Origin of the sequence: Streptomyces capillispiralis (assembly GCF_007829875.1) — a bacterium.
Lineage (GTDB): Bacteria > Actinomycetota > Actinomycetes > Streptomycetales > Streptomycetaceae > Streptomyces > Streptomyces capillispiralis.
Map to the genome: position 1 here is coordinate 458,704 of NZ_VIWV01000001.1, position 114,229 is coordinate 572,932.

General features: G+C 73.4%; 97 protein-coding genes and 3 pseudogenes (2 of these 100 running past the window's edge). 53 read left to right on the plus strand and 47 right to left on the minus strand.

Annotation, left to right across the window (positions count from 1 at the left end):
• Positions 1–1,361, plus strand: a pseudogene (locus FHX78_RS01430) (phospholipid carrier-dependent glycosyltransferase) (it extends 183 nt beyond the left edge of the window).
• 9 nt (positions 1,362–1,370) lie between these two features.
• Here the strand turns inward: FHX78_RS01430 and FHX78_RS01435 are convergent.
• Positions 1,371–1,787: a DUF3662 domain-containing protein gene (locus FHX78_RS01435; RefSeq protein WP_145865632.1), complete on the minus strand. Its 417-nt coding sequence runs from the start codon at positions 1,785–1,787 to the stop codon at positions 1,371–1,373.
• 71 nt (positions 1,788–1,858) lie between these two features.
• Positions 1,859–2,020: a hypothetical protein gene (locus FHX78_RS36625; RefSeq protein WP_167531655.1), complete on the minus strand. Its 162-nt coding sequence runs from the start codon at positions 2,018–2,020 to the stop codon at positions 1,859–1,861.
• A 175-nt stretch (positions 2,021–2,195) separates the two neighbouring features.
• Here FHX78_RS36625 and FHX78_RS01440 point away from each other — a divergent pair, with 175 nt between their 5' ends.
• The 3 genes from FHX78_RS01440 to FHX78_RS01450 all read left to right on the plus strand — a co-directional run bounded on the left by FHX78_RS01440 (position 2,196) and on the right by FHX78_RS01450 (position 6,504).
• Complete coding sequence (locus tag FHX78_RS01440) at positions 2,196–3,113, plus strand: MurR/RpiR family transcriptional regulator (protein ID WP_167531656.1); 918 nt, start codon at positions 2,196–2,198, stop codon at positions 3,111–3,113.
• 417 nt (positions 3,114–3,530) lie between these two features.
• Positions 3,531–3,905: a hypothetical protein gene (locus FHX78_RS01445; protein WP_189908672.1), complete on the plus strand. Its 375-nt coding sequence runs from the start codon at positions 3,531–3,533 to the stop codon at positions 3,903–3,905.
• Positions 3,906–4,104: 199 nt separating this feature from the next.
• On the plus strand, positions 4,105–6,504 hold the full coding sequence (locus FHX78_RS01450) for a SpoIIE family protein phosphatase (RefSeq protein ID WP_145865634.1): 2,400 nt from the start codon (positions 4,105–4,107) through the stop codon (positions 6,502–6,504).
• A 33-nt stretch (positions 6,505–6,537) separates the two neighbouring features.
• Here the strand turns inward: FHX78_RS01450 and FHX78_RS01455 are convergent, their stop codons facing one another.
• On the minus strand, positions 6,538–7,161 hold the full coding sequence (locus tag FHX78_RS01455) for a peptidoglycan-binding domain-containing protein (RefSeq protein WP_145865635.1): 624 nt from the start codon (positions 7,159–7,161) through the stop codon (positions 6,538–6,540).
• A gap of 64 nt (positions 7,162–7,225) precedes the next feature.
• A complete protein-coding gene (locus tag FHX78_RS01460) occupies positions 7,226–8,071 on the minus strand; it encodes an ATP-grasp domain-containing protein (RefSeq protein ID WP_145865636.1) in 846 nt (281 codons plus the stop codon).
• Positions 8,072–8,201: 130 nt separating this feature from the next.
• Between FHX78_RS01460 and FHX78_RS01465 the strand changes: the two genes are divergently transcribed.
• On the plus strand, positions 8,202–8,951 hold the full coding sequence (locus FHX78_RS01465) for a TetR family transcriptional regulator (protein ID WP_145865637.1): 750 nt from the start codon (positions 8,202–8,204) through the stop codon (positions 8,949–8,951).
• A 136-nt stretch (positions 8,952–9,087) separates the two neighbouring features.
• Entirely contained in the window at positions 9,088–9,504 is a 417-nt protein-coding gene (locus tag FHX78_RS01470) for a Zn-ribbon domain-containing OB-fold protein (protein WP_145865638.1), read from the plus strand.
• Positions 9,505–9,529: 25 nt separating this feature from the next.
• Here the strand turns inward: FHX78_RS01470 and FHX78_RS01475 are convergent, their stop codons facing one another.
• The gene (locus tag FHX78_RS01475) at positions 9,530–10,285 is read right to left on the minus strand and encodes a class I SAM-dependent methyltransferase (protein WP_145865639.1); all 756 of its coding nucleotides are present in this window, start codon (positions 10,283–10,285) and stop codon (positions 9,530–9,532) included.
• 42 nt (positions 10,286–10,327) lie between these two features.
• The gene (locus tag FHX78_RS01480; RefSeq protein ID WP_145865640.1) at positions 10,328–11,521 is read right to left on the minus strand and encodes a MalY/PatB family protein; all 1,194 of its coding nucleotides are present in this window, start codon (positions 11,519–11,521) and stop codon (positions 10,328–10,330) included.
• A 241-nt stretch (positions 11,522–11,762) separates the two neighbouring features.
• Between FHX78_RS01480 and FHX78_RS01485 the strand changes: the two genes are divergently transcribed.
• The gene (locus FHX78_RS01485; RefSeq protein ID WP_145865641.1) at positions 11,763–13,136 is read left to right on the plus strand and encodes a S1 family peptidase; all 1,374 of its coding nucleotides are present in this window, start codon (positions 11,763–11,765) and stop codon (positions 13,134–13,136) included.
• 91 nt (positions 13,137–13,227) lie between these two features.
• On the opposite strand, the gene FHX78_RS01490 is transcribed toward FHX78_RS01485, so the two are convergent.
• The 6 genes from FHX78_RS01490 to FHX78_RS01515 form a co-directional block, all read right to left on the minus strand.
• Entirely contained in the window at positions 13,228–13,413 is a 186-nt protein-coding gene (locus tag FHX78_RS01490) for a hypothetical protein (protein ID WP_145865642.1), read from the minus strand.
• A gap of 236 nt (positions 13,414–13,649) precedes the next feature.
• Entirely contained in the window at positions 13,650–14,345 is a 696-nt protein-coding gene (locus tag FHX78_RS01495) for a L,D-transpeptidase family protein (protein WP_145865643.1), read from the minus strand.
• Positions 14,346–14,465: 120 nt separating this feature from the next.
• Positions 14,466–15,278 (minus strand): SDR family NAD(P)-dependent oxidoreductase, encoded by an 813-nt coding sequence (locus FHX78_RS01500; RefSeq protein ID WP_145865644.1) that lies wholly within the window; start codon positions 15,276–15,278, stop codon positions 14,466–14,468.
• A gap of 50 nt (positions 15,279–15,328) precedes the next feature.
• The gene (locus FHX78_RS01505; protein ID WP_145865645.1) at positions 15,329–16,243 is read right to left on the minus strand and encodes an SDR family oxidoreductase; all 915 of its coding nucleotides are present in this window, start codon (positions 16,241–16,243) and stop codon (positions 15,329–15,331) included.
• 133 nt (positions 16,244–16,376) lie between these two features.
• Positions 16,377–17,006: an MBL fold metallo-hydrolase gene (locus tag FHX78_RS01510; RefSeq protein WP_145865646.1), complete on the minus strand. Its 630-nt coding sequence runs from the start codon at positions 17,004–17,006 to the stop codon at positions 16,377–16,379.
• Positions 17,006–18,091, minus strand: a complete 1,086-nt coding sequence (locus FHX78_RS01515) for an S-(hydroxymethyl)mycothiol dehydrogenase (RefSeq protein ID WP_145865647.1) — start codon at positions 18,089–18,091, stop codon at positions 17,006–17,008. Before FHX78_RS01515 ends, FHX78_RS01510 begins: the two co-directional genes overlap by 1 nt.
• 145 nt (positions 18,092–18,236) lie before the next feature.
• On the opposite strand from FHX78_RS01515, the gene FHX78_RS01520 reads away from it, so the two are divergent.
• Positions 18,237–19,991, plus strand: a complete 1,755-nt coding sequence (locus tag FHX78_RS01520; RefSeq protein ID WP_145871563.1) for an ABC transporter ATP-binding protein — start codon at positions 18,237–18,239, stop codon at positions 19,989–19,991.
• Positions 19,992–20,111: 120 nt separating this feature from the next.
• Entirely contained in the window at positions 20,112–20,477 is a 366-nt protein-coding gene (locus tag FHX78_RS01525; protein ID WP_145865648.1) for a nuclear transport factor 2 family protein, read from the plus strand.
• Positions 20,478–20,794: 317 nt separating this feature from the next.
• Here the strand turns inward: FHX78_RS01525 and FHX78_RS01530 are convergent, their stop codons facing one another.
• Complete coding sequence (locus FHX78_RS01530) at positions 20,795–21,997, minus strand: IS110 family RNA-guided transposase (protein ID WP_145865649.1); 1,203 nt, start codon at positions 21,995–21,997, stop codon at positions 20,795–20,797.
• A 212-nt stretch (positions 21,998–22,209) separates the two neighbouring features.
• On the opposite strand from FHX78_RS01530, the gene FHX78_RS01535 reads away from it, so the two are divergent.
• Positions 22,210–23,472 carry a YncE family protein gene (locus FHX78_RS01535; RefSeq protein WP_145865650.1) on the plus strand — a complete coding sequence of 421 codons (1,263 nt, stop codon included), beginning with the start codon at positions 22,210–22,212 and terminating at the stop codon, positions 23,470–23,472.
• Between the two features lie 285 nt (positions 23,473–23,757).
• Here FHX78_RS01535 and FHX78_RS01540 read toward each other — a convergent pair whose 3' ends face one another.
• Complete coding sequence (locus FHX78_RS01540) at positions 23,758–24,258, minus strand: metallophosphoesterase family protein (RefSeq protein WP_145865651.1); 501 nt, start codon at positions 24,256–24,258, stop codon at positions 23,758–23,760.
• A gap of 191 nt (positions 24,259–24,449) precedes the next feature.
• Between FHX78_RS01540 and FHX78_RS01545 the strand changes: the two genes are divergently transcribed.
• Positions 24,450–26,390 (plus strand): glycosyltransferase family 2 protein, encoded by a 1,941-nt coding sequence (locus FHX78_RS01545; RefSeq protein ID WP_145865652.1) that lies wholly within the window; start codon positions 24,450–24,452, stop codon positions 26,388–26,390.
• Between the two features lie 192 nt (positions 26,391–26,582).
• Here FHX78_RS01545 and FHX78_RS01550 read toward each other — a convergent pair whose 3' ends face one another.
• The gene (locus FHX78_RS01550; protein WP_145865653.1) at positions 26,583–27,386 is read right to left on the minus strand and encodes a class I SAM-dependent methyltransferase; all 804 of its coding nucleotides are present in this window, start codon (positions 27,384–27,386) and stop codon (positions 26,583–26,585) included.
• A 139-nt stretch (positions 27,387–27,525) separates the two neighbouring features.
• Positions 27,526–28,593 (minus strand): glucose-1-phosphate thymidylyltransferase, encoded by a 1,068-nt coding sequence (locus FHX78_RS01555; protein WP_145865654.1) that lies wholly within the window; start codon positions 28,591–28,593, stop codon positions 27,526–27,528.
• 186 nt (positions 28,594–28,779) lie between these two features.
• Here FHX78_RS01555 and FHX78_RS01560 point away from each other — a divergent pair.
• Positions 28,780–29,654 (plus strand): IS5 family transposase gene (locus FHX78_RS01560; RefSeq protein ID WP_425282230.1). Its coding sequence is split into 2 segments (ribosomal slippage): positions 28,780–29,173 and positions 29,173–29,654, totalling 876 coding nucleotides; the frame shifts between segments, so codons are not numbered across the junction.
• A 21-nt stretch (positions 29,655–29,675) separates the two neighbouring features.
• Here the strand turns inward: FHX78_RS01560 and FHX78_RS37280 are convergent.
• The 3 genes from FHX78_RS37280 to FHX78_RS01575 all read right to left on the minus strand — a co-directional run bounded on the left by FHX78_RS37280 (position 29,676) and on the right by FHX78_RS01575 (position 32,942).
• On the minus strand, positions 29,676–29,855 hold the full coding sequence (locus FHX78_RS37280; RefSeq protein ID WP_145865656.1) for a hypothetical protein: 180 nt from the start codon (positions 29,853–29,855) through the stop codon (positions 29,676–29,678).
• 104 nt (positions 29,856–29,959) lie between these two features.
• Positions 29,960–30,379, minus strand: a complete 420-nt coding sequence (locus FHX78_RS01570) for a CBS domain-containing protein (protein ID WP_145865657.1) — start codon at positions 30,377–30,379, stop codon at positions 29,960–29,962.
• Positions 30,380–30,494: 115 nt separating this feature from the next.
• Complete coding sequence (locus tag FHX78_RS01575; RefSeq protein WP_145865658.1) at positions 30,495–32,942, minus strand: SpoIIE family protein phosphatase; 2,448 nt, start codon at positions 32,940–32,942, stop codon at positions 30,495–30,497.
• Positions 32,943–33,321: 379 nt separating this feature from the next.
• Here FHX78_RS01575 and FHX78_RS01580 point away from each other — a divergent pair, with 379 nt between their 5' ends.
• Positions 33,322–35,457 carry a SpoIIE family protein phosphatase gene (locus FHX78_RS01580; RefSeq protein WP_145865659.1) on the plus strand — a complete coding sequence of 712 codons (2,136 nt, stop codon included), beginning with the start codon at positions 33,322–33,324 and terminating at the stop codon, positions 35,455–35,457.
• 97 nt (positions 35,458–35,554) lie between these two features.
• Here FHX78_RS01580 and FHX78_RS01585 read toward each other — a convergent pair whose 3' ends face one another.
• Positions 35,555–36,856 carry a S1 family peptidase gene (locus FHX78_RS01585; RefSeq protein ID WP_145865660.1) on the minus strand — a complete coding sequence of 434 codons (1,302 nt, stop codon included), beginning with the start codon at positions 36,854–36,856 and terminating at the stop codon, positions 35,555–35,557.
• 567 nt (positions 36,857–37,423) lie between these two features.
• Here FHX78_RS01585 and FHX78_RS01590 point away from each other — a divergent pair.
• From FHX78_RS01590 to FHX78_RS01605, 4 genes are all read left to right on the plus strand, one after another.
• Positions 37,424–37,639 carry a type A2 lantipeptide gene (locus tag FHX78_RS01590; RefSeq protein ID WP_145865661.1) on the plus strand — a complete coding sequence of 72 codons (216 nt, stop codon included), beginning with the start codon at positions 37,424–37,426 and terminating at the stop codon, positions 37,637–37,639.
• 110 nt (positions 37,640–37,749) lie between these two features.
• Positions 37,750–38,556 carry a biotin/lipoyl-containing protein gene (locus FHX78_RS01595; protein ID WP_145865662.1) on the plus strand — a complete coding sequence of 269 codons (807 nt, stop codon included), beginning with the start codon at positions 37,750–37,752 and terminating at the stop codon, positions 38,554–38,556.
• Positions 38,553–40,775: an NHLP family bacteriocin export ABC transporter peptidase/permease/ATPase subunit gene (locus tag FHX78_RS01600; protein ID WP_145865663.1), complete on the plus strand. Its 2,223-nt coding sequence runs from the start codon at positions 38,553–38,555 to the stop codon at positions 40,773–40,775. The genes FHX78_RS01595 and FHX78_RS01600 overlap by 4 nt, the downstream gene beginning before the upstream one ends.
• A 1-nt stretch (position 40,776) precedes the next feature.
• Positions 40,777–43,602 carry an NHLP bacteriocin export ABC transporter permease/ATPase subunit gene (locus FHX78_RS01605; RefSeq protein ID WP_145865664.1) on the plus strand — a complete coding sequence of 942 codons (2,826 nt, stop codon included), beginning with the start codon at positions 40,777–40,779 and terminating at the stop codon, positions 43,600–43,602.
• 3 nt (positions 43,603–43,605) lie between these two features.
• On the opposite strand, the gene FHX78_RS01610 is transcribed toward FHX78_RS01605, so the two are convergent.
• Positions 43,606–44,136, minus strand: a complete 531-nt coding sequence (locus tag FHX78_RS01610) for an SRPBCC family protein (protein ID WP_145865665.1) — start codon at positions 44,134–44,136, stop codon at positions 43,606–43,608.
• A 5-nt stretch (positions 44,137–44,141) separates the two neighbouring features.
• A complete protein-coding gene (locus FHX78_RS01615; RefSeq protein WP_145865666.1) occupies positions 44,142–44,483 on the minus strand; it encodes an ArsR/SmtB family transcription factor in 342 nt (113 codons plus the stop codon).
• A gap of 147 nt (positions 44,484–44,630) precedes the next feature.
• Here FHX78_RS01615 and FHX78_RS01620 point away from each other — a divergent pair, with 147 nt between their 5' ends.
• Complete coding sequence (locus FHX78_RS01620; protein ID WP_145865667.1) at positions 44,631–45,641, plus strand: Ppx/GppA family phosphatase; 1,011 nt, start codon at positions 44,631–44,633, stop codon at positions 45,639–45,641.
• A 29-nt stretch (positions 45,642–45,670) separates the two neighbouring features.
• On the plus strand, positions 45,671–45,865 hold the full coding sequence (locus FHX78_RS01625) for a hypothetical protein (RefSeq protein WP_145865668.1): 195 nt from the start codon (positions 45,671–45,673) through the stop codon (positions 45,863–45,865).
• A 13-nt stretch (positions 45,866–45,878) separates the two neighbouring features.
• Here the strand turns inward: FHX78_RS01625 and FHX78_RS01630 are convergent, their stop codons facing one another.
• Positions 45,879–46,505 carry an SAM-dependent methyltransferase gene (locus FHX78_RS01630; RefSeq protein WP_145865669.1) on the minus strand — a complete coding sequence of 209 codons (627 nt, stop codon included), beginning with the start codon at positions 46,503–46,505 and terminating at the stop codon, positions 45,879–45,881.
• Positions 46,506–46,660: 155 nt separating this feature from the next.
• Positions 46,661–47,280 (minus strand): annotated as a pseudogene (locus FHX78_RS01635) (flavodoxin family protein); the annotation flags it as partial.
• A 79-nt stretch (positions 47,281–47,359) separates the two neighbouring features.
• Between FHX78_RS01635 and FHX78_RS01640 the strand changes: the two are divergent.
• The 3 genes from FHX78_RS01640 to FHX78_RS01650 are packed head-to-tail and all read left to right on the plus strand — an operon-like array spanning position 47,360 to position 49,227.
• Complete coding sequence (locus FHX78_RS01640; RefSeq protein ID WP_145865670.1) at positions 47,360–48,373, plus strand: iron-containing redox enzyme family protein; 1,014 nt, start codon at positions 47,360–47,362, stop codon at positions 48,371–48,373.
• A gap of 46 nt (positions 48,374–48,419) precedes the next feature.
• Positions 48,420–49,049, plus strand: a complete 630-nt coding sequence (locus tag FHX78_RS01645) for a HemK2/MTQ2 family protein methyltransferase (protein WP_167531938.1) — start codon at positions 48,420–48,422, stop codon at positions 49,047–49,049.
• The gene (locus FHX78_RS01650; RefSeq protein WP_145865672.1) at positions 49,030–49,227 is read left to right on the plus strand and encodes a CDGSH iron-sulfur domain-containing protein; all 198 of its coding nucleotides are present in this window, start codon (positions 49,030–49,032) and stop codon (positions 49,225–49,227) included. The genes FHX78_RS01645 and FHX78_RS01650 overlap by 20 nt, the downstream gene beginning before the upstream one ends.
• Positions 49,228–49,392: 165 nt before the next feature.
• Here FHX78_RS01650 and FHX78_RS01655 read toward each other — a convergent pair whose 3' ends face one another.
• A complete protein-coding gene (locus FHX78_RS01655; protein ID WP_145865673.1) occupies positions 49,393–49,830 on the minus strand; it encodes a subtilase-type protease inhibitor in 438 nt (145 codons plus the stop codon).
• A gap of 324 nt (positions 49,831–50,154) precedes the next feature.
• Here FHX78_RS01655 and FHX78_RS01660 point away from each other — a divergent pair, with 324 nt between their 5' ends.
• Positions 50,155–50,709 (plus strand): hypothetical protein, encoded by a 555-nt coding sequence (locus FHX78_RS01660; RefSeq protein WP_145865674.1) that lies wholly within the window; start codon positions 50,155–50,157, stop codon positions 50,707–50,709.
• 182 nt (positions 50,710–50,891) lie between these two features.
• Here FHX78_RS01660 and FHX78_RS01665 read toward each other — a convergent pair whose 3' ends face one another.
• Positions 50,892–52,265, minus strand: coding sequence for an APC family permease (locus FHX78_RS01665; RefSeq protein ID WP_229923938.1), 1,374 nt, complete (start codon positions 52,263–52,265; stop codon positions 50,892–50,894).
• 354 nt (positions 52,266–52,619) lie between these two features.
• Between FHX78_RS01665 and FHX78_RS01670 the strand changes: the two genes are divergently transcribed.
• The 13 genes from FHX78_RS01670 to FHX78_RS01730 all read left to right on the plus strand — a co-directional run bounded on the left by FHX78_RS01670 (position 52,620) and on the right by FHX78_RS01730 (position 68,581).
• A complete protein-coding gene (locus FHX78_RS01670; RefSeq protein WP_145865676.1) occupies positions 52,620–53,147 on the plus strand; it encodes a COG1361 family protein in 528 nt (175 codons plus the stop codon).
• Between the two features lie 397 nt (positions 53,148–53,544).
• On the plus strand, positions 53,545–55,707 hold the full coding sequence (locus tag FHX78_RS01675; protein ID WP_145865677.1) for a hypothetical protein: 2,163 nt from the start codon (positions 53,545–53,547) through the stop codon (positions 55,705–55,707).
• A 103-nt stretch (positions 55,708–55,810) separates the two neighbouring features.
• Positions 55,811–57,331, plus strand: a complete 1,521-nt coding sequence (pelF, locus tag FHX78_RS01680; protein WP_145865678.1) for a GT4 family glycosyltransferase PelF — start codon at positions 55,811–55,813, stop codon at positions 57,329–57,331.
• On the plus strand, positions 57,328–58,746 hold the full coding sequence (locus tag FHX78_RS01685) for a hypothetical protein (RefSeq protein WP_145865679.1): 1,419 nt from the start codon (positions 57,328–57,330) through the stop codon (positions 58,744–58,746). The genes pelF and FHX78_RS01685 overlap by 4 nt, the downstream gene beginning before the upstream one ends.
• Before the next feature lie 49 nt (positions 58,747–58,795).
• Entirely contained in the window at positions 58,796–59,797 is a 1,002-nt protein-coding gene (locus FHX78_RS01690; RefSeq protein WP_145865680.1) for a GDP-mannose 4,6-dehydratase, read from the plus strand.
• A gap of 64 nt (positions 59,798–59,861) precedes the next feature.
• Positions 59,862–60,575: a nucleotidyltransferase family protein gene (locus FHX78_RS01695; RefSeq protein WP_145865681.1), complete on the plus strand. Its 714-nt coding sequence runs from the start codon at positions 59,862–59,864 to the stop codon at positions 60,573–60,575.
• Positions 60,576–60,582: 7 nt separating this feature from the next.
• Positions 60,583–61,479, plus strand: coding sequence for an NAD-dependent epimerase/dehydratase family protein (locus tag FHX78_RS01700; protein WP_145865682.1), 897 nt, complete (start codon positions 60,583–60,585; stop codon positions 61,477–61,479).
• A complete protein-coding gene (locus FHX78_RS01705) occupies positions 61,476–62,138 on the plus strand; it encodes a spherulation-specific family 4 protein (RefSeq protein ID WP_145865683.1) in 663 nt (220 codons plus the stop codon). Before FHX78_RS01700 ends, FHX78_RS01705 begins: the two co-directional genes overlap by 4 nt.
• A complete protein-coding gene (locus FHX78_RS01710; RefSeq protein ID WP_167531657.1) occupies positions 62,135–62,971 on the plus strand; it encodes an endo alpha-1,4 polygalactosaminidase in 837 nt (278 codons plus the stop codon). The genes FHX78_RS01705 and FHX78_RS01710 overlap by 4 nt, the downstream gene beginning before the upstream one ends.
• A gap of 584 nt (positions 62,972–63,555) precedes the next feature.
• On the plus strand, positions 63,556–64,182 hold the full coding sequence (locus FHX78_RS01715; protein WP_145865684.1) for an SRPBCC family protein: 627 nt from the start codon (positions 63,556–63,558) through the stop codon (positions 64,180–64,182).
• Positions 64,183–64,218: 36 nt separating this feature from the next.
• Positions 64,219–66,531 (plus strand): FdhF/YdeP family oxidoreductase, encoded by a 2,313-nt coding sequence (locus FHX78_RS01720; RefSeq protein ID WP_145865685.1) that lies wholly within the window; start codon positions 64,219–64,221, stop codon positions 66,529–66,531.
• Positions 66,532–66,948: 417 nt separating this feature from the next.
• A complete protein-coding gene (locus FHX78_RS01725) occupies positions 66,949–67,212 on the plus strand; it encodes an HU family DNA-binding protein (RefSeq protein ID WP_145865686.1) in 264 nt (87 codons plus the stop codon).
• Between the two features lie 199 nt (positions 67,213–67,411).
• A complete protein-coding gene (locus FHX78_RS01730; RefSeq protein ID WP_145865687.1) occupies positions 67,412–68,581 on the plus strand; it encodes a lactate 2-monooxygenase in 1,170 nt (389 codons plus the stop codon).
• Positions 68,582–68,651: 70 nt separating this feature from the next.
• On the opposite strand, the gene FHX78_RS01735 is transcribed toward FHX78_RS01730, so the two are convergent.
• From FHX78_RS01735 to FHX78_RS01745, 3 genes are all read right to left on the minus strand, one after another.
• Positions 68,652–70,289, minus strand: a complete 1,638-nt coding sequence (locus FHX78_RS01735; protein ID WP_145865688.1) for an RICIN domain-containing protein — start codon at positions 70,287–70,289, stop codon at positions 68,652–68,654.
• Between the two features lie 333 nt (positions 70,290–70,622).
• On the minus strand, positions 70,623–71,000 hold the full coding sequence (locus FHX78_RS01740; RefSeq protein ID WP_145865689.1) for a toxin Doc: 378 nt from the start codon (positions 70,998–71,000) through the stop codon (positions 70,623–70,625).
• 3 nt (positions 71,001–71,003) lie between these two features.
• Positions 71,004–71,249: a hypothetical protein gene (locus tag FHX78_RS01745; RefSeq protein ID WP_145865690.1), complete on the minus strand. Its 246-nt coding sequence runs from the start codon at positions 71,247–71,249 to the stop codon at positions 71,004–71,006.
• A 232-nt stretch (positions 71,250–71,481) separates the two neighbouring features.
• On the opposite strand from FHX78_RS01745, the gene FHX78_RS01750 reads away from it, so the two are divergent.
• Positions 71,482–72,420 (plus strand): MerR family transcriptional regulator, encoded by a 939-nt coding sequence (locus FHX78_RS01750; protein WP_145865691.1) that lies wholly within the window; start codon positions 71,482–71,484, stop codon positions 72,418–72,420.
• A 217-nt stretch (positions 72,421–72,637) separates the two neighbouring features.
• On the opposite strand, the gene FHX78_RS01760 is transcribed toward FHX78_RS01750, so the two are convergent.
• Positions 72,638–73,558 (minus strand): SDR family NAD(P)-dependent oxidoreductase, encoded by a 921-nt coding sequence (locus FHX78_RS01760; protein ID WP_145865692.1) that lies wholly within the window; start codon positions 73,556–73,558, stop codon positions 72,638–72,640.
• A 51-nt stretch (positions 73,559–73,609) separates the two neighbouring features.
• Between FHX78_RS01760 and FHX78_RS01765 the strand changes: the two genes are divergently transcribed.
• Entirely contained in the window at positions 73,610–74,257 is a 648-nt protein-coding gene (locus FHX78_RS01765; RefSeq protein ID WP_208766176.1) for a TetR/AcrR family transcriptional regulator, read from the plus strand.
• A 244-nt stretch (positions 74,258–74,501) separates the two neighbouring features.
• Here FHX78_RS01765 and FHX78_RS01770 read toward each other — a convergent pair whose 3' ends face one another.
• Positions 74,502–76,745, minus strand: coding sequence for a glycoside hydrolase family 9 protein (locus FHX78_RS01770; protein ID WP_145865694.1), 2,244 nt, complete (start codon positions 76,743–76,745; stop codon positions 74,502–74,504).
• A gap of 279 nt (positions 76,746–77,024) precedes the next feature.
• On the opposite strand from FHX78_RS01770, the gene FHX78_RS01775 reads away from it, so the two are divergent.
• Together FHX78_RS01775 and FHX78_RS01780 are read left to right on the plus strand one after the other, a co-directional pair.
• Positions 77,025–79,403, plus strand: coding sequence for a SpoIIE family protein phosphatase (locus FHX78_RS01775; RefSeq protein WP_145865695.1), 2,379 nt, complete (start codon positions 77,025–77,027; stop codon positions 79,401–79,403).
• 14 nt (positions 79,404–79,417) lie between these two features.
• Positions 79,418–80,068 carry a DUF4232 domain-containing protein gene (locus FHX78_RS01780; protein ID WP_145865696.1) on the plus strand — a complete coding sequence of 217 codons (651 nt, stop codon included), beginning with the start codon at positions 79,418–79,420 and terminating at the stop codon, positions 80,066–80,068.
• Positions 80,069–80,212: 144 nt separating this feature from the next.
• On the opposite strand, the gene FHX78_RS01785 is transcribed toward FHX78_RS01780, so the two are convergent.
• A complete protein-coding gene (locus FHX78_RS01785; RefSeq protein ID WP_229923937.1) occupies positions 80,213–80,824 on the minus strand; it encodes a flavoprotein in 612 nt (203 codons plus the stop codon).
• A gap of 172 nt (positions 80,825–80,996) precedes the next feature.
• Between FHX78_RS01785 and FHX78_RS01790 the strand changes: the two genes are divergently transcribed.
• Complete coding sequence (locus FHX78_RS01790; protein WP_145865697.1) at positions 80,997–81,629, plus strand: LysE family transporter; 633 nt, start codon at positions 80,997–80,999, stop codon at positions 81,627–81,629.
• Positions 81,630–81,694: 65 nt separating this feature from the next.
• Here FHX78_RS01790 and FHX78_RS01795 read toward each other — a convergent pair whose 3' ends face one another.
• On the minus strand, positions 81,695–82,660 hold the full coding sequence (locus FHX78_RS01795; protein ID WP_229923936.1) for a cation diffusion facilitator family transporter: 966 nt from the start codon (positions 82,658–82,660) through the stop codon (positions 81,695–81,697).
• A 100-nt stretch (positions 82,661–82,760) separates the two neighbouring features.
• Between FHX78_RS01795 and FHX78_RS01800 the strand changes: the two genes are divergently transcribed.
• Together FHX78_RS01800 and FHX78_RS01805 are read left to right on the plus strand one after the other, a co-directional pair.
• Complete coding sequence (locus tag FHX78_RS01800; protein WP_145865699.1) at positions 82,761–83,786, plus strand: glutathione S-transferase family protein; 1,026 nt, start codon at positions 82,761–82,763, stop codon at positions 83,784–83,786.
• A 53-nt stretch (positions 83,787–83,839) separates the two neighbouring features.
• Positions 83,840–84,151: a DUF4235 domain-containing protein gene (locus FHX78_RS01805; RefSeq protein ID WP_145865700.1), complete on the plus strand. Its 312-nt coding sequence runs from the start codon at positions 83,840–83,842 to the stop codon at positions 84,149–84,151.
• A gap of 69 nt (positions 84,152–84,220) precedes the next feature.
• Here FHX78_RS01805 and FHX78_RS01810 read toward each other — a convergent pair.
• A pseudogene (locus FHX78_RS01810) lies at positions 84,221–84,612 on the minus strand (VOC family protein).
• Positions 84,613–84,931: 319 nt separating this feature from the next.
• On the opposite strand from FHX78_RS01810, the gene FHX78_RS01815 reads away from it, so the two are divergent.
• Positions 84,932–85,963 (plus strand): 7-epi-alpha-eudesmol synthase, encoded by a 1,032-nt coding sequence (locus FHX78_RS01815; protein ID WP_145865701.1) that lies wholly within the window; start codon positions 84,932–84,934, stop codon positions 85,961–85,963.
• Between the two features lie 39 nt (positions 85,964–86,002).
• Here the strand turns inward: FHX78_RS01815 and FHX78_RS01820 are convergent, their stop codons facing one another.
• The 5 genes from FHX78_RS01820 to FHX78_RS01840 are packed head-to-tail and all read right to left on the minus strand — an operon-like array spanning position 86,003 to position 90,317.
• Positions 86,003–87,238, minus strand: coding sequence for a cytochrome P450 (locus FHX78_RS01820; protein WP_145865702.1), 1,236 nt, complete (start codon positions 87,236–87,238; stop codon positions 86,003–86,005).
• The gene (locus tag FHX78_RS01825) at positions 87,235–87,840 is read right to left on the minus strand and encodes a GTP-binding protein (protein ID WP_145865703.1); all 606 of its coding nucleotides are present in this window, start codon (positions 87,838–87,840) and stop codon (positions 87,235–87,237) included. Before FHX78_RS01825 ends, FHX78_RS01820 begins: the two co-directional genes overlap by 4 nt.
• The gene (locus tag FHX78_RS01830; RefSeq protein ID WP_145865704.1) at positions 87,821–88,192 is read right to left on the minus strand and encodes a DUF742 domain-containing protein; all 372 of its coding nucleotides are present in this window, start codon (positions 88,190–88,192) and stop codon (positions 87,821–87,823) included. Before FHX78_RS01830 ends, FHX78_RS01825 begins: the two co-directional genes overlap by 20 nt.
• Entirely contained in the window at positions 88,189–88,599 is a 411-nt protein-coding gene (locus FHX78_RS01835) for a roadblock/LC7 domain-containing protein (RefSeq protein ID WP_145865705.1), read from the minus strand. The genes FHX78_RS01830 and FHX78_RS01835 overlap by 4 nt, the downstream gene beginning before the upstream one ends.
• Positions 88,596–90,317, minus strand: coding sequence for a sensor histidine kinase (locus FHX78_RS01840; RefSeq protein WP_145865706.1), 1,722 nt, complete (start codon positions 90,315–90,317; stop codon positions 88,596–88,598). The genes FHX78_RS01835 and FHX78_RS01840 overlap by 4 nt, the downstream gene beginning before the upstream one ends.
• Positions 90,318–90,679: 362 nt before the next feature.
• On the opposite strand from FHX78_RS01840, the gene FHX78_RS01845 reads away from it, so the two are divergent.
• The 3 genes from FHX78_RS01845 (at position 90,680) to FHX78_RS01855 (ending at position 92,419) form a co-directional block, all read left to right on the plus strand.
• Positions 90,680–91,060: an anti-sigma factor antagonist gene (locus tag FHX78_RS01845; RefSeq protein WP_229923935.1), complete on the plus strand. Its 381-nt coding sequence runs from the start codon at positions 90,680–90,682 to the stop codon at positions 91,058–91,060.
• Between the two features lie 136 nt (positions 91,061–91,196).
• Positions 91,197–91,859, plus strand: a complete 663-nt coding sequence (locus FHX78_RS01850; RefSeq protein ID WP_145865708.1) for a DUF4230 domain-containing protein — start codon at positions 91,197–91,199, stop codon at positions 91,857–91,859.
• Between the two features lie 83 nt (positions 91,860–91,942).
• Entirely contained in the window at positions 91,943–92,419 is a 477-nt protein-coding gene (locus FHX78_RS01855) for a VanZ family protein (protein WP_145865709.1), read from the plus strand.
• Between the two features lie 118 nt (positions 92,420–92,537).
• Here the strand turns inward: FHX78_RS01855 and FHX78_RS01860 are convergent, their stop codons facing one another.
• From FHX78_RS01860 to FHX78_RS01885, 6 genes are all read right to left on the minus strand, one after another.
• Positions 92,538–92,813, minus strand: a complete 276-nt coding sequence (locus FHX78_RS01860; RefSeq protein WP_145865710.1) for a hypothetical protein — start codon at positions 92,811–92,813, stop codon at positions 92,538–92,540.
• A 62-nt stretch (positions 92,814–92,875) separates the two neighbouring features.
• Positions 92,876–93,685, minus strand: coding sequence for an SDR family oxidoreductase (locus FHX78_RS01865; RefSeq protein ID WP_145865711.1), 810 nt, complete (start codon positions 93,683–93,685; stop codon positions 92,876–92,878).
• Positions 93,686–93,881: 196 nt separating this feature from the next.
• Entirely contained in the window at positions 93,882–97,133 is a 3,252-nt protein-coding gene (locus tag FHX78_RS01870) for a family 78 glycoside hydrolase catalytic domain (RefSeq protein WP_145865712.1), read from the minus strand.
• A 91-nt stretch (positions 97,134–97,224) separates the two neighbouring features.
• Positions 97,225–100,644 carry a glycosylhydrolase-like jelly roll fold domain-containing protein gene (locus FHX78_RS01875; RefSeq protein WP_145865713.1) on the minus strand — a complete coding sequence of 1,140 codons (3,420 nt, stop codon included), beginning with the start codon at positions 100,642–100,644 and terminating at the stop codon, positions 97,225–97,227.
• A gap of 45 nt (positions 100,645–100,689) precedes the next feature.
• The gene (locus FHX78_RS01880; protein WP_145865714.1) at positions 100,690–103,284 is read right to left on the minus strand and encodes a glycoside hydrolase family 127 protein; all 2,595 of its coding nucleotides are present in this window, start codon (positions 103,282–103,284) and stop codon (positions 100,690–100,692) included.
• 288 nt (positions 103,285–103,572) lie between these two features.
• On the minus strand, positions 103,573–106,578 hold the full coding sequence (locus FHX78_RS01885) for a glycosyl hydrolase (RefSeq protein WP_145865715.1): 3,006 nt from the start codon (positions 106,576–106,578) through the stop codon (positions 103,573–103,575).
• Between the two features lie 187 nt (positions 106,579–106,765).
• Between FHX78_RS01885 and FHX78_RS01890 the strand changes: the two genes are divergently transcribed.
• The 4 genes from FHX78_RS01890 to FHX78_RS01905 all read left to right on the plus strand — a co-directional run bounded on the left by FHX78_RS01890 (position 106,766) and on the right by FHX78_RS01905 (position 110,851).
• Positions 106,766–107,422, plus strand: a complete 657-nt coding sequence (locus tag FHX78_RS01890; protein ID WP_145865716.1) for an HAD family hydrolase — start codon at positions 106,766–106,768, stop codon at positions 107,420–107,422.
• Positions 107,423–107,836: 414 nt separating this feature from the next.
• The gene (locus tag FHX78_RS01895) at positions 107,837–109,051 is read left to right on the plus strand and encodes an FUSC family protein (protein WP_145865717.1); all 1,215 of its coding nucleotides are present in this window, start codon (positions 107,837–107,839) and stop codon (positions 109,049–109,051) included.
• A 394-nt stretch (positions 109,052–109,445) separates the two neighbouring features.
• Positions 109,446–110,477, plus strand: coding sequence for an SDR family oxidoreductase (locus tag FHX78_RS01900; RefSeq protein ID WP_145865718.1), 1,032 nt, complete (start codon positions 109,446–109,448; stop codon positions 110,475–110,477).
• A 68-nt stretch (positions 110,478–110,545) separates the two neighbouring features.
• Positions 110,546–110,851: a hypothetical protein gene (locus tag FHX78_RS01905; RefSeq protein WP_145865719.1), complete on the plus strand. Its 306-nt coding sequence runs from the start codon at positions 110,546–110,548 to the stop codon at positions 110,849–110,851.
• A gap of 37 nt (positions 110,852–110,888) precedes the next feature.
• Here the strand turns inward: FHX78_RS01905 and FHX78_RS01910 are convergent, their stop codons facing one another.
• Together FHX78_RS01910 and FHX78_RS01915 are read right to left on the minus strand one after the other, a co-directional pair.
• Positions 110,889–112,178, minus strand: coding sequence for an ROK family transcriptional regulator (locus FHX78_RS01910; protein ID WP_145865720.1), 1,290 nt, complete (start codon positions 112,176–112,178; stop codon positions 110,889–110,891).
• A gap of 114 nt (positions 112,179–112,292) precedes the next feature.
• The gene (locus FHX78_RS01915) at positions 112,293–113,273 is read right to left on the minus strand and encodes a phosphotransferase family protein (RefSeq protein WP_145865721.1); all 981 of its coding nucleotides are present in this window, start codon (positions 113,271–113,273) and stop codon (positions 112,293–112,295) included.
• Positions 113,274–113,435: 162 nt separating this feature from the next.
• Between FHX78_RS01915 and FHX78_RS01920 the strand changes: the two genes are divergently transcribed.
• Entirely contained in the window at positions 113,436–113,924 is a 489-nt protein-coding gene (locus FHX78_RS01920; protein ID WP_145865722.1) for an FBP domain-containing protein, read from the plus strand.
• Between the two features lie 145 nt (positions 113,925–114,069).
• Positions 114,070–114,229, plus strand: partial view of an FUSC family protein gene (locus FHX78_RS01925; RefSeq protein ID WP_145865723.1) — the start only. Its footprint extends 1,076 nt past the window's final position; only the first 160 of its 1,236 coding nucleotides appear in the window; its start codon is at positions 114,070–114,072; its stop codon lies beyond the right edge, outside the window.

Here is a 114,229-nt window from a genome sequence, read left to right on the forward strand (position 1 = left end):
GGATTCCGGGGCGACCAGGGCGCGTTGGGCCGGCGCCTGCTGTACGAGTCGGGCAACGATCCGTGGCGGCTCATGTTCTGGGCGCGGCTGCCGGTGATCGTCCTGACGCTGCTGTTCGGGCTGGTGGTGTTCGCGTTCGCCCGCGAACTGGCCGGTGCTGTCGGCGCGTCGGCCGCGCTCGCGCTGTACTGCCTCTCCCCCGACGTGATCGCGCACGGGTCACTGGCCACGCTCGACGTGCCGGCCGCCGGGTTCGTCCTGACCTCGGTCCGGCTCCTGTGGCGGGCGCGGCGGCGGCCACGGTGGCGACTGCCGCTCGCCGGGGCGGCGTTCGGGGCGGCGCTGGCCACGAAGATGAGCGTGCTGCCGGTGCTGCCGGTCCTCGTGGGGACGGCCGCCGTGTCGGCGTGGTGCGCGGCCGCGGCCGGCCGGCGGCACCGGCTGGTGCGGGCGGTCGCGGGCGCCGGGGCCTTCGCGCTGGTCGCGGTCGCCGTGGTGTGGGCCGCGTACCTGGTCGTCGATCCCCGGCTGCGCTGGGCTCCCCCGGAGCAGGTGCCGGTGGTGCACGGGCTGCGGGGCCTGCTCGTGGAGCTGCTGCCGTTCCCCGAGCCGTACCGGGACGGCATGCGCGTCCAGTTCGGCTTCGAGGACCACCCGTGGGAGGGGTTCCTGTTCGGCCGCCACTACACCGGCTCGCTCTGGTACTACCTGCCGGCCGCGCTGCTGGTGAAGACGCCGCTCGGCACGCTCGTGCTGTGGGCGGCCGGCGCCGTCGCGGTGGTGGGGGTGCGCAGGCTGCGGCCCGCCGCACCGTACCTGCTCGCGGCCCCGGCGGTGCTGCTGGCCGCGGCCATGTACGGCTCGCGGACTTCGGCACCCGGTACGCCGTCTTCCTGCCGATGTTCCTGGCGGTGGCGGCGGGGTGCGTGCTCGCGGTGCGGTGGCGGTGGACGCGGGCGGTGACGGCGGCGCTGGTGGGGTTCGTCGCGGTGAGTTCGCTGCGGACGTACCCGCACTACCTGCCGTACTCCAACGAGGCGTTCGGCGGTCCGTCGAAGACCCGGTTGCGGCTCCACGACTCGAACGTGGACTGGGGCCAGGACCTGGGCCTGCTCGCCGACCGGCTGCGCGAGCGGTACCGGGGAGAGCGGGTCTGGCTGGTCTACAAGGGCAGCGGGGTGCCCGCCGCCTACGGCATCGACGCCGCCGATCCGCGCCGGGTGCCGCTCGACGAGGTGCGCGGGCTGCTGGTGGTGTCGGACTCCGCCGCGGCCAAGGCGACCGGGCGGCTGGCCGCGCTGATCGAGGACAGCCGGCCGGTCGACGACGTCGGTCACTCGATCACGCTCTACCGGCGCTGACCGGTGCGGTCAGCCGGGCCCCGGCCGGGCCGCGCGCTGGAAACCGTCCGCGCTCACGTGCGGCATCACACTGCTGGCCACGCGGAAACGGCCGTTGGGCACCTCGGTGGTGGAGCGGCGGACGTGCACGGCGAGCGGGCCCGCCCACTCGTAGCCGTGGCGCGCGGCGTGCCGGGCCAGCCGGTCGGTGAGCGCCTGCCCCACGCGGCTGCCGCGGCGCGCCAGTTCCTCGTGCACCCCGGCGGGCAGCTCCACGTCGTAGGCGTTGGGGACGAGCACCCGGCCCGCCCGGCACACCACGGCGTTGCTGTCGCACTCACGGCGCAGGGCGTCGACGAGTTCGACCGGCTCCCGGCCGGACACCCGCGCCCACAGCGCCTCCCATCGGTTCTCCAGTGCCTCTTCCAGCGCGCTCAGGGCGCTCATGCCTTCACCTGCCGAAACGTAGTCGCGTCGAGGACGCGGAGGGACGGGGACGGGGGAGGTCGGGGGAGGACCTAGCGCTCGTCGAAGTCGTCGGGCCGGATCTCGGCCTCCTCCAGTGCCTCGCGCATCGTGCGGCCGGTGCCGCCCTGGTCGCGCGTCTCCTCCCGGTCCCGCCGCTCGACGGTGTCGTCGGTGTCCGTGGTCTTGGGCCGGTTCTCCTCGGGGACGGTCATGTCCGGTGGCTCCTCGTGTGCCTGGGGTGTGCGCGTGCTCCGATGCGTCGGCGGGTTCCCCCGCGGGGCGGGGCTATCCCTGGGGATGCGGGCCGGTGCGCTCCGCCGGGAAGCACTGGTCACCACGGTGTGTGGGCTATGTTGAACCCTCGTGGGAGACGAAGGAGGCGCACCGGTGCGATCGCCGCAGCAGGCACGCGCACGGGCATCCGCGATCACCTCGGGCAAGGCGGTCCAGGAGACGGACGTCTCCCCGACGGCCCAGCTCCGCACGCTGTTCGACCGGCCGCGCCTCTCCCCCGGCCAGCGGCGCATCGCCCAGTACCTGATCGAGCACATCGCCGAGGCGGCGTTCCTGTCGATCACGGATCTCGCCGACCGGGTGGGGGTGAGCCAGCCCTCGGTGACCCGGTTCGCCTCGGCGGTCGGCTTCAGCGGTTACCCCGCGCTGCGGGAGAAGCTCCAGTCGATCACTCTGGGGACCCGTTCCGGCGGTCCCGCCGAGGAGATCCGGGGCAACGAGCTCCAGGCGGCGGTGGACGCCGAGATCGAGAACCTGGAGAACCTGCGGCGGGACTTCGCCGACGCCGACCGGGTCATCGAGGTGGGCCGCCGGCTGTCCGCGTCCACGCCGCTCACCGTCCTCGGTCTGCGCATCTCCGTCTCCCTGGCCGAGTACTTCGCCTACGCCGCCCGTCGTATCCACCCGGACGTCCGGCTGGTGACGCTGGGCGGCAGCGTCGCCTACGACGCGCTGCTGCAGTCCCGGGAGGCGGGCGGCACCTGGGTGCTGGCGTTCTCCATGCCGCGGCACGCCCAGGAGACCCTGACGGCGGTGCGGGTGGCCCGCAGCGCCGGGCTGAAGGTCGCGCTGATCACGGACCTGGCGCTGGGCCCGATCGTGGACGAGGCCGACGTCACCTTCGCCACCGGCACCGGGTCCCGGCTGGTGTTCGACTCCTACGCCGCGCCCGGCGTGATGTGCGCGGCGCTGCTCCAGGCCATGACGGACGCGGATCCGGAGCGGACGCAGGCCCGGCTCGACGAGTACGAGCACGTCGCGGACGAGCACCAGTTCTTCCTCAGGGACTGAGCCCGCTTCTCCCCTCAGGGACCGGCCCCCCAAAGCCGTCACATGCGGCGCTTCCGTATCAAAGCGCGCATGAATGTTTTCATACGTCTTGAAAACCAGATGGCATATATAAATACTGCTCACGGATCGCGACCCGGCCGCTCCGGACCGCGTTCCACCACCCCTCGTCACCACCCGCTCCGCCCGGAAAGCCGACGGTCCGCCCATGCGCTGCCTGCACCCCTCGCCGCGGACGGCACCGGACCCCACCGGGCGCCCGAGCGAACACCCGAAGCCGCCGGCTCCTACCCGCTCCTGCGGCCACGGTGTTCGGCCGGGCATCCCCTGCCCGGCCGCTCGTGGCGGCCCCGGTCATCCCCTAGGCCGGGGCCGTCCCGCCCCGTCGTCCACCCCAGCGACGCCGTACACCCGGAAGCGATGATCATGCCCCTGACGTCCACGCGCCTCAGTGCCGACTGGCCCTGCCAGGTCAAGACCCCCGGCAGCTACGACTGGGAACGCTCGGCGGCCAAGTGGCTGCGCGAGCTGGTGCCCGCGCGCTACGCGAGCTACCCGGCGCTCATCCGGCACCCCGTCCTGCTGGCCCGGCACGCGCAGATCCAGGTCGAGCACGAGATCCGGGTGGCCAGGACCGCCCTGCAGACCGCCCGGGCCGACCTGCCCCGGCTGGGACTGCACGAAGGAGTCATCGAGCACACCATCAAGCTGTACGCGGCCGAGGTCATGCAGCTCCAGCACATCGCCCGCAGCGTACGGGCGGTCACCCAGGCCCTGGCCGACACCGGCCGCTGACCGTGCCCGCGTCGCGTCCGCGGGACACCGGTCCCCGGGGCGCCCGCCGGGGGCCGAGCCGGCCGCCGTTCCGCGCGGGCCGGGGCGGGCCCGCGGGCGGGGCGGACGCGAAGGGGTGCGCCGGCCCGGGCCACCGGGAAAATCGTGAGGGAACGAGCCGGTCAACGAACCGCGAGCGGTGTGCGATGCTCAACCCGTGATGAGCGAGCCCGTTGTCCCGGTGGAGTCCGCGGCCACGCCGGACCTGGTGGAACTGGCCAGGGTCGTCGCCCAGCAGCGCGCCGAGATGGACCGGCTGCGCGAGCGGGCGGCGACGTCCGCGGTCGTGGAACGCGCCAAGGGCGTCGTCATGGCGCTGACCGGCTGCTCCGCGGACGCCGCGGGCGAGACACTGCTCCAGCGGGCCAAGGCGGCCCGCCGCAGTCTGCTGGAGGAGTGCTGGATCACCCTGGGCCGGTCGGTGACCGCCCGGTCCGGCACCGGCACGTCCCCGGCGGAACCGCCGCACGACAAGGGGGACGCCGCGGCCGGACTCCCCGAGACCGGGACCGGTCCGTCGGAGGCGTCGCCTCCCGACGACGTCGCCGACGCCCTCGGACGCCTCGGCCGTGCCCTCGTGCACGCCGACACGCCCCGGGCGCTCGCCCGGTGCCTGCGGGACCACCTCGCCCAGGACATGGGCGCCGACTCGGTCGTGATCCACGCCCGCCGGCCCAGCGGAGGCGCGGAGCTGATCGGCCACTGCGGGATCGACGAACGGCTCGCCGCCCGGTGGCGTCAGGTGCCCGCCTCCGCCGGCACCGCCGTACTGGACGCCCTGCGGACCGGCGAACCGCTCTGGGAGGACTCCGACGAGGACGACGCGCGGGACCCGCTGACCGGTGGGCCCGAGCGGTGGCCGTCCCGGGCCTGGCTGCCGGTGCCCGCCGGCGGAGAACCCGAGGTCTGCGTCGGTGTGCTGCGCGGGCGCCCCGGCCCGTTCACCCCGCGCGACCGCGCCCATCTGCGGGGCGTCGTCGAGCTGTGCGCCGGGCGGCTGCGCACGTTCGGCCCCCGGCCGGAGCCGGCGGCGGGCCCGGCGCCGGACGCCGTACGGACGCTGTTCGCGGCGCTGCCCGTCGCGGCGATGCTGCTGACCCCGCTGCGCGGCCCCTCCGGTGAGGCCGAGGACTTCCGGATCGACGCCGCGACCGAGCAGGCGGCCGGCCTCCTGGGCGACACCGGCGGCGACCCGGTGGGACGGCGGCTGCGGGAGTTCTGGCCCGACCTGGACGACGGGCCGGTGGGGCGGGGCTGCCTGGAGGCACTGGCCGGCGGGGAGACCTACGAGAGCGCGCCGTTCGCCCACCAGGAGCGGACGGACGGCGTCGCCGAGCTGTCCACCTACTCCGTACGGGTGACCCGGCTGGTCGACGCGCTGGTCGTCACCTGGGTCCGGCACGCCTCCTCCGACCGTCAGGAGCAGCGGCTCGCCGACCTGCAGCGGCTGGGCAACCTCGGCTGGGCGAACTGGAACCTGGCCACGCACGAGGCGTCCTGGTCGTCGCAGGTCTTCACGATCCTCGGCCGGGACCCGGCCGACGGGCCCGTCCCGCTGGCCGGCCTTCCCGAGCTCGCCGTGTCCGACGACCGGTCCGCGCTGCGTGTGGCCGTCACCGGCCTGGTCCGCGAGGGCCGCCCCTTCGACCTGCCGTTCCGGGTCCGCGGCGGGCGCGGTGTCCGTCACCTGCGGCTGGTCGCCGAGGCGGTGGCCGACGTGCACGGCACGCCCGTCGAGGTGCACGGCTTCGTGCAGGACCTGACCGCGCGGCGGCGGGCGGAGCTGGCCCTGGTGGAGAGCGAGCGGGCGATCCTCACCCAGCACGACGTGCTCCAGTCCGAGCGGACCCTGGTCGCCCGTCTGCAGAACGCCCTGCTGCCCCTGCCCGAACGGGTGGTGGACCTGGCCGGCCTGCGCGTCGAGGTCGCCTACCTGCCCGCGCAGGCGGGCATCCACGTCGGCGGCGACTGGTTCAGCGCCATCGAACTGCCCGACGGCGACGCCCTGTTCGTCGTCGGCGACGTGGCCGGGCACGGGGTGGACGCCGTCGCCACCATGGCCCAGCTGCGGTTCACGGCCAAAGGCATGGTGATCACCGGTTCGTCGCTGACCGGCGCGCTCGCCCGGCTCAACACCCTGCTGCTGCACTCCCGGGACACCCACGGCACCGCGACCATGGTCCTGGCCCGCTACCGGCCCGGCGAACGGCGACTGGTCTGGGCCCAGGCGGGCCACACCCCGCCCCTGCTGCTGCGCGGCGGCGAGGTCACCTATCTGCGCCGGCCCAGCGGCATGCTCCTGGGCGCGGCCACCACGCCGCACTTCGAGGAGGCCGAGTGCCGTCTCGAGCCGGGCGACCGAGTGCTGCTCTACACGGACGGTCTGGTGGAGCGTCCCCCGGAGAACATCGACGTGGGCCTGGCCCGTCTCGCCGAGGCCGTGGCGGCCCACCCGGGCGACGAGCAGGGCTCCCTGGGGACGCTGCTGGAGGCGATGCTGGAGGAGGAGCGCCGGGACGACGTGTGCGTGCTCGACATCCGGATGCCGCGGGAGCGGTAACGGACGGGCGGTGGGGGCGGCGCCGGGCGGGTGTCAGGATCCCGGAGAGCCGGTGCGGGACTCCAGGGCGCGGCGGGTGTCGTCGCCGTAGACGCCGGTCTCGTCGCCCCTGACGCCGTACCAGAGCTGGAAGCGGGCGACGGCCTCGGAGAGGGCGGCGTCGTAGCGGCCGTCGGTGGCGCCGCCCCGGTAGACGTCCGGGACGCGCAGCAGCCGCCGCTGGAGTTCGGTCACCTCGCTGCCCGCGTCGCCCTCGCGGAGGAACCCCGGGCCGGCGGGAACGGCGGGAGCCGTCGTGGCGGGAGCGGGAGCGGGTGCCGTACGGTCCCCGGCGTTCCGCTCCGTGAGCAGGAGCGCGCCGCCGAGGCCGGCGACCGCCGCCCCGGCCAGGGCGAGCGCCCACGCGGTGCGGCGGGACCCGGCGGCGTGCGGGGCCGTCGGCGGACGGGCGGCGGGGACGGGCGGCAGTTCCCGCGTGCTGTCCTCCGACCCGGCCGGCGCCCGGGGCAGCGGCACCGACTCGTAGCCGCCCCGGTCGTCCTGCTCGAACTCCCGGAACAGCTCGGCGAGCGCGTCGGTACGGCGCGGGCGCAGGACGCGCACCGGTTCGAGGGGCGGCCCCTGGGGCGGCCGCCCGGGCCCGGACGGTGTCGTCACGGTGCTCTCCTTCCGTCCCGCGCGAGGCGGTCGGGAGGGGATACGCGCCGCGGGCCCCGCGGGTTCAGCCGTCCGTCACGCCCGCGTCACGGAGGAAGCGCCGCAGGGAGGCCGTCAGGGCGGACACGAACGCCTCCCGGCCGGCGTCGTCGAGGGCGTCCAGCGACAGGTACGGATTGAGGTCCTCCAGCTCGACCAGCAGCAGTGCGCCGTCCGGTGCGCGGCAGGCGTCGACGCGCTGGATGCCGTGGCCGAGGGTGTTCCAGTCGACGAAGCCGCGGGCGAAGTCGAGGTCGGCCGGGGTGGCTTCGTACGGCTCCAGCTCCCAGCGGCTCTCCGGGCGCGGGGCGTGCAGGGCGTACTGGAAGTCGTGGTCGACGAAGTAGAAGGAGACCTCGTAGGCGAAGTCGATGTGCGGCTGCACCAGGACGTCGCCGTCGACGAGACCGAGCACCTCGTCCGCGGGGACGACGCGCAGCCCGATGGAGTCGGCGCCGAGCCGCGGCTTGACCACGTACCGCTCCGTCGTGGGCAGCCGGTGCAGGTCCTCCGCCCGGTCGACGGTGGGGATCACCGGGTGCCCGGCGGCGCTCAGGTCGAGCAGGTACTGCTTGCCGGCCATGTCCCCCCTGCCGGTCAGCGGGTTGTAGACCGGTGTGCCGGTCCGCGCGGCGCGTTCGCGGAAGGCGTCGTAGGCGGCCTGGTACGCCAGCACCGGGCCGCTGTTGCGGACCACGACGGCGTCGAAGCCGTCCAGCAGGGCGGCGGCGTCCCGCGGGTGGCACAGGGCCAGGTCCAGGTGCTCGCGCAGCCGGGAGGTGAGGAAGACGTCCTCGTCGCCGTAGCGGCGCCCGCGGGCCGGGTAGGCCAGGTCGGTGACGTACAGGACGCGGGGGCGGGCGGGCGGCATGCGGGCTCCTCGGGGACGACGGTGGACCGATCATAGGAACGACCGGCGGGAAGGGGCCGCGGTGGTACTGAGTTCCGTCACCGATGTGCACCGAGTGCCAGGAGGGGCGTGCCGGTGCTACGTTCCGGTCATGAGCGCGAGCAGTGCGGCTCCCGGCCGCGGTGACAGGGCCGTGAAGCCGCCGATGCGGGACGCCCTGGTCGCGGCGGCGTTCCGGCTGTTCCTGGAGCGGGGCTACGAACAGACCACGGTCGACGACATCGTGGCGCTCGCCGGGGTGGGGCGGCGTTCCTTCTTCCGCTACTTCCCGTCCAAGGAGGACGTGGTCTTCCCCGACCACGAGCAGTGCCTGGACGAGATGACGGCCTTCCTGGCCGCGGGCGCGGCCGACGACGATCCGGTGCGCAGGGTCTGCGACGCGGCCCGCCTGGTCGTGCGGATGTACGCCGAGAACCCGGCGTTCTCCGTGCAGCGCTATCACCTCACCAAGAAGGTGCCGGGGCTGCGGGCGTACGAGCTGTCGGTGGTCTGGCGGTACGAGCGTGCCCTGGCCGGGTATCTGCGGACCCGGTTCGCCGGCCTCCGGGACGGCGGTCTGCGGGCCGACGTGATCGCCGCCGCGGTGGTCGCGGCGCACAACAACGCGCTGCGGTCCTGGCTGCGTTCGGACGGGAAGGGGGACGCGGAGGCCGCGGTGGACCATGCGCTGGGGCAGGTGCAGGCGGCGTTCGGAGCCACGCCGGTCCCCCCGGCGGCCGAGGGGCCCGAGGACGTGGTGGTGGTCGTGACGCGGCGCGGGGCACCGTTGTGGCGGGTGGTGCAGGAACTGGAGTCCGCGCTAGGGCGCGGCTGGGACGAGACGCCCCGGCCCCGATTTTGAGGGTACGGAGTGCCTTTACGCGTGACACTGAGTGCCATACCCTGTCGCTGTGCACGGTGGCACGGCCCACCGGGCACGGGCGTGCCCGGGCGACCGCGCACGTGGGATTCCGGCCGAGTGCAGGGAGTTGACCAGCGTGTACCACCACTCAGGAAGCGTCGCTCAGCAGGCAGCCGGCTCCGCGACCGGCGTCCTCGAAGCCAAGGGGACCGACCACGCGGAGGCCATGCTCTTCCAGCGCTGCACCTGGTGCGGCACCGCCATGTACCACCGGCTGCTGTGCCCGGTCTGCCAGGGCAGCGACCTGCGTACGGAGCGCAGCGAGGGCGTCGGCACGGTCCGCCATTCCACGGTGCTCCACCGCAACACCCCCGCGGCCCGCAACGTCTCCCTGATCGAGATGGCCGAGGGGTTCGTGGTGCGGGGCAGGGTCATGGGGCCGCCCATCGGCATCCACAGCGGCGACCGGGTGCGACTGTCGACGGCGAAGGACCCGGTGCGGGGCGAGCCGGTCTTCCAGCTCGTCGACGAGCCGTACCGGGCCTGGACCTGACGGACCGCCGGGCGCGGCCGCGGGGTCAGTCGGTACGCCGCGCCACGAAGACGAACTCCCGTCCCGGCCGGTCGGGGGCGTCCCGCACCTCCTCCACCACGTAGCCGTGCCCGGCGAGGTCGGCCTCCACCTCCTGCCGCTCACGGAAACGCAGCGTCGAGTCCGACGTCAGCACCTCGGGGCCCGCCGCGTCCGCCGCGTCTGCCGCATCCGCCGCGAAGACGTACGTCGACCGGAACGTCACCAGCGGCCCATCCACCCCCGTCACCTCGACCCAGTGCTCGACCGTGCCGACGCCCGGCACCCGCGTCCTGCCGTACGACTTCTCCCGGGTCCACTCCTCCCAGGCGCGCCGGGCCGGGTCCCGGGTCTCGAACACCAGGCGGCCACCGGGCCGCAGGGCCGCGTGGGCGCCCCGCAGGGTGCCGTGCCAGAGGTCCGGATCGGCGATGGCCTGGGCGACGTTCGCCGTCATGGTCGCCAGGTCGACCCGCAGCGGCGGCAGCGCCGTCGCGTCGCCGTGGATCCAGCGGACCCGGTCGCCGCCCGGCTTGCCCCGGGCCACTTCGAGGGACGCCCCGGCGGGATCGACACCGGTCACCTCGATCCCCCGGCCGGCCAGGAGCAGGGCGAACACCCCGGTCCCGCAGCCGATGTCCAGCACCCACCGGGCGCCGAACTCCTCGGCCATGCGCAGATACGCGTCGAGATCGCTGCGGTCGGGGTCGAGCGGGTCGTAGACGGCGGCCAGTCGTGGATGCGCGTAACACTCGTCAGCCATGCCCTGGAGGGTACGGGCCGGGGGCCCGCGCCACCGCACGATTCATCGCCCCGGCCGCCGCTCCACGGCCACCGCCATCCGCCGTACCGCCTCCTCGAGCACCTCGGGCGAGGTGGCGAGGTTCAGGCGGGCGTGACCGGTGCCGCCGGTGCCGAAGGGCAGTCCGGAGGTGAGGGCCACTCGGCCGTGCCGCAGGAACGCGTCTGCCGGGTCGTCGCCGAGGCCCAGGGCCCGGCAGTCGAGCCAGGCCAGGTAGGTGGCCTCGCCGGGGCGGTGGCGGATGTCGGGCAGGTGCTCGGCCAGGAGGGCGGCGAGCAGCCGGCGGTTGGCGTCCAGGCCCGCGAGCAGGGCGTCCAGCCAGGCGGTGCCGTCGCGCAGGGCGGCGGTGTGGGCGAGGACGCCGACGTGGCTGGGTCCGTGCCCCACCTCCTCGGGCATCCGTGCCAGGTCCCCGGCCGCCTCCGGGCCGGCGAGGGCGAGGGCCGCCTTGAGCCCGGCCAGGTTCCAGCCCTTGGACGCCGACATGAGCGACAGCCCGCGCTCGCCGCCGGGCACGCTCAGGTACGGCACGAACCGCGCCTCCCCCACGACCAGCGGCGCGTGGATCTCGTCGGCGACGACGCGTACGCCGTACCGCTCGGCGAGGGCGGCCACGGCGGACAACTCCTCGGCGGTGTGCACGGTGCCGGTGGGGTTGTGCGGGCTGCACAGCAGGTAGGCGGCCCGCTCCCGGCCGGCCGTCACCCGGCGGAAGGTGTCCTCCAGGACGTCGAGGTCGAGCCGTGCGTCCGGGCCGAGCGGGGCCTCGACGACCCGGCGGTCCATATGCCGGACGAAGTCGTGGAAGGGCGGGTACACCGGCGGGTTCACCACGACCGGATCGCCGTACCCGGTGACCAGTTTCAGCATCTCGACCACGCCGAGCATGACGTCGGGCACGATCGCGGTGCGCTCGACGGCCGGTCCGTCCCAGCCCCACCGCTCGTCCGCGAAGGCGGCGAGCGCCTCGGCGTACGCGGTGCCCGCGGGGTAGCCGGTGTCACCGAGCTCCATCGCCTCGGTCACGGCACGGACGACCGGTGCGGCGAGGGGGACGTCCATCTCGGCCACCCACACGGGCAGCACGTCCTCGGGGTGGGTACGCCATTTCATGCTGGTGCGGCGGCGCAGGCGGTCGAGGGTGAGGGCGTGCAGGGGGTTCGGTTCACCGGACGTCTCGTGCGGGATCCTGGTCATGACCACACGATAGGCGGGCGTGCCCCGCGGCGGCGGCCGCGCCGTTCCGCCGCCGGACGCCCCGGCGGGGCGGGGCCGTCCCCAACGGGGGTGCCCGTACGGCCGGTTGGGCGCGGCCGTGCGCACGGGATCGGATCCGCCCTGAACGCGCCGCGTGCCGGACCCGTATGGAGGGAGGGCGCTCGCGTCAGGGAGGCCCCCGCGGTGTGCGCACCGCGCTGTTCCGGTTCGGGAGTCACGCATGAGGCACGCACGACGGGTCGTCCGGCGAGTGACACGGCTGGCGGCCGTCGGAGGGCTTCTGCTGGGGGCGACGATGGTCACCCACGCCGTCGCCGGTGAGCCCCGGGTGCCCGACGCGGTGCCGTACGCGACCGCCGGGGAGGCCGGGGCCCGCCCGGGCGCCGGCCTCGTGGCGCGGCTCGGCACGTCCCGTACGGCGGGCAGCTGGACCGACGCCGAGGGGCGGACGGTGGTCGCGGTCACCGACGAGGCGGCGGCGGAGGACGTACGGGCGGCCGGGGCCGAACCCAGGAGGGTGGAACGCAGCATGGACGACCTGAGGTCGGCCACCGCGACGCTGCGGGCGGCGCCGCGCGTGCCGGGGACGGCGTGGGCCCTGGACTACCGGTCCAACGAGGTGGTGGTGCGCGGCGACAGCACGGTGTCCGCGGAGGACTGGTCGGAGCTGACCGAAGTGGCCGACGGCATCGGCGGTTTCGTCCGCATGGAGCGCACCGGGGGCACGTTCACCACCCGTCTCAACGGGGCGCGGCCCATCCTGTCGACGGCCGGCCGCTGTTCGGCGGGCTTCAACGTGACCGACGGCGAACGGGACTTCGTCCTGACGGCCGGGCACTGCGGGCCCGAGGGGTCGGTGTGGTTCGCCGACGACCGGGGCCGGCAGGAGGTCGGCACCACGGTCGGCGGCAGCTTCCCCGGCGACGACTACTCGCTGATCGCGTACGCGGGCGGCCGGGCGGGCGAGGGGGCCGGCGTGGTGGCGATCGGCGACGGCAGGGGCGTACGGATCACGGGGGTGGCGGATCCGGCGGTCGGCCAGCGGGTGTTCCGCAGCGGCAGTACCAGCGGGCTGCGCGACGGCGAGGTGACCGCGCTCGACGCGACGGTGAACTACCCCGAGGGCACGGTCAGCGGTCTCATCGAGTCCGATGTGTGCGCGGAGCCCGGGGACAGCGGCGGTCCGATGTTCTCCGAGGGCATCGCGCTCGGTGTGACGTCGGGCGGCAGCGGTGACTGCCGGTCGGGCGGTACGACGTACTTCCAGCCGGTGACGAAGGCGCTGGCGCGGCTCGGGGTGCGGCTGATCGTGGCACCCGGGGCCGACGGCGGGGCGGCGGCGCCGTCCCCGGCTCCGTCCCGGACACAGGGCGCGGTGGCTCCGGACGCGGCCTCGCCGGGGTCGTCGGCTCCGGTGCGGGGCATCCTGCCGGACCCGTCGACCCTGCTGTCGCGGCTGGCCGACCCGCGCAACGTCGGTCCCGGTCTGCTGGTGATCGGGGGCAGTCTGGTCGCCCTGGTGGCGACGCGCTGGATCCGGGCGGAACAGGACCGCAAGGCGTACCGGCGCCATTACTCGGCGACGTGGGGTTGAGGGTGCGGTGGGGCTGGTACGAGGAGGGCACCCGTAGGTCACGGGTGCCCGATCGGACGGGGCGATGGCGAGGTGGCCCGCGCGGCGGCGGTCAGGCCGCCCTGGCCGGCTGGGTGAGGGCCGACGCCCACTCCTGGACCAGGCGCTGGTACTCCTCGCGCTGTTCGACGCTGAGTGTCCCGCCCGACCGGAGCCACAGGGCTCGGATCTCCTCGTTGACCTCGGCAGCCGATCGCTCGGAGGAGGATTCAACACTGGTGGACATGCCGTGAAGCATACGGCGCGAGAGGTGAAGGCGCTGTGAGTAATCGCACGCTCATCGGACATTTCCGACAGTGTTGCTGATCACGTCCATCTGCCAAGCAACGTGGGCGAGTTCACACCCCGGCCACCGCCGGGAGGGCCGCACCTCGGGCTCGGCCGTGAAGGTCGGACACCCCGGCGGACCCGGCTTCCCGTGGGCACGGCAGGCACCCGCACGCCGGCGTGCGCGCGGGTGACCGCCCGGACGGATCAGGTGCCGGGCTTGCGGCCGTACACGTAGACGTCGTCGCCGTTCTTCAGCAGCGACCAGTACTTCTTGGCGTCGGTCTTCGTCATGTTGACGCAGCCGTGCGAGCCGGGCGGGTTCCACATGCTGACCCCCGCCGAGTGGAAGGCCTGGCCACCGTCGAAGAACTGGCTGTAGGGCATCGGCACGTCGTAGATGGTCGAGACGTGGTCGATGTTGCGCCAGTAGATCTTCTTCAGGCCGGTGCGGGTCTCGTAGCCGTCGCGGCCGGTGCGGACCGGCACCGGACCGAAGACCAGCTTCTTGCCGTCCTGGATCCAGCTGAGCTGGAGCGTGAGGTCCACGCAGGCGATCCGACCCTTGTTCACCGGGCATTTGCCCGATTTGTTCGGGTTCTTTCCGACGGCCTTCTGCTTGTTCATCAGGTTCATCACGCCCCAGGTGACGGGGCCGGCGTACCCGATGTTCGGCGTGATGCCGTGCTTGGTCTGGAAGGCGCGGATGGCCTTGCAGTCGGCGGAGGACTGCTTGCCGTCGACCGGGCGGCCGAGGAACTTCTCCACCTGCTTCTGGTACGGGCCCGCCGTGGTGGTGCAGCTCGCGGCCTGGGCCGGCGTGGCGCCGAGCGCGAGTGTGAGCGGGGCCACCAGCGAGGTGACCCCGAGGGCGACGACAGTGCGTCTACGTATGTCCCCCATGGTCCGTTTTGCCTTTCCCGCGGAAGTGAGCGCTGGCCTGCGCACTCTGCCAGGTAGACGGTCCAGGGGGAAGTTCGGTTGTACGCGCGGGCCGGCCGGGACCGAACGGTGACCAGCCGGCTACGGCGTCGGCCCGCCGTCTCCCGGCCCCGCGACCGCCTGCCGGAATCCGGCGTTCACGGCCGTGATGCCGCCGTCGACGACGAGGGTGGTGCCGGTGATCCAGGACGCGTCGCGGGAGGCGAGGAAGGCGATCGCGGCCGCGATGTCCTCGGGTTCGCCGACCCGGCCCAGCGGGTAGAGGCGCCGGGCCGCCTCCAGGTCGTCGGACCTGCCCTCCCAGGCACGGGTGCGGACGGTGCCCGGCGCCACGAGGTTCACGCGGACCCCGCGCGGCGCGGCGTGCCCGGCGAGGGTGCGGGTGAGGGAGACCAGGCCCGCCTTGGCCGCGCTGTAGGCGTGGTTGCCGAAGTCCTGGAGGCCGTTGACGGAGCCCACCGAGACGATGGCGCCCCGGCCGGAGGCGGCGAGGTGCGGGAGTGCGGCGCGGCAGCAGCGGTAGGCGCCGGTGAGGGTGACGTCGAGGTCGCGGGCCCACTCCTCGTCCGGCTCGTCCTCGAAGCGGGGCGCGTCCGGGGTGCAGTGGGCGGCGTTGTTGACCAGGACGTCGAGCGAGCCGAAGGCGGTCACGGCGTGGGCGACGGCGGCCTCGACCGACGCCCGGTCGGTGACGTCCGCGGCGAAGGCCTCGGCGCCCGGGCCCCGGTCCCGCAGCCCAGCCGCCGTCGCCTCCGCCGCGTCCGGGTCCGCGTCGACCACGAGGACCCGGGCTCCCTCCTGTGCGAACCGCCGGGCGGTGGCGGCGCCGATGCCGCGTGCCGCGCCGGTGATGAGAACCCCGTACCCCGCGAAGCGTCCCGTGTCCGTCGTCATGGGGTGACGGTAGCGGCCGGGGCGATCACGGCGGCAGGGGCCGGACGGGATCAGCGGTAGCCGGTCGTGTCCGCCGGCCTGCCCGCGTCCTGGACCTCGACGATGTAGCGCCAGGCGTCCGGGCGGCTGCCGTCGAGGTCGGTGAAGCCGTACTCCCGGGCGAGGCCGCCGCTGGACAGCGACGTGCCGTTGAAGCGGGCCACGTCCGGGTCGGCGGCGAGCGCGGCGACCGCCCGTCCGACGTAGCGCGGGGTCTCCGAGATGGCGAAGTGCGGGACGCTCTCCAAGGCGTCGCGCCAGTTCTCCTCCCGCACCCCGAAGTGGTCGAGCATCATCTCCGAGCGCAGCCAGCCCGGTGTCAGGGCGAGGGCGGTGGCGCCGCGCGGCCCCAGTTCGTGGCCGAGGGCGAAGGCCATGCGCAGGACGGAGGACTTGGCGAGGTCGTAGAAGAAGGAGTTGCGGTAGGTGCCGCGGTTGTAGTCGGCGGTGCCGTCGGTGACCTCCACGACCAGTCCGCCGGGGTGGCGCAGCAGCAGCGGGAGGGCGTGGTGGCTGGTGATCGCGTGGGTCTCCACGGCGAGCCGGAGCAGCCGCAGCCCGTTGTCCAGGTCGTGCTCCCAGACGGGTGCCTCCCACTCGAAGAGGTGCTCGCCGCCCCAGACGTCGTTGACGAGGACGTCCAGACGGCCCTGTTCGGCGGCGATCCGGTCGACCAGCGCCTTCACCTGCTCCGGTACCAGGTGGTCCGTGGGCACCGCGATGCCCCGGCCGCCCGCCCCGGTGACCAGGTCGGCGGTGTCCTCGACGGTCTCGGGGCGGCCGTACTCGGAGCGGCGCCCGCGGGTGGAACGGCCCGTGACGTACACGGTCGCGCCCGCCGCCCCCAGCTCCACGGCGATGCCCCGTCCGGCGCCCCGGGTCGCCCCGGCCACCAGCGCGACCCTGCCCTTCAACTGCCCCGACATGTACGGCCTCCCGTCACCGGTTCTGTGCTGTCCCTTCCAGGGTGACGGGTAAGCCGGACATCTTCTGTCGCCTTTCCGCGCCGGTCACCCGGGCGGTCGGTCACCCGGGCGGTCGGGCGGTCGGGCGGTCGGCTCAGTGGCCGCGGGCGATCCATTCGTCCAGGTGCGGGGCCTCCGCGCCGATGGTGGTCGGGTCGCCGTGACCGGTGAGGACCTTGGTGCCGGGCGGCAGGCTCAGCAGCCGCTCCCGGATCGAGTCGATGATCGTCGGGAAGTGGGAGAAGGAGCGGCCGGTGGCGCCGGGGCCGCCCTGGAACAGGGTGTCGCCGGTGAACACGGTGGCGAGGCCCGGGTCGTACAGGCAGACCGCGCCGGGCGCGTGCCCCGGGGTGTGCAGCACCCTCAGGTCGGCGCCGCCCGCCTCGATCACCTGGCCGTCGACCAGCCAGGAGTCGGGGTCGCGGTCGGGGTGGGTCTGCTTCCACAGCGGCAGGTCGTCGTGGTGCAGCCAGATGGTGGCGCCGGTGCGCTCCGCGAGGGCGGGCGCGGCGTCGATGTGGTCGTTGTGGGCGTGGGTGCACACGATCGCGGTGAGGCGCCGGTCGCCCACCGCCTCGGCGATGGCGTCGGCGTCGTGGGCGGCGTCGATGACGATCGCCTCGTGGTCGTCGCCGACGATCCACACGTTGTTGTCGACGTCCCAGGTGCCGCCGTCGAGGCTGAACTGCCCGGAGGTGACGAGTCGTTCGATGCGGGCGGCCATCACAGCACCACCACCGAACGCAGCACGTCGCCGTGGTGCATCCGCTCGAACGCCTGCTCCACCTCGTCCAGTCGGATCGTCTCGGTGACGAACGCCGCCAGGTCCAGGCGGCCCTGGAGGTGGAGGTCGATCAGCATCGGGAAGTCGCGGGAGGGCAGGCAGTCGCCGTACCAGGAGGACTTCAGGGAGCCGCCCCGGCCGAAGACGTCCAGCAGCGGCAGTTCGAGCTTCATCTCGGGGGTGGGCACGCCGACCAGGACGACGGTGCCGGCCAGGTCGCGGGCGTAGAAGGCCTGCTGGTAGGTCTCGGGGCGGCCGACGGCCTCGATGACGACGTCGGCGCCGAAGCCGCCGGTGAGCTCCCGGATCGCCTCGACCGGGTCGGTCTCGCGCGAGTTGACGGTGTGGGTGGCGCCCATGGAGCGGGCGGTCTCGAGCTTGCGGTCGTCGATGTCGACGGCAATGATCTTCGCCGCTCCGGCGAGCCGGGACCCGGCGACGGCCGCGTCCCCGACGCCGCCGCAGCCGATGACGGCGACCGAGTCGCCCCTGCCCACGTTCCCGGTGTTGATCGCGGCGCCGATGCCGGCCATCACACCGCAGCCGAGCAGCCCGGCGACCTCGGGGGCGACGGCCGGGTCGACCTTGGTGCACTGTCCGGCGGCGACCAGGGTCTTCTCGGCGAAGGCGCCGATGCCCAGGGCCGGGGAGAGCTCGGTGCCGTCGGTGAGGGTCATCTTCTGCCGCGCGTTGTGGGTGTCGAAGCAGTACCAGGGGCGTCCGCGCAGACAGGCCCGGCACGTGCCGCACACCGCACGCCAGTTGAGGATCACGAAGTCACCGGGCGCGACGTCGGTGACACCGTCGCCGACCGACTCGACCACGCCCGCGGCCTCGTGGCCGAGCAGGAAGGGGAAGTCGTCGCTGATGCCACCCTGCTTGTAGTGCAGATCGGTGTGGCACACACCGCACGCCTGGATCCGTACGACCGCCTCGCCCGGTCCCGGGTCGGGTACGACGATCGTCTCGATCCGTACCGCCTGGTCCTTGCCGGGTGCGATCACACCGCGTACTTCCTGCGCCATCGCGCTGATCCCTTCGTCGGCCGGAGTCCGTCCGTCCTCGACCCTACGCTCGAATGATCCATTCCGCCGACCACCGTGCCGCGCGCCCCCTCCGGCGACGTAGCCTGAACGCTCCGACCGGTGAGGGAGCGACGTGAGCAGCGACGTGAGCAGCGCAGCGCAGGAATCCGGCCCGCCCGCCTGGCGGCTGCTCCTCGGGTACGTACGGCCGCACCGCTGGGCCCTGCTGGGCGGTGCCCTGCTCTCCCTGATGACCGGCGCGACGGGGCTGATGCTGCCGCTGGTGGCCCGGGACCTGATCGGCGACCTCTCGGACGACCGGGCGATCACCGGCGCGCTGCTGCTGATGTCGGCCCTCGTGATCGCCAACGCGGTGCTGGGCGGGCTGGGTTCCTACGTGCTGCGGCGCACCGCCGAGTCGGTGGTGCTCGGGGCGCGGCGGTCGCTGTCGTCGTATCTGCTGCGGCTGCGGATCGGCGCGGTGGACCGCAGCGAGCCGGGTGACCTGATGGCGCGCATCACCTCCGACACCACGCTGCTGCGCGAGGTGACCACCGACTCGCTGGTCGGTCTCGGCACGGGCGGGCTCACCCTGGTCGCGACGGTCGCGCTGATGGGGTTCGTGGACCCGGTGCTGCTCGGCGTCACCCTGGGGGTGATCGCGCTCGCGGGCACGGTGCTCGGTGTGATCGTCCCGCGCATCAACCGGGCCTCCCGGCGGGCGCAGGACGCGGTCGGTGTGATGGGGGCCTCGCTGGAGCGGGTGCTGGGCGCGCTGCGGACCGTGAAGGCGTCGGGTGCCGAGCCGCGGGAGGAGCGCACGCTGCACGAGGCGGCGCAGGAGTCGTGGCGGCAGAGCGTGCGCGCCGCCAAGTGGTCGGCGGCGGCGGGCAACACGGCCGGGCTGGCGATGCAGATCGCGTTCATCACCGTGCTCGCGGTGGGCGGCGCGCGGGTGGCGACGGGCGCCATCGACATCGGGACGCTGGTGGCGTTCCTGTTGTTCGTCTTCTACCTCATGTCGCCGATCCAGGAGGTCGTCGGCGCGATCACGCAGTACCAGACGGGCAGCGCGGCCCTCGCCCGGATCCAGGAGGCGCTGCGGCTGCCCGCCGAACCGGCCACTGTCCCCGCGCCGTTGCCCCAGCCGGGCACGGCGCCGGCGGCGCTCGCCTTCGACGACGTCCGCTTCCGGTACGCCGACGACCTGCCGTACATCCACCACGGGGTGACGTTCACCGTGCCCGCGCAGGGCATGACCGCGTTCGTCGGCCCGTCCGGCGCCGGCAAGACCACCGTGTTCTCCCTCATCGAACGGTTCTACGACCCGGACTCCGGCGTGATCACGTTCGACGGCCGGGACCTCGCCGACTGGGACCTGTCGCAGCTGCGGGCCGCCATCGGCTACGTGGAGCAGGACGCGCCCGTGCTGTCGGGCTCCCTGCGGGACAACCTGCTGCTGGGCAATCCGGAGGCGGACGAGGCGACCCTGACGCGGGTGCTGAAGACGACGCGGCTCGACGGTCTGGTGGCCAGGCTGCCGGACGGTCTCGGCACCCTCGTCGGGCACCGCGGCACCAAGCTGTCGGGCGGCGAGCGGCAGCGCGTGGCCATCGCCCGCGCGCTGCTGCGCCGGCCCCGGCTGCTGCTGCTCGACGAGGCCACCTCCCAGCTCGACGCGGTGAACGAGGCGGCGCTGCGCGACACCGTCGCCGATGTGGCCCGTACGACGACGGTCCTGGTCGTCGCGCACCGGCTGTCCACGGTGACGACGGCCGACCGGATCGTGGTGATGGACGCGGGCCGGGTGCGTGCCGTCGGTACGCACCGGGAGCTGGTGACCGCCGACCCGCTGTACGCGGAGCTGGCGGCGACGCAGTTCCTGGCGACGGCCGAGTGAGCGCCGCGCGGGGCGGGCGGGCCTGGCTTGCCGTGCCCGGCGGGCCGGAGGACGCTCGTAGGTGAGGCCGTCTCGGCCCGCCGAGGGACCGGGCCGCCGCCTCGGAGGAGGTAGGTCATCATGGGAACCGCGGCACAGCCGGTCTTCGGCACCGACACCCTGCGCCGGGGCATAGAGGCGGACACGTCGGCGATGCTGGTGTCGCTCTACGCGGACGACGCGGAACTGCGCATCGTGGACCGCAACACCCAGCCCAGTCACCCCAAGGTCCTGCACGGCCGGGACGAGATCGCCGCCGTGCTCGACGACGTCTACGGCCGTGACATGACGCACAAGCTCGAGGAGTGCGTGGTCCAGGGCGACCGGGCCGCCTACAGCGAGAGCTGTCGGTACGCGGACGGTGTCCGGGTCCTCTCGGAGTCGATGCTCACCCTGCGGGACGGCAGGATCACCGAGCAGACGATGATCCAGGCCTGGGACGAGTAGGACCGGCAGCAGACCCGCGTCACGGGCGGGCGCGTCCCCGCGCGGCGGCATGACGCCGCGTCAGGATCACGGACGCGCCCGCCCGTGACGGCAGGCGACGACGCGGGCGGCGGGCGAGGAGCGTCTCCGGCCGGTGGCCGGTGGCCGGTGGCCGGTGACGGCGGGTTCGGGTGTGCGCACCCTTGTGGAGTGGGCGCGGCTTCCTTACTTTTCAGTAAGTTGATTCCGGAAGCACACGTGTACCGGATCGAGTTCCCTGCTTTGGCATGTCCTACTCACCCGCACGCCGTCCGCAGAGGAGAATCTCAATGATCGTGTCAAGCCGCCTGCGTGACTGGCGGGACGGAGGTGAACAGCCTCTTGTCACGCAGCATCGCCCACAGCACGTTGACCCGTCGGCGGGCGAGTGCGAGCAATGCCTGCGTGTGGATCAGGCCCTGGGCGCGTTTCTTGAGGTAGTAGTCCCTCGAAGGTCCCGGTCGCATCATCGCGGACTGCGCGGACATGTAGAACAGCCAGCGCAGGCGCCGGTTGTAGCGTTTGGGCCGGTGGTAGTTGCCGGTGCGGCGGCCGGAGTCGCGAGGCACCGGCGCCAGGCCGGCGTGCGAGGCCAGGCGTCCGGCGTCGCGGTAGCCGGAGAGGTCCCCGACGATTGCGACGAACTCGGCACCCAGGATCGGGCCCATGCCGGGCAGGGACTCGATGATCTCGGCGCGGTCGTCGGTGCGGAAGGTCTCGCGGATCTCCTGGTCGTTGTCCTTGATTCGTTCGTCCAGGGCCAGGAGCTGGTGGGCCAGGTCGCGCACCAGCTTGGCGGCCCGTGCCTCGCCGGGCAGGGCGGTGGTCTGGGACTGGGCGGCCTCGACGGCCTTGGCCGCGACGGTGTCGGCGCTGCGGACCTTGCGTCGTTCCAGCCAGGTGGTCAGCCGCTTGACGCCGATCCGCCGCAGGGCGGCCGGGGTCTGGTACTCGGTGAGCATGACGACCGGGCCCTTGGAGGCGGAGTAGTCGAATGCCCGCTCCAGGGCCGGGCAGATGCCGACCAGCAGGTCGCGCAGCCGGTTGATGAGCCGGACCCGGTCGGCGATCAGGTCCCGCCGGTAGCCGGTCAGCAGCTGCAGTGTGGAAACCAGCTCTGGCGGAGTCCCGATCGGGGCGAAGTCCCGGCGCATGCGGGCCTGGTCGGCGATGACCAGGGCGTCCTTGGCGTCGGTCTTGCCCTCACCGCGGTAGGCGCCGGTCATCCGGTTGACAGTGCGACCGGGCACGTAGACCACCTGCTGACCGTGCGCGATCAGCAGGGCCAGCAGCAGGGCGGAGGCACGGCCGGAGATGTCCACCGCCCACCGCACCTCGTCGGCCTTCTCCCGGGCCGTGTCGATCAGCGTCAGGATCTGGGCCTCATCGTTGAGCACCTTCGTCGAGAACAGTGTCTCACCGTCGGCGTTCACCGCCACCGCCCAGTGATGCCCCTTGCCTGCGTCGATGCCGACCCATATCCGCGCGTGAGCCCTGCTCAAGCCCGTCGCTCCGTTCCACCGTGACCAGCACTTCTGTGGCCCGGGGAACACTCCGCCGACAGGTCCTTAACCAGCGATGCCCGCAGTTCTCAATCAGCAGTCGGAGCGTCCCGGAGGACCGGGCGGCCATTCTCCGGGAGCCATCAACGGCAAACACCCCATCAGCCACACCCAGTCCTCCCGGACCGCCCAACATTCTTAAGGAACCCCCCATGCCGATCCGCAGAACCAGGCCCCTGTGCACCCTCGCCGCCGCCCTCGTCCTGACCGTCACCGCGCCCGCCGCCGTGGCCACCGCCGCCGGCCCCGCCCCGGACGCGTCCGCCGCGCTGCGCGAGGTGCTCTTCGTGGGCAACAACTGGGACGGCACCGCCGATGTCATCGAGTCCAGCGGTGACTTCGGGCGGATCGGCCGGATCGACGTCGTCCCCGACAAGGCCGAGCGGATGGCCGAGATCAACGCCGACCCGATCCACTGGATCTACTTCATGGCGATCCGCAACAGCGTCGGCGAGGGACACGACCAGTTCGTCGACGACATGTACTCCACGCCGGACGGCACCTCGGTGGTGGTCTCCCGGCCGAGCTTCGCCGACGTCGTCTCCCTCGACCTCGCCACCGGGCGGGTCAACTGGCGTTTCCCCGTGTCCGGTTACCGCTCCGACCACATGGCCGTCTCCCCCGACGGCAAGCGGGTCGCCGTCTCGGCGTCGACCTCCAACACCGTGCACGTCCTGGACATCGAGACCGGTGAGGAAGCCGGCTCGTTCAAGACGGGCGACAAGCCGCACGAGAACGTCTTCAGCCGTGACGGCAAGTACATCTGGAACATGGCCATCGGCGAGGTGAACACCGCCCTCGACGCGACCTGGCTGGACTGGACGAAGGGCGACCGCCGCATCACGGTCGTGGACGCCACCACCTTCGAGCAGGTCAAGGTGGTCGACATGCGCGACCGGCTGGACGCCGTCGGCCTGAAGGAGCACTCGGACGCGGTGCGCCCGGCCGCCTTCTCCCCGGACGAGTCGAAGCTGTACTTCCAGGTGTCCTTCTTCAACGGCTTCTTCGAGTACGACGTCGCCACCGACCGGATCACCCGCACCAAGACCCTGCCGAAGAACCCGGCCACCAGCGACGACCGCACCACCTGGGTCAACGACTCGCGCCACCACGGCATCACCATGAAGCCCGACGGCAGCAAACTGTGCGTCGCGGGCACCATGGACGACTACGCGACGGTCGTCGACCGCGCCACCCTGGAGCAGGGCCCGCTCGTCACCGCGTCCAAGCCGTACTGGGCGACCGTCAGCGGTGACGGGAAGTCCTGCGTGGTCTCCGAGTCCGGCGCCGACCAGGTCACCGCGATCGACTTCGCGACCGGCGAGAAGACCGTCTCCGTACCCGTCGGGGACCACCCCCAGCGGGTGCGCCTCGGTCACGTGGAGGCCGGCTGGAGCGGCCCGTCCGGCGGGTGAGCCCGGCGGGAGCCGTCCCGGGCGCGCTCACCGGTCGGCCGTGGTCCGGGCGCCCGTACGCCCGGGGAGGTGGCCGTGTCCGTGGCCGCCGGGAGCGCCCCGCCGCCCATGGCGCGGGGAGCGGTCCACCCGCGGCCTCGGGAACGCCCGGACGAACGGGTGTGTGCATGCGGCCGGGGTGGGTAGTCGCCCGGTATCACCTCCGATCGTGGGAAGGAGGTCCGTGAAAGCGCATCTACTCGCAGCGCCCGGGCCGCTTCCACCGACACGAAGCGGCCCGGACCGTCAGCGCGGCGGAAGCCGGTGGAGTTCCACCCCGGTGAGCCGCGCCCCGGTGACCGTCGCGGTCATGTAGGTGCAGTGGGGCTGGCGGCGGCGGTCCGTGGGCGAGCCCGGGTTGAGCAGGCGGAGTCCCGTGGGAGCGGTGGTGTCCCACGGGATGTGGCTGTGCCCGAACACCAGCACGTCGAGGTCGGGGAAGCGCGCGGCGCACCGGGTCTCCCGGCCCTTCGCCGGCCCCGTCTCGTGGATCACGCCGAAGCGCAGCCCGCCGAGGTCCGCGTGGGCGATCTCCGGCAGCCGGGCGCGCAGCTCGGGCCCGTCGTTGTTGCCGTACACGGCGACGAGCCGGCGGCTGCGGCTCTCCAGGAGATCGAGGGTGGCGGTGTCGACCCAGTCCCCGGCGTGGAACACGACGTCCGCACGAGGGATCTCGTCCAGCAGCGGTGCGGGCAGCCGTGCGGCACGCTTCGGCAGGTGGGTGTCGGACATCAGCAGCAGGCGCACGCACCGCAGCCTAGGGGTGCGTGCGGCCTCCCGGCGGCGCGGCGCGCCCCGGGCCGCGCCCCAAGTGGCGCCCGGGGCAGGCCGTTCGGCGGGGCGCGGAGGGGACCGCGCGTGCCGGAGGACTACGATCGGTCCGCGCATCCCAAGCCCTCCCATTCGACCGCAGGACACCCGAAGGGCCGTACAGCCAGATGCCGGTCAAGGTCAGCGTCATCGTCCCCGTGTACAACCCGGGTCCCTACATCGAGGACTGCATCGCCTCCCTGCAGCGCCAGTCGCTGCCCCCCGACGCGTACGAGGCGGTCTTCGTCGACGACGGTTCCACCGACGGCACCCCGGCCCGGCTCGACCGGCTGGCCGCCGAGGACCCCCGGATGCGGGTGATCCACCAGGAGAACTCCGGCTGGTCGGGCAAGCCGCGCAACGTGGGGATCGACGCCGCGCGGGGCGAGTACGTGATGTTCGTCGACAACGACGACTACCTGGGCGACGAGGCCCTGGAGCGGATGTACGCGTACGGCGTGGCCAACGGCGCCGACGTGGTCGTGGGCAAGATGGCCGGCAAGAACCGCGGGGTGCCCGTGGAGCTGTTCCGCCGCAACCACCCGCGGGCGACCGTCGGGAACGCCCCGCTGATCGACAGCCTCACCCCGCACAAGATGTTCCGCCGCGCGTTCCTCGACCGCATCGGGCTGCGCTTCCCGGAGGGCCGGCGGCGGCTGGAGGACCACGTCTTCGTCACCGAGGCGTATCTGCGGGCGGACAACGTGTCCGTGCTCAGCGACTACGTCTGCTACTACCACATCAGGCGCGACGACGCCTCCAACGCCGGCTTCCAGCGCTTCGACCCGGTGGGGTACTTCGCGAACCTGCGGGAGGCGCTCGACGTGGTCGAGCGGTACACCGAGCCGGGAGCGGTGCGGGACCGGCTGTTCCGCCGCTGGCTGCGGGTGGAGATGGTGGAGCGGCTGCGGGCCCGGCGGCTGCTGGCGCTGCCGGACGACTACCGCCGGGAGCTGTTCGCGGAGATCCACAAGGTCGTCGTCGAACGGTTCGGTCCGGGTGTCGCGGCCGGGTTGCAGCCCACGCAGCAGGTGGTCGCCGCGCTGGCGGAGGCCGGCCGGTACGACGACGTGGTGGCCTTCGCCGAGTGGGAGGCCGGTGTCGCGCCGGCCGCGGCGCCCACGGGCGTGGAGTGGCGGGACGGCTCGCTGCACATCGGCTTCACCGCGGAGTTCACCTCCGCCGGCGAGCCGATGACGTTCCCCGCGGACGCCGTCCGCACCCCCTTGGCCGACTCGCCGAAGGGGGTCGAGGAGGCGGTGGCGTGGGTCGGCGCGGAGACCGCGGCGCGCTCCGGCCAGGCCACCGCGGACCTGCTGCTGCGGGAACGGGCGGGCGGCGCCCAGTACTTCCAGCCGGTGGAGTTCACCCGGGAGACCGTCGCCGTCGGGGACGGCGAGCGGGTCCGGCTGGTGCTGCGGGCGGCCGCGACCGTGGACCCCGCCGGCCTGCCGGGCGGCGGGGTCTGGGACGCCGTGGTCCGGGTCAGGCTCGGCGGGTGGACCAAGGAGTGCCGGCTGGGCCCCGCCCCGCGCGCCACCCGCCCCGAGCCGTCCGCGGGCGTCGTCGGCCACCGGGCGGTCCTGCCGTACTGGACCGAGCCGCACGGGAACCTCGCGCTGGACACGGCCGTCAAGGGCAGGCGGCTCGGGCTCGACGGGGTGCGCCGCACCGAGGTCGCCGTCTCGGGGGCCCGGCTGCGCGCCCGGGTCCCGCTGCACGCCGCGGACGGCACCCCGGTGGGGCTCCGGTTCACCGCCGCCGGCCGGACCCTGCACGCGTCCGGCACCCTGACCGGCGTACCGGACGGGCGGCCGGGGTCCCTGCTGGAGGCCGCCCTGCCGTCCGGGCTCCCCCGGGGGATCTGGCGGGTCGCGCTGAGCCCGGACCCCGATGCCGCTCGGCCCCGGTGGACGGGTCTGCCGTTCGCGCTGCGCGCGGGCGGTGGCGGGGTGCTGGTGGTGCCCGTTCCGCGCCCGCGTGCGGTACGGAGGCTGGCGCGCCGGGTGCGGCGCGTGCTCGGCGCCGCCCGCGCGAAGGCGCGTGCCCTGGTCCGGGGCGGGCGGTGACGGCGAAGGGGGACGCCGGGGCCGGCCCGGGCCGTGTGCCGCGCGGGGTGCGCTCCACCTGCGCACCGCGCGGGCGGTCCTCGGGCTTCCCCTGCGGGCCGGGCGGCGGGCACGCGGGCGGGGGCCGTCCACTCCCCGGCACACTGGCCTCGTGCGGGGCCTGCCGCGCACGTCACGCGGCAGGCCGGGTGCTCAGCGGCTGACGCCGACCTGTTCCAGGGCGCGGCGCAGGGGCTCCCAGCCCACGCGCCGGGGCAGGCCGCGGTTGCGGGCCTGGGCGAGCGCGCGCCAGAACCCGGCCTGCAGCAGCGCCTCGGGCGGCACAGCCCCTGCCCGCTCCAGGATCGCCTCGGGGACCTTCTGCGGGTCGGGCACCTTGTACTCGGCCATGATCTCGTCGTACTTGTCGTGCAGCACCGTGTTCTCCGGGTCCGCGCCGAAGATGACGAGCTGGCCGGTGGGCTGGGTGTCCACCAGGATGGTGACGAGGTCGGGCCGGTGGCGCGCCAGCACCTCGGTGATCTTGTAGACGTCGCCGGTCCAGGCGGTGGTGTGCCGGTCCCGGGCGGCCTCGTCCACGCTGCGCGGCAGCATGTCGTCGAGGACGATCACGCTGGACCAGTCGGAGTGCTTCTCGACGTTCATGAAGTCGCGCAGGGCGTACTCGAACAGGTGCATGCCGTCGATGAACGACAGGTCGAGCGTGGTGCGCCGCCAGTGGCCGATCGGGCTGCGGCCCCGGCGCAGGTTGCGCAGCGGGTGCCGGCCGCCCTTGAGGTGGGCCAGCGGGTTGTCACGGGCGAAGAAGTCGTCGCTGGTGGCCTTCACCAGGTGGACGTCGCACTTCAGTTCCGAGACCACCTTGAAGGCGGGGTCGACCGCGATGCTGGGGACGCGTGACAGGCGCAGGCTGCGGCCGTCGTTGACACCGATCTCCAGGTAGTTGCGGTTGGCGCTGACCTTGTGCAGTTCCCGCAGGAACTCATGGCGTTTCACGGACGGGACTCTCCTTGCGGATACGGGGGCGGTGCTCGGTGCGGTACGCGCGCCTCTCACGCGGCGCGGGCGGGCCGGTCTCCTGCCGGCGGCGGCGCGCCGGGCGCGGCGCGGGCCTCGGGACCGGTGGCGAGGAGGTTCATGAATGGATCTGCACCTTGCTGTGGTCGCCGAGGACGAATCGGTGGGCGCTGGGGACGCCGGGCGCGGGGGTCACCTCGACATGACGGCCGATCAGCGAGGACTCGATGCGGCCGACGCCGTCGATCGAGGAGTCCCGCAGCACGATGGAGAACTCGAGTTCGCTGTCGGTGATGCGGCAGTTCTCCGCGACGGAGGTGAAGGGTCCGACGTAGGAGTCACGGACGACCGTTCCGGCGCCGATGACGGCGGGACCGACGATGCGTGAGTGGACGATCCGCGCGCCCTCCTCCACGACCACCCGGCCGATGGTCTCGGACCGGTCGTCGACGTCGCCGTCGATGCGGCGTTCGACGCCTTCGAGGACGGTGCGGTTGACCTCCAGCATGTCGACGACGTTGCCGGTGTCCTTCCAGTAGCCCTGGATGACGGTGCAGCGCACGTCGGCGTGGGTGTCGATCAGATGCTGGATGGCGTGGGTGATCTCGAGTTCGCCGCGCCAGGAGGGTGTGACGGCGCGCACCGCCTCGTGCACGGCGGGGGTGAACAGGTAGACGCCGACGAGCGCGAGGTCGCTCTTGGGGTCGTCCGGCTTCTCCTCCAGGCCGATCACCCGTCCGGACGGGTCGAGTTCGGCGACTCCGAAGGACCGGGGGTCGGCGACGCGGGTGAGCAGGATCTGCGCGTCGGGCCGGCGGCGGCGGAACTCCTCGACGAGGCCGCGGATGCCTCCGACGACGAAGTTGTCGCCGAGGTACATCACGAAGTCGTCGTCGCCGAGCCAGTCGCGGGCGACGCGCACCGCGTGCGCGAGGCCGAGGGGCTGTTCCTGGGGTATGTACGTGACCCGCAGGCCGAACTTCGATCCGTCGCCGACCGCGTCCTCGATCTCCGCGGCCGTGTCGCCCACGATCATCCCGACGTCGGTGATCCCCGCGTCCGCGAGGGACTCCAACCCGTAGAAGAGGACGGGCTTGTTGGCCACGGGCACCAACTGCTTGGCCGAGGTGTGGGTGATCGGCCTCAGCCGGGTTCCGGCACCGCCGGACAGCACGAGAGCCTTCATCCGACTCACCATAGTGCCGTTCCGGCGTGCGGAACATCACATGCTTCGCGTTATCGCGAAATCGTGGGAGACGACCGGTGGGTCACCGGGACGGCCGACGAGCCTGCCCGGCGCTTCCCGTCGTCCTGTGGGGAGGGTCTAGGGTCTGTTGCGGAAGTAGATCTTGTTCGTTGATGATCACGTCCTGTGGGACGTGGGGATCTGACGAACGGCCAGTGGGCCCGGCTGGAGCCTCTGCTGCCGACGGGCATCAAGCCGGGTCGGCCGCAGGTGTGGACGCGGCGGCAGCTGATAGACGGCATACGGTGGCGGACCCGGACCGGTGCTCCCTGGCGGGACGTGCCCGAACGCTACGGGCCCTGGGATCGGGTCTATGACCTGTTCCGACGCTGGCAGCGGGACGGCACCTGGGCGAGGATCCTCACCAAGCTCCAGGCCGAGGCGGACGCGAAGGGCCTGATCACCTGGGAGGTCAACGTCGACTCCACCGTCTGCCGGGCCCACCAGTACGCCGCCGGAGCGGCGAAAAGGGGGACCTCCAGAAGGAGCCGCCCGGCGGGATCTTCGTCGAGCCAGCCGATCACGGCCTCGGACGCTCCCGCGGCGGACTGACCAGCAAGATCCACATCGCGGTCGAGCAAGGGCAGAAGCCCTTGTCCGTCGTGATCACGGCCGGGCAGCGGGGCGACTCCCCGCAGTTCGAAGCGGTCCTGGAAGCCGTCCGGGTTCCGAGGCTGGGGCCCGGCAGGCCGCGCAAGCGCCCGGACCGAGTGCGGGCCGACAAGGCGTACGACTCCCGCGGCAATCGCTCCTACCTGCGCAGACGCGGCATCAAGGCCACCATTCCGGTTCCGGCGGACCGAGTCCGCAACCGCCTCAAGCGTGGATCGCAGGGCGGGCGCCCGCCAAAGTTCGACAAAGACGACTACAAGCAACGGCACGCGGTCGAGTGCGGGATCAACCGGCTCAAGCGCCACCGGGCCGTCGCCACTCGGTACGACAAACTCGCCGTCCGCTACGAAGCGACAGTGCTGGTCGCAGCCATCAACGAGTGGCTGTGACCAGCACTTTCACAACAGGCCCTAGTCCTCGCCCCGCACGATATTCCACTCCGCACCCGCGTTCGAGGGGGTGGAACCCGTACCGCGGTCCACGGCGGGCAGGCAGGTCCGCAGCGGCTCCCTGCCGCGCAGTCGCCGGGCTCGCGCCCAGCCGGTCTCCGTTCGGCGGGACCCGGGTTCTCCGGTCGTCTCGGGGATCACGACACGTGATCTTCCTTCTGCATCCGCTGCCGTCCGGGTCCCCGGGCCGCCGCGGGGCAAACGCCGGCGGCCAACACCCCCGCGCGGACGGGGGCGTTGGGGACTCAGGTGTGGGGCCGGGCCACGCTGATGTCGCCGAGGGCCGACTCCGGGTCGCGCTCCATCGCGACGTCGCCCAGCGAGACGACGCCGACCGGGCGTCCGTCCTCGACGACGGGGACGCGGCGCACGGCGTGCTCGCGCATCAGCCGCACCGCCCGGTCCAGGTCGTCGTCCGGTCCCACCGTGACCAGGTCCTCGCTGCACGCGCCGGCCACGGTGGTCTCCTCGGGGTCACCGCCCGTCGCGAGCGACCGCACCACCAGGTCGCGGTCGGTGACCATTCCGCGCAGCCGGTCGCCGTCGGTGACCAGGACGGCCCCGAGGTCGCGGTCGCGCATGACGCGGGCCACCTCCGCGACGGAGGTCTGCGGTCCCACGGTGACCGGCGCGCCGGTCATGATGTCGCGGACGTGCTGGGTCATGACGTCCTCCTCCTCCGCCGGTGTCCTCCGGCGCCCTGCCGGTGTACGGGCGTACGGGTACCCGGTGGAGCCGTACGGTCACCGGGTGCGGGCGGCGCCCCTCCGCGGTGCCCGGTCAGTGCCGGAGCGCGAACTCCGCCCACACCTGCTTGCCCCCGCTGACCGGGAGTGTGCCCCAGGCCGCCGACACGGCCTCGACAAGCAGGATGCCCCGGCCCCCGGTGGCCTCCCAGCCGATGCTGGTGGGCTTCACGGGGGTGCGGGGCGAGGCGTCGGCGACGGCGAGCCGCAGCCGGTCGTTGACCAGCGTGAGGTCGAGGCGGACCTTGCCGTCGGTGTGCACCAGGGCGTTGGTGACCAGCTCCGAGACGACCAGCAGGGCCGCGTCGATGTTCTCGGTCACGCCCCAGGAGCGCAGGGTGCGCCGGGTGAAGCGGCGGGCGTGCCCGACCGCCTGGGGCACCCGCCACACGGTCCAGCTCTCGCGCAGCGGACGTGCGGCCATGCCGTCGTAGCGCATCAGCAGCAGGGCGACGTCGTCGCTGCGCGGTGCCTTGCCGAGCAGGGCGTCCGCGACCTGCCCGAGGTGGGCGGGGTCGGCGGTGGACAGCTGCCGGGCGAAGCGGTCCATGCCCTCGTCGATGTCGGCCTCGTGGGACTCGACCAGGCCGTCCGTGGTGAGCGCGATCATGGTGCCGGGCTGCAGCCGGAGCGGGCTCATGGGGAAGTCGCTCTGCCGCACCACCCCGAGCGGCGGGCCGCCCTCGGCCTCCGCGATGTCGGTGCGGCCGTCCGGGTGACGCAGCACCGGCGGCAGGTGACCCGCGCGCACGCACCAGGCGAAGCCCTCCTCCATGTCGACGTCGACATAGCAGCAGGTGGCGAAGAGGTCGGTCTCCATGTCCATGAGGAGCCGGTTGGCGTGGGAGACCACGACGTCCGGCGGGTGTCCCTCGACGGCGTAGGCGCGCAGCGCGGTGCGCATCTGCCCCATCAGGGTGGCGGCGCCGGCGCTGTGGCCCTGGACGTCGCCGATGACGAGGGCGACGTGGTTGTCCGGCAGCGGGATCACGTCGTACCAGTCGCCGCCGAGTTCCAGGCCGGCGGTGCTGGGGAGGTAGCGGGCGACGGCGACCGCTCCCGGCAGGCGGGGCAGGCGGCGCGGCAGCAGCTGGCGCTGGAGCATGCCGACCAGCTCGTGTTCGGCGTCGAAGGCGCGGGCCCGCATCAGGGCCTGTCCGGCGAGGCCGGCGGCGGCGGTGAGCAGGGCGCGTTCGTCGGCGCCGAAGTCGTGCGGGGTGTCCCAGCCGATCAGGCAGGCGCCGGCCATGCGGTTCCCGGCGGGCAGCGGCAGCATGGCGAGGCCGCCGGGGCCGACCTCGGCGAGGGTGTCCTCCAGCGGGGAGCCCGCCGGCCAGATCCGGGACCGGCCCTCGCGCAGGGCCGCGGCGAGGGTGGGCATGGTGCGCACGGGCGCGTCGGGCCACTCGGTGCGCCACTCCGCGCGCCACAGCGCGGGCCATGCCTCCGGTTCGGGCGGGTCGAGGACGGTGACGACGAGCCGGTCGTTCTCCAGCTCGGCGAGCGCGATCCGGTCGGCCCGCAGCGGCCGGCGCAGCGCGGCGACCACCGCCTTGCCGACGTCGCGGACCGTGACGGCCGTGGCCAGTGCCGCGGCGAGCCGCTGGACGCGGGCCACGTCGGTGATGTCGGAGCGCAGGGTGGAGGCGTCGACGACGGTGCCCACGAGGCGCGCCGGGCGCCCCTCGCCGCCGGGCACCAGCCGGCCGCTCAGCCGGAGCCACTTGGGCGGGCCGGTGGGCTGGAGCACCCGGAACTCCAGTTCGCGGTCGCCGATCGTCATGTGGTCGGCCTCGACGGCGGACATCAGCGAGGGCAGGTCCTCCGGCACCGTCAGGCTCAGCAGGGTCTCCACCCGCCCGTCGAAGTCGTCCGGGTCGAGTCCGAACAGGTCCAGGATCTGCTGGTCCACCCGGACCCGGCCGGTGTCCATGGCGAGGCTGAAGCCGCCCGGCGGCAGGTCGGCGCCGTCGGCGGCCGAGGACGGCGCCGGGAAGGCGATGGCGTCGGCGACGAGGCCGAGGCAGACGCGGTCGTCGGCGTCGAACCCGTGGGCGCGCTCACTCACGGCGAGCAGGCAGCCGCCGCCGTCGTGGCGCAGGGGAAGGGCGGCCAGGAAGAAGTCGCGGCTGGGCACGCGCCGCGACTGGGCCTGCGCGGCGAGGTCCTTGGGGCCCAGCCACACCGGCCGGCCGCGGTGGGCCTCGGCGACGGGGGCGCGCCCGGCGGCGGGGTAGCTGTCGCGCACCCCGCACAGCGTTCTGGGCACGCCGGCGGACTCCGCCAGGTACAGCAGCTCTCCGTCCGCGCTGGGCGTGTACACGGCGGCGAATGCGGCGCCGGCGAAGACGAGGGCCTGCTCCAGGATCCTGCGCACCCGTTCGGGCGACTCCCGGTCGGCCGTGATCGTCCTCAGGGCAGCTTCCGCACGCAGCGTTCTCGTGCTGCGTCCCGCAGCGCCCTCACTGACCACGTTGGCCATTACAGCGCTTATGGAACACCTGCGCAGCCCCTGTGAGCGTTCGGCGGTGAGACCCGGGCCGGGCGGGGACGGGGGTGGGCGGAGGTGCGGCGGCAGGGGCGCAGACGGTCGCGGCGCGGTGAACCGGGCGCGTGGGGGCGCGGGCCGTCGCGGAGGGCCGCCCCCGCGTCCTGCGCCGGGCGCGGGCGGTCGTCGCGTAGTGCGCCGGGCGCGGGGTAAACGGGAGGGGGGCGTCGTGGGGCCGGGTGGCGGCCCGTCCGGGCATCCGGGCATCCGGGCATCCGGCCCACTCCCCCGCCGCTCGTCGTGCGCGACGGCCCGGGAGGGGGGAGATTGGGTCCCGGGGTCGGTGGCGCGGCCGTGCGAGGAGGTGGTCGGCGTGTCCGAGGGGCAGTCGTCCGCGCGGGCGCCGTCGGGTGCGCGGGCACCGGTCGGCCGTCCGATGCTGTCGCTGACACTGGCCTCGATGATGGACGAGGTGCATGCCCACTCCGGGGCGGTGTACCTGCTCTCGCAGGACCGGGCGGTGCTGGAGATGGCGGTGATGGCAGGGCTGCCCCGCGCCTTCGCCGCTCCGTGGGAGCGGGTGGGGGTGAGCGCGCCGATCCCGGTCTCCGACGCGGTGCGCGAGAAGCGGCTCGTGTGGGTGGGCGGCGAGGAGGAGATGGCCCGCCACTACCCCCGCATCGCCATGGTGCTGCCGTACCCGTTCTCCCTGGCCGCGCTGCCGGTGGCGACCTCGACCCGGGCGTACGGCGCGGTCTTCGTGACCTGGCCCGGCGCCCATCCGCCGGAGCTGTCCGACTGGGAACGCGATCACCTCACCGCGGCCTGCGACCGGCTGGCGGTGCGGCTGGAGCGGGCGGCCGAGCAGAGCCTGCCCCTGCCGCCCGAGCCGGATCTGCTGGCCGCCCCGCTGGTGGGGGGCATGGCCGGCACGCTCGGCACGGTGGAGGCGGCGCGGATGGTGGGCCGGCTGCCGTACGGCCTGTGCTCGCTCGACCTGCACGGCCGGGTCGGCTTCGCCAACGCCGCGGCGGCGGAACTGCTGGACGTCCCGGTCAACCGGCTGCTCGGCGCCCACCTGTGGGCGTCGGTGCCCTGGCTGAACGACCCCGTGTACGAGGACCGCTACCGGGCCGCGCTGTTCAGCCAGCACGTCACCTCGTTCGTCGCGCTGCGGCCGCCCGGCGAGTGGCTCTCGTTCCGGCTGTATCCGAGCACCAGCGGGCTCAGCGTCCGGATCAGCCGGGCGCGCGCGGTGGCGGAGATGGACCGCGCGGCGCCGCGTCCCGGGCACACCCCGAGGCGGCTGGTCACCATCTCGCAGGTGCTGAGCCTGGCCGGCGCGCTGACCGAGGCGGTCGGGGTGCAGGACGTGGTGCACCTGGTCGCGGACGAGATCGCGCCGGCGGTGGGCAGCCAGGGGCTGGTGCTCCTCGGTTCCCGGGCGGGGCGGCTGCGCGTGCTGGGGCACCACAGGTACGCCGATCCGCGGGTCGTGGAGCGGTTCGACGGGGTGCCGCTGTCGGAGCCGATTCCCGGCAGCCAGGTGCTGCGTACGGGGGTGCCCGCCTTCTTCGAGAGCCGGGCGGAGATCGAACGCCTGTATCCGGCGCTGCTGGTGGACCCCTCCGAGTTCTCGGCGTGGGCGTACCTGCCGCTGATCGCCTCGGGGCGCCCGGTGGGGACGCTGGTGCTGTCCTATGCGGCGCCGCACCACTTCGCGACGGACGAACGGGCGGTGATGACCAGTCTGGCGGGGCTGATCGCGCAGGCGCTGGAGCGGGCGCTGCTCTACGACGCCAAGCACCGGCTCGCGCACGGGCTGCAGGAGGCGCTGCTGCCGCACACGCTGCCGGTGCTCACCGGGATCGAGGCCGCGGCCCGCTATCTGCCGGCCACCCAGGGCATGGAGATCGGGGGCGACTTCTACGATCTGGTGCCGACCCAGGGGATGGCGGCGGCGGTGATCGGGGACGTGCAGGGGCACAACGTCACGGCGGCGGGCCTGATGGGCCAGGTCCGCACCGCCGTACGCGCGTACACGGCCGTCGGGCAGGCGCCGGAGGAGGTCATGCGCAGCACCAACCGGCTGCTGCTGGACCTGGGTTCGGAGCTGTTCGCGAGCTGTCTGTACCTGCGGCTGGATCCGGCGCACGGGCGGGCCGTGATGTCCCGCGCGGGTCATCCGCCGCCGTTGCTGCGCAGGCCGGACGGGCGGGTGCGGGTGCTGGACCTGGCGGGCGGGCCGCTGCTGGGCATCGACGGCTCGGCGGCCTATCCGTCGACGGAGGTGGCGCTGCCGTCGGGTTCGCTGCTCGTGCTGTACACCGACGGCCTGGTCGAGTCCCCCGGCACCGACTTCGAGGACGCGCTGGCCGACCTGTGCCGGCGGCTGACCGACCTCGGCGACCGGCCGCTGGACGACCTCGCCGACGCCCTGGTGCGGCCCGGCGCGGACGCGGAGGGCCGTCTGGACGACATCGCGCTGCTGCTGCTCAGGGCTCTGTGAGCGGGCCGGCCGGCCCCGGCAGGCGGTGGTCCGGCCCCGCCCCGTCGTCCGGGTGGCGGGGCCGGACCGGTGCCGTGGTCCAGGTGCTGAGGGGGCGTCAGTGGGTCCGGGCCGGACCGGATCCGTCGTCGGCGCCCTGCCCGGTGCCGGCGCCGGCCTCCTCCCCTCCGGCGCCCTGGCCGTCGGCTTCCTGACCGCCGGGCTCCTCGCCGCCGATCCCCTGGCCGCCGCCCGGCTCCGTGCCGCCCGCCTGGTCACCGGCGCCCGCGCCTTCGCCCGCGCCGTCGCCGAGGGTCGCGCCCACCGCTTCCAGGGCCGTGGTGACCGGCTGGAAGAACGTCTCGCCGCCGGAGGCGCAGTCCCCGCTGCCGCCCGAGGTCAGGCCGATGGCGAGACCGTCCTGGGTGAACATCGAGCCGCCGCTGTCACCGGGTTCGGCGCAGACGTCCGTCTGGATGAGGCCGGTGACCGTGCCCTCCGGGTAGTTCACCGTGGCGTTGAGACCGAGGACCTGGCCGTCGGCGAGCCCGGTGGTGCTGCCCATCCGGAACACCTGCTGCCCGACGGTGGCCTCCGCGGCCCCATTGATCGCGACGGTCTGCTCACCGACGTCGACCTCGCTCGGTGCCCGGGTGGCGGGGTCGTCGTACCGGACGAGGGCGAAGTCGCCCGCGCCGGGGAAGACCGCCTGGTCGACCGTGGCGACCGGCTGTCCGCCCTGCGCGTCGGACCACTGCTCGGCCGCGACACCGCAGTGACCGGCCGTCAGGAAGGCCGGGGCGCCGTCGCCCGCGGTGACGTTGAAGCCCAGCGAGCAGCGCGAACCGCCGCCGAAGATGGCGTCGCCGCCGGAGGCGAACGTCCTGAAGGTGCCCGCGGACTTCTCGAGGGTCGCCATGCCGGAGCCGAGGCCGCGGACGGTGGACTCCAGCCTGTTCCACGCGTCCCCGGTCACGGTGCTGTCCGCGGTGACGAGGATCTTGTTGGTGCGCGGGTCGACGGCCCACGAGGTGCCCGGGATGGTCGCCCGCGCCGTCAGGGTCCGTGCCCCGTCCTCCAGTTCGGTCATGCTGTTGTCGACCTGGCGGACGGTCGCGCCCGCCCGCTCGGCCCGCGCGATCACGCTGTCGTCGTCGCCCGGTACGACGTTGACGACGAGCCGTCGCGCCCCGCTGTCGTAGTAGGAGCCGGCGAACGCGTCGCCGAGGAGCCCGGCGAGCCGCGAGGCGAGGTCCGGGGCGTCCGTCGCCCGGAGGGTCCTCGGCGCCGCCGCGGCGTCGTCCGTCGTGCCGTCCTGCGACGCGTTGGCGTTCGGGAGCAGGATCGCGGCGGCGCCGAGCGCCACCACGCCGCCCGCGGCAACCGCGGCCCTGCGCTTCGGAATTCGCTGGTGACTCAAACTTCTCGACCTCCTGGAAGGACCGGAGTCGTGCCGCCGTGCGGCGGCTGTCGGGGGCGCCCGGATGGCTGTTGGTACGCGTGTGCCGCGGGGTGCGTTCAATCCCGGTTCGCCATCACGTTGAGCGACCGGTCCGGTACGGTCGGTCGCGGTCACGGAGCGGAATGCGGGCTTCAGTGAATCTGCACATCGAATGCCCAACCCGGTCACCGGATCCGGGGTTCGTCCACCGGCCGACCGGCCGGGTCACGCCTTTGGTGCGGTGTGCCGGAATCCGCTCCGGGGACCGCAAGTGAGGGGATGAGCCGATGCGGTGGGGCATGTGAAGAAGTCGCCGCCGAGCCGTGCCCGCGTCTGCACGCTTGGACGCCCGCCGGCCGCAAACGGCCTGGTGAGACGTTTGATTGATTGGAAGACCGCGCCCGCGGCGTGCTTTGATCCATCGCACCGCAAGGCCGTTCCGGGCTCCCGGCGACGGGCGTTCGGCGCCCGCGGTCGCGGCCTTCACTGTCCCCAGAGGGGGCCGCTCCCCCCTTGTGAAATATCCATACGAAGGGAAGTTCCATCATGAACTCCACCCCCCAGGTTGAGACCGTCGAGATCTCCGACGCCGACCTCGACACCGTCTCCGGCGGTCTGTCCGTGAACGCCGTGAACTCCCTCACCGGCGCGGTGGACAGCATCGCCCCCGTCTCCGGCCTGGTGAACACGGCTGTCGGCACCGTCGAGGGTGTCACCGGCCTGAACACCGCCCCGGTCACGAACCTGGTCGCCGGTCTCTGATCGCGCCCTCTCGTCGCCGAGTCCCGGAGCCGCACCCCGGCTCCGGGACTCTGTGATGCGTCCCCGTCCCAGAGTGACGTCGCACAGCTCACGCAGGTGAGGGAAGATCCGTGCAGTTCCGCCAACAGGCCCTCGCCAGGCTCCAGTCACCGGAGGAGCTCGACCTCCCGGTGCGTTTCGCCCGCCCCCAGGGCTGGCTGGTGCTGTCCGTGACGGTGATCGTGATGGCCGCCGCCTCGGTGTGGGCGGTGACCGGATCGGTTGCGTCCACGGTCGGCGCGCCCGCCATCCTCACGTACGGGCAGGGCAGTTACGTCCTGCAGAGCCCGGTCGCGGGCCAGGTCACCGCCGTACTGGCGAAGCAGGGCGAGCGGCTGCCCGCCGGCTCCTCCGTCCTGAAGGTCCGCACCGACCGGGGCGACACCGTCGTGCGCTCCCTCGACGCCGGCCGGATCACCGCGCTCGCCGCCAGCGTCGGACAGATCATCAGCACCGGAGCGAACGTCGCCGCCGTGGAGAAGGTCGCCGACCCGAAGGCCCCGCTGTACGCGACGGTGTACGTCCCCGCCCAGGACGCGGCAGGCATCCCCGCCCGTGCCCCCGTCGACCTGACCGTGCAGTCGGTGCCCAGCCAGGAGTACGGGGTGCTGCACGGCAAGGTGAAGTCCGTCGACCGCTCGGCCCAGTCCGCCCAGCAGATCGCCGCGTTCCTCGGCGACAGCCAGCTCGGCGAGCAGTTCACCGAGCAGGGCCGGCCGGTGGCCGTCACGGTGGAACTGGTGAGGTCCCCCACCACCGAGAGCGGTTACGAGTGGTCCAGCGCGGACGGACCGCCCTTCGCGCTCACCTCCATGACCCTGGCCACGGGCTCGATCCGGCTGGCCGACCGGCGTCCCGTCGATTGGCTGCTGCCGTGACCACCGCACAGGAGACCCGCGGCAGACGCCGCGCCGCACCGCCCCGGCGCAAGGTGCCCACGTCCCGCGCGAAGACGGTCCGTACGCCCACCGTGCTCCAGATGGAGGCCGTGGAGTGCGGTGCCGCCTCACTGGCCATGGTGCTCGCCCACTACGGCCGCCACGTCCCGCTGGAGGAACTGCGCATCGCCTGCGGCGTCTCCCGGGACGGCTCACGCGCCAGCAACCTGCTGAAGGCGGCCCGCGGTTACGGGCTGACCGCCAAGGGCATGCAGATGGACCTGGCCGCCCTCGCCGAGGTGACCGCTCCGGCCATCCTGTTCTGGGAGTTCAACCACTACGTCGTCTACGACGGCATGGGCCGCAGGTTCGGCCGCCGCGGGGTGTACATCAACGACCCCGGCAAGGGGCGGCGGTTCGTGCCCCTGGAGGAGTTCGACGGCAGCTTCACCGGTGTCGTCCTGGTCATGGAGCCCGGCCCGGACTTCAGCCGGGGCGGGCGCAGGCCGGGCGTGCTCGGCGCGATGCCGGCCCGGCTGCGCGGCACCGCGGGCACCATGCCCGCCGTGGTGCTTTCCAGCCTGCTGCTGGTCGCGGTCGGCGCGGCGGTGCCCGGGCTCAGCCGCACCTACATCGACGACTTCCTGATCGGCGGCCACACCTCGACGCTGGGCGTGCTGTTCACCGCCATGGGCGCCTGCGTGCTGCTCACGCTGGTGCTGACCTGGCTCCAGCAGGCCAACCTGCTGCGCGGCCGGCTGATCTCCTCCACCCTGTCCAGCGCCCGCTTCCTGCGCCATCTGCTGCGGCTGCCGGTGACGTTCTTCTCCCAGCGCAGCCCGGCCGACCTGGTGCAGCGGCTGCAGTCCAACGACGCGGTGGCCGAGACCCTGGCCCGCGACCTGTCGGCGGCGGGCGTGGACGCGGTGGTGGTCGTGCTGTACGCGGTGCTGCTGTACACCTACGACCCGCAGCTGACGTTCATCGGCATCGGTGTGGCGCTGCTGAACATCGTGGCGATGCGGATCGTCATCCGGCTGCGCGCCACCCGTACGGCGAAGCTGCGCGCGGACAACGCCCGGCTCACCAACACGGCGTACACCGGGCTGCAGTTGATCGAGACGCTGAAGGCGACCGGCGGGGAGGACGGCTACTTCCGCAAGTGGGCCGGGCAGCACGCCACCACCCTGGAGGAGCAGCAGCGGCTCGGCGTGCCCAGCGCCTGGCTCGGCGTCGTCGCGCCGACGCTCGCCACGCTCAACAGCGCGCTGATCCTGTGGATCGGCGGCATGCGGGCGGTGGAGGGCCACATCTCGGTCGGTCTGCTGGTCGCCTTCCAGGCGCTGGTCACCCGCTTCACCGCCCCGCTGACCCGGCTCAACGGCGTCGCGGGCCGGATCCAGGACTTCGCCGCCGACGTGGCCCGGCTGAAGGACGTGGAGAACTTCAAGGCGGATCCGCTCTACGGCCGTCCCGGCGCCGGTGAGTCGACCCGCCGGCTGCACGGGCACGTCGAGCTGCAGAACCTCTCCTTCGGCTACAACCCGCTGGACAAGCCGCTGCTGACCGGGTTCGACCTGACCGTCGGACCGGGACAGCAGGTGGCGCTGGTCGGCGGCTCCGGCAGCGGAAAGTCCACGGTGTCCCGGCTGATCTCGGGCCTGTACGCGCCCTGGGAGGGGGTGATCCGGATCGACGGGCAGCGCATCGAGGACATCCCGCGCGGGGCGCTGGCCGCCTCCGTCTCCTTCGTCGACCAGGATGTGTTCCTGTTCGAGGGCACCGTCCGCGACAACGTGGCGCTGTGGGACCCGTCGGTCCCGGACGAGGCCGTGGTGGAGGCGCTCAAGGACGCGGCGCTGTACGACGTGATCGTGCGCCGGCCGGGCGGCATCCACAGCCCGGTGGAGCAGGACGGCCGGAACTTCTCCGGCGGTCAGCGCCAGCGCCTGGAGATCGCGCGGGCGCTGGTGCGCCGGCCGAGCATCCTGGTGCTCGACGAGGTGACCAGCGCGCTGGACGCCGAGACGGAACTGGTCGTGATGGACAACCTGCGCCGACGGGGCTGCGCCTGTGTGGTGATCGCGCACCGGCTGAGCACGGTGCGCGACAGCGACGAGATCGTGGTCCTGGACCACGGCACGGTCGTGGAGCGCGGACGGCACGAGGAGCTGGTGGCGCGCGGCGGCGCGTACGCGGCGCTGGTCAGGGAGCGATGAGATGACAGCCGTGCACGACGGACCGGGCGGCGACCTCGTCCTGGGCGCGCTGGGGTCGCTGGGCACGCCGGTCGACTGCGCCGGGTTCAACCGCCTGGACCTAGAGGGGCCGCAGGTGCTGTGGCTGATCGCGTCCGGCGCCGTGGACCTGTTCGCGGTCGACGCCGAGCAGCAGGGCCACTGGCACCACCTGGGCCGGCTGGAGGCGGGCTCGCTGGTGCTGGGCCCGGTGACGGGCCCCGCCCACACGCTGGTGGCGCGTCCGCTGCGGGACTGCGTGGTGCACCGCATCGGCCTGCGCGAGCTGTACCAGCCGGCGAGCACCCAGACCTGGTCGTACGACGAGTACGGCAACCCGCAGTACGTGCCGCCGACGACGAGTCCGCTGGAGTACGCGCTCGCGCTCGGTGTGGGCCGCGGCCTGTCGGTGCTGTTCCAGGCGCCGATGGCCACCGACCGGGCCGCCACGCCCACCGACGACGACGTGTTCTGGATGCAGGTGCCGCCGGGCAGCGTGCAGTACGGCTCGCTGTACGGCGCGGAGGCCGCGGCCGATCTGTTGATGGACCCGGCGCTGTGGCAGAGCATGGTCGACCAGCAGTACCGGCTGATGACGACGCTGGACCGGTGGATCGAGCAGCTGGAGCACACCCACGAGACGCGCACCGCCGAGGGCATCAAGGCCGGCGAGGCGGTGCGGGCGCAGGCCGACCGGACGCTGCTCGCCGCCATCGGCAAGCGGTCGGGGCAGCGCACGACGGCCGCCGACGCGGACGCCACGTACGCGGCGTGCAAGCTGGTCGCCCGGGCGGCCGGGATCCCGCTCGCCGCGCCCGCGCAGTCCGGCACCGGCGGGGACCGGCTCGATCCGGTCGAGCAGGTCGCCCTGGCGTCCCGGGTCCGCACCCGCGTCGTACGGCTGTCCGGCCGCTGGTGGCGGGAGAACGCCGGCCCGCTGGTCGGTCACCGGGCCCTGTCGGGCGCCCCGGTGGCGCTGCTGTGGCGGCGCGGCGGGTACGTGGCGGTGCATCCCTCGACCGGGCGGGAGACTCCGGTCGAGAAGGCGAACGCGGAGGAGTTCGAGCCCCGCGCGGTGATGTTCTACCGTCCGCTGCCCGAGCGCCGGCTGAGTCCCCTGCGGCTGCTGCGGTTCTGCATGACGGGGACGCGGGGTGATCTGACCGGTCTGCTGCTGAGCGGTCTGGTGACCGTGGCGATCGGGGCCCTGGTGCCGCTGGCGACCGGGAAGGTGCTCGGCGAGTACGTGCCGAAGGCGCAGACCGGGCTGATCGTGCAGGTGTGTCTCGCGGTGATCCTCAGCAGTGTGGTGGCCGCCGCCTTCATGCTGCTGCAGAACCTCACCCTGCTGCGGCTGGAGGGCCGGGTGGAGGCGACCCTCCAGCCGGCCGTGTGGGACCGGCTGCTGCGGCTGCCGACCGGCTTCTTCACCGAGCGGTCCACGGGTGAGCTGGCGAGCGCCGCGATGGGCATCAGCGCGATCCGCCGGCTGCTGGCCGGGGTCGGTCCCACGGTGGCGCAGTCGGTCACCGTGGGCGCCATGAACCTGGGGCTGCTGCTGTGGTTCAGCGTGCCGATGGCGCTGGCCGCGATCGGGATGCTGGTCGTCATCGCGGCCGTCTTCCTCGGGCTCGGGCTGTGGCAGGTGCGCTGGCAGCGACGGCTGGTGGTGCTCACCAACAAGCTCAACAACCAGGCCTTCCAGACCCTGCGGGGGCTGCCGAAGCTGCGGGTGGCGGCGGCGGAGAACTACGCCTACGCCGCCTGGGCGTCGGAGTTCGCCCGCAGCCGTGAGCTGCAGCAGAAGGCCGGCCGGATCAAGAACCTCACGGCGGTGCTGGGCGCGGTCTACCTGCCGCTGTGCACGCTGGCGATGTTCATGCTGCTGGCCGGGCCGGCCCGCGGCTCGATGACGGCGGCGGAGTTCCTCGCCTTCAACACGTCGGTGACGATGGTGCTGACCTCGGTCACCCAGCTGACCGGTGCGTTCGTGTCGGCGGTCGCGGCGCTGCCGCTGTTCGAGCAGATCAAGCCGGTGCTGGACGCCACGCCCGAGGTGCGTGCGGCGAGCACCCGGCCGGGCCCGCTGTCCGGGGCGATCGAGGCGCGGCGGCTGTCCTTCCGCTACTCCGACGACGGGCCGCTGGTCCTGGACGACGTGTCCTTCGAGGTGCGGCCGGGAGAGTTCGTGGCGATCGTCGGCCCGAGCGGCTGCGGCAAGTCCACGCTGCTGCGGCTGCTCATCGGCTTCGACAGGCCGGTGTCCGGCAGTGTGCTCTACGACGGGCAGGACCTGGCCGCCCTGGACCAGTCGGCGGTGCGCCGCCAGTGCGGTGTGGTGCTCCAGCACGCCCAGCCGTTCACCGGCTCCATCCTGGACGTCATCTGCGGGTCCGAGCCGTACACGCCGGAGGAGGCGATGGCGGCGGCGGAGATGGCGGGGCTGGCCGAGGACATCAAGCGGATGCCGATGGGGCTGCACACCCTCGTCTCGGGCAGCGGCGCGGTCTCCGGCGGCCAGCGGCAGCGGCTGATGATCGCCCAGGCGCTGATCCGCCGGCCGCGGATCCTCTTCTTCGACGAGGCGACCAGCGCCCTGGACAACGAGACGCAGCGCACGGTGATCGAGAGCACCAAGGCGCTGGAGGCGACCCGGATCGTCATCGCGCACCGGCTGTCGACGGTGCTGGACGCGGACCGGGTGGTGGTGATGGAGGGCGGCAGGGTGGTGCAGCAGGGTCCCCCGGACCGGTTGCTCGCCGACACCGGCGGGCGGCTGCACGAGCTGGTGCGGCGGCAGCTGGCCTGAGGGTCAGGCGTCCGTGCCGGGCACCGGTGCCCCGGAGGGCAGGCCGGCCGCGACGTAGGCCGCGTACAGCTCCTGCCACGGTGCCCGGGCGCCCGCGTGCGGCCCCTCGAACCGCGCGCCGCGCGCCCGCGCGTCCAGCGCGGCGAGGCACATCTCCCAGCCGGCGCTGTTGCGGGCGGCGGTGTTCTCGGCGCCGAGGACGTTGGTGAGGGTGAAGCGGGTGCGCTCGTCCGCCAGCGCCTCCAGGTCGAAGTGGAGTTCGTCGCCGTCCCACTCGAAGGACAGGTGCCGGGGCGCGTCGACGGCGATGACCCGGCCGGTGGAGTCCTCCAGGGCGGGGTCGCCGCTGAAGGCGACGGTGCCTCCGGGGCGCAGGTCGATCTCGGCGCGGGAGGGGAACCAGTGGGCCAGCTCGTCCGGGTCGGTGACGAACCGCCAGACCCGGTCGACGGGGTGGTCGTACTCGCGGCGGAAACGGACGGCCGGGCGGCCGTCGTCCAGGGTGACGAAGGTGCCGGTGGTCTCGGCGGCCATGGGGATCAGTCCTTCGGTGCGGGAGGTGCGGTGGTGTCCGGCGCCCCGTCCAGCCGGCGGCCCAGCGCGTCCAGGCTCTCGTTCCACAGCGTGCGGTACGGGGCGAGCCAGGCGTCGAGCGCGGCGATGGGGGCGGGGTCGAGGGCGTAGACCCGACGCTGCGCGTCCTGTCGTACGCGGACCAGGCCGGCGTCGCGGAGCACCTTGAGGTGCTTGGAGGTGCCCGGCTGGCTCAGGCCGCACTCCCGGGTGATCTCGCCCACGGACCGGGGCCGCTCCAGGAGCAGGGCGACGATGGCCCGCCGGTGCGGATCGGCGAGGGCGGCCCAGAGGGCTGCGTCGGACATGGACCCAATATGCCTCGACGGTTATATGCCCGTCAAGGAATGCGAGAGGTCGACGGAAGGTCGCTGTTCGGTCACACCTCCGGCCGGTCTTCGCCGTCCACCGGGCCCCGACCGTTGGCGGGCCCGGTAAGTGGGTACCCACGGTCCATGCGGACCAGCGTGGTGGATGTCGGATCGAAGACCGTCAGACTCGTCGTGTCGGACACCGAGGGCGGTGCTCCGCTTCCGGTGCACACGGCCAAGTGGCCCCTCCGGCTGTCCGAGCAGGTCACGCCGGGGGCGCCGGTGCCGGATCAGGCCATCGAGGACCTGGTGGAGGCCGTCGCCGCGGCGAACGGCACCGCCGCGCGATGGGGTGCCTCCGGGCCGCTGGCCTTCGCGACCGCCGTGGTGCGCGGCGCCCCCAACCGGCAGGACGTCCTGCGCACGGTCCGGGCGCGGACGGGCGTCGACCTGTGCACCCTGCCGGGTGACGTCGAGGCCGAGCTCACCTTCCTCGCGGCGCGCCGCTGGATGGGCTGGCGCTCGGGACCGCTGGCCCTGCTGGACATCGGCGGGGGATCGCTGGAGGCCGCCTTCGGGCGCGGCCGGCTGCCCGACTTCGCGGCGTCGCTGCCGCTGGGCGCGGCCCGGCTCACCCACGAGTACTTCGAGGGCCAGGACCCTCCCTCCCCGGAGCAGGTGCGGGCGCTGCGCCGCCGGGTGCGGCACCAGCTGCGGGACGTGGCGGCGCGGATCCGCTGGGAGGGGCCCCGTACGGCGGTGGCCACCTCGCGCACCTTCCAGCAGCTGGGGCGGCTGTGCGGGGCCGCCCCCGGCCGTCAGGGACCGTTCGTGGAGCGGCAGTTGTCCTGCGCCGACCTGCGGGGGGCGATCGACCGGCTGGCCGTCCTGCCCGCCACCGAACGCGCCCGGCTGCCCGGGATCTCCGCCCCGCGTTCCGTGCAGAGCCTGGCGGGCGCGGTGGTGGCGCACACGGCCATGAAGCTGACCGGACTGCGGACGGTCACCATCTGCCCCTGGGCCCTGCGCGAGGGGGTGCTGTTGCGCCACATCGAGGACGGTCCGTCCTGGTGGGCGGAGGTCACCCGCCTCAACCTGAAGGAGACGGCCGACCCCGGCCCCGTGCCCCTGCACATCGCCACCCCGCGCGGCTGACGCGGACGTACCGACGAAGGGAGACCCCCGTGTCCGAGCACGACGAGCACAGCGAGCACGACGAGCGCGAGGAGCCCTCGACGGCCGTCGAAGAGGTGGTGCGCGAGGTCCAGGAGGCCGAACGGCGGGAGGAGGAGTCCGCCGAACGCCGCCGCCACCGGGGTGAGGCCGGCGAGGCCATCACCCCGAACACCGAGGCACAGGAGCAGTCCCGGGGGGACTAGACCTCCGGGTGGTTCAGGCCGTGCGGCGGACGATCAGGACGTGGTCGGTGACCTCGGCGGTGGTCCCGTCCGGTCCTGTCGCCGTCCGGCGGGGCGAGTCGGTCCGCTCGACCGTCCAGGCCGCCGGGTCCAGGGCGAGGTCGTCGGCGACCTCCCGCGGGCTCGGGTACCGGACGTCGGGGTCCTGGTTCCACGACCAGGGGGCGGTCGAGCCGTGGTCGACGACCAGCAGCCGCCCGCCCGGCCGCAGGGACCGCGCGGCCGTACGCAGCGCGGCCGCCCTGTCCAGGTCCAGGGGGGTGTGCAGGTAGTGGGCGCTGACCAGGTCGAACGCGCCGTCCGGGAAGGAGTCGCCGAGGTCGTGCCGCCGGGCGGTGATCCGGTCGGCCAGGCCGTGGGCGGCGGCGAGGGCGGTGAGGCGCTCGACGGCGACGGACGAGACGTCGACGGCGGTGACCCGCCACCCCTGGCGGGCGAGCCACAGCGCGTCGCCGCCGGCGCCGCAGCCGAGGTCCAGCACCTCGCCGGGCGGCAGGTCCGCGACGGTCTCGGTGAGGCGGGCGTTCGGCCGCGGATCGGTGGCCGCGGGCCGGGCCGCGTACACGCCGTCCCAGAATTCGAGCGCGTCGGTGGTACCCATCAAGGGCTCCTTCTTCCTCGGAGGGGAAACGCGTCCGAGTCTCGCCCGGTCCCCTGTGATCCGGCACGCCGTGTTGCCGTTACGGCAACAAAGCCGTGGACCGCGCGCCCACGAGGAGCGCCTGCCGCCGGCGCGGGGGAGGTGCCGGCTCCTCGCGGCGGAGGGCCGAGGGGGCGGGCCGCCAGGGCCCGGGCGACGCCCAGCAGGTTGGCGGCCATGGCCCGGCCGGTCCTGCGGGACCAGTCGTGGCCGCTGCCGCCCTCGAGGAAGCTGGGTCCCGGGCCGGTCCCCTGGTTCCAGTAGGTCCACGCCTGACCCGGGATGGTGTAGCCGATGTCCTGCAGAGCGCCGGTGATCTCGCTGATCACATGGTGCGCGCCGTCCTCGTTGCCGGTGACGACGACCCCCGCCACCCGGTTGTAGGCCACCGGCCGCCCCTCGTCGTCCGTCTCGGACAGCATCGCGTCCATCCGCTCCAGGACCCTCCCCCGGAGGGGGCACCCCCAGCGACCGACGACGGCTGGCCGAGCCAGGTCGGCGAGGCCACGACGAGGATCTCCGAGGCGAGGAGCTTCGCGTGGACGTCCGGCCAGGCGTCGCCCGCGTGCACGGCCTCGCTGACCACGCCCGGCGCGATGTCCAGGTCCACCGCGCGCACGACGTCGACCTCCACGCCGTCCCCCTCCAGCCGTTCGGTGACGGTCCGCAGGAGTGCCTCGGTGTTCGATGTCTCCGGTGACTTCTTGAGGGTGCAGTTGATCGCCAGTGCCTTCATGCCGACATGGGGTACCCCGCGGACGGGCGGATGCCACGCGGACGGGGGTGTCCGTGGGCCGTCCGGGTACACGGGGCGCATGAAGCACCCCAGTGAGGAACCCAGCCTGCCCGCACCGCGCGGTCCCCTCAGCGGCGCCGTCACGGACCGGCTGCGGGGCACCGGCCCCCTGCCGTCCGACGACGAGATCGCCGCCGCCCCCGTCTACGGCGACGACCTCCAGCTCGCCCTGTACCTCTGCTACGAGCTGCACTACCGCGGGTTCGCGGGCGTGGCCCCGGAGCTGGAATGGGACCCGGAGCTGCTGCGCGTCCGCGGCGCCCTGGAGCGGCGCTTCCTCGCCGCGCTCCGCGCGGACGCGCACCGGCACGACCGGCTCGACGACGCGCTGGCCGACATCCTGGTGGAGCCGGTGGACGGCACCGGTGTCAGCCACTTCCTGCGCGACAAGGGCGAGCTGTGGCACCTGCGCGAGTACGCCGCCCAGCGCTCCCTGTACCACCTCAAGGAGGCCGACCCGCACGCCTGGGTGCTGCCCCGCCTGTGGGGGCGGGCGAAGGCTGCGATGGCGGCGGTGGAGTTCGACGAGTACGGCGGCGGACGGGCCGACCGCGTCCACGCCGAGCTGTTCGCCGGCCTGATGAGGGACCTGGGGCTGGACACGACGTACGGCCGCTACCTGGACGCGGCCTGCGCCGAGCTGCTGGTCACGGTGAACCTCATGTCCCTGTTCGGGCTGCACCGCTCCCTCCGGGGCGCTCTGGTGGGCCACTTCGCCACGGTCGAGATCACCTCCTCCCCCGGTTCCCGGCGGCTCGCGGAGGCGATGCGGCGGACGGGCGCGGGGCCCGCGGCCGTGCACTTCTACGACGAGCACGTCGAGGCGGACGCCGTGCACGAGCAGGTGGTGCGCCACGACGTCATCGGCGGCCTGCTGGAGGCGGAGCCGCACCTGGAGGCGGACATCGCCTTCGGCGTGGACGCCACGGTGTTCGTCGAGGACCGGCTCGGCGACCGGCTGCTCGCCGACTGGAACGCGGGCCGGTCGTCCCTGCGTACACCCGAGGCCCGGGAGTTCACTCATACCTCCTGAACTCGGGGGTACCCGGTGGTCTGTGAAATCGCTGGTACCACCGGGCGTGTACGCCCCCCAGGAAGACACCGAGCTGCTGGCCGGTGCCCTGTTCGAGGAGCCGGTCCCGCCGGGCGCCGAGGTTCTCGACGTCGGAACCGGGTCGGGTGCCCTGGCCGTGGCGGCCGCCCGGCAGGGCGCCCGCGTCACCGCGGTCGACGTCTCGCGCCGGGCGGTGTGCGCGGCACGGCTGAACGCGCTGCGGGCCGGAGTGACCGTCCAGGTGCGGCGCGGGAACCTGTTCGCCCCGGTGCGGGGCCGGTCGTTCGACCTGATCCTCGCCAATCCCCCGTACGTCCCCGCCCCCGGTGCGCACGGGCTGCCGCGGGGCCCGGCCCGGGCCTGGGACGCGGGCGGTGACGGGCGGCTGGTGCTGGACCGGATCTGCCGGGAGGCTCCCGCGCTGCTGCGGCCCGGTGGTGTGCTGCTGCTGGTGCAGTCGGCCCTCAGCGATCCCGAGCTGACGCTCGCCCGGCTGCGGGAGGCGGGGATGAAGGCCGCGGTGACGCGGCGCCGCCGCATCGCGTTCGGTCCGGTGCTGCGGAGCCGGGAACGCTGGCTGCGGGAGCGCGGGCTGCTGACCGCGACGGAGAACAGGGAAGAGCTGGTGGTGGTCCGTGCCGAACTCCCCGTCTGACACCCCTCGACGCGTCACCCTCCGGCGCAAGGGGCCCCTGCTGGTGGAGGGGCCGGTGGAGGTGGAGCTGGAGGACGGCTCGGTGGTGTCCTGCGACCGCTTCCGGGTGGCCCTGTGCACCTGTCGCCGCAGCCGGCGCTACCCCTGGTGCGACACGAGTCACCGCGACCGGGCGTGAGACCGGCCTCCCGCCGGAGCGGGAGGCCGGGAAGCCCGGAGGCCGGCGGGCGGCCCCACTCCGCCCGCCGGCCTCCCTGTGCGGGACCGCACGTTCCGCGAGAGGGCTCGCACTCCCCAAGTCTGCGAGCCGCCGCGCGGTCACGGGAACCGTGCGATCCCGGTCTCAGAACGTGAAGACGCTCGAACCGTGAGCGTTCATCACGCACGTGTTGGAGAAGATCCGCTCGTAGGACACGCGCTGCCCCTGCCACACGCCGTCGACCGTGACGACGACCGGGTCGTACTGCTTGGTGCAGAAGACGCCCTCTCTCATGGTCAGGGCCTCCAGGTCGCCGTCGACGCCGTTCAGGTCCGCGCAGGCCGACGCGGCGGCCGGGTGGGTGCCCGAGGGCCCCGGGGCGCAGGCCAGGGTGACCGCCCGTTCGGGCGCGGCGGTGGCCGCGCTGTCGCCGTGGGCCAGGGTGAGCACCAGGGCCGAGGGGGCGTAGAGCGCTGACGGGGCGGTGCCCGGGGTGGCCGACGCCGTGGCCCCGTACAGGGGTGCGCAGACGGCTGCGGCCGTGAGGCCGAGGGTGGTGGCCCAGCGCGCGGTGTTCCGCATTGTGTGCATCCTTCCGCTCGTGAAGACGAGTCGCCGGCCCGTGCTCGGTCGGTGCCGAACCGGCGAGCGGGAGTCTGCCGAGTCCGCGCCGGAAACACACGTCGACCCTGCGGATTTCAGTAACCTTGCGTGTTGAATCAGTGGCGCGAAGTGACGGAACGAGGGGCCCACGGCCCGGCAACTGGGCGGCGGCCGCATATGCGAAGTGGCCAGATGGCCGAAAACCCCCTGCTCGGCAATCGGCCTGAAACATTCCGATTCTGCTGTGGGCAGACCGTTCGACGATCCCTTGCGTTCATGGAATGCACGGGTAATGGTCATTACATGATTACGAGCGAACAGAGGGAGCAGCTGCGGGGCTGGTTCGCGGGCCGGCTCCCCGACGGTCTCTTCGAGGAACTGGCCGAACTCACCGTCGACCGCGAGGAGATCACGGTGATCGGCCGGATCCCCGGTCCCCGGCCGGCCGAGGGCGCCTCGGCGGCCGAACGGGAAGCGGCGGTCGAGGGCCGCATCCAGGAGTTCCGGGAGCGCACCCGGGACGACCGGATCGCGGTCGCCCGGGACGCCGAGCACCGCTTCGGGCGGAAGGTCTCCTGGGGCGTGGAGTGCGAGGGCCGACGCGCCCTGTTCACGCACGTGGCCGCGCCCGTCATGACCCGGCTGCGGCAGCCGGAGCGCCAGGTCCTCGACACCCTCATCGCCGGCGGGGTGGCCCGCAGCCGCAGCGACGCGCTGGCCTGGTGCGTGCGGCTGGTCCAGCGGCACACCGACGACTGGCTCACCGAACTGCGCGAGTCCCTGGAGCACGTCCAGCGGGTGCGGGCCCAGGGGCCGGACGGCGAGCCGCGGGAGGACGGATCCGCCGACGGCGGGTGAGCCGCGCTGTCAGTGGACCGTTGAGGTCGAGGTGACCGAGACCGTGCCTGCCGAGCCCGTCTCCGACCGCGATGACCGGCGCCGCGCCGGCCGCCACTGCCTGCGCTCGCTTCCTGGGCGAAGCCGGTGCACACGCCCGAATGCCCCTTGGCGACGCGCCGCCCGGAGCAGCCGCGCCCCGCTCAGCCGGGGTCCCGCACGCCCGCGTCCGTCCGCCCGCTTCGCCGCGCGGCGCCGACCGCGCCGAGCACCATGCCGACGGCCACGATCATCAGTCCGCGCAACCACACCTCCGCCTCGATCTGCGTGGCCAGCAGGACGCAGGAGGCGATGCCCAGTACCGGCAGTACGGTCGGCGTCCGGAAGTGGTCGGCTTCGCCGGCGTCGCGGCGCAGTACCAGCACCGCCGTGTTGACCATGAGGAAGACGATCAGCAGCAACAGCACCAGGGTGGACGCGAGGGTGGCGACGCTGCCGGTGAGTGCGAGGAGCATCGCCGGCAGCGTGGTGACCGCGATCGCGGCCCACGGCGTACGGCGGCCCGGCAGGACCTCGGTCAGTGCGGCGGGCAGCAGCCCGTCCCTCGCCATGCCGTAGGCCAGGCGGGAGGACATGATGCCGGTGAGCAGCGCGCCGTTGGCCACGGCTACGAGTGCTATGGCGCTGAACAGGCGGGTCGGCACGCCGCCCGCCTCCTCCACGACCTCCAGCAGGGGGCCGCTCGACTCGGCCAGCCGGGCGGTCGGTACCGCGGCGGACGCGGCGATGCCCACCAGGACGTACACGGCCCCGGCGGTGGCGAGGGCGCCGAACAGGGCGCGCGGGTAGGAGCGCCGCGGGTCGCGGGTCTCCTCGGCGACGTTGACGGAGGTCTCGAACCCGACGAAGGAGTAGTAGGCCAGTACCGAGCCGCTCAGCACGGCCGCGGACGCGCCCTTCTCCGGCGTGCCCAGCTGCGTGAGCCGCCCGACGTCGCCGTCGCCGCGCAGCAGCAGCCACGCGCCGAGGGCGACGACGACGATCAGTCCGCCCACCTCGACGACGGTGGCGACGACGTTGGCGCGGGTCGACTCCTTGATGCCCCGCGCGTTGACCAGGGCGAGCAGGGCCAGGAACAGGACGGCGACGAACCCCACGGGCAGGGTCACGAAGGCGGACAGGTAGTCGCCGCCGAAGCCGCGGGCGAGTGCGGCCACGGACACGATGCCGGCGGCCAGCATGCAGAAGCCCGCGACGAATCCGGCGAACGGCCCGAACGCGCGGGTGGTGTAGTGGGAGGCTCCGCCGGCGCGCGGGTACTTCGTCGCCAGCTCGGCGTAGGAGGCGGCGGTCAGCAGCGCCAGCAGCAGCGCGACGACCAGCGGGAGCCACACCGCTCCCCCGGCGTCGGCCGCGACCTGCCCGACCAGGACGTAGACACCGGCGCCGAGCACGTCGCCCAGGATGAAGAAGTACAGCAGCGGGGTCGTCAGCGCGCGCTTGAGCGCCGTGCCCTCCGGCGCCGCTCCCCGGCCCGACGATTCCGTCAACGCCCTGTTCCCGCCGTCTCTCGCCATACCGCCTCGTGTCCCCCGAACCACGGGATGCACGCTCGGCACCTGTTCACCGCTCTGCTGGGGCATTGCCGGACGGATGGGCCGAGACTTCCGTGATCTGCGCGGGGAGCGGTGAGGCGCACCGGGTCGCATACGCGCCAATGTCGGCTTCGGGCGCCGTGGAGGCGGTCGGCGTCCTCCGGCCCACAGCAGTGCCTTCACCCGCGCCGATCACCTGGGCGATTGCACATCCCGCCAGACCTTCACACTTCCACCACGCTTCCATCACGTCGCGCATACTTCCAGCCGAGCACCCCTCACCCCCGGCCCCGTGGGGCAGACGCTGCGCCCGGGCCCTGCCTAGCCTCCCTGGCCATGCGATCACCCCTGATGAGACGTTTCGGTCTCGGTGCCGTCCTCGCCCTCTTCCTCGCCGTGTTCGGCCTGGCCCCCAGCGCGAGCGCGGCCGACCCGGCGCCGGCCGAACTGACCTTCGCCACCGACAGCGCCACCACCACGCCCGGCGGCACGGTCAACCTGTCGATGACCCTCACGAACAACAACACCTACGACATCTGGTTCGTGTACCAGACGATCGAGCCGACCTGGCTGACCACGCAGCGCCCCGACCTGAAGTACGGCTTCTCCGGCTGCACCCTGGCCACCGCGAACGGCGCCACGCCCTGTTCGGGGACCGGCCCGGCCGACCTCGGCGGCAACTACGGCACCACCGTCCCGCCCGGCCAGAGCCGTACGGTCACCCTGAAGCTGGACATCTCCGCCGACTCCGGCTGCAACGGCAACATCGGTTTCTACTCGTACTTCTACGCCGAGTTCAGCGACTCCACGAACATCAGCGGCGGCCCGGTCCACACGCCCGTGACACGCGTGCTCTGCGCCTGACGCGCCCCCGAGGAGCCGGGCACACGTGACCTGAAAGTCGCCCTGCCCCGCTTCTCCCACCGCCTGGACCACTGTCACGACAACCGGCGGGCCCCAGCGGCCCGCCGGTGCGCGGCGCAGCGGCCCGGGCCAGCGACGAAGCCCTCGCACCCGCCACGCCCGGACCGCCCGGCGCCCGGCAGCGATTCCATCCACCCTCCGGAATCACCCCGTTCGGCACCTGCGCTTTTTCGTCACGTTTCACAACACGACCTCGAAACCCTCACACAGACCCCACCATGTGACGCGACGGATGTGTGACGAACCGGCTTCTGAGGGGGACGCCGGCGGCACGCAAGGGGGTGCGTCCGCTCCACGGGAGCCGTGCTCATCCCTGCCCGGGAGGGGACTTCACCGCATGAAGCGGACCATACGCACCACCGTGGTCACGGTGGGCGCGCTCATCGCCGCACTGGGTCTGCCGGCCGGCGCGGCCCACGCCGATCCCACGCCCCGCATCGATCTGCGGGTGCTGGTGGTGAGCGACGGCGGCCCGTCCACCGACGCGATCGCCGCCGAACTGGCCGCGGCGGGCACGCCGTACACCGAGGTCGACCTCACGCGGTCCGGCCGGGCCGTGATCGACGCCCGCTTCCTCGCGGACACCGTGGACGGCCGGCCGCGCGCCAGATTCCAGGCCGTGGTGCTGCCCAACGACAATCCGTTCCCGGCCGGTTCCGCCGAGATGGCCGCACTCGCGGCGTACGAGCGGACGTACGACATCCCCCAGGTCGACGCCTACACCTACGCGCGCCCCGAGGCCGGTCTGCAGGACCCGGTCCTCGGGGGGTACGCCGGCAGCCTCGACGGCAAGGAGGCCCAGGTGACGGCCGCGGGCAAGTCGGGCCCCTTCGGTTATCTCGACGGGGCGGTGCCCTTCGAGGACAACGACACGGCCGTCGGCGAGAGTTACGCCTACCTGTCGAAGCCCGTGGCGGGGGCCGACTTCACTCCGTACGTCGAGGCCGCGATCCCGGGGCGGTCCGGCAAGGGCACCCTGGTGGGCGAGTACCGGCACGACGGCCGGCGCGAGCTGGTGGTCACGTTCGTCTACAACCGGTACCAGCAGCAGTTCCGGCTCCTGGCCCGCGGCATCGTGGAGTGGATGACCGACGGTGTGCACCTGGGCGCCTCACGCAACTACTTCTCCGTGCACGTCGACGACGTCTTCGCCGCCGACGACCGGTGGAACAGCGCGCTCAACTGCACGCCGGGCGACGTCGACTGCGCGGACCCCGACGTGACGCCCGACCCGATCCGGATGACGGCCGCCGACGTGGACCACGCCGTCGCGTGGCAGAACGGCAAGAACCTCACTCTCGACTTCGCCTACAACGGCGCCGGCAGCGTCGACCACCGCACGGACAACAACGGCGTCGACGCGCTCGCCGACCGGCTGATCGCGCGGCGGGGCGAGTTCCGCTGGATCAACCACACCTACTCGCATCCCTTCCTCGGCTGTGTGCAGGACGTCTCGGTGGTGCCGTGGAAGTGCGCCACCAACGCCGACGGCAGCACCCGGTGGATGAGCCGCGACGACATCTCCGACGAGATCGCCCTCAACCGGGTCTGGGGTCTGGTCGCCGGACTGCCGCTGAAGAACGACGAGTTGGTCACGGGTGAGCACTCGGGCATGAAGGTCCTCCCGCAGCAGCCCGAGGACAACCCCAACCTGGCTCCCGCCCTGGACGACAACGACATCGCCTGGCTCGGCTCCGACAACTCCCGGGAGCCCGCCCAGCGCCCGGTCGGCGGCGCCACGACCGTGCCGCGCTACCCGATGAACGTCTTCTACAACGCCGGCCGGGCGGCCGAGCAGGTCGACGAGTACAACTGGATCTACACCAGCCGCGCCCAGGGAGGCAGCGGCATCTGCGAGGACAACCCGGACACCACCACCTGCCTCACGGCACCCCTGGACACCGCCACCGGGTACGCCGACCACATCGTGCCGCTGGAGACCCGGATCGCCCTCGGGCACGTCCTGTCCAACGACCCCAAGCCGCACTTCATCCACCAGTCCAACCTCGCCGAGGACCGCATCGCCTACCCCGTCCTCGACGGCGTACTGGACGGCTACGCGGCGCTGTTCGCCGAGGACACCCCCGTGGTGAACCCGCGGATGCGTGACATCGGCGCCGAGCTGGAGCGCCGTGCCGACTGGCAGGCCGCGCTCCGCGCCGGGGACGTCACCGCGCACCGCATCGGCGGCACCGTGCGTGTCGACGCCCCGGCCGGACTGGCGGTCACCGCGACGCTGCCGACCGGCACCACCCTGGGCGGAACCGCGTTCGGCGAGGCGTACGCGGGGGCCGTGTCCGGCTGGGTCCCTGCCGCGGGTACCCCGCTCGCCTTCACCCTGCCGGCGTCTGCCACGGCTCCGGCCGCCGACGACGCCACCGAAGCAGCTCCGGCCACCCGCCCCGCGCCGCGCACCCGTGTCCCGGCGGGTGTCACCGATCCGCGGACCCGTGCCGCCGCGGGCATCACCGAACCGGTGGGCCACACCTCGGACGGCTGAACGGCGCGCACGCGCCCCGCACCGACCGAAGGTCCCGGCCGCCCCCCAGGCGGCGGCCGGGACCGGCTCGAAGCACCCCACACCTCAGTCGTGGAGCACACCGATGCCCTTTCCCCAGGGCGCGCGACACACCGGAGCGACGCGCGTCACCCTGCTCACCGAAGGTACCTACCCGCACAGCCACGGCGGTGTCAGCGTCTGGTGCGACCAACTCGTCCAGGGCATGCCCGACCTCACCTTCGACGTCATCGCCGTCACCGGCACCGGACGTGAGCCGGTCGTGTGGGACCTGCCCGCGCACGTGACGAGCGTGCTGTCCGTCCCCATGTGGGGCGCCCCGCCCGAGGGCCGTCCTCCCCGGGGCCGGACGCGCAACCAACTCGCCGCCGCCTACGAGCGGTTCCTGACCGCGCTGCTCGACCCGCGCGCCGAGGACGGGTTCGCGCCCGCCCTGTACGCGCTGGCACGGGCGGCGTCGGACGGGACGCTCAGCGCCTTCCTGCGCGGGGACCGGGCCGTCACGCTGCTCACCGCGCTCTGGAACCGCCCCGGTCTCGCCGTCCGCGAGGCCCGGCCGACCCTGCACGACGCGCTCACCGCGACCGCGCTGCTCGAGCACGCCCTGCGCCCGCTGGCCGCCCCGGCGCCCGAGAGCGGGGTCGCGCACGCGGTGAGCGGCGGGGTCGCCGTGCTGCCGGGGCTCGCCGCCCTGGAAGACCACGGCGTCCCCCTGCTGCTGACCGAGCACGGGGTCTACCTGCGCGAGCGCTACCTCGGTTACCGCACCGCGCCCTACCGGTGGCCGGTGAAGGCGGTCGTCCTCGGGTTCTTCCGGCTGCTCGCGCGGGAGAGCTACCTCCGGGCCGCCCTGATCACACCGGGCAACCGCTACAACCGGCTGTGGGAGGAGGAGGGCGGCGCCGACCCGCGGTCGATCCGTACGGTCTACAACGGCGTCGACCCCGCCGCGTTCCCGGCGGCCGGGCCGGAACCCGAGGTGCCCACGCTCAGCTGGGCGGGCCGTGTCGACCCCATCAAGGACCTGGAGACCCTGATTCGCGCCTTCGCCCTCGTCCGGGCCCGCCTCCCGCGGACGCGGCTGCGGTTGTTCGGCGGGACACCGCGCGGTGGAGAGGCCTACCGGGAACGCTGCGAGGCCCTGGCCGCCGAACTCGGGCACGCCGACGCCGTCACCTTCGAAGGGCGCGTCGAGGACATCAGGGACGCGTACGCCGCGGGGAACGTGGTGATGCTCTCCAGCATCAGCGAGGGCTTCCCGTTCACGCTGATCGAGGCCATGTCCTGCGGCCGCGCGACCGTCTCCACCGATGTGGGCGGAGTGCGCGAGGCCGTCGGGGACACCGGGCTCGTGGTGCCGCCGCGCGATCCGCAGGCGATGGCCGGCGCCGCGCTGGAGCTGCTGGGCGACGCCGCCCGGCGCAGGGCCATGGGCGAGGCGGCGCGGTCGCGGGTCATCGAGCAGTTCACCCTCCGCCGGACCATCGACACGTTTCGCTCCGTCTACCTGGAACTGGCCCACCCCGAACAGGAGCCGACGGTCGTGCCCACCGGGGTCAGGGCCTCCGCACCGGCCGTCGACAGCACCGGAAGCCTCGCCCTGTGAGCGGGCCGATATCCCTCGAACCCGGGGGCTCCGAGGAGGACACGCTGGCCATCCGGCTGGCCGGCACCCGCCCGCTCCGACGCCGTCCCCGCTGGGCCCTCGACGAGGCCACACTCACCGTCCGGCTCCCCCGCAGCGGCCCCGACGAGCGGGCGGTCAGTGAACTCGCCGCCGAACTCGCCGACCGCATAGGCCCTGCCGTTCACCCCTACGAGGTGGCCGCGCTCCTGGAGGCGGAAGGGCTGTCCGCCTCCGTGATCAACGAACGGTACGGACACCCGAACCTGTTCTCGCTCGCCTCCGCGCTGTACGAACGCGTTCCGCGCACCTTCCCCGAACCTGCTCCGGCGGCCGATCCCTGGCGTCCCGACACCGTGCGCTGTCTGCTGCGCGGCGTGCTGTTCGCCCTGCCGGGGCTCGCCTATCTGCTGGCCGCTCCCCTGTGGGACGCGGGCGGGCACGCTCCCGCCCTCGTCGTGGCCGGGGTCGTCTCCTGGGCATGGGGGCAGGCCCTCGGCCACCGCGCCCACCTGCGGATGGCGACCGGACGCCGGGAGGCGGGCCGTACCCTGCTGGCCGGTGCCCCCGCGGGAGCGGTGGTGGCGACGGCGATCGCCGCGCTGCCCGCGGAGGGCGGACCGGTGACGTGGGTGGCCGCGGCGCAGTCCGCCTATCTGGCCGCCGCCGGTGTGCTGCTGGTGCTGGGCCGGGAGCGGCTGCTGCTGGCCGCGCTCGGTCCGCTGCTCGCGGGTGCCGCCGTGCTGCCCTGGTGGGAGCCCGGGCCCGTGCTCCGCAGCGGTCTGCCCGCGCTGGCGCTGCTCGCCACGCTCGCCGTCACCGGACGGGTCCTGCGCGGCACCCTCTCCGTCCCGGCCGTCACCGGTGCGGGCAGGCCGCGTCTGCTGTGGTCGCTTCCGTACGGCCTCTTCGGGCTGGCCGCCGCGGTGCTGGTGCTGCTCCAGGGGCGGCAGGAGCCGTACGCGGTGATCGTGCTGACGCTCAGCATGGGGCCCGCGGAATGGCTGCTGTACCGCTACCGCGGACTGTCGGTCGCCGCGCTGCGCGCCACCGCGACCCCCGCCGGATTCCTGCTGCGCTCGGCCGGCATCCTCGGCCTCTGTCTGCTCGCGTATCTCGCGCCGCTGCTGCCCGCGGCCCTGCTCATCGGTGCCGACCCCGTCGGCCTGTTGCTCCTCGCGGCCGTCCTGTGGACCGCACTGCTGCTGCAGGCCTTCGGAGCGGCCTGGCCGTCGGCCGGTATCTGCCTGGCCGCAGCCGCCGCTGCCGCGGCCGTCGTGTTCTTCCGGCTGCCACCGGGCACCGCCCTGGCCCTGCCGCTCAGCTGCGCCGCCGCCGCCCTGTGCCTCTCGGCGTGCGCACTGCGGCTGCTCGGCCGGCCCTCCCCGCACGTCTGATCTCCGGCCCCTTGCCGCTCACCTCCGAACAACCGAAGGGACAACCCAGTTGACCTCCGCACCGCTCGCCGCCGTCACCGGAGCCGAGGGCTTCATCGGCTCCCACCTCACCGAGGCCCTGGTTGCCTCCGGACACCGCGTGAGGGCCATGGCCCAGTACAACTCCTTCTCCTTCTACGGCTGGCTGGAGACCCTGCACCCCGACGTCCTGGACCAGGTGGAGATCGTCCTCGGCGACGTCCGGGACCCCGGCTCCGTCCGCGGTCTCCTCGAAGGCGCCGACACCGCCTACCACCTGGCCGCCCTCATCGCGATCCCCTACTCGTACCGGGCCCCGCACAGTTACGTGGACACCAACGTCACCGGGACCCTCAACGTGCTGGAGGCCGTACGGGCCCTGGGCACACCCCGGCTGGTGCACACCTCCACCAGCGAGACGTACGGCACCGCGCGGACCGTGCCCATCACCGAGGACCACCCCATCCACACCCAGTCCCCGTACGCCGCCTCGAAGGCCGGAGGCGACCGGCTCGCCGACAGCTACCACGCCAGCTTCGACACCCCGGTCGTCACGCTGCGCCCCTTCAACACCTTCGGACCGCGCCAGTCGATGCGGGCGGTCATCCCCACCGTCATCGGCCAGGTGGCCGCCGGCGAACGCACCATCACGCTCGGAGACCTGCGCCCCACCCGGGACTTCACCTTCGTCAAGGACACCGCCCGGGCGTTCCTCGCCGTCGGCACGGCGCCTTCCGAGAAGGTCGTGGGCCGCACCTTCAACGCCGGTACCGGCGGCGAGATATCGGTCGGCGACCTCGTCGCGCTGATCGGCAAGGTGATGGACACCCCGCTCGACGTGCGCGCGGACGAGTCCCGCATCCGCCCGGCCAACTCCGAGGTGATGCGCCTGGTCGCCGACGCGAGCCGGCTCGCGTCGGCGACCGGCTGGCGGCCCGCCCACACCCTGGAGGAGGGCCTCGCCCACACCGTGGAGTTCTTCCGCGACCCGGCCAACCTCGCCCGTTACAAGACCGGCATCTACAACATCTGACCCCTCGGACCTCGTCCGTCCCGTCCGCGCACGTCACGAAGCGTTCCCGAAGGAGGAGCCCACGATGCACGCAGTGATCCTGGCCGGAGGCAAGGGCGTCCGGCTGCGGCCGTACACCACGGCGCTGCCCAAACCGCTCGTCCCCATCGGCGACCAGCACGCGATCCTGGAGATCGTGCTGCGCCAGCTCTCCGCCGCCGGCTTCACCAGCTGCACCATCGCGATCGGCCACCTCGGCGAGATCATCCGCGCCTACGTCGGCGACGGTTCGCAATGGGGCCTGGCCGTCGACTACGCCAGCGAGGAGAGCCCGCTGGGCACGATGGGCCCCCTGCTCACCCTGCGCGACCGCCTTCCCGAGACGTTCCTGGTGATGAACGGTGACGTCCTCACCGACCTCGACTACGCCGACGTCCTGGCCCGGCACCGCGCCTCCGGCGCGCCGCTGACCATCGCCACCTACGCCCGCAAGGTGCACATCGACTTCGGGGTGCTGACCACCGACGCCAGCAAGGTCGTGGCGTTCACCGAGAAGCCGAGCATGGACTACCGCGTCTCCATGGGGGTCTACGGCCTGTCCCGCTCCACGCTGGACGGCTACATGCCCGGGCTGCCCCTGGGTTTCGACGAGCTGGTCCTCGACCTGCTGGAGTCGGACAACCAGCCGCACGCCTACGAGTTCGCCGGTTACTGGCTGGACATCGGCCGCCCCGACGACTACGACCGGGCCAACGCCGAGTTCACCACCCGCAAGTCGCTACTGCTCAAGGGAGCCTGAGCACCTCATGCGCATTCTCGTCCTGGGTTTCACCGGCTACCTGGGCGCTCACGTCGCCGAGGGGCTGCGCGGCCTGCCGGGCGCGCTGGTCCTCGGCGGCGGCCGGTCACCGGCCGCCGACGTCGACGTCGACCTGGCCCGCGTCCGCCCGGAGCACCTGGCGAAGGCCCTCGCTTCCGCCGCGCCCGACGCCGTGGTCAACTGCGCGGGCGCGACCGGCGGTGACCCCGTCACGATGGCCGAGGTCAACGCCCGCGCCCCCGCGGTGCTGTGCGCCGCCCTGCGCGAGGCGGCCCCCACGGCCCGGCTGGTGCACCTCGGCTCGGCCGCCGAGTACGGCCCGGGAGCGCCCGGCACGCGGGTCACGGAGTCGGCGGCGACCCGCCCCGTCGGCTCCTACGGCGCGACCAAGCTCGCGGGCACGGTCGCCGTGACCACCTCCGGCCTGGACGCGGTGGTGCTGCGGGTGGGCAATCCGGTGGGCACGGGAGCGCCGCCCACCTCGCTCCCCGGCCGGATCGCCGCCCTGCTGCGCGAGGCCGGGCCCGGCCCGGAGGCGGTGCTGCGCATGGGGGACCTGTCCGCCCACCGCGACTTCGTCGACGTACGCGACGTGGCACGGGCCGCGGTCCTCGCGGCCACGGCCCCGCACCCACTGCCGCCGGTCCTCAACATCAGCGGGGGCCGGGCCGTCCCGGTGCGCGACCTGGTGCGGAACCTGACGGCCCTGGCCGGCTTCCGCGGCCGGACCGAGGAGACCGCGGCGGGGAACCCGGCCCGCTCCGCGCAGGTGTCGTGGCAGTGTTCCGACATCACCGCCGCCGAGGAGGCCCTGGGCTGGCGCCCGTCCCACACCCTCGACGACGCACTGACCGCACTGTGGGAAGGCGGCCGCACGCCATGAACCTGCTGATCCCGCTGTACGTCCACCCGGCCGAGGATCCGGGAGCCTGGCACCGGCTCATCACTGCCGCGCCCCGCACCTACGGAGTCGTCCTCAACCCCGCGAGCGGCCCGGGCGAAGCCCCCGACCCGGCCTTCACCGCCGCGGCCGGCGCCCTGCGGGACGCGGGCGCACGCCTGCTGGGCTACGTCGACACCGACTACGGCATGCGCGCCCCCGAGGACGTCGTCGAGGACCTGCGCCGCCACCGGGAGTGGTACGCGGCGGACGGCTGCTTCCTGGACCGCGTGACCGCGAACGCGGACGGGCTCGCGACCTGCCGGCGACTCGTGCGGACGCTGCGCAGGCTGGGTGCGGGGACCGTCGTCCTCAACCCCGGCGTCCACCCGGAGCCGGGCTACGTCCGGCTCGCCGACCTGACCGTCACGTTCGAGGGCCACTGGTCGACGTACGTCTCCGCGTTCAGCCGTCCGGCCTGGGCCGCTCGCCGGCCGCCCGAGCGGCTCTGCCACCTGGTCTACGGCGTACCCGATGCCCTCGTCCCCCTCGCCGTGCGCACCGCTCACGAACGCGGGGCGGCGGTCTGCGGCCCGGTGACGGGCGAACCGCCCAACCCCTGGGCCCAGTTGACGCCGGCTCTCAGCGGGGCGGAGCGGTGACACGGGCGTGGTCCCGCGCCGCACTGCTGACCGCACTGGTGGCCACGGCACTGACGAGCTGCTCCGACGGTGGGGAGCGCCCTTCCGACCGGCACGGCACGACACCGGCAGCGCCGCACGCGACGGCGACCGGGCCACACTGGAAGCCGCGTCCGGGCCTCACCTGGCAGTGGCAACTCGACGGCAGGGTGGACCCGTCGGCCGACGTGCCCGTCTACGACATCGACGGCTTCGAGAACTCCGCCGCGGACGTGGCCCGGCTGCACCGTGCGGGCCGGAAGGTCATCTGTTACGTCAACGTCGGCGCGTGGGAGGAGTTCCGGCCGGACCAGGAGGCCTTCCCGCGCTCCGTGCTCGGCCGGCCCAACGGCTGGAAGGGCGAACGGTGGCTGGACATCCGGCAGGTGGACATCCTGCGACCGATCATGGAACGCCGCTTCGACATGTGCCGTGACAAGGGCTTCGACGCGGTGGAACCCGATCTCGTCGAGGGCTACGGCAACGACACCGGTTTCCCGCTGACCGCGCGTGACCAGCTCAGGTACAACCGCGTGATCGCGGCCATCGCCCACGAGCGGGGGTTGTCGGTGGGACTGAAGAACGACCTTCCTCAGATCCCCCAGCTCGTGGACCACTTCGACTTCGCGGTCAACGAGGAGTGCGCCCAGTACGACGAGTGCGGCGAACTCGCCCCGTTCATCGAGGCCGGCAAGGCGGTGTTCCATGTGGAGTACACGGAGCCACGGAGCAGCTTCTGCGCCGAGTCCCGGCGGCTGAGGCTGTCGTCCATGGTGAAGGAGCCGGCCCTCGGGGTGTGGCGCAGCCCCTGCTGAACCGAGCCGGCGATCCGCTGAACGCGGACCCCGGGATCGGCGGTACCGCCGCCGTGCGGCGGCGGACCGCCGACCTCGTTCCGGCCGGCCGGCGCATCGCGGGCGTTCCCCCCTCGATGCCGCCGTCTCCGCCCCCGCTGGAATCCGCGTCGGGCGCGTCCTCGCCCGGCACGCGGCCCGCGCACCGTCACGACCGTCGGCTCCGCGCCGGGCGTCGTCGCCCGCTGATCGCGCACGTCGCAGCAGAGTGAGTGGCGGGTGGACGCGCGCGGGATGAGACTGGAGGTGACGGGCGCCCGAGACGCTTCTGGCCGCCCGCGGCCACCGGCCGGTATGCGGCGCCCGCCCGCTGCGCCGCACCATCCGGGACGAATGCGCGCGAGCGGCTCCCCGGACCGCACCGTCCGCAGGGCCACCGTTGACCGGCTGCGCCGGCCGCCGCACATCCCCGTGGCCGGGACCGCACGAGACGCGACACGAGGGCACCCGGGGTGACTCGAAGTGCTCGGAGCGGGAACCGGAAGACAAGCTGACGCACGAAGGGAGACCGGACGCCCGGCTCCCTCACCCGAGGAGAGACGACGATGGCGCACGAAGACGACGCCCGGCGGGCCGTGCCGAACACGCCGGGGACGCGCACGGACGGTGTCACGCGCCGCCGTCCGCTGCGGGAGCAGCATGTCGAGGAGACGGTCCGGGTCGCGGTACCGGTGCGGACGGCGTACAACCAGTGGACCCAGTTCAAGACCTTCCCGCGCTTCTCGTCCGTGGTGCACGGCGTCGAGCAGCTCAGGCCCACCGTGATCGCCTGGACCATCGGCTACGGCCTGCTGCGCCACCGCTTCGCGGTCGAGATCGTCGAGCAGGACCCCGACGCCTACCTGGCCTGGCGCGGTCTGGAGCAGAACCCCTCCCACCAGGGCGAGGTCGAGTTCAGGCCGACGGAGTCCGGCGGCACCGCGATCACCGTCCGCATGCTGCTGGAACCGCGGGGAGCCGCGCGGATCCTCACCCTCTCGTCCGGGACCGCCCGCCTGACCGCCCGGCTGACCGCCCGGCTGGTGCGCGGCGAACTCATGAGTTTCAAGCGGTTCATCGAGGGACTGGGACAGGAGAGCGGGGCCTGGCGCGGCACCGTCCGCAACGGCCGCGTGCAGCACGAGCACCCGGAACCGCCCAGGAGCCGCGTGGCTCGGTGGCCCGTCGGCTGACCGGCGTGCCGGACACGGCAAGAGAAAGGCGAACCCATGCAGAACCCGCCCGACGAGGAGCCGGAGACCGCTCTCTCCGTGACACCGCCGAAGAAGTGGGCGGCCGGCCTCCCGGCGGTCGTGCACGCGCTGGAGTACTCCCTGGAGCAGACCTCCCCGCGCAGGACCGGGGTGGACCTGCTGGCCATGAACCAGGTCGGCGGAATCGACTGCCCCGGCTGCGCGTGGGCGGACCCGGCCCCGGGCCGGCGTCACCGCAACGAGTACTGCGAGAACGGCGCGAAGCACATCAACGACGAAGCCACCACGCGCCGGATCACCGCCGACTTCTTCCGTGAGCACAGCGTCGCCGACCTCGCCGCCCGCTCGGACATGTGGCTCAACCAGCAGGGCCGGCTCACCGAACCGATGATCAAGCGGCCCGGCTCCGAACACTACGAGCCCATCGGCTGGAACGACGCCCTGGGCGTGCTCGCGCAGGAACTCACAGCGCTGGCCACACCCGACGAGGCCGTCTTCTACACCTCCGGCCGCGCCGGAAACGAGGCCGCCTTCGTTCTGCAGCTCTTCGCCCGCGCCTTCGGCACCAACAACCTGCCCGACTGCAGCAACATGTGTCACGAGTCGAGCGGCTTCGCCCTGAGCGAGACCCTGGGCACCGGCAAGGGCACCGTCAGCCTCGACGACCTCCACCACGCCGACCTGATCTTCCTGGTCGGACAGAACCCCGGCAGCAACCATCCGCGCCAGCTGACCGCCTTGGAGGAGGCCAAACGCAACGGCGGCCGGATCGTAGCGGTCAACCCACTGCCGGAGGCCGGGCTGCGGCGCTTCAAGAACCCGCAGAAACCACGCGGGATCGCCGGGCGCGGCACTCAGATCGCCGACCGCTTCCTGCACATCAAACCAGGCGGTGACCTCGCCCTCTTCCAGGGCCTCAACCGCCTGCTCCTGGAAGCCGAGGACGCCCGGCCCGGCACCGTCCTGGACCACGACTTCATCAACGCCCACACCTCCGGCTTCGAGGAATTCGCCCGGCATGCCAGGACCGTCGAGTGGGACGACGTGCGCGCGGCGACCGGGCTCACCCTCGAAGAGATCGAGAAGGTCCGCGACGAGGTCCTCCGGAGCGAACGCGTCATCGTCTGCTGGGCCATGGGCATCACTCAGCACAAACACGGCGTGCCCACCGTCCGGGAGATCGTCAACTTCCTGATGCTGCGCGGCAATCTGGGACGCGCCGGCACCGGCGCCTGCCCGGTGCGCGGCCACAGCAACGTCCAGGGCGACCGCACCATGGGCATCTGGGAGCAGATGCCGGACACCTTTCTCGACGCCTTGCGGAAGGAGTTCGGCTTCGATCCGCCGCGCCGGCACGGCCTGGACTCGGTGAACTCGATCAAGGCGATGCGTGAGGGCCGCGTCAAGGTCTTCCTCGCCCTGGCCGGCAACTTCGTCCGCGCCGCTCCCGACAGCGAGGTCACCGAGCAGGCGATGCGCTCCTGCCGGCTCACCGCCCACATCTCGACCAAACTCAACCGCTCGCACACCGTCTGCGGTGAGACCGCGCTGATCCTGCCCACCCTCGGCCGCACGGAGCGCGACGTCCAGGCCGCCGGCGAACAGTTCGTCACCGTCGAGAACTCCATGAGCGAGGTGCACACCTCCCAGGGCCGCCTCGACCCCGCCTCCCCGCTGCTGCTCAGTGAAGTCGCCATCCTGTGCCGGCTCGCCCGCCGCACCCTGGACGGCAAGGCGGACATCGCCTGGGACGCGTTCGAAGGCGACTACGGCACCATCCGCGACCGCATCTCCCGCATCGTGCCCGGCTTCCACGACTTCAACGCGCGTGTGACCCGCCCCGGAGGCATCCACCTCCCCAATCCCGTCAACGAGGGCGTTTTCCGGACGAAGACCGGCAAAGCCCAGTTCACCTGCAACGAGCGCGTCGTCCCCCGGGCACCCGAGGGTCACCTGCTGCTGCAGACACTGCGCTCGCACGACCAGTGGAACACCGTCCCCTACACCGACAACGACCGCTACCGCGGCATCCACGGCAGCCGCCACGTCGTGCTCGTCAACCCGGCCGACCTCACCGAGCTCGGTCTGGCGCAGGGCGACCGCGTCGACCTCGTGAGCGTCTGGGCGGACGGCACCGAACGCCGGGCCGCGAACTTCGAGGTCGTGCCCTACCCGGCTGCCAAAGGCTCGGCCGCCGCCTACTACCCCGAGACGAACGTCCTCGTACCACTGGACAGCGTCGCCGACATCAGCAACCAACCCACCTCCAAGGGCATCGTCGTCCGCCTCGAACCCACCCCCGACCGGGCACGACCCACACCCTCCTGACCAGTGGCACGATCCCGGCGGGGCCCGCGACGACGCGAGCCCCGCCGGGCGCCGCCGGCCGGCGGGATCCCGCACCCAGCGGGCCGGGAACCACCCACGGATCAGGGCGCACGCGGACGTCCGGAATCACCTCAGCCGCCCCGCACCACGAGAACAGCACCGGGAACGGGACGCGGAGTGCCGCCGCCACGGCGGCGAGCACCACCCGAACGGCAGACCGCGGCGGCGCATCCCTCCCGTCGGGCTGTCGGCCTTCCTGACAGGTGATTCCGGTGCTTCCGCACTGCGGCGGTCCGACGGCGGCAGCCCGGCCTCGCGCGGAGGCGAGCGGCAGGAGATGCGGCCGGAGCAGCCTGCCACGATGGTGGAAGCCTCGACGCATCACTGTGTCGTTGAAGAGGCGAGGGAAGCGTTCACGTGGACAAGTCGCAGCTCATCGAGATGACCGCTCGCCGTGCCGCCGACGGACCGGAGGGCCGGCAGCTCACCGCGGACGACATCGGCCGGATCCTCGACGTGCTCTTCGGCACCGTCGAGCAGGCGGGCACCATCGCCGAGGCGCTCAAGGCCCGGGAGTCCGTCGCCCTCGGCAGCTTCGGAAGTTTCCAGGCCGCTGACGGCGTGGCCACGTTCCGGCCGGGCGTGGCCCTCACCGAGTACCTGCGCGAGCAGACACGATGACCACCTGCGTGGATGCGGTCACCGTCGCGCAGTGCCTGCGGCCGCCCTGGCCGATGTTCTCCCGCCCGCGCGCACTGGTCCGGATCCCGCACGAGGCGGACGCCGGCTGATCCCCCCGCCGCCCGGCGCTGGACGGGCCCGCGCGCACTCGCCAGTATGCGAGGCGTCGGGACGGCGTGACGAGGAGAGGCGGGGACGGATGGCCGGGCACTGGGCCGACTTCCAGTACGAGATCTACCTGAACGGGATGACGGGTGCCGTGCCCCGGCTGCCGACCGATCTGACCCGGCTGGAGGAGCTGACCGAGCGGCGCCTCGGTCCCGGCCCGGCCGGGTACGTCGCGGGCAGCGCGGGCGACGGCAGCACCGCCCGCGCCAACCGGGCCGCGCTGGAACGCCGCAGGATCGTGCCCCGGATGCTGCGGGACGTGCACGCGCGTGACCTGTCGGTGGAGGTGCTGGGCCGCGCGCTGCCGGCGCCGTTGGCGCTGGCGCCGGTCGGGGTGCTGTCGATCATGCATCCGGACGCCGAGCCGGCCGCCGCCCGGGCGGCGGCCGCGCAGGGCGTGCCGTTCGTCCTGTCCTCCGCGTCGAGCACCCCGATGGAGCAGGTCGCCGAGGCGATGGGCGACGGGGAGCGCTGGTTCCAGCTGTACTGGCCGAAGGACGTGGAGGTGGCCCGCAGCTTCCTGAACCGGGCGAGGGCGGCCGGGTTCACGGCGCTCGTCGTCACGCTGGACACTCCCCTGCTGTCCTGGCGCCCCCGCGACCTCGACCAGGCGTATCTGCCGTTCCTGCGCGGGGTGGGCACGGCCAACTACTTCTCCGACCCGGCGTTCCGGGCGGGTCTGGCCAAGCCGGTGCACGAGGATCCCGACGCGGCGGTGATGCATTTCGTCGGCATGTTCGCCGACCCCGCGAAGACCTGGCCGGATCTGGCGTTCCTGCGGGAGAACTGGGACGGCCCGATCGTCCTCAAGGGCGTGCTCCACCCCGACGACGCCCGGCTCGCCGCGGACGCCGGGATGGACGGGGTGGTGGTGTCCAACCACGGCGGCCGCCAGGTGGCCGGGGCGATCGCGGCGGCGGACGCGCTGCCCGGCGTGGCGGCGGCCGTCGGCGACCGGCTCACCGTGCTGTTCGACAGCGGTGTCCGCACCGGCGACGACGTCTTCAAGGCGCTCGCCCTCGGGGCGCGGGCGGTCCTCCTGGGGCGCCCCTACGTCTACGGGCTCGGTCTCGACGGGCAGCAGGGTGTGGAGCACGTCATCCGCTGTCTCCTCGCCGAACTGGACCTCACCCTCGCCCTGTCGGGCCACGCCACCCCGGCCACCGTCGGTCCCGGCGATCTCGCGGAGCCGGGCGCCTGACGCGTGCGGCGCCCCGCACGGGCCGGGACGGGACCGCCTTCCGGCGGGTCCCCCGCCCCGGCCGCGCGCGTCAGGTCACCGGCTCGGACAGGCGCGCGTGGCGGGCCGCCGGGGTGCCGGTCCCGCTGATGGACAGGGTGCCGGTGGCGCTCCTGACCGGTTCGGCCCCCCAGCGCTGGTTCACGGTCCGGTCCCGCACCTTGACGACGATGTCGGCGTTCGCGTCAGGGGTGGCCGGGGTGAGGGCCAGCTGTTCGTCCCAGCGGGGCAGCAGTTCCCCCTGGACGGTGAGGTCGTAGCGCACGTCGTCGACCCGCTGGTCACCGGCGTCGGCGCAGGTGCCGAGGACGACGACACCCGCGTCCTTGTGCGAGTCCAGGCACAGTCCCGGGTCGGCCACGCTGCGCAGCAGCCCGTCGTCCTCGTAGGTCCACTGCTGGGTCCACGCCGAGGAGCACTCGGCCAGCCGTGTCCCGGAGCCGTCCCGGGGCTCGCCCCGGGTGTCGAGGCAGAGGCCGGAGGCGACGTTGCGCAGTCGCGTCCGGCCCGGTGCGGTGGGCAGGCCGGCGGCGCCGGGCGGGGTCGCGGACGGCACGGCGGCGCGTCCCGCTCCGGTGGAGCCCGTCGGGTCGGCCGCGCCGCCGTCCGGGGCGGAGGACGAGGCGATGAGCATGCTCACGAGCACCCCCGCCGAGACGGCGCCGATGCCGGTGAGCAGGGTCCTGGTGGAGCGCACCGGGTCGGGGAGCGCGAGGCCCGTGAGCCGGTCGGGAACGGGGATCCGGGACAGCAGGCGGTGCCGGCCGCTGCCGGACGGCCCGTTCCCGCCCCGGCCGCGGCGGCGGGCGGCGCGGCCCGTGCGGGAACCGGCCGTCGCGCGTCCCGGGCGGGAGTCGAGATAGCGTCTGGCTCCCCACCCGAGCACCGCCTCCGCGATCAGCGTCCCCAACGCGCCTTCGAAATGGCTGAGTTGTTCCGCCGCGTACCGGCAGTGGCGGCACTCCGACAGATGCTGCCGGACGTCCGGCAGCAGGGTCCCGCCCCGGCGGATGGGGACGTCGAGCAGGCGGTTGTAGAAGCGGCAGTCCTTCGTGGGTGCCAGTTCCTGATGCGCGTGGACACAAGCCTGTCGGAATGTGTCACGTGCCTGTTCGAGTGCGCCCGACGCGATGTCGGGATCCATGCCGAGCAGACCGGCCGGCACGGAAATCGGCTCGGCCTCGACCTCGACGTGCCAGAGCAAACAGCGCGCGAGTGCGGGCAGGGACCGGAATGCCCGTTGAGCGAGTGCGCGGTTTTCCGGAGTCATGGTGGTCGCCGCGCGCATGCCGCGTCCCCCGGCCGGTTTCTGCAACTCCCGGAGAACTCCGGTTATTCGGTCGTCGGCGGCCCACTCCCGGACCGTGTCCCGTACGCCCACCAGCAGCGCGGGCCTCAGCGCGACGGCCGATTCCCCGGCGGCGACCCGGTCCAGGACCCGGTGCAGGGCGGCCGCGGTGACCATGGCGGCGGCCTGTCCCGACGAAGCGAGGCAGACGGCCGCGTAGTCGTGCAGGGAAGGCCAGTGCCGCGCGGTGAGCAGTGCGACGGAGTGAGCGGCCTCGCCCTCCGGACGGCCCCGCAGCCGGGCGGCGAGGAACTCGTCGGATTCCCCCGGGTCCCCGCCGGGCGGGGGATACGGAGGTCGAGGGGGGTGGGGGGTGTGCACTGAGATGGTTCCTTCCCACAGCGCATGTGCCATTCGAGCGTTTTCCGACGCCGAAAAAGGAGCCCCGTTGGTGCGTACCTCTTTGGCGTGGCGCGGGGGGTGTGAATTCGTCGTCGGCGATTCCGACCCGGTTCCTCAACTCGCGTGTGCGGTCCCGGCCTTTACCCCCCGCACGGGTGGCTCACTCTCGCACAACCGGCACGGGGCCAACAAGGCGCCCGGGCAGGATCCGGGCGTTGACAGAAAGTCAGAAAGGGAAGGCGGACCGCCGCCCTCGTTCCGGCTTTCGACCAGGGTTTTCCCGTGGTTCACATCGGGGGCGCGGTCACCTGGTCAGATCTGCCAGGAACGCAGGCGGTCGGCCGCACCGTAGACGTCGGTCCCGCCGGCGATCAGGTCGCGCGCGAGGTCGACCAGCGCCCCGTAGGGCGGGTCGATGCCGACGCCGCTGACGAACATGTAGGCGACCGCCGTGGCACAGGCGAACCGGGCGTTGGCCGCGGGCAGCGGCCGCAGCACGGCCAGGGTGTGCAGCAGCGCGGCCGCCCGCCAGGCCGGGTCGGAGTCGACGCCCAGCCGGGGCGGGTCGACGCGGTGCCGGGCCACGGCAGCGACCAGGGCGGAGAAGTCGTTGATGGTGGGCTGGTCCGGAAGGACCTCCTCGTGCCGCTGGAGCAGCCAGGGCACGTCGATGTGGAGCACGGATGCCATCGGTCAGGCGGCCTGCCCCGCGCCCTTGACGGACGGTTCGTCGTCCGGGAAGGCGGCGGCGAACTCGTCGGCGTGGGTGGCGAAGAAGCGGCGGAAGGCCTCCGCGCCCTCCTGGAGGGCACGGTGGCGGGCGATGTCGGCCGCGGCCGCCTCGCGCACGAGCGCCTTCATGGACGTGCCGCGTTCCTTGGCGATCTGCCGCAGGTCCTCGAGTTCACGGTCACTGAACTCCACGTTGAGAGCTGGCATGACCTCACGGTACCGCTCGGGTACTGCATCGTAAATACCCACAGGTCAAGTGGGCTCTCCAGGGGTACCGACCGCATCAGGGACCGCCGGATCCCCGAGACGTGGGTCACATCCGCGCATGGCGCGGCCACTCTCCTGACGTGGCCCGAACTCTCCTGGACGATCGTTCGTGAGAACCGTCGCGAGTGCACGAGCTTGAGTCTCCAGCGGGGGGAGACCAGAGGGTGGGGACATGAACGGCCGCACGCTCTACTCGATCGGCGAACTGGCCCGTCGGACCGGTAGCACGGTCAAGACCATCCGGTTCTACTCCGACTCCGGACTCCTACCGCCCGCCGACCGCAGCCCAGCCGGCTACCGCCTCTACGACCACGACGCCGTCACACGCCTGGATCTCGTGCGAACCCTGCGCGACCTGGGACTGGACCTCGTAGCCATCCGGAAGGTCATGGACCGGGAACTCGCGCTGCCGGAGGTCGCCGCGGTCCATGCCGACGCGTTGGACGTGCAGATCCGCATTCTGCGGCTGCGGCGCGCAGTGCTGACCGCGGTGGCGAGCCGCGGGGCCACCCCTGAGGAGACACACCTGATGCACAAACTGGCCAAGCTGTCCGAAGTCGAACGCCGACAGCTGGTCGGCGACTTCCTCGACGCCGCGTTCGGTGGCGTGGGTACCAGCTCCATGGTCGCGGGAATCATGCGCTCGATGACTCCGGAACTGCCGGAGAACCCCGATACGAAGCAGGTCCAGGCGTGGGTGGAACTGGCCGAGCTGTCGCAGGACCCGGACTTCCGCGCCCTTGTACGAGACCTGGCCCAGGAGCGGACGGCCAGGTACGTCCCGGGCCGTCCGCCCGCGCTGCACAACGACGTGGCCGCGATCGTCCGTGACCAGGTCACGCCGGCCGTGGCAGCGGGTGTCGAACCGGCTTCGCCGCAGGCCGATCCGGTCGTCGCGGTGCTCATGACCCGCTGCGCACATCTCCTCGACTGCGGTGACGATGCCACGTCGCGGGGGCAGCTCCTGGTCCGGCTGGAGCGTATGAACGACCCTCGGAGGGAGCGGTACTCCTCGCTGCTCGCGGTGATCAACGGCTGGCCGGGTCCGGAGAGCCTGCGGCCGGTGCTCGACTGGGCCGTCCATGCTCTGCGGGCTCGGACACGGGGATGACGGGTCGCCGGCCCGCGGCGTTGGACGAGCTCTCGCACAGAGAGCGAAGAGGACGGGCATCAGGTCGACACCCTGGGATCCTGCCGCGTCGCCGAGAAGAGCGGCTACCGGTTCGACAGGATCCTGCCATCGGCTCCTCCTTCCTGTCCTCTCGACGGTCATGTGCACATACGGCGCGCGGCTGCCTGACCTCGTCCCCCCGACACCTGCCGTGAACTCACCGCTGGCCGCACCACTGGGGACGGAGCCGTTCGTGGAGTCCTCGTCGGCCAACGGCTCGCTTCGGCTGGTGGCGGCGCAGGTTGGCGGCGAGGACGCGGTCGAGCGTGCGGTCGGACAGCATCGGGCCCAGGCGCACGATCAGGGCGGCATCCCGGCCGGCGGTGTAGCGGGTGCGCGGTCTACGCGCCGTCACGGCCCTCGCGATGACCCGGGCGGCGGCGTCGGCGGTCAGGCCTGAAGCAGTGCCCGAGGTCATCAACTCGTTGTTCGCCCGGACCAGGCTGCCGTAGCGCTCGTCCTGCTCCGGCGTCATCCGGGCAGCCAGGCGGTTCGCCGTCTCGACCCCGCGGGCGGCCATCTCCGTGCGGACGCCGCCGGGCTCCACCACGACCACCTGGACGCCCAGCGGAGCGACCTCGCGGCGGAGCGAGTCGCTGACCGCCTCCAGGGCGAACTTCGCGCCGGCGTAAGCGCCGTATGTGGCCATGGCGAACTTGCCGCCGACCGAGCTGATGTTGATCACACGGCCCTTGCTGCGCAGCAGCGCGGGGAGGAGCGCTTGGGTGACGGCGATGTGGCCGAAGAGGTTGACGTCGAACACCCGCCGCCACTCCGTCATCGGCAGGGCTTCGACCGGGGCGTTCACCTGGACGCCGGCGTTGTTGACGAGCGCGTGCAGCGCGCGCGGGTCGTCGGCGACCCGCGCGGCGAGTGCCTCCACCTGCTCGGACCGGGTGATGTCGAGGATGACCGGCTCGATGCCGGTCGACCGGATGGCGTCGGCGTCACGGTCGCGTCGCACGCCGGCCAGGACGTGGAATCCCCGGCGAGCCAGTTCGCGGGCGGCTGACGCCCCCATGCCCGTGGAGGCTCCGGTTACGACGATCAACTTCTGGGTTTCAGATGACGTTGTCACCTTGGTTACGGTACCGGTTCAGATGACGCTGTCAACTGTATGATGGGTGTCATGACCACCCGTGCCGAGTCCGCCGCCGCCACCCGCCGCGCTCTGCTCGACGCGGCCGCCGAGCTCCTCGACCTCGGTGGCCCCGAAGCGGTCACCCTGCGCGAGGTGGGCGCGCGGGCGGGCGTGACCCGGGGAGCGCCGTACCGGCACTTCACGGGCAAGGACAGCCTGCTGACCGCCGTCGCGGCCGAGAGCTGGGAGCGGATCGGCGACCAGGTGCACGCCCTTCGGACCGACCCGGCCCTGTCCGCCTCCGAGAAGCTGCGCGGCGCTCTCCGCGTCCTCATCGACGTCGGCCGGAACCAGCCGCACCTGTACCAGGTGCTGTTCAGGCGGCGCGCGAACCTTCCTGGGCAACTCGGTGACGGGATGGACCGCATCCGGCGTCAGCTCTGCGGGCCGGAAGGCGACCCGGCCGTGGCCGACCGCGCGGCCGAACGCTTTCAGGACGAGTTCCTGGACATCGTGGCCGCCCTCACGGGAGAGCGGAGCGCACGGCACTACGGCGCCCTGCTGCTGACCAGCGCCCACGGCATCGCGGGCATGGAGCTGAGCGGCCACCTCGACACGGACAAGTGGCACACCACCGCCGACGAACTCGTCGACACCCTCGTCCGCCTGGTCACGGACGCCCGCGAACTGACATGACAACGCCCACGCCGGGCGGTCGAGGCCCGGGCGTCGCCGGGGCGGACGTGTCCGACCGGTTCGGCGCCCACGCGTACGGGCCGGCGGCCGAGCGGCCGCCGGCCCGGCGGGACGACGCTGGGGCCTGTCGTTCGGAGCGTGACGGCGTCGCGGGGCGTGGCACGCACATCCGCCGCACCACACCCCGCTCGGGCGGGCTCAGAGGCGCAGTCCCTCCCAGCCGGCCTGAGCCGAACAACAGACCCTAACCCTGGTCCGCCACGAAGGAGGCCATACGGGTCAGTGCGGCGTTCCAGTTGATGGTGTGCTCGTTGGTGGACCAGGACTGGATGTCGTCGATGAAGCAGAACTGGCCGACGCAGCCCTGGAGCTTCGACTGGGCGAAGGGGTCCTGGATGCTGGAGTTGGGTCCGCCGGAGAGCGTGCCGGCCGGCGGGTTCGGCAGGTTCGGGTCGAGCTGGCGGGCGTACCAGCGGCTGTGCTGGTTGTGCGCGTTGACCTCGCCGTAGCCGGTGACGTACGACATGTTCAGGGCGTTGCGGCCCAGGACGTAGTCCATGCTCTGCAACGCGCCGTCGCGGTACTTGGCGGCGCCGGTGAGGTCGTGGGCGGTGGCGAGGACGACCGCGTTGTTCAGCACCTGGTGGCTCGAGCCCCAGTCGTAGACGTTGCCGTCGGGCGCGTAGGGCATGCCGTACGGGTGGGCCCTGAGGGTGGCCAGGTAGCGGTCGGCGCCCTTGACGACGGAGGCGCGCACCTTGTCCCGGCCCGGCAGCCCGTTCGGCACCGTCGCGAGGTCGAGGCGGCCGGCCGCCGCGGTGCGGGCCCAGTCGAAGCCGGTGGGGCCGAAGATGTCGGCGGTGTGCACCGGCGAGTTCAGGACGTGGTCCCTGAACTGCCGCTCCCCCGTGGTGAGGTACAGCTCGGCGGCCGCCCAGTAGAACTCGTCGGCCACGGTGTCGTCGGGGTAGGCGCCGCCGCCGATGCCGTCGTCCGGGTCGGCGAGGACGTCCGGGTGGGCGAGGGCGGCCGTCCAGGCCGTGCGCGCCGCCGCCAGGGTCCGGGCCGCGAACTCCTTGTCGTAGGAGCGGTACAGGCGGGCCGCCTGGGCGGCCGTGGCCGCGAGGTTCAGGGTGGCGGCGGTGGTCGGCGGGTGCAGCTCCCGCTTCTGCGGGTCGGCGCTCGGCAGCAGGGGCAGCCCGGTCCACTGCTCGTCGTGGATCTTGTGGTGGGCCATGCCGGCCAGCGGTTCACCCTGGGGGACCTGCATCTTCAGCAGGAACTCCAGTTCCCAGCGGGCCTCGTCCAGGATGTCGGGGACGCCGTTGCCGCTCTCCGGGATGTCCAGCGTGCCGTCGCCGAGCTTGTCGGCCTCGCCGGTGCGGGCGTGCCGGGCGCGCTCGTAGGTGCTGAGCACCTCCCAGGTGCTGATGCCGCCGTTGACGACGTACTTGCCGTGGTCGCCGGCGTCGTACCAGCCGCCGGTCACGTCGAGGGTGTAGTCGCAGACGCCGGGCTGACAGGGCACCTCGCCGTCGCCCTGGTTGGGGGCCACGCCCACGTGTCCGGCCGGGCGGCCGTAGCCCGGGCGCAGGTCGTCGCGGATCTCGGTGCCGCTGCGCTGGGTGTAGTAGTACTTCGCCGAGTCCAGCCGCAGCCGCTCGTAGGCGGCCGCGTCGATGTCGAAGGGCCGGCTGGTCTCGCCGTCCGCGACCAGGGTGTAGCCCGTGCCGCGGGTGCGGTGGGCGCCGAAGTCGACGGAGTGGACGTTCTGCCCGGAGGAGCCGTCGACGCCGCGCGGCACGGTCCAGCCCTGCCGGACCACCCGCCCGTCGGCGTCCTTCAGCTGCCAGGGCAGGCGTGCGGTGGCGTCGGTGACCAGGGTGGCGTTCTTCGGCCCGGCGGGCAGGTAGCCGACCTGGTTGACGCGGACCCGGGGGCCGGTGTCGGGCTCGTACGGCTCGGAGGCGACCCCGCCCAGCAGGGACACGTCGTCCGCGCAGAACCGCCAGGGGTCCGCGCTGCCGCCGAGCTGGAAACCGACCTGCCCCCGGGCGGTGTCCACGGGCGAGGTGAAGGTGTACGAGTAGGTGTCGCCGGAGACGCTGAGCTGCGGGGACACCTCGTAGTAGGTGTCGTACGGCTCCACCTGGAGGCCGACGATCGCCCGCACGACGTGGCCCGCGGGCGAGCCGGTCGCGCTGAAGGAGAAGCGGTACGACTCCCCCTTCACCAGGGTGATGTCGTTCTGGCCGACGGACGCGTCCCAGCGGTTGGCGGTGCCGCCGGGGACGTCGGCGCACAGCCGGCCGTCGGACGCGCCCGCCGTGACGTTGGCGGAGGCCCACCAGGAGTCGGTGCCGGTGTCGAAGGTTCCGTTGCGGACCTGCTCGACCTCGTCCGCCCCGGCCGGCGCGGCGGGCAGCGCGGTGAGCGCGGTCGCCAGGAGGCCGGTCAGGGACAGCAGAGCGGTTCTGCGTCTGTTCACGTCTGGGCTCCTCTTGGGGAGGTGCGGGGTGATGTGGGCGGTTTATGGGAGCGCTCCCATTTCCGTACGCGGACCATGGTTGTGGCAGATGTGACGGCCCGTCAACGGTTGGGACAGGACTGGTGACGGCGAGCCGCCGTTCCGTCCCGCGTCCGACGGGACGGCCTCCGGGCGCCCGGACGGGAGGGCGGTCACCGGTCGCGGCGGGCTCGGAGCCACTAGGCTGGAACTCAGGCGATGCACCGGTTCACGGTGAGTGTGCGCGATGGAGTGGCGACGATGAGGCCGGACGACCCGTTCGACGATGCCGTGACGGCGCGGGCCGTCATCGCCCCCGACGGTGTGCTCGCGCGGTGGAGCGAGGGGGCTCGCCTGCTGCTGGGACACCGGGCCGAGGAGGTCGTCGGCCGCCCCGCCGCCGACCTGCTGGCCGACGGTGCGGGGCCGCCCCGGCTCCCGGCGGCCCGCTGGAGCGGCACCCTCGCGCTGCGGCACCGTGACGGCACCACCGTCACCGTGTGGGTGCTCGCCCACCACAGACAGCCGGCCGACGGCGGCCCCGGCGAATGGCTCGCCGTCACCCCGCTGGAGGCCACGGACCACGAACTGCCCGACGACCCACTGGTCCGGACCGCCGTGTTCCAGTCACCGTGCGCGGCGATGGTCTTCGACGAAGGGCTGCGGCTGCGCGGCGTCAACGACGCCATGGCCCACCTCCTCGGACTGCCCGCCAACCACCTGCGGGGGCTCAGGCCCACCGACATCGGCGGCCGGCCCCAGCACACCGAACTGGAGCGGCAGCTGCGCCAGGTGCTGCGCACCGGCCGGCCGACCGAGATGCAGACGTACATGAAGGCCACCGGGGAGAGCCGCGCGCACGCCTGGCTGGCCCGGCTGGCGCCGCTCACCGACCAGTCCGGCCGGGTGCGGGGCGTGTGCGCGACGGCCCACGACTTCACCGAGCAGTACCGGGCGCGGGAGCGGCTGCAACTGGTCAACGAGGCCAGCATCCACATCGGCACCACCCTGGACGTCACCCGTACGGCGCAGGAGCTGGCCGAGGTGTGCGTGCCCGCGCTCGCCGACTTCGTCAGCGTGGACCTGCTGGAGCCGGAGGAGCCCGGGGGCGAGCCCGCCGGCCCGCTGACCACGCCGGTCGCGCTGCGCCGGGTCGCCCACCAGTCCCTGATGCCGGGCAGTCCCGAGTCGGTCGCCGAGGTGGGCGAACTGGTCGTCTACCCGGCGGCCGCGCCCCAGGCCGACTCGCTGATGGCGGGGCACAGCATCGTCGCCTCGGTGCCCTCCGGTGATCTCGACCCGTGGCTGGCGGTGGACGAGGCGCGCGCCCGGCAGGTCCGGGAGTACGGCGTGCACTCCATGCTGTCCGTGCCGCTCCAGGCGCGCGGCGTCACCCTCGGCGTCGCCGCCTTCACCCGCTTCAGCCGCCCGGAGGCGTTCACCCACGACGACGTGCTGCTGGCCGAGGACGTCACCGCGCGCGCCGCCGTCTGCATCGACAACGCCCGCCGTTACTCGCGCGAACGCGAGACCACCCTCACGCTCCAGCGCAGCCTGCTCCCCCGCACACTGCCCCGTACGGCCGCCGTGGAGGCGGCCACCCGCTATCTGCCGGCCGCCCGCTCCGGGGTGGGCGGCGACTGGTTCGACGTGATCCCGCTGTCCGGGATGCGGGTGGCCATGGTGGTCGGGGACGTCGTCGGCCACGGCATCCAGGCCTCGGCGACCATGGGACGGCTGCGCACCGCGGTCCGCACCCTCGCCGACATCGACCTGGCCCCCGACGAACTGCTGACCCACCTCGACGACCTGGTCCTGCACCTGTCGCAGGAGTCGGCCGGCGACACCGGCCCGGGCGAGGTCGGCGCGACCTGTCTGTACGCGGTGTACGACCCGGTGTCGCGGCGCTGCACCCTGTCCCGGGCGGGGCATCCGCCGCCGGTGCTGATCGCGCCGGGCGGCCCTGCCCGGCATCTGGACCTGCCCTCCGGGCCACCGCTGGGCCTGGGCGGACTGCCGTTCGAGTCGGTGGAGCTGGAGCTGCCGGACGACGCGGTGCTGGCGTTCTACACCGACGGGCTCGTGGAGTCCCGGGGCCGGGACACCGAGGCCGGTCACGTCCTGCTGCTGGAGGCGCTGTCGCACGCCGAGGGGCCGCTCGACGAGACCTGCGACCGGGTGCTGCACACCGTGCTCACCCCGGGCGGCGCGACGGACGACGTGGCCCTGCTGCTGGCCCGGACCCACGGGCTGCCGTCCGCGCAGGTCGCCACCTGGGACATCCCCCCCGACCCGGCGCTGGTCGCGCCCATCCGCAAGCAGGTCGTCGACCAGCTGGCCACGTGGGCGCTGACCGAGGCGTCGTTCACGGCGGAGCTGGTGGTGAGCGAGCTGGTCACCAACGCCATCCGGTACGGCGCCCCGCCCATCCGGCTGCGGCTGATCCACGACGCCTCGACGCTGATCTGCGAGGTGTCCGACACCAGCCACACGGCGCCGCACCTGCGGCGGGCCAAGACCTGGGACGAGGGCGGCCGGGGTCTGCTGCTGGTCGCCCAGCTCACCCAGCGCTGGGGCAGCAGGCACACGGCCGACGGCAAGACCATCTGGGCGGAACTGGCGCTGGGCGACGAGCTGTGAGACGGAGGGCGGGCATGAGGAGCAGCAGGTCACGGCGGACGGCCGCGTCGGTGGTGAGCACGCTCGCCGTACTCGGCGCGCTGGCGTCGTGCGGCACGGAGGGCGGCGGCGCGGGCGCGTCCCCGCGCTCCCCGGCCTCGGCCGACCGGACGGTCGCGGACTCCCCGCGCGGCGCCGTCCCGAGCGAGGACGCCGGTTCCACCGCCGACCGGGCCACGACGGCGGCCGGGCGGACGGACCGCCCGGGGACCCGGTGCCGCACCGCCGAGCTGAGCGCGGCCGTCGGCCGCATGGACCCGGGGGCGGGGCAGCGCAACTTCCCCGTCGTGCTGACGAACGTGTCCTCGCGCACCTGCACCCTGTACGGCTATCCGGGCGCCGCGTTCGTGGACGCGGCGGGCGGGCAGCTGGGCCGGGACCCGAAGCGCACCCCCGGCGACCCGGCGACCGTCACGCTGGCGCCCGGCGAGAGCGCCTGGGCGGGGCTGCGGTACGCGAGCCCCGGTGTCAGCGGCGCCCGTACGGCCACCCCGGCGGCCCTCCTCGTCACCCCACCGGACGAACGGGACCCGTTGGAGGTGCCGTGGCGGGCCGGCGCGGTCCCGGTGTCCGGCGACTCGTCGTCGGTGTTCCTCACGGTGCTCCAGCCGGGCAGCGGGCCCTGACCGGCCGGCGGCGGGCGCGTCGCCGGCAGGTCCGGCGGCCCGCGTCCGCCGCCCCGGGGCGGCGCCCGGCCGCCCGTCCGTCGCCCCGCGGGGAGCCGGCGCGACCGGGGACGGCTCGGCAGGACGGGCCGCGGGGGCGAGTGGTCAGGTGCCCGCGGCCGGAGGCGGTCCCAGGAGGTCGAGCGCCCGCTCCCAGCCGAACTCCGGCCGCCCGCCGTGCGGATCGGCCTCCCCCGCGTACGGTTCGCCGATCCGCACCCCCATGCCGCGCAGCCGGATGAGGCTGTCCCGGTAGGCCGGATGGGCGGCCAACGCCTCGGCCACGCACGGCAGGACGGCGATCGGTACGCCGAGACCGGCGGCCTCGCACAGGGTGCCCAGGGCGAGGGTGTCCGCGATGCCCGCGGCCCACTTGTTGACGGTGTTGAAGGTGGCGGGCGCGACCACCACGGCGTCGGGCGCCGGGAAGGGGCGGGGCTCGCCCGGGGTGCGCCAGGCGGACCGGATCGGACGGCCGGTCAGGGCCTCGACGGCGGCCGGGTCGAAGAAACCGTTCATGGCGAGCGGTGTCGCGATGACACCGACCTCCCAGTCCCGTTCCTGTGCGGAGGTGATCAGCTTGCTGACGTCCGCGGCGACACCGGCGGCGCAGACGACGACGTAGAGGAAGGGCTTCCCGCGCGCGGGGCGCCGGTCGCGCGTCCCGTCCGTCCCGCTCGCCCGGTGCTGTTCGTGCTGTTCGGCCTGTTGGGTCACCCGGGGAACCCTAGTCACCCGTGCGGATAAACCGATTGCCCGTCACGGAAGGAAGGCCCCAGGATCCTGCCATGCGTATCCGCTCCCTCACCGTGCCGCCGTCCGTCACCGCACCCGCCGCGGGACGACAGCAGCGCTCCGCACCGCACGGAGGACCGACACCTCCCCGCCCGTGACGGCGGCCCTGCTGGCCGGGCTGCTCGCCGGCTACGGCATCGCCGTCCCCGTGGGTGCCGTCGGGACGTACCTCGTCTCCCTGACCGCCCGCACCTGCCTGCGCACCGGGATCGGCGCGGCCCTCGGGGTCGCCACCGCCGACGGGCTCTACGCCCTCGCGGCCACGGCCGGCGGTTCGGCCCTGGCGTCGGTGCTGCGGCCGGTGCTGGCGCCGCTGCGCTGGGTCTGCGTCCTGGTGCTGCTCGCGCTGGCGGCGTGGGGCGCGGCCACGGCCGTACGGCGGTACCGGGGCCGCAGGCCCGCCGGCCGCGCCGGGGCCGTCCCGTCGAGCGCCGCCCGGGCGTATCTGGCGCTGCTCGGCATCACCCTGCTCAACCCCACCACCGTGCTCTACTTCGCGGCGCTCGTGCTCGGCTCCGGGGGTGGGGCCGCGGCGGGGTTCGCGCAGCGGGCCGTGTTCGTGACGGCGGCGTTCGCCGCGTCCGCGAGCTGGCAGGTGCTGCTCGCCGGGGGCGGCGCCCTGCTGGGCCGGGCACTGACCGGTCACCGGGGCCGGCTGGTGACCGCGCTGGTGGCGAGCGGGGTGATGACGGCGCTCGCGGTACGGATGGCACTGACTCCCGCCTAGACGCCCGCCCGCGGCATTTCCTCCGGCCGGCGCGCATGAAGTGCCGGCCGCCGGGCAGCCGTCAGTCAGGCCCCGCCGCGTTCCCCCGTCGCGGCGGGGCTTTCCCATGCCTCCCGCGCGTCCGCGGAGCCGCGTTCGGTGATGTCGAGGAAGATCTGCCGCGCCTCGGGCACGCAGTGGGCGATGGACCGCTTGATGCGTATGGCGACCTGCTCCAGCCGCTCGCTCTCCAGTCCGGGCACCAGGTCGACGCGGGCGGCGACCAGGACGGTGTCCAGTCCCGTCTTCATCGTCAGGAGCGCCTCCACGCTGTCGATCTCGGGCTGTGCGCGCAGCAGCTCGCGGATCCGCCCGCTCGACTCCGGGTCGGCGGCCTCGCCGATCAGCTGGTCCCGGGCGTCCCGCCCGAGCCGGTAGGCGACGTAGACCAGCAGGGCGCCGATGGCGAGCGAGGCGCCCGCCTCCCACACCACCTCTCCGGTGATCATGTGCAGCGCCATGCCCGCCATGGCCAGGGTGACGCCCAGCACCGCGGTGCCGTCCTCGGCGACCACCGTGCGCAGCGCCGGATCGCGCACCGCGGTGATGCTGCCGCCCTGCCGGCGCACCTGGTACAGGGCCCGCAGCAGTGAACCCCCCTCGGCGAGCAGGGCGACACCGAGCACGATCAGACCGGCCACATAACCCTCGCGGTCCTCCCCGCCGCCGCTCGTCAGGGCCTCGACGCCCTGGAAGAAGGAGAAGCAGCCACCCATCACGAAGATGCCGACGGCTGCCAGCAGGGCCCAGAAGAACCGCTCCTTGCCGTATCCGAAGGGGTGACGCCGGTCGGCCGGGCGCCGGCTGCGCCGCAGCGCGGCGAGCAGGAACACCTCGTTGAGGCTGTCGGCCACCGAGTGCGCCGCCTCCGACAGCAGCGCGGGCGAGGACGCCAGCACACCGCCGACGGCCTTGGCCACCGCGATCACCAGATTGGCTGCGAGCGCCACCAGCACGGTGACGCGGGTTCTGCGATCCGATCGTGTACTCACGTCCGGCGATTGCCCCGGTCGGCCTAGGTCACACCGTGCCGTCGGCGGAAAACGGGGAACGCGGTCACAGGGACATCCCGACGGCGACAAGGAGAGCACCATGGGCCGCGACGACGGGGGCGGCGGCAACAGCGCGTACGGCAGGAAGGCGTTCAAGAGGTCGAGGGCGCACTTCGCGGACCGGATCACCGCGGACGGCCGGGACGGGTGGCCGGTGACGGCCGGCCGGTACCGGCTCGTGGTGAGCCGCGCCTGCCCGTGGGCGAGCCGGGCGCTGGTGTCGCGCCGACTGCTCGGACTCGAGGACGCGCTGTCGCTGGCCGTCGCCGACCCCCTTCAGGACGACCGCAGCTGGCGCTTCACGCTGGATCCGGACGGCCGCGACCCGGTTCTCGGCATCCGGTATCTGAGCGAGGCGTACGACCGGCGGGAGACGGACTACCCGGGCGGGGTGAGCGTTCCCGCGGTGGTGGACGTGCCCAGCGGGCAGCTGGTCACCAACGACTACCAGCAGATCACCCTGGACCTCGCCACCGAGTGGACGGCGCTGCACCGCGAGGGGGCGCCCGACCTGTACCCGCGGGCACGGCGCGACGAGATCGACGCGCTGATGGAGGACGTCTTCCAGGACGTCAACAACGGTGTGTACCGGGCGGGTTTCGCCACCGGCCAGGAGGAGTACGAGGCCGCGTGCACGGCGCTGTTCCGGCGGCTGGAGCTGCTGGCCCGGCGGCTGGAGCGGCAGCGGTACCTCGTCGGGGACACCCTCACCGAGGCGGACATCCGGCTGTTCACCACGCTGGTGCGGTTCGACGCGGTGTACCACGGCCACTTCAAGTGCAACCGGTGGAAACTGACGGAGAACCGGGTGCTGTGGGCGTACGTCCGTGACCTGTACCAGACGCCCGGTTTCGGCGACACCGTGGACTTCGACCACGTCAAGCGGCACTACTACGGGGTGCACACCGGCATCAACCCGACCGGCATCGTGCCCCTCGGTCCCGACCTGTCCGGCTGGACGACGCCCCATCACCGTGAGGAGCTGGGCGGCCGGCCGTTCGGCGACGGCACACCACCGGGGCCGGTGCCGGCCGGCGAGGAGGTGCCGGCACGCGGCCTCCCCTGACCGCCCGTCCGGGCACCCGTTCCATCCATCGAATCCGAACCCAGGAGATCCACGTGGCGAAGAAGAGCAAGAAGGCCAAGAAGAAGCTGCCCATGGCGTACAAGCCCATCGGATTCGCGCTGGGCTGGACCAGCGGAACCGTGGCGGGGATGGCCTTCCAGAAGGTCTGGAAGGTGGTCCGGCACGAGGACGACGCCCCGGACGCGCTGGACCGGGACCGCCGTTGGGGCGAGATCCTGCTGGCCGCGGCGATCCAGGGCGCCATCTTCGCGGTGGTGCGCAGCGCGGTGGACCGTGCGGGCGCCAAGGCCATCGAGCGCTCCACGGGAACCTGGCCGGTTCCCGAGAAGGGCGGCCGCGACTGATCCGCCGGTACGGACACCGCCCGCCTCAGCGGTGTCCGTACGCCCGCCCCGCCGCCCGGCGCGGCGGGGTCACCCCTGTTTGGGGGCCGTGGGCGCGCCCCGGCGGACGGTGAAGGAGTGGCCGCCGGGTCGGCGTAGCCGCGTTCCTCGGTGGGGCCCGAGGCGTCGCCCGCCTCCATCGGACGGCCGCCGAGGCTCACGATCCGGCGTTCCACCGCGTCGAGGTCGTCCACCACGAACTCCAGGTGCGCCTGGAGGGAGTTCTCGGGGCGGGGCCAGCTCGGCGCGGTCGCGTTGACATCGCGGCGCAGGGCGAGGCGGAAGCCGTCGTCGGCCCGGATCTCCACCCGGTTGGCGTGGGCGTCGACCTGGCTCGCCCCCAGCAACTCCGTGTAGAACTGGGCGAGTTTCTCGGGTTCGGCGCAGTCGAGCACCACGACGCCCGCAGTCACCAGTGCCATGTCTCCTCCTCGGTCCGGGGCGCGGGGCGCTCGTGCCCCGCCCGGTAGGTGAACACCTGTCCCCGCTCGCCGGTTTCAGTCGGGTTCCCGGGCGGACGGCTCCTGAGCGGCGTGGGACGGTCCGTCCCTCACGTGGCCGGCGGAATGGCGGACATCATGAGGGTCCACTGTGTAGATCATTTATGCTCGGGGCAGCCTCGTAGCGCTTTTCGGTTCAACTTCCGTTGACGGAGGGCGAGTTCGAGGGCGCGGGTGGCCGCCACGGCCGCCCGTCCGCAGGGCCGGGGGACTCTGCGTTCCGTCTCCCGAAAGGAAGCTCATGCCTCAGGACGTCCGGTTCGACCTCCCCTTCGACACCCCCGTCAGCGACCATCTGGAGTACGCCCGGGCGCGGCATCTGCGCTGGGTGTGGGATATGGGGCTGGTCCGCAGCCGGGCCGGGTTCGAGGAGTACCGCTCGTGGGATCTGCCCCAGGCCGCCGCCCGTACCTATCCGCACGCCTCGGCGGAGGACATGGTCGTCCTGATGAACTGGTTCTCCCTGGCCTTCCTGTTCGACGACCAGTTCGACGCGGGGCGGCCGGACCGCGCGGAGCGCATAGCCGAGGTGGCCCGGGAGCTCATCGTGACCCCGCTGCGGCCCGCGGGGAGCACGCCCAGGGTCACCTGCCCCATCACCCTGGCCTGGGCCCAGGTCTGGGAACACCTCTCCGATGGCATGTCCCTGACGTGGAGGACCCGGTTCGCGGCCTCCTGGGGCCGGTTCCTGGTGGCGCACTGCGAGGAGGTCGACCTGGCGGCCCGCGGGCTGGCCGGGACGCTGGACCTGGAGGAGTACGCCGCCTTCCGCCGCCGTACCGTCGGCATCCACCACAGCATCGACGCGGGCGAACGCAGCCGCGGCTTCGAGGTCCCGCCGCAGGCGATGGCGCACCCGCTGATGGAGCGTCTGCGCGATCTGGGCGCGGACACCATCGGGTTCATGAACGACATCCACTCCTTCGAGCGGGAGCGGCGCCGCGGTGACGGCCACAACCTGATCGCCGTGCTGCACCGCGAGCGCGGCTGCTCCTGGGAGGAGGCCACCGCCGAGGCGTACCGCATGACGTCCGCGTGCCTGGAGGAGTACCTCGAACTCGAGGCGCGGGTGCCGCAGATGTGCGACGAGCTGGGTCTCGACGCGGACGAGCGCGACCGGGTGCGCCGGGGCGTGGAGGCCATCCAGCACTGGATCAACGGCAATTACGAGTGGGCGCTGACCAGCGGCCGGTACGCGGACGCGAAGGAGGGCCCGGTGGCCACCGCCGAACAGGCCGGGCGGGGCTCGGTGGACGATCTGCTGACGGTGTGACCGGCGGTGCTGCCCGGCCGCACGGGCCGGGCAGCGGCCTCACCCGCCGAACTCGACGGGCAGGCGGTCCAGCCGGGACTCCCAGGTGGAGGCGGTGGAGCTGAGCTCCTCCGGCGGCACCGCCAGCCGCAGTCCCGGCAGCCGGTGCAGCAGGACGTCGACGGCTATCTCGATGACCGCCTGGCCGATGTTCTGCCCGGGGCACTCGTGGGGGCCCGAACTGAAGGCCAGGTGCGCCTGGTTGCCCTGGACGGAGACGGCGGTGTCCGGACGGATCTCGGGGTCCCGGTTGCCCGCGGCGAGGCCCAGCACCAGCAGGTCGCCCTCCTGGACGCGGTGACCGCCCAGTTCCAGGTCGCTGGCGGCGAAGCGGGCCGGCAGGACGGCAAGCGGCGGGCTGTCCCACATGACCTCCTCCACCACCGCGGAGACGTTCAGCTGGCCGCTGATCAGGCCGGAGAGCCGGGAGGTGTCTGTCAGGAGCAGTTGCAGCACCCGGGCCAGCAGATTGCTGGTGGTGGTGTGCGCGGCGATCAGCACCAGACGCAGATGGCTGACGATCTCGTCCTCGTCGAGCCCGGCGCGGTGCTCCAGCAGGGCGGTGGCGAGGTCGCCGCCGGGCTCGGAGCGCTTGCGGACGACGAGTTCGCCGAGGATGTCCTGGATGCGCGCGTTGTGCGTGACGGCGTCCTCGCCGCCCTTGAGGACCTGGGCGCAGGATTCGACCAGATCGCGTCCCTCCCCCTCGGGCAGCCCCAGGACGCGGCTGAGGACGAGCATCGGAAGGTACTCGGCGTAGTCGGCGACCAGGTCGGCGTGTCCGGCGTCGGCGAAGGCGTCGATCTGCTTGTTGGCGTAGTGCGTCACGTGCCGGCGGATGCCCCGCCCGGCCGCCGCCTGGAGACCGTCGGTGACGGCCCCGCGGAGCCGGCGGTGCGGTTCGCCGTCCTGGGAGACGCAGTCGGGGCGCCAGCCGATCATCGGGATCAGCGGTGAGGCCTCGTCGACGCGGCCGTCCAGCCAGTCCCGCCAGATCCGGGCGTCCCGGCTGAACTGGCGGGGGTTGTCCAGCACCCGCCGGGCGTCCCGGTAGCCGAGCACCAGCCAGGCCGGCACCTCGCCCTCCAGCAGCACCGGCGCCACCGAGCCGTGTTCCTTGCGCAGCCGTTCGTAGACGGCGGCCGGGTCGGTGGCCGCCTCCGGCCCGTACAGCCGGGTGAGTTCCGCGCCGTGGTGGGCGACGGGACAGCCGCGCGGGGTGTCGGAGGCGCTCATCGGGACTCCGCCACGGCGGCCGAGCGGTCCTTCAGGTGCCGGATGAGGGCGAGGAGCACGTCACGGCTGGCGGCGCGGTCACGGGCGTCGAAGGACACGACCGGGATGTGCGCGGGGATGTCCAGCGCGTCCCGGACCTCCTCCTCCGGGTAGTGCTGGGAGTCGGGGAAGACGTTGAGGGCGATGACGAACGGCACGTTCTGCCGCTCCATCTCCTCGATCGCCCGGAAGCTGGAGGCCAGCCGCCTGGTGTCCACCAGGACGACCGCGCCGAGCGCCCCCTTGAACAGCCCGTTCCACAGGAACCAGAACCGTTCCTGTCCGGGGGTGCCGAACAGGTACAGCACCAGGCCGTCGTTGAGGCCGATCTTGCCGAAGTCCAGGCTGACGGTCGTCTGCGACTTCTCGGCGACCCCGATCAGGTCGTCGACGCCGACGCTGGCCGCGGTCAGGGTCTCCTCGGTGGTGAGCGGCCTGATGTCGCTGACCGAGCGGACCATGGTGGTCTTGCCGGTGCCGAAGCCGCCGGCGATCATCACCTTCACCGAGCGGATACTGCCGTTGGCCCGCCGACCGGGTCCGTCAAAGCCTTTCAAGTCCACTGAGTACCTCCTCAAGGAGCGCGAGGTCGGGCCCGCGGCCGGCGACGTGTGCCGGGATGGGGTCACGGGCCTCCACACGGCCTGCGTCCAGCAGGTCGGACAGCAGCACCGCGAGAATGTTGAACGGCAGCCCGAGGTGGGCGCCGAGTTCGGCGACCGAGAGCGGTTCCCGGCAGCGCCTGATGATCTCCTCGTGCTCGTGCTGGAGCCCCGGGACGGGGGCGGAACGGGAGACGACGAGGGTCGCCACGTCGAGGCCGGCCGCCGACTCGCCCGGTCCGCTGCGCCCCTGGGTCAGGACGTAGTAGCGCTCGAGACCGGACGGGTCCACGGGTCGGCGGGGAGCACTCATCCAGAGTGCTCCTCCAGGCGCGGAGTGGTGCCGAGGAGCTCGCCCATCCTGCGGGCGAGGTCCCTCATCTGGTGTCCGAGCAGCCCCTGGTCCAGGCCCTCCCGGGCGAGGACGCCGAGGTAGGTCTCCACTCCCGCCCGGACCACGAAGAGGTGGCCGCCGTCGACCTCGATCATCGCCAGGCGCAGCTGTCCCGCGTAGGCGGGGAACTGCTCGGCGACCGGCTGGGCCAGGGCCTGAAGCCCCGCCACCACGGCCGCGAAGCGGTCCACGTCGTCGGGGTCGTCGGCTCCGTAGGAGGTGATGGCCTTGCCGTCGCTGGAGGCCACGAGGGCGAAGCGGATCTCCTGGATGCTCTCGACGAGATCGCGGAGCGCCCAGCTCACGTCGGTTCCCTGGTGCGTCATGTGGTCTGGTCGCTCTCTTCGGTGCGGTGCTCGGTGGACTCACGTCCGGCGGGGGTGGCGGGGTCGCCGTCCGTCCGGGGCGCCGGGTCGGTGGCGCGTCCGGCGGTGGCGAAGGCGGCGAGGCCGGTGAAGGAGGCGTCCGGCGGTACGACGGACACCGTGCCGGGCTCCCCCGGCGCGGTCCGCGCGGCGGGCCGCGCGGCGTCCGTCCCGGTCCGCCGGCCGCTGCGGCGGCGGGGCAGTCCGCCGGGGGTGGTGTCGGCCGGCCCGGCGGGATCGTCCGCGGGCGGCTCGGTGACGACGGCCGGCTCCGCGGTGCGGGATTCCGCCGCGGTGGCCGTGGCGGTGGGCAGCGGGCTGAAGTACTTGTGCGGTACGACGACCACCACGGAGGTACCGAGCCACGGCGAGTCCGCGAAGGTGACCCGGATGCCGTAGCGGCGGGCGAGGATGCCGACGACCCGGAGGCCGATGTTGGCGTCCTCGGTGATGCCGCCGATGCCGGCGCCGGGCGCGGTGCCCGCGAGGGCGTGTTCGGCCTCGCGCTTCTTCTCCTCGCTCAGCCCCTTGCCGGAGTCCTGGATCTCGATGCCGACACCGTTGGGGACCTCCCGGCCGGAGATCACCACGGGTTCGGTGGGCGGCGAGTAGCGGGCCGCGTTGTCGAGGAGGTGGGCGAAGATCAGGGTGAGGTGGTCCACCAGGCCGCCGTCGACGCCGAGTTCGGGCAGCCGGCTCAGCTGGATGCGGTGGAAGTCCTTGATCCGGCCGATGCCGCCGCGCACCACGCTGAGCAGTCGCTGCGGTTCCTGCCACTGCCGCCCGGGCCGGTCGGAGCCGCCCAGGACGCCGATGCTGGCGGCCAGGCAGTCGGCGGGGCCGATCTCCTGGTCGAGCTCCATCAGCCCCCGCGCGACGGCCGGCAGCCGGCCGTGTTCGCCCTGCATCTCGTGCAGTCGGCCGCGAAGCTTGCTGGTCAGTACATGGATGCGGTTGCCGATGCTGATGACGGCCTGTTCGGCGGAGGTGGAGCGGTCGAACTCCTCCTCCAGGCCGATGAGGGCGGTGCGCAGGATCCTGCGGAGCTGGGCCTGGAGGTCGGCGCCGACCTCCGCGCACCGCTCGACGCTCGGCAGCAGGTCGTCGATGGCGTCACCGGAGCGCAGCCGGGCGATCGCCTCCGGCAGCTGCTCGTCGGCGAGGCGGGTGACGGCGGCGAGCTGATGGGAGAGCCGCGCCTCCCATGCCTCCTCCCGTTCGGCGAGCTGTGCCGCGTGGGCCCCGGCCTGCTCGGCCAGCCGCTCCTCGAACGCCTGGGAGTGGTCCGCGAGCCGGTCCTCGCAGGCGGCGGCCTGCTCCGCGAGCCGCCGTTCCCAGGCGGCGCCCTGCTCGGTGAACGCGTCCTCCTGTGCGGCGCGTTCGGCGGCGAACTTCCGCTCCTGGCCCGCCATGTGCTGCTGCCACTGCTGTGTCAGCTCGGCCTGCGACGCCCGGAAGCCGGCCTCGGCCCTCAGCAGGTGGACCCGGCTGCGGAGCAGCAGCCGCACGCACACGGCGCAGGCGGCCGTCGCGGCGGCGCCGAGGACGGCCGTGGTGATCCGGTCCGAGCTCATCGACGTGGCGGCGATCGTCCCGCCGCCGAGGCCGAGCGGCATCAGCCACCAGCTGTGCCAGGCGACGGGGGGCCGCGCCGCCGGTGGCGGAGTGGCGAGTTCCATCTGCATCCTTCGAGGCGACACGATCGACATGGGGGGTGTGCAAGGGACCGCACTCATGACTGCGCACCGCGAAGCGACCCGTCGCGACCGGGGCCAACTCGCAGCGCTGGTAAGGAGCTTATCCGGTTGGATGCATTGCGGATCAACTCCGGCCGCTGCCGGACGTGAGGATCCCGTCACGCTCCGAAGAGGGTCCGCCCGGCCCGCCGGACCGGTTCGGAAGAACTCGGTCGCAATTCGAAGACATATGTCAATCGAACATGCTCAAATGCACTCGACCGAAGGTAACTTGCAGGGAGGGAACCGGTGTTGGAGCCGATCCCCTCCCCCGTTGCACGGAGCAGGCTGGAGGCGATGGCGTCGTGCGGTACGAACCTGCGCCGCTGACCCGGCATCTGCGCGTCCGCCAGGACCGGGGACACACGGTGCTGGAGTTCCGCGGTGAGATCGACATCGCCGCGGAGGCCGAGATCGTGCCCCATCTGGACATGGCGACCGCCGCACCGGACGCCCGGATCGTCATCGACCTGACCCGCGTCGAGTTCTTCGACCTCTCCGGCCTGCGCCTGCTGTACCGGGCCCGGCACCGCGTCACGGACGGGCCCGGCCGCCTCTCCCTGGTCTGCGCCCATCCGATGACCCTGCGCATGCTCCGGATCACCGGCCTGTCGCGGCTGCTGCCCCCGTGGCCGACGCTGGACGCGGCCCTGGACCAGCCCGAGTCCACCTCCGGCCCGGTGTGACGGCACCCCCCGGCGCCGTGTGACGGGTGCCGTGCGCCCCCTCCGTGCCTCCGGTGCGGCCCGTCCGTTCCTCGACCGCCCTGTCTTGGACGGGGAACCGAGGGGCATCCGGTCGTAAGGAAGGAGGGCCGTCGCCATGACCGCTCCCGTGAAGGAACCGGCCCGACGCGTACCGGGTTGGCTGAAGGTGCTCGGTGCGGTGGTGCTGCTGCTCGCCGTGCTGTTCGCCGGGCTCCGGCTGAGCGTGCTGCCGGGACTGAAGGACCTGTTCGGCACGGAGACCAGGGACCGTTCCGGACCGGCGCTCCTGGAGTCCATCCAGGACATCAGCCGCTACGAGGCCGCCTCGGGCAACTTCCAGGTGGTGGTGGACCTGGAGAAGGACGCGAGGTTCCTGCCCGACGCGGTCCGCGGCAGCCGCACGCTGTACGTGGGCGCGGGCACCGTCGACGCCTATGTCGACCTCGGCGCGCTGGACGAGGGAGACGTACGGGTCGACGAGGACCGTACGTCCGCCACGCTGCGGCTGCCGCACGCCCGGCTGGGCACGCCGGCCCTCGACCCCGGGCGCTCGTACGCCGTGTCCAAGCAGCGCGGGCTGCTCAACCGCCTCGGTGACCTGTTCTCGGACAACCCCAACAGTGAACAGGCGGTGCAGAAGCTGGCGGTGCGGCACATCGGCGACGCGGCGAAGGAGAGCGGACTGACCGCGCGGGCCGAGACGAACACCACGGACATGCTCGAAGGCCTGCTGCGCTCCCTCGGGTTCGAGAAGGTGCGGGTCACCTACGGCGACTGACCGGTGTGTCAGGGACCGGCGTGACCGGCCCGTCAGCGGGTAACCGGCAGTCACCACACGGCAGTTGACGACTGGAGGATCGCATGGCCCGCGCCGCCCCCCGCCCGCTCCCCCTGCCCCTGCGGCTGCTGGCGATGCTGTGCGCCTTCGTGTTCATGGTCGTCTTCGCCGTGGTCCTGGCCCGGCTCACCCTGGTGCCCTCCCCCGCCTCGGAGGCGCTGACCCACACCAATCTGCGGCCGGGCCGCTCGCTGCGGGCCTATCTCGACCAGCCCGCCCTGCGCGACGCCGTGCGCCAGATCGGCGGCAACATCGTGCTCGGCGTGCCCTTCGGCGTGCTCGCGCCGGTCGTCGCCCCGCGCACCCGCGGGTTCCTGCGGATCCTGCTGCTGACGGCCGGTGTGATGCTGCTGGTGGAAGTGGCACAGGGCGCCCTGGTGACCGGACGCGCCTTCGACATCGACGACGTCATCCTGAACACCGGCGGGGCGCTGATCGGCTATCTGCTGCTGGGCCGGCGCCTCGGCCGCACCGTGCACGCGCGACAGCGCGAGCCCTGAGCGGTGTCCCGCGGGACACGGCGCCACCGCGCCGCGCGGGCCGGCCTCCGGAAGCGGTGCGCGGACGTCACCGCCCGTGGGTCCGGCCCGGCGGCCGGACGCCCGGCCGGGCAGGTGCTCAGTGCCGGCGGCTCCCTTCGCGGCGGACCCGTGGGGCCCGGCGTACGGTCCAGGTGAACTTGTCCCCGCCCACCCAGCGGACCACGTCCGGATCGTCCAGGTCATGGACCGTGATCCCGAACGCGGCCGCGGCGTGCAGCACGTCGGTGACGGTCCTGGCCTCGCCGACCACCTGTCCGTCGATCTCCACGATGCGGAACGGCGGAGTCCCGGGCTGTACCCCGAGCACCATGATCCGCGGGTGCGACATGTACGGGCTCGCGCTTTCGGTCATGCATCGAGGGTAGAGCGCAAACGGGACGAACGGGGTGTCCAGGGCGTCCCGGGCGCCTCCGATCAGGGCCGCCGCCAGTCGTCACTCGTCAGGTGCGACCCGGCCTGCGGGCCCATCCGGAGCATTCCGCCGTCCACGCTCCAGGAGGCGCCGGTGACGTACGAGGCGTCGGGGCCGGCGAGGAAGGCGATCACCGCGGCGACCTCGCGGGCGTCGCCGGGCCGGCCGAGCGGGACGCCGGGACGGCTCTCGGTGTGCGGATCGACGTCCTCCTGTCCGGTCATCGGCGTGGCGATCTCTCCGGGGGCGACCGCGTTGACGGTGATGCCGTACTCGGCGAGCTCCAGCGCCATGACCTGGGTGAGCAGCCCGAGGCCGCCCTTGGCGGCGCAGTAGGGCGCGGCGCCCACGCGGGGCTGGTGCTCGTGCACGGACGTCACGTTGACGATGCGGCCCCCGTCGCCCTGCCGGATCATGTGCCGGGCCGCCTTCTGGCCGCACAGGAACGGGCCGATCAGATCGACGTCCAGGACCTCGCGGACCGTGCCCGGATCGAGGTCGAGGAAGGGCGTCATCGTGCCGGTGCCGGCGTTGTTGACCAGCACGTCGACGCGGCCCAGCCGGTCGCACAGCTCGTCCACCGTGTCCGCGGCCTCGGGCAGCCGGGTGAGGTCCATGGGGGCCACCTCGGCCCGGCGTCCGTGCGCCCGGACCTCCCGTGCCGTCTCCTCGGCCCCCTCCCGGTCACTGTGCCAGGTGATGCCCACGTCCATGCCCGCGGCGGCCAGGCGTACGGCGGTGGCCCGGCCGATGCCGGAGTCGGCGCCGGTGACGACGGCGGCCTTGCTGCTGGGGGCGGTGGGGACGGACATGCGGACCTCCTGGCCGGAACGGCGGAACGGCGGAACGGCGGAACGGCGGAACACCGGGGACGACGCATCGCAGTACCCCGGTGCGGCCGCGGCCAACCCCGTGTCCGCCGTACGGCCGCAGGCGCGGCCGGACGCGGTGAGGCCCCGGCCGCACCCCTGCGAGGGGCACGGCCGGGGCTCGTGGGACGGGTGTCCCTCAGGACCGCGGCGGGGCCGAGTCGAAGGTCCAGTGCCCCGAACCCACCTGGTAGACGGCCTCCTCACCGGTCACGCGCAGCAGCCGTGCTCCCTCGGGTGCCTCGGCGCGTCCGCCGGCCGCGGGCACGTGCACCTCCGCGGTGCTGCCGGCCGGGACGTCCACGGTCAGCCGGAAGGTGTCGGCCGTGCGCACCCAGTCGGTGCGGGCCGTGCCGTACGGGGTGCGGTAGGAGCCGGACGCCGAGGTCATGTCGCCCTCGACGGCCGGGTCGATCAGCAGCTCGGCGTAACCGATCGAGTCGGCGGTCTGGGAGATGCCGGCGACGCGGGTGGTGAACCAGGAGTCGATGGCGCCGAGCATGAAGTGGTTCTGCGACTGGCCCGGGCCCCCGTCCCAGGACTCGCCGAGCGTGGTGTTGCCGGCGCGCACCTGGTAGCCGTAGCTGGGGCTGGTGGTCCGCGTGGCGATGGCGTGCACGATGTCGTCGCGTCCCTCGCCGCTCAGCACCCGGAAGGCGGCGGGCAGGGAGATCTCGCCGAGGATCAGGTGGTGGCCCGCGTCCTTGATCGCGGTGGTGAAGTGGGTGAGCAGGCGGTCCCGCTCCCCCGCCGGGTAGGCGCCCATGTCGAGGGCGAGCGCCTCGGCCCCGTGACCGCCGCCGCCGAAGGTGCCGGTGGTCGCGTCGTAGTACTTCGCGGACAGGGCCTTGGCGCTGGCGTCGGCCTTGGCGCGGTAGGTGTCGGCGGCGTCCTCGTCGCCGAGGACGGTGGCGATGCGGCTGAGGGCGTCGGCGACCCGCCAGTAGCCGTAGGTGCCGGCCACGGCGCGCGGGAAGGTCCGGTCGGGGGTGAACCAGTCGCCGAGGCCGTAGTCGAGGATGCCGTCCTTGACCTGGGTCTCCAGGAAGGCCGCGTACTGCCGCATGCGCGGGTAGTACGTCTCGAGGGTCTGCTGGTCGCCGTAGGTGGTGTAGAGCTGCCAGGGGACGAGGACGAAGGCGCCGCCCCAGTTGGAGTCGTTGCGGTAGCCGCCGGGCAGGCTGGTGTACTCCGGCACGGTGCTCGGGATCAGGCCCTCGGTGGTCTGCGCGTCCGCCATGTCGCGGACGATCTTGCGCAGGTAGGACTGCATGTCGTAGTTGCCGGCGAGGGCCGGGAAGACCAGCTGGTTCTGTTCCAGCCAGCCCAGCTTCTCGCGGCTCGGGCAGTCGGTGAGGACGCTCATCATGTTGCCCTCGATGGAGCGGCGGATGAGCGAGTGGATGTCGTTGATCAGCGGGTCGGAGCTGGTGAAGTCACCGGCCGAGGTGTTGTCGGTGTGCAGGACGTGTCCGCGCACGCTCACCGTCGCGTCCTCGGGCACCCCCCTGAGTTCGAGGTAGCGGAAGCCGTGGTAGCTGAAGCGCGGGTGCCAGGTCTCGTCGCCGCGGCCCCGGGCGGTGTAGGAGTCCCACAGCGGGGCGCCGACGTTGCTGATGGACTGGAAGGCGTGGCCGTCCTTCAGGCTCTCCGCGGGGTAGACGCGGATCGCGGTGCCCTCGGGCGCGCTCACGGTGATCTCGGGCCAGCCGGCGATGTTGCGGCCGAGGTCGAAGACGCGGCTGCCGTCGGCGCCGTCCACCTCCCGGCCCGGGAGCGTCTCGATCACCCGGATGGGTTCGGTCTCGCGGGCGCTGAGCACGGCGGGCCGCTCGGCGGTGCCGGGACCCCGGACCTCGGTGGCGTGCCGCCAGTCGGCGCGGTCGCCGGCGGGCTCGTCCCAGTGGGGGATCTCCCGGCGGGCGTCGTAGTCCTCGCCGCCGTACCAGTTGGAGGAGGTGGTGGGCCCCAGGGTGGTGCGCCAGTCGTCGCCGCTGGTCAGGGTGCGGACCCGGCCGTCGGCCAGGGTGACCTCCAGCCGGGCGATCAGCTTGGGGTCGCTGAGGTTGCCGTAGAGCTTGCGGTAGCGGTCGGCGGTGCTGACGACGTTGGACATGCCGTTGCCGAGGGCCACGCCGATGGTGTTGGCGCCGGGCCGCAGCCGGTCGGTGACGTCGTAGGTGGCGTACTGGACGCGCTCGGCGTAGTCGGTGTTGGCGGGTTCGAGGACCGCGTCGCCGACGGGCTCGCCGTTGATGCTCGCGTCGTGGATGCCGAGTCCGGCGATGTAGAGGCGGGCGCTGCGCACCGCCTTGGGGAGGGTGAAGTCGTCGGCGAGCAGGGGCAGTCCGGCCGGCAGGTAGGGGGCGGGCGGCCGCTGCCCGGTGACCTCGGTGAGCGGGGTGAACGGGCCGGTCGCGTTGTCGGCGGAGGACACGGCGTAGTCGACGGGGAAGTTGGGGACCCTGCCGTCGTCGGTGAGGACGTCGGCGCGCGGGTACAGGGCCAGCTCGTCGAAGGTCTTCACGGACTTCAGGTCGAGGGTGAGGGTGACCGGGGTGGCGGAGACGTCCGGTCCGGTGTGCGCGGCGCTGCGGTAGCCGGCCGCGGTCTGCAGGGCGCTGTTGGGCAGGCCGTCCACCGTCAGCGCGGGCTCCCAGGTCTTGCGGAGCGTTTCGGTCTCGGACGCGGTCACCGTGGCGCCGCGGGCGAGGCCGGTGGCGGAGGTGCCGGAGTCGCGCAGGTCGATCTCACCGAGCTGGAGCCGCCAGGTGCGGTCGGGGAAGGACTCGGCGAGGGGCAGCCCGAGCCGGGTGACGTCCAGGCGCACGTAGCGGGCGGTGGTCCGGGGGAGCCGGACGACGACGGGCTCGACCGTGCGCCTGCTCAGCTGCCAGTCGGGGTGGGTGATCCAGTCCGCGCCCCAGTCCGACTGCCGGGTCAGGCCGGTCTCGAAGACGGCGGTCCGGCTCCAGCCGCCGTGGCGCTGTCCGGGCCCGGACCAGAGCATGACGCGCCAGTAGACCCGGGTCCGGGAGGTGAGTTCCCGGCCGGCGTACGTCGTCGCCGGTACCGACGAGGCGACGCGGCCGGAGTCCCACAGGTCGGGGCGGGAGGAGCTGAGCAGCCGGGGCGAGGTGGCGGCCTGCACCCGGTAGGCGGACTGCCGGGTGCCGGGCTGGTCGGCGTCGATCTCCCAGCTGAGGTCGGGGGTGGTGTCGTCGATGCCCAGGGCCTCGGTGAGGTGCTGGGTGCGCAGCCGGGTCGGGGAGGCGGTGCCGGTGGCGGCGTCGGCGGTGACCGCTCCGGACAGCACGGTCACGAAGGCGGTGGCGGCGGCCAGGGCGGCGGACCAGCGGCCGGGTCTGCGGTGCGGTTGCGGTATGGGCATGTGGCTTCCTGCCGGGTGAGTGGGCGGTCGGGGACGGAGGGGGGCGCGGTCCCGGGACCGGCCGGGCTGGGCGCGGTCCCGGGACCAGGGGTCAGACGCGGGGCAGTTCGACCGTCGCGCGGCGCCGGAACCGGAGGGTCACCGGGCCGAGCAGGCCGGACGGCAGGGGCTTCCTGCGTTCGTTGGACAGCGTGTTGGAGACGCGCACGCTCAGCGTGTTGCGCCCGGGGCGCAGCCGCTCGGTGACGTCGGCGACGAACGGCGCCCACAGCAGCGGCGGCAGCGCGGTGCCGTTGACGGTGACCTCGGCGACGTCGCGCACGTCCCCGAGGTCCAGCAGGACCCGGCGGCCGCGCAACCGGTCGGCGTCGACGTCGAGGTCGGTGGTGTAGGTGCCGCTGCCGGAGAACAGCGAGTCGTGCGCCGTCCAGCTGCCCAGGGGCGCGGTGACGGGGGTGGCGCCCTCGCGGGCGAAGGTGAACGTCCAGTCGCCGGTCACCGGGACCGGTTCGAGCGGGTCGTCGACGCGTACGGTACCGCGGTGCAGGTGGCGGCCGTCGGTGCCGGTGAGGGTGTGCGTGCCGGGCGCGGCGGCCTCCACGGTGGCCCTGAGCACCGTGCCGTGGCGTTCCACGGCCAGGACCGGCAGGGGCGAGTCCGTGAGGTGGGGTTCGTGCCGGACGCCGGGGCGCACCACGACGACGAGGCTCTGGTAGGGATCGAGGTCCAGCGGGAGCCGTACCCCGTCCTTGGTGCCGCGGTGCAGCGGGGCCGGGCCGCCGGTGCCGGTCTCCGGGTCCCAGATCTCGGGGACGCCGGCCGCGGGCAGGTCGGCGACGGTCGTGATCCGCTCGCCGCTCTCGTTGTTGAGCAGGAAGACGGTGTCCGCGCCCTGCCGCACGCGCAGCACCCGGAGGGCGCCCCGGGGCGGGTCGAGGACGGCGGCGGCCGCTCCGGCGTCGATCGCGGCGGCGCCCAGCGCGCCGGTGTCCGCGACCCGTACGGCGTGTCCGCGCCCGAGGGTGCGGCTGCCGGGTACGCGGTCGCCGAAGAGGCCGGCCAGACCGTGCGCGAGGCTGCGGTCGCTGCCGTCGGCCTCGTCGGTGTCCAGGGCGCCCACCGCGATCACGGTGCCGCCCGCGCGGACGAACTCGCGCAGCACCCGCAGGCCGGCCACGTCCAGGGTCGGTGTGGCGGGAACGACGACGAGGTCGTAGGCGGCGGCGCCGACCACGAGCCGGCCTCCGCGGACGTCGGCGTGGGCGCGCAGCGCCGGGTCGCCGGTGAGGGCGCCCTCGTGCAGCAGGTCGAAGTCGACCTGGGAGCGTTCCAGGGCGTAGGCGGCGTCGGAGAGCGGGCCGTCGACGGCTCCCTGCCGGTCGGTGCCCGTCGCCTGCTCGGCGGCGCGCTGCGGCTGGAGCAGCGCGGTGCGGGCGGCGGAGGTGCCGCGGCCGGCCTCCATGAGCCGTCCGATCCACTCGGCGAGCGGGCGCATCGCCCACCACCAGGGGGCGCGCGGGCCGAACGGCGGCGGGAAGTAGACGCGGGTCTCGTCGGTCCACAGCGCGTGCAGCACCGTCAGGTTGACGCCGCGGGCTGCCTGCGCGCCCACGGTGGCGTGCACGAAGGCGGGGGTGACCTGCCAGCCCATGTTGCCGAACATCTCCAGCAGGGCCCGTTCGCGTCCCATCTGGTGGGCGACGGAGACCGGGTTGCGGGGGATCATCGTGGGCTCGCCGGCCTTGTACTCGGCGGTGATGATGTCGCCGCCGGGCACCTGCGCCCACTGGTTGACCTTGTGCAGGTCGCCGGTGGTGACGATGCGCTTGGCGGGGGACGTCTCGTCGTAGAGGGGGTTGGTGATGAGGGAGACGCCCCACTCGTCGTAGAGGCGTGCCTGCTTCTCGAAGGCCCGGGCGAAGCGGTTGGAGACGGCCTGCCAGTAGCGGCCGCGGACGGTGCGGCCCGCCCGGCCGAGGTCGTCGAACGCGGCGGCGTAGGCGGTTCCGGGGGTGACGCCGACCGAGCGCAGGGCCCGGTCGAGGGAGGGCGACCACGGCAGGCGCTTGAAGTGGGCCTCGGCGGAGGCGAAGAAGGGCTCGTCGTCCCAGAAGCCGGGGACGACCGTGCCGAAGTACCGTCCGAAGCGGCGGTGGTACTCGGCGGGGACGATGTCCAGGAACAGCTCGACCGGTTCGTCGTCGAGCAGGTCGATGTAACTGCGGCTGTAGCCCTGGGAGTCGTCGACGAGGGCGACCCCGCCGAAGAGGTCCACCTGCCACTCCCCCGCCGGTACCTGCCAGGTGTGGTCGCCCGTCAGCCGGCCCGTGAGGTCGGCCACGTCGGCCGGGCCGGCCGCGCCCACGGGGCGTGCCGCCGCGGCGGCGAGGGTGAAGTGCTCGGTGGACAGGTCCTTCTCGGGGAAGACGCGGGCGGCGGAGGGCTCGTCGAAGGCCGAGTCGTACAGGACGGTGCCGTCGGCGCCTTCGACGGTGAGGTTCTCCCAGAGGGCGCGCTGGTCGTCGACGGCGCGCACACCGGCGCCGCCCGTGGCATGGGCGGAGTCCTGGACGGTGCCCTTGTCCCGGCCGTCGAGCGTGACGTGCACGCTGTCGGCGCGGACGGTGACCCGCAGGGTGTGGTACTTGGTCCGGTTGAAGCCGTCGGTGCGGGTGCTGCGCAGCAGTTCGGCCGGTTCGGCGCCGGGGGTGAGGCGGTGGACGGTGACCACGCCGGTCTGGTCGAAGGTGACGGCGTACCCGGCGCGCGCGTCGGCCGAGCCGCGGACGACGAGGCCGGCCGCGCCGTGTTCGGCCTTGGCGCTGCCGGTGACGGTGTAGTCGCCCCAGCCGGCGCTGTCGCGCAGGACGGTGGCGCCGTCGAGGACCGCGGCGTCGGCCACCAGGCGTCCCGCCTCCACGCCGACCCCGGTGCTGCGCCGCAGGTCCACGGCGGCGGGGCCGCGCACCACGGTGGTGGAGCGGGCCAGTGCCTTCAGGCGCAGCTCGGGGCGGGGGGCGTAGGTGCGGCCGCCGACCTGTCCGCCCTTGACGATGTACTCCCCGGCGCGACCGCTGGGGAAGTGGTCGTCGTTGAAGAGCCAGACGCGCATGCCGGTGCGTTCGGCGGTGCGCAGGACGTGGCCGACGATGTCGAACCACTCCTCGGTGAAGAACACCGGGGTCATCTCGGCGTTGTCGAAGGAGAAGAGGATCACCTCGTACATGCCCTTGTCCCGGAGGTCCGCCATCTGGCGGTCGACCAGGTCGGGGGTGACGGGGCCGTTCCAGTACCAGTAGACGGTGGGGCGGCTGTCGCGGCGCGGGTCGGCGAAGTGCCGGGGCGAGAAGGCCCCCCGGTCGGGTCCCGCGGAGGTGGGGGACGTCCCGGCGGCGTGGGCGGCCTCGGGCAGGCCCACGGCGACCAGGGCGCCGGTTGCTCCGGCGGCGGCCACGAACCGGCGTCTGGACAGGGGGCTTTCGGTGGGTCGGGGTGTCGCCTCTTCGGGCATGGCGCAGCTCCTGGAGTGGGTGGTGGTGGGGCGGGCGGGCGTCGTTCAGCCCTGGGCGAGCTGCCGTACCTCGTCGGCGGTGAGGGCCCGGTTGCGCAGCCGGAAGTCGCGGAACGCCCCGCGCAGGCAGGGGTGGGTGCTGTTCTGCGAGCGGCCGAGGAAGTTGCGGCTGGTGCGGCCGAGCAGCAGGGGGCTCGCCACCATGGCCGTGTTGCGGCCCGCCTCGGTCCCGTCGAGGTAGAGGACGCCGGTGCCGCCGCCGAGGGTGAGGGCGACGTGGACCCACCGGCCGGTGGGCAGCGGGCCGGTGGCGTCGATGACGTCCTCGCGCTCCATGCCGGAGATCTTCAGCGCCGCGCGGGCGCGGCCGGCACCCGTGGTGGCGGCGAGGAAGAGGTAGGTGTCCTTGTGGTAGCCGAGGTCGAAGACGCGCGCGGACGGGACGAGGGCGTCCACCCGGACGCGTACGGACACGGTCAGCTCGTCGAGTCCGCTGGGCAGTCCGGCGGGGAGCGCGATGTGGCCGTCGCGTCCGTCGAGGGTCACGGCGGTCACGCCGCCGTCGGTGCTCCAGGCGGCGCCGCCCGCGAGGGAGGCGGCGGCGAAGGTTCCGGTGCGGTCGGCGGCCGAGGTGCCGCTGCCCTCGTCGAGGGGGTAGCGGGCCACGTCCCGTGCGGGCGCGGGCCTCGGCGGGACGGCCCAGTACACGTTGTAGTGCTGGTGGTGGACCTCGTGGAAGGGGCGCAGGGAGACGCGGGCGCCGTCCGCGACCGCGCTGAACGCGGTGCGCTCGCCGGGGGTCCGGCGCAGGGTGTCGGGGCGGATGACGGGCAGGGTCGCCAGGCCGGTGTCGCCGTAGGTGCCGGCCAGCACCAGCGGACCGTAGGACAACGATGCCACCTGCGGGTTGTCGGGCGCGGGGCGCCAGACCGGGACGCGCGGCAGGACGAGTTCCACGGTGTCCCCGGTGCGCCAGTGGCGGGTGACGCCGGCGTAGGTGCCCGGTTCCAGCGGTGCCCCGGCGGTGCGGCCGTTGACCTTCAGCACGGCGCGCTCGTCGCCGTCGGCCACCCATCCGGGGACGCGGAGGCGCAGGGTGAAGCGCGCCTGTCCGCCGGTGACGGTGAGCCGGGTGCGGTCGCCGGCCGGGTACTCCGTCTCCTGGCGGATCGTCACGCCCGTCTGGCTCCAGTGGACCTCGGAGGGGATGAACAGGTTGACGTACAGCTCGGGCCGGCGGGTGCCGCGGCCGCGGAAGTAGATGGTGTCGGCGAACTTGGTGTGGGTCTCCAGGCCGGTGCCGTGGTCGCAGGAGAAGTTGTCGTAGTCGCCGCTGTAGCTGCCGGGGGCGGCGCCCAGTCCGCCCTTGGGCTCCCGCCGCGAACCCGCCCACAGCCCGGTGTAGTAGGTGACGAAGCCGTGTGCGGAGTCGGGGTCCTGCTCGGCGAGCATCTGGTTGTAGAGGGTCCACTCGTAGTGGTCCAGGTACTCGGCGCGCTCCGGCCGGTGGCGGAAGAGGTGCCGGCCGAGCTTGAGCATGTTGTAGCTGTTGCAGTTCTCGCAGGTGACCGTCGACAGGCGGCTGACGATCTCGCCGGGAGGGCCGAAGAGTTCCTTGTCGGAGTTGCCTCCGATGGCGTACGAGTGGTGGCGTACGACGGTGGTCCAGAAGGTGTCGGCGATGTCGAGGTACCGCCGCTCGCCGGTGGCCTCGTAGCCGGGCACGGCGCCGACCACCTTGGCGATCTCGGTGTTGGCGTGGCGGCCGGCGAGTTCGTCGCGGCCGGCGGCCAGCGGCGCGTACAGCTCGTCGTGGTCGAAGCGCCGCGCGGTGCGCAGGTGCGCCGGGTCGCCGGTCACCAGGTACAGCTGGGTGAGGACGTCGTTCATGCCGCCGAACTCGACCTTCAGCACGGTCTGCATCCGCTCGCGGGACAGCGGTGCCGTACGGGCGTCGGCCCAGGCGGCCATTTCCAGCAGGACGTCCAGCGCCTGCCGGTCACCGGCCAGCCGGTACTGGTCCAGCAGACCGGCCATGATCTTGTGCAGGGTGTAGTACGGCGCCCACGGCTTCCCTCCGGCCTCCAGCTGGTCGAAGACGGTCTCCGGGAAGGCGGAGAGGTAGCCCCGGTGGAAGCCGGCCGACGGCGCCGCCCGCTGGCACTCGGCCAGCGCCGAGACGAGCGCACGGGCCTTGTCCGCGTAGGCCCGGTCACCGGTGGCCGCGTGGGCCTGGGCCAGGGCGCTGAGGAGGTGTCCGGTGGTGTGGCCGCGCAGCTGGATGCCGGGCGCCTCCCAGCCGCCGCAGGGCTCCGCGTCCGACGGCAGGCCGACGTTCAGGCGGAAGGTGTGCAGCAGCCGGTCGATGTCGACGAACAGCAGGTAGGCGCAGGTGCGGCGCATGTTGGCGAGGAAGGGGCTGTCGAGCAGCCGGACCTCGGAGAGGGCGAACTCCTCCAGCTGCGGCCGCGGGCCGGCGGCGGCCGCGGTCGCGGTGGCGGTCGCGCCGGCCGGTCCGGCGGCCGCGGGTGCGGCCGTGGCCGTGGCCGTCGGTGTCGCGAGGGTCACGGCGGTCGCGGCGGACGCGGTGAGGAGGATCTGACGTCTGGACGGGGCGGGCCTGCCGGAATCTGCGGGCATGGCACGGGGCTCCCTTCACTGGCAACGGCGGAGGGTGGGTCAGGAACGGGGAGACCAACGGGAATTGAATCGTTTTACTCGACTCGGCGCAGACGCTAAGCGCCGCCGTAGCGAGCGTCAAGACTTCTCACAGGATGCGAACAGGGCGACGATCAGCCCCGTGACGTGCACCGCTCACCTGCACGCGGGCATGCCACCGCGCGGACGGGCCGGTACACCGTCCGCGCGGCGGCTGTCTCACGACCGCCGGAGAAATCCGGCGGGATCAAGGGGCGTTGAAACGTTCAATCAGAGGGCGGCCTGGGCGTACGGCACCAGCCGGACCGGACCCACGAGTCCGTGGTCCTGGCGGGCGAGGTTGCCGAAGACCTGCGGACGGGTCGTCCTGAGGCGGTTCACGAGGGGGGTGGCCACCTCGATCTCGACGGTGTTCTCGCCCCGCCGCAGCAGCGGGCCCACGTCGATCACCGGGCACATGCGGTCCGCCGGGCCCGGGTCCTCGCCGTTGACCGTGACCCGGAAGGTGTCGCTGACCTGCCCCAGGTCCAGGTGGGCGCCGTGCGAGGGGGTCCAGTCGTCCGGGAGCACGACGGTGGTGCGGTACCGGCCGACACCGGCCGAGTCCGCCAGCTCGGGGATGCGCGACCAGGGCAGCAGCGCGTCCAGCTCCAGGGTCCGGCGCACGGTCTCGGTCCGGGTCACGTCCGGGCCCGGGAACCAGTCCTCCACCTCGAGGTGCCACCGCTCCGGTTCGATCGGGGCGGGTACGGACGGCAGCACGGTGGTGACCGTACGGCCCCGCGAGAGGCGGGTCCGGTACGTGCCCGCCGCGCCGGCCCGTACGGTGAGCCCGTCACGGGTGAACAGCACCTCGTCGGCGTCCGTGGCGACGGCGTGCGGACGGTCGCCGTGGCCGTTGCCGAAGAGGCCCGGACGGCCCAGCGCGACGATGGTCGTCTGGCCCGGCCGCAGCGCGACGCGCAGCGTGACCTCGTCGCCCTCCCGCGTGTACGCCCCGACCCGCTCGGCCCTGCCGGTCCAGGGGTCCAGCAGGTACGGCACGAACGCGCGTCCACGGGTGCAGCGCAGGGTGACGTCGTGGTCGATCGCGGCCACGGGCGGCTTGACGGTCTCGGCGTGCTTGCCGTTGCAGAGGTAGTAGAAGTCCGCCTCCCGTGTCACGCGGTGCGCGTTGAGGAGCGTGGAGGCGGAGGCGTGGCGGACGTCGGGGGTGACGCCGAGGGCCGTCAGCGCCTCGCCGACCGCCGTCTTCTCGGTGACCCGGACGACGTTGGGCAGGGCGAGCAGGCGGGCCAGGACCTCGCGCAGCGACCCGGTCTCGCCCGGCGCCGGCACGCCCGGTGTGAGCGCCTGGTCGAAGGATCCGAGGAGCACCGTGGGCAGCCCGTCCTCGGCGAAGCGCAGCAGCTTGCGCGCGTCGGCCAGGGCGAGGGTCGGGGTGGAGCCGTGGAAGAAGTCGCCCTCGACGAACAGCGCCTTGTAGGCGGGGCCGTCGGGGGCCAGCCGGCCGCCGGCCACCCTGGCGTTCGGCAGGTCGAGGAGGGGGCCGCTGATGAACTGGTGGGTCCAGCCGAGCGGGACGCCGGTCGAGGTGAACCAGGACGCGCCGATGCCGGTGGCGGTGTAGCCGGTCTGCCGGAAGACCGCGACGTCGGCGCGGACCGTGCCGGCCTGGAGGACCTGGTGCACCCGGCCGAGGTAGCCGGAGATGTCCTCGGCGTGCCGCCAGGTCGGCTGCCGGGGCCCCCACGACTCGCCGTAGCCGGGGCTGCCGTTGTAGGGGCTGAAGGCGGCGAAGCCGGGCCACTGCGCCTCGGGGGCCTTCGCGTAGGAGAACCCGTGCAGGACGGTCTGGTTGACGCCCGCCGCGTAGGCGCCTCCCATGGTGCGCAGTACGCGGTCCCAGGTCGTGCTGTAGGCCGAGCCGTTGTAGGCGCCCGACTCGCAGGACAGCACCGTGTGTCCGGCCATGTCCCGGCCGCCGGCCAGGCAGCGGTAGTCGTCCAGGTTCTTGAAGCCGAGGGACTCGCCCTCGGCGATGTCGAGGATCGCGGCGGACTCGATGGCGTCCGTCTGCAGGCCGTAGGGCTGGGCGCGCAGGGTCATGTCCAGGGTGTGTGCCCAGTCCCGGAGGGCGCGGGTGTGGTGACGGTTGAACAGGTCGGACACGGTGGCCCAGAAGTCGTGTCTGATCTGCCGGGTGAGCTGGGCCTCGAAGGCGAACACCTGGTTGCTGTCGTCCAGGATCAGGGCCGGCAGGTGGGGCAGCAGGGGACGGCCCGTGCGCTTCTCGAACTCCTCCGGCAGCCGCTCCGTCCAGACCAGCCCCTCGGTCTCCAGTTCCACGGAGTCCTCGAAGAAGGCGCCGCCCGCCACTTCCAGCAGGCGCCGCAGGGAGTCGGTCAGGATCCGGCTCTCCCAGTAGTCGGTGACGGCGGTGGTGCCGGCCCGGCTGAGGTGGTCGACCACGTAGGCCGCCGGGGCGGAGTGCGGTCCGGATTCCGGCTGCTGTCCGGAACCCCGCTGCCAGTAGGAGAGCAGCACCCATTCGCCCTCGGCGGGCGCCGTCCAGGTCAGGGTGGAACCGGTGACGGCGGCGGTGAGGTCGCGGACGCTGTCCGGGTCGAGCCCGGTCTCCTTGCGCGTGGAGTTGGCCGTGGCGACGCGGGCCGCCTGGACGGCGACGAGACGCGCACGGGTGACACCGGGGGCGGCCTCGTGCACGGGCGGGGGGACCGGTCCGCTGTAGGTGGCGCCGCCGGCCAGCGCGACGCGTCCGTGGACGAGTTCCTTGGCCGCGGCCCCGTCGTCGGGGGTGACACCGGGCACAGCCACGGGCCAGCTCGGGCCGAGGGTGATGTCCACGCTCAGGCCGCGTCTCGCGGCCCGGCGCAGCGCCGCCTCGACGCCGTCGCGCCAGGGTCCGCTGCCCCAGCCGTGCCGGGCGGTGTCCAGCAGCGACTTGTCCTTGATGCTGTGGTGGACGGCGGCGATCTCGACGCCGCCGAAGCCCGCGTCCGCGATCTGGTCGATCTCGCGGGCTATCTCGTCGGTGTCCACCAGACCGTCCGGCCACCACCACCGGAACTTCGGGCGCACCGACCGGCCGGGGGCGGCGAACCAGTCGGCGGTGGGCTTGGCGCCGCCGGCGCCGGGACGTGCGACGGCGCCGGGCGCGGCCGCTCCGAGGGCGGCCGCGGCTCCCACGGTCACTGCCGCGGCCAGGACCGTGCGCCTGGACATCCCGCCACGCTGCGAGACGGTTTCGTACATGAGTGCACCTCAGGGAAGTTCAGAGGATTGAATCGTTTCAATCGCTGCCAAGCGCGGGAACGCTAAACCGCGCGGCTCGGGCAGGTCAAGGTGTTGGACACCAGCTGTTTTCCGCGAGGGGCCGTCCGGAGTGACGGACGGCCGGGGTGGTACCCGTACCGGACGCGAGGAAACGGAGGGACCACCTATGGAACGGGCGGCCGTGTTCGACGTCGACGGCACTCTCGTCGACACCAACCATCTGCACGTGACGGCTTGGTGGGAGGCGTTGCGGCAGGCCGGCCACCGGGTGCCGATGCACGCCGTCCACCGGGCCGTGGGCCTGCCCTCCACCGACCTGGTCGCCCATCTGCTCGGCGCGGACCGCGACCCCGCCCGCGACGCCGAACTGAGCGCCGCGCACAAGGCGTTGTACGGTCAGTTCTTCGACCGGCTGCCCGCGCTCCCGGACGCCGGCCGGCTGCTGAAACGATTGCACCGGGACGGCTGGGCCGTGGTGCTCGCCACCTCGGCCGGCGGCGCCGAACTGAGCGCGCTGCGCCGCGCGATCGACGCGGACGAGGCCATCGGCGCGACGGCGAGCGCCGACGACGTCGAGGAGGGCAAGCCCTCCCCTGAGCCCGTCGAGCACGCCCTGGAGCTGGCCGGGGTCCCGGCCGAGCGGGCGGTGTTCGTCGGGGACACGGTGTGGGACATGCGGGCGGGCAGCCGCGCCGGCGTGCGCTGCGTGGGCGTGTTGTGCGGGGGCATCCCGCGCACCGACCTGGAGGAGGCCGGCGCGGACGCGGTCTACGACGACCCGGCCCACCTGCTGGCGACGCTGGCGGACGGTCCGCTGGCGTGAGGGGGTGGGCTTGAGGGCTGGGAGCTGGGGGCCGGGGGTTGGAGGTTGGGGGCTGGGGGTTGGGGGCCGGTGCTTGAGGGCCGGGGCTCAAGGGCCGGTGCTTGCCGGCCGGCTCGTGAGGGCCGGCGCTTGGTGTCCGGTGCGCGGAGTTCGGTGCCCGGTGTCCGATGCTTGGTGTCCGGTGCTCGGTGTCCGGTGCTTGAGACGCTGCGCTTGCCCTCCGGCACCTCAGGGCCCGGCGCCTCCCGTCCGGCGCATGGGGTGCGGTGGCTCGAAGTCCGTTGGCGGGCAGCCCAGTTGAAGCGGTCAGTGCGCGAGGACGATGGCCGGAGCGCGGAAGAGCCGGTCGCCCCGGACGGGACAGGATGAGACCCGGTGGCATGAGATCCCGTACGGCCGGGATACCCGCAGCGCATGACACGTGCGAGGGAAGAACTGGGGCAGCGGGGCACCGTCGGGCGAGTGGCCTCGCCCGCGCGGCTGGCGGACGCCGTGCGACGGGACGCGCGGTCCTGCGGCCGGGCGGCACGGGCCGCGTGGCGCGGGCCGGGACGGGAACGGGATCTGCTGGTCCAGTCGCTGAAGGCGGCCGCGGCGGCACTGCTGGCCTGGCTGGTGGCGCGGGTCTGGCTCGACGACCCGATGGCCCTGATGGCGCCCTGGGTGGCGCTGGTCCTGGTACAGGCCACCGTCTACAGCTCGCTGCTCCAGGCGGCACGGCAGTTCACCGCCATCTGCGTCGGGGCCCTGGTGGCGTCGGGGGCGCAGGCGGTCACCGGCGACACGACGGGCGCCCTCGCGCTGTCCGTACCGGTGCTGGTCCTGCTGTCGAACTGGCCCCGCTTCGGTGACCAGGGCATCTTCGCCGCCACCACGGCGGTGTTCACCATCGCCTCGGGAACGGTGAGCGCGGTCGCCGTCGGACACCGGCTGGGGCAGGCGGCGCTCGGCGCGGTCATCGGCGTCGCCGTGAACGCGCTCGTGCTGCCCCCCATCCACCTGCGGGACGTACGGGAGAACCTGGCGGCGCTCGCCCGGGAGGCGGGCGACGTGCTGCACGCCGTCGCCGGGGACCTGCGCGAGGGCGAGTGGGACGCGCAGACCGCCGCCCGCTGGCTCGACGCGTCGGCCCGGCTGCGCAACCGCGTGGACGCCCTGCGCTCGGCCCGGGGCTGGAGCAGGGAGAGCCTGCGGCTGACCTCGGGCGCCCTGCGCGCCCTGCACCGGCTCCCGACGAAGGCCGTACCACCGGAGGAGGAGGACGACCGCTTCGGCCGCGTCACCGGACACGTCACGGCGCTGACCCGCACGCTGGCGGTGGCCGCCGACGAGGACCGCACGCCCGCCGCACCGGACGCCGAGGTCCTGCGCTGCTACGCGGAACTGCTGGAGCTGATCGGTGACAGTTGCCGTGCGGAGGCCGACCGGCTGCTGGACGCCGGTGCGCGGACGGATCCCCTCCTGGACGAGCGGACCGACGCGGTGATGCGTGACCTGCACGCGAGGCTCCAGGAGGGCTTGCGGGAGCACGCCGGGCAGGGTGCCGCGCGGACGGCGGTCCTGGGCACCCTGCTGCTCCAGGCCGAGAACCTCTGGGCCGACCTCGACCCCGGCGCGCAAGGGCGGTGACGGCCACCGGGACAGCGGCGGGCAGGTGCCGGTGACACACATCACCTCCACGCCACGGCCGGCGCGGAACAGGAGGAGCCGGTCGCCCGTTGAACAGACCGTGGGTGCGGATGGGACAGTGTCCCCGGGCCTCACCATTCGCCCACAGGGACGATCGTTCGGCTGAAGCCCTGTGGAGCCTTTCGCCGAGAGGCGACCGCCATCCGTGCCCACCACTTGGCCGCCCCGGCCGTGATTCCCCCGTCGCGGTCGGGGCTTCCCCATGCCGCCGCACGGTGTGTCCGCACCGCCCCCGGACCGGCCCCCGCTCCCCCTCCCCTACGCACGCGGTCGGTCCGCGGATCCCGGGGTACTCGGTCGGCTCCGCGGAGCATGCGGCCGAGAGGAGCGGAAGGTGAACAGCGGAACGGGCATGAGGGTCGTCGTCACGGGCGCCACCGGCAATGTCGGGACCAGCGTGGTGCGGGTCCTCTCGGAGGAGACGGAGGTCGCCTCCGTACGGGGTCTGGCCCGGCGGATCCCCGAGTGGTCGCCGCCGAAGACCGAGTGGTCGGCCGTCGACCTGGCCTCGGACCGGGCCGATCTGGTCGAGGAGTTCGCCGGCGCGGACGCGGTCGTCCATCTGGCCTGGGCGTTCCAGCCGACGCACGACCCGGCGACCACCTGGCGCACCAATGTGCTCGGCAGCATGCGGGTGTTCGACGCGGTGGCCGAGGCGCGGGTGCCGGCGCTGGTGCACGCCTCGTCGGTCGGGGCGTACTCGCCGGGCCCGAAGGACCGGTCGGTGACCGAGTCGTGGCCGACGCACGGCTGGCCGGACGCCGCGTACTGCCGGGAGAAGGCCTACCTCGAACGGGCGCTGGACACGTTCGAGCGGGACAACCCGGAGACGCGGGTGGTGCGGATGCGGCCCGCGTTCCTGTTCAAGCGGGAGTCGGCGAGCGAGCAGCGCCGCATCTTCGGCGGCCGCTTCCTGCCCGGTCCGCTGGCGCGGCCCGGCCTGCTGCCCTTCCTCCCCGACATCCCGGGGCTGCGGGCGCAGGTGCTGCACACCGACGACGCCGCCCACGCCTACCGGCTGGCCGTGCTGTCCCCCGACGCGCGCGGTGCCTTCAACCTCGCCACCGAGCCGGCCGTCGACGCGGAGCTGCTCGGCGAGATGCTCGGAACCCGCCGGGTGCGGCTGCCCCGCACCGCGGCCCGCTCGGCGGTCGCCGCCGCCTGGGGGCTGCGTCTGCTGCCCGCCTCCCCGCACCTGTTCGACGCGGTGCTGAGGCTGCCGCTGATGGACTGCACGCGTGCCCGGGTGGAGCTGGGCTGGCGGCCGGTGCGCATGGCGACTCAGGTGGTGGAGGAGTTCCTGGAGGGCATGCGGGAGGGGGCGGGGGAACGCACGGAACCGCTGCGCGGACGCAAGGTGGGCTGAGCGGCGGGTTTCCCCGGCCCGGTGGGAGGTACCCGCGAGGGCCCAGGTACGAACGAAGGGAGAGCGCCGTGACCGACCACCGCCTCGAAGGACCCGGTGAGAACGGCGTCGGCGTCCCCCGCGACCTGCCCGACCAGCAGGCCGGGGCGGGCGAGGACCCCTGGGAGGTCGCGCCCGCCGCCGCGGAGCGGGAGAGCGAGTCCCGCGAGCCGGAGGAGTCGCCCGAGCAGGGCGGGGCGCGGGAGCAGCCGGAATCGGGCGGGAGCGAGCCCGACGTCCCCGACACGGACGAGGCCGGCACCGGCCGGCAGGGTGCCCCGCACTCGGCGTCCGGCAACCCCGAGCAGCCGGTGCCGGACGAATCCTCCGCGTGACGCGGAGGCAAGGACGGCTCGCGCGCCGGGAACGGTGTCAGCGCGGGGCGCGGTCCTGGAGCGCCGTGTGCCAGGCGGGCGGTGGTGCCTGCGGGTCCGGGTCGGGGCGCCGGCCGCCCCGGGAGAAGAAGTCGGCGAGCGGCAGGATCGCGGCGCCGACGGTGACGGCGTCGGGTCCCAGGCGGCCCAGTTCGATCGTCACCTTCTCGGCCGGATGGCGCAGCGCGTACGACAGGGCGTGCTTGCGCACGGCGGGCAGGAAGCGGGAGCCGAGCTGGAGGCCCGCCCAGCCGCCCATCAGGATGCGCTCCGGCTGGAAGAGGTTGATCAGGTCGGAGAGACCGGCGCCGAGGTACTCGGCGGTCTCCTCCAGCACCGCGAGCGCGACCGGGTCGGCGGGTGTGCCGTCGGCCGGGTAGGCGGCGGCGAGCATCGTCGTCAGCGCCGTCTCCTCGTCGGTGCCCCCGGGCACCCGGCCGCCCTCCTCGCGCCACCGGGCCAGCAGTGACTCGGCGCCCGCGTAGGCCTCCAGGCAGCCGAGGGCGCCGCAGCGGCAGCGGCGTCCCCGCACCCGTACCGTCAGGTGTCCCCATTCGACCGCCCGGCCGTGTTCGGCCTCGGGCGTGACCAGGCAGGCGCCGACGCCCGAGCCGAAGAGCACCACGAGGGCGTTGCGCGCGCCGCGTCCGGCGCCGAACCACATCTCGGCCTGCCCGAGGGTCTTGGCGCCGTTGTCGATGAAGTAGGGCACCGCGTCGGGCAGGGGGGAGCCGGTGCGCAGCAGGGACTCCAGCGGGATCGCGTTCCAGCCGATGGTCTGCCCGTGCACCACCGCGCCCCGGTCGGGGGTGCGCTCGACGATGCCGGGGACGCCGATGCCGACGCCGAGGAGCCGCGCGGGGTCGAGGCCGGCGGTGGCGAGCACCTCGTCGATGCCGGAGCGGATGTGGTCGACGATGACCTCGACCTCGTAGCGCTGCTGCTCCAGGGGCAGTTCCGCGCGGGCGAGCTCGGTGAGGGTCAGGTCGAACAGTTCGACGCGCACCCGGGTCTCGCCGACGTCGACGCCGATCATGTGGCCGCTGACCGGCGCCACCCGCAGCAGGGTGCGCGGGCGGCCGCCGTCGGAGTCGACGCTGCCGGCCTCCTCCACCAGGCCGTCGGCGACCAGGTCGGCGACGACGTTGCTCACGGAGCCCGAGCTGAGCCCGGTTGCGGGGCCGAGCTCGAAGCGGCTGAGCGGGCCGTCGAAGTACAGCCGTTGCAGCACGGCCGTGCGGTTGGCCCGCCTGAGGTCGCGTACCGTGCGCCCGTTCCGCCCCGCCATGTGGCTCCCTCCGCTCCCGTGCCCGACCTGCAACATACCGTCGGGGCCCGGATCGGCGCGACTTTCTCGCACCCTTATTTCATGTTGTGAACTAACAGGGCCCGGCGAGGGTGATCAGCGGAGCGCGGTGATCTCGTCCAGGGCGGCCCCCAGTTCCGGTGCGACCGCCTCCTGGAGCCAGCGGTCGTGATCGGCCCCGGACGCCCGCGGGACGGTCTCGGTGAGCATGATCAGGTAGAGGTAGGCGCGGTAGAGGGCGAGGCGGAGACGGGCCGCCCGGTCGAACACGGCGCGGCCCCCGGCCTCCTCGTATCCGGCGAGGAACGCCTCGTCCTCCCTGATGTCGCCGAGCAGGGCCAGGGAGACGAAGTCGGCGAGCGGGTCGCCCCAGAGCATGCGCTCCCCGTCGATGAGCCCGCCGATCCGGGCGGGCCCCCGCGCCGGGCGCTCCACCAGGATGTTGCCCGGCCACAGGTCGAAGTGGACCAGGGCCGGGACGGTGACCTCGTCGAGTGCCGGGGCGGCGGTGGCGAGCACGCCGGCCACCTCGTCCACGGGGCGGGGCAGCCGTGCCCCGTAGTGGCGGGCGTCGGCGAGCACGGCGTCGGTCATCGCGGTGAACGCCGTGCGCCAGTCGGGGGCGAGCGGGCCGAGGGCGCCGGACGGGTAGCCGAACCCGGGTCCGGTCACCCGGTGCAGCCGGGCCACCTGGCGGCCCAGCTCGGTCCGCAGCTCCGTCCGCTCCTCGCCGGCCGGTGCCGCCTGCGTCCAGGGCGAGCCGGGGCGGGCGGTCATCAGCAGGTACGGCAGGGCGGTGTCCCCGCCGGCCGACACGGCACGCGGCGCCGGCACCCGGGCCTCGGCGGCGCGCACGCAGAACTCGGCCTCGGCGACCAGCAGCCGGCGCTCGTGCCGCAGGCCGGGGGTGGCGGGCGCGGGCGGGATCTTGAGCACGTAGCGGTGCCCGTCGGTGAGGAGGATCTCCTCCACGGTGTTGTACGTGCCTCCGCCCAGCGGACGCACCCGGGCCAGGGAGCCGGGCGACAGCCCCGCCCCCGCCAGCACGCGCCGGGCCCGCTCCCAGGAGTCCCCCATCGTGTCCGCCTCTCTCTCGACGACCGCGGCCGGTACAGCCTAGGGAACGGACGGGGGCGCGGTCCCGGGAAAAACCACTGGCTCGCCCGGCCCGCGCCTCCCTACCCTGACCCTGAAACCTAGACCCCCTAGGTTTCGACAGCACGCCCAGGAGACACCCCCATGAGAGCACTCACCGAGCAGGACATCCGCACGTCGTTCATCAACTGCTCGAAGGGTGAGGCCAAGCGGCTGGCCATCCCCCGTGACCTGGGTGAACAGCCGTGGGACGACCTCGACTTCCTGGGCTGGCGCGATCCGGGGGCGCCCGACCGCAGCCATCTGGTCACCGAGCGGCAGGACCGGCTCGTCGGGGTGGCCCTGCGCTTCCAGCCGGCCCGGCGCGGGTTCCTGCACCGCAGCATGTGCTCCCTGTGCCTGACGACCCATCCGCGTGGCGGCGTCTCGTTGATGACCGCGCGCAAGGCGGGCCCGGCCGGGCGGGAGGGCAACTCGGTGGGTGCCTACATGTGCACCGACCTGGCCTGTTCCCTGTACCTGCGCGGCATGAAGGTGCCGGAGAGCGGGGCCCGCTTCGAGGAGAGCCTCACGCTGGACGAGCAGATCGCCCGCATGCGGCGCAACCTGTTCGCCTTCCTCGACAAGCTCTAGCCCCGCCCCCGGCCACACTCCGGACCGGCCCCGGACCAGCAGGACCCCGGCACCCGCGACGAGATATGCCCCCATTTGCCCACCGGCCGACTACCGTCGCTCCGAGAAACGTTCGATGCGCCGGGGGAAGGGGAACCGTCGGAGGATGCGAGTGGTACGTGAGTGGACGGCGCCGGCCCTTCAGTTCGTCAAGCGACGCCGGGACCCGGTGACGGTGCAGACCGTGCGGTCGGCGGCCGCGGCGACGGTCGCCTACGTCATCGCGTTGCGGCTCAGTCCGGAGGCCGCCCCCCTCACCGCGCCCC

Coding starts and splice junctions, on each gene's coding strand:
- FHX78_RS01490 (WP_145865642.1), bottom strand. CDS start 13,413: ATGCTTCACGGCATGTCCACCAGTGTTGAATCCTCCTCCGAGCGATCG.
- FHX78_RS01700 (WP_145865682.1), top strand. CDS start 60,583: ATGCGCATTCTCGTCCTGGGTTTCACCGGCTACCTGGGCGCTCACGTC.
- FHX78_RS01525 (WP_145865648.1), top strand. CDS start 20,112: ATGGGAACCGCGGCACAGCCGGTCTTCGGCACCGACACCCTGCGCCGG.
- FHX78_RS01705 (WP_145865683.1), top strand. CDS start 61,476: ATGAACCTGCTGATCCCGCTGTACGTCCACCCGGCCGAGGATCCGGGA.
- FHX78_RS01895 (WP_145865717.1), top strand. CDS start 107,837: ATGACACGTGCGAGGGAAGAACTGGGGCAGCGGGGCACCGTCGGGCGA.
- FHX78_RS01485 (WP_145865641.1), top strand. CDS start 11,763: ATGAGGCACGCACGACGGGTCGTCCGGCGAGTGACACGGCTGGCGGCC.
- FHX78_RS01655 (WP_145865673.1), bottom strand. CDS start 49,830: ATGCGGAACACCGCGCGCTGGGCCACCACCCTCGGCCTCACGGCCGCA.
- FHX78_RS01545 (WP_145865652.1), top strand. CDS start 24,450: ATGCCGGTCAAGGTCAGCGTCATCGTCCCCGTGTACAACCCGGGTCCC.
- FHX78_RS01570 (WP_145865657.1), bottom strand. CDS start 30,379: ATGACCCAGCACGTCCGCGACATCATGACCGGCGCGCCGGTCACCGTG.
- FHX78_RS01535 (WP_145865650.1), top strand. CDS start 22,210: ATGCCGATCCGCAGAACCAGGCCCCTGTGCACCCTCGCCGCCGCCCTC.
- FHX78_RS01715 (WP_145865684.1), top strand. CDS start 63,556: ATGGCGCACGAAGACGACGCCCGGCGGGCCGTGCCGAACACGCCGGGG.
- FHX78_RS01835 (WP_145865705.1), bottom strand. CDS start 88,599: ATGACGCACCAGGGAACCGACGTGAGCTGGGCGCTCCGCGATCTCGTC.
- FHX78_RS01610 (WP_145865665.1), bottom strand. CDS start 44,136: ATGGCCGCCGAGACCACCGGCACCTTCGTCACCCTGGACGACGGCCGC.
- FHX78_RS01750 (WP_145865691.1), top strand. CDS start 71,482: ATGAACGGCCGCACGCTCTACTCGATCGGCGAACTGGCCCGTCGGACC.
- FHX78_RS01450 (WP_145865634.1), top strand. CDS start 4,105: ATGAGCGAGCCCGTTGTCCCGGTGGAGTCCGCGGCCACGCCGGACCTG.
- FHX78_RS36625 (WP_167531655.1), bottom strand. CDS start 2,020: ATGACCGTCCCCGAGGAGAACCGGCCCAAGACCACGGACACCGACGAC.
- FHX78_RS01745 (WP_145865690.1), bottom strand. CDS start 71,249: ATGCCAGCTCTCAACGTGGAGTTCAGTGACCGTGAACTCGAGGACCTG.
- FHX78_RS01915 (WP_145865721.1), bottom strand. CDS start 113,273: ATGGGGGACTCCTGGGAGCGGGCCCGGCGCGTGCTGGCGGGGGCGGGG.
- FHX78_RS01850 (WP_145865708.1), top strand. CDS start 91,197: ATGACCGCTCCCGTGAAGGAACCGGCCCGACGCGTACCGGGTTGGCTG.
- FHX78_RS01465 (WP_145865637.1), top strand. CDS start 8,202: ATGAGCGCGAGCAGTGCGGCTCCCGGCCGCGGTGACAGGGCCGTGAAG.
- FHX78_RS01640 (WP_145865670.1), top strand. CDS start 47,360: ATGAAGCACCCCAGTGAGGAACCCAGCCTGCCCGCACCGCGCGGTCCC.
- FHX78_RS01820 (WP_145865702.1), bottom strand. CDS start 87,238: ATGAGCGCCTCCGACACCCCGCGCGGCTGTCCCGTCGCCCACCACGGC.
- FHX78_RS01670 (WP_145865676.1), top strand. CDS start 52,620: ATGCGATCACCCCTGATGAGACGTTTCGGTCTCGGTGCCGTCCTCGCC.
- FHX78_RS01675 (WP_145865677.1), top strand. CDS start 53,545: ATGAAGCGGACCATACGCACCACCGTGGTCACGGTGGGCGCGCTCATC.
- FHX78_RS01500 (WP_145865644.1), bottom strand. CDS start 15,278: ATGACGACGGACACGGGACGCTTCGCGGGGTACGGGGTTCTCATCACC.
- FHX78_RS01740 (WP_145865689.1), bottom strand. CDS start 71,000: ATGGCATCCGTGCTCCACATCGACGTGCCCTGGCTGCTCCAGCGGCAC.
- FHX78_RS01830 (WP_145865704.1), bottom strand. CDS start 88,192: ATGAGTGCTCCCCGCCGACCCGTGGACCCGTCCGGTCTCGAGCGCTAC.
- FHX78_RS01880 (WP_145865714.1), bottom strand. CDS start 103,284: ATGCCCGCAGATTCCGGCAGGCCCGCCCCGTCCAGACGTCAGATCCTC.
- FHX78_RS01555 (WP_145865654.1), bottom strand. CDS start 28,593: ATGAAGGCTCTCGTGCTGTCCGGCGGTGCCGGAACCCGGCTGAGGCCG.
- FHX78_RS01890 (WP_145865716.1), top strand. CDS start 106,766: ATGGAACGGGCGGCCGTGTTCGACGTCGACGGCACTCTCGTCGACACC.
- FHX78_RS01605 (WP_145865664.1), top strand. CDS start 40,777: ATGACAGCCGTGCACGACGGACCGGGCGGCGACCTCGTCCTGGGCGCG.
- FHX78_RS01695 (WP_145865681.1), top strand. CDS start 59,862: ATGCACGCAGTGATCCTGGCCGGAGGCAAGGGCGTCCGGCTGCGGCCG.
- FHX78_RS01855 (WP_145865709.1), top strand. CDS start 91,943: ATGGCCCGCGCCGCCCCCCGCCCGCTCCCCCTGCCCCTGCGGCTGCTG.
- FHX78_RS01660 (WP_145865674.1), top strand. CDS start 50,155: ATGATTACGAGCGAACAGAGGGAGCAGCTGCGGGGCTGGTTCGCGGGC.
- FHX78_RS01875 (WP_145865713.1), bottom strand. CDS start 100,644: ATGCCCGAAGAGGCGACACCCCGACCCACCGAAAGCCCCCTGTCCAGA.
- FHX78_RS01495 (WP_145865643.1), bottom strand. CDS start 14,345: ATGGGGGACATACGTAGACGCACTGTCGTCGCCCTCGGGGTCACCTCG.
- FHX78_RS01445 (WP_189908672.1), top strand. CDS start 3,531: ATGATCATGCCCCTGACGTCCACGCGCCTCAGTGCCGACTGGCCCTGC.
- pelF (WP_145865678.1), top strand. CDS start 55,811: ATGCCCTTTCCCCAGGGCGCGCGACACACCGGAGCGACGCGCGTCACC.
- FHX78_RS01870 (WP_145865712.1), bottom strand. CDS start 97,133: ATGCCCATACCGCAACCGCACCGCAGACCCGGCCGCTGGTCCGCCGCC.
- FHX78_RS01920 (WP_145865722.1), top strand. CDS start 113,436: ATGAGAGCACTCACCGAGCAGGACATCCGCACGTCGTTCATCAACTGC.
- FHX78_RS01620 (WP_145865667.1), top strand. CDS start 44,631: ATGCGGACCAGCGTGGTGGATGTCGGATCGAAGACCGTCAGACTCGTC.
- FHX78_RS01460 (WP_145865636.1), bottom strand. CDS start 8,071: ATGCCGCCCGCCCGCCCCCGCGTCCTGTACGTCACCGACCTGGCCTAC.
- FHX78_RS01575 (WP_145865658.1), bottom strand. CDS start 32,942: ATGGCCAACGTGGTCAGTGAGGGCGCTGCGGGACGCAGCACGAGAACG.
- FHX78_RS01910 (WP_145865720.1), bottom strand. CDS start 112,178: ATGGCGGGGCGGAACGGGCGCACGGTACGCGACCTCAGGCGGGCCAAC.
- FHX78_RS01720 (WP_145865685.1), top strand. CDS start 64,219: ATGCAGAACCCGCCCGACGAGGAGCCGGAGACCGCTCTCTCCGTGACA.
- FHX78_RS01505 (WP_145865645.1), bottom strand. CDS start 16,243: ATGTCGGGGCAGTTGAAGGGCAGGGTCGCGCTGGTGGCCGGGGCGACC.
- FHX78_RS01665 (WP_229923938.1), bottom strand. CDS start 52,265: ATGGCGAGAGACGGCGGGAACAGGGCGTTGACGGAATCGTCGGGCCGG.
- FHX78_RS01885 (WP_145865715.1), bottom strand. CDS start 106,578: ATGTACGAAACCGTCTCGCAGCGTGGCGGGATGTCCAGGCGCACGGTC.
- FHX78_RS01515 (WP_145865647.1), bottom strand. CDS start 18,091: ATGGCGCAGGAAGTACGCGGTGTGATCGCACCCGGCAAGGACCAGGCG.
- FHX78_RS01780 (WP_145865696.1), top strand. CDS start 79,418: ATGAGGAGCAGCAGGTCACGGCGGACGGCCGCGTCGGTGGTGAGCACG.
- FHX78_RS01775 (WP_145865695.1), top strand. CDS start 77,025: ATGAGGCCGGACGACCCGTTCGACGATGCCGTGACGGCGCGGGCCGTC.
- FHX78_RS01840 (WP_145865706.1), bottom strand. CDS start 90,317: ATGGAACTCGCCACTCCGCCACCGGCGGCGCGGCCCCCCGTCGCCTGG.
- FHX78_RS01815 (WP_145865701.1), top strand. CDS start 84,932: ATGCCTCAGGACGTCCGGTTCGACCTCCCCTTCGACACCCCCGTCAGC.
- FHX78_RS01800 (WP_145865699.1), top strand. CDS start 82,761: ATGGGCCGCGACGACGGGGGCGGCGGCAACAGCGCGTACGGCAGGAAG.
- FHX78_RS01435 (WP_145865632.1), bottom strand. CDS start 1,787: ATGAGCGCCCTGAGCGCGCTGGAAGAGGCACTGGAGAACCGATGGGAG.
- FHX78_RS01590 (WP_145865661.1), top strand. CDS start 37,424: ATGAACTCCACCCCCCAGGTTGAGACCGTCGAGATCTCCGACGCCGAC.
- FHX78_RS01510 (WP_145865646.1), bottom strand. CDS start 17,006: ATGGCCGCCCGCATCGAACGACTCGTCACCTCCGGGCAGTTCAGCCTC.
- FHX78_RS01865 (WP_145865711.1), bottom strand. CDS start 93,685: ATGTCCGTCCCCACCGCCCCCAGCAGCAAGGCCGCCGTCGTCACCGGC.
- FHX78_RS01765 (WP_208766176.1), top strand. CDS start 73,610: ATGACCACCCGTGCCGAGTCCGCCGCCGCCACCCGCCGCGCTCTGCTC.
- FHX78_RS01730 (WP_145865687.1), top strand. CDS start 67,412: ATGGCCGGGCACTGGGCCGACTTCCAGTACGAGATCTACCTGAACGGG.
- FHX78_RS01480 (WP_145865640.1), bottom strand. CDS start 11,521: ATGACCAGGATCCCGCACGAGACGTCCGGTGAACCGAACCCCCTGCAC.
- FHX78_RS01630 (WP_145865669.1), bottom strand. CDS start 46,505: ATGGGTACCACCGACGCGCTCGAATTCTGGGACGGCGTGTACGCGGCC.
- FHX78_RS01475 (WP_145865639.1), bottom strand. CDS start 10,285: ATGGCTGACGAGTGTTACGCGCATCCACGACTGGCCGCCGTCTACGAC.
- FHX78_RS01860 (WP_145865710.1), bottom strand. CDS start 92,813: ATGACCGAAAGCGCGAGCCCGTACATGTCGCACCCGCGGATCATGGTG.
- FHX78_RS01615 (WP_145865666.1), bottom strand. CDS start 44,483: ATGTCCGACGCAGCCCTCTGGGCCGCCCTCGCCGATCCGCACCGGCGG.